Source organism: Paraburkholderia dinghuensis (genome assembly GCF_003837865.1).
In the GTDB taxonomy this organism is placed as follows: domain Bacteria; phylum Pseudomonadota; class Gammaproteobacteria; order Burkholderiales; family Burkholderiaceae; genus Paraburkholderia; species Paraburkholderia dinghuensis.
In genome coordinates, this window is sequence record NZ_RQIS01000009.1 from 119194 (window position 1) to 234536 (window position 115343).

General features: G+C 61.8%; 91 protein-coding genes and 6 pseudogenes (1 of these 97 running past the window's edge). 76 read left to right on the forward strand and 21 right to left on the reverse strand.

Annotated elements, in window-relative coordinates; genetic code table 11:
- The coding region (locus D1Y85_RS13955) for a porin (RefSeq protein WP_425466933.1) at positions 1-372 on the reverse strand (372 nt) is incomplete at its 3' end.
- A 667-nt stretch (positions 373-1039) separates the two neighbouring features.
- Here D1Y85_RS13955 and D1Y85_RS13960 point away from each other — a divergent pair.
- Complete coding sequence (locus D1Y85_RS13960; RefSeq protein WP_124151652.1) at positions 1040-1336, forward strand: hypothetical protein; 297 nt, start codon at positions 1040-1042, stop codon at positions 1334-1336.
- Positions 1337-1431: 95 nt separating this feature from the next.
- Here D1Y85_RS13960 and D1Y85_RS13965 read toward each other — a convergent pair whose 3' ends face one another.
- Together D1Y85_RS13965 and D1Y85_RS13970 are read right to left on the reverse strand one after the other, a co-directional pair.
- Positions 1432-1947 (reverse strand): tyrosine-type recombinase/integrase, encoded by a 516-nt coding sequence (locus D1Y85_RS13965; protein WP_246024907.1) that lies wholly within the window; start codon positions 1945-1947, stop codon positions 1432-1434.
- A 265-nt stretch (positions 1948-2212) separates the two neighbouring features.
- Complete coding sequence (locus tag D1Y85_RS13970) at positions 2213-2812, reverse strand: LysE family translocator (RefSeq protein WP_124151767.1); 600 nt, start codon at positions 2810-2812, stop codon at positions 2213-2215.
- 556 nt (positions 2813-3368) lie between these two features.
- On the opposite strand from D1Y85_RS13970, the gene D1Y85_RS13975 reads away from it, so the two are divergent.
- The 19 genes from D1Y85_RS13975 to D1Y85_RS14065 all read left to right on the forward strand — a co-directional run bounded on the left by D1Y85_RS13975 (position 3369) and on the right by D1Y85_RS14065 (position 21773).
- Positions 3369-4061, forward strand: coding sequence for a beta-ketoacyl synthase chain length factor (locus D1Y85_RS13975; protein WP_124151653.1), 693 nt, complete (start codon positions 3369-3371; stop codon positions 4059-4061).
- Positions 4045-4839, forward strand: coding sequence for a lysophospholipid acyltransferase family protein (locus D1Y85_RS13980; RefSeq protein ID WP_124151654.1), 795 nt, complete (start codon positions 4045-4047; stop codon positions 4837-4839). The genes D1Y85_RS13975 and D1Y85_RS13980 overlap by 17 nt, the downstream gene beginning before the upstream one ends.
- Positions 4814-5113, forward strand: a complete 300-nt coding sequence (locus D1Y85_RS13985) for a phosphopantetheine-binding protein (protein ID WP_124151655.1) — start codon at positions 4814-4816, stop codon at positions 5111-5113. The genes D1Y85_RS13980 and D1Y85_RS13985 overlap by 26 nt, the downstream gene beginning before the upstream one ends.
- Before the next feature lie 3 nt (positions 5114-5116).
- On the forward strand, positions 5117-5368 hold the full coding sequence (locus D1Y85_RS13990) for an acyl carrier protein (RefSeq protein WP_124151656.1): 252 nt from the start codon (positions 5117-5119) through the stop codon (positions 5366-5368).
- 11 nt (positions 5369-5379) lie between these two features.
- Positions 5380-6021, forward strand: a complete 642-nt coding sequence (locus D1Y85_RS13995) for a COG4648 family protein (RefSeq protein ID WP_246024913.1) — start codon at positions 5380-5382, stop codon at positions 6019-6021.
- On the forward strand, positions 6018-7721 hold the full coding sequence (locus tag D1Y85_RS14000; RefSeq protein ID WP_124151657.1) for an ApeI family dehydratase: 1704 nt from the start codon (positions 6018-6020) through the stop codon (positions 7719-7721). Before D1Y85_RS13995 ends, D1Y85_RS14000 begins: the two co-directional genes overlap by 4 nt.
- Positions 7718-9427, forward strand: coding sequence for a glycosyltransferase family 2 protein (locus tag D1Y85_RS14005; RefSeq protein WP_124151658.1), 1710 nt, complete (start codon positions 7718-7720; stop codon positions 9425-9427). Before D1Y85_RS14000 ends, D1Y85_RS14005 begins: the two co-directional genes overlap by 4 nt.
- On the forward strand, positions 9414-10991 hold the full coding sequence (locus D1Y85_RS14010; RefSeq protein ID WP_246024908.1) for an HAL/PAL/TAL family ammonia-lyase: 1578 nt from the start codon (positions 9414-9416) through the stop codon (positions 10989-10991). Before D1Y85_RS14005 ends, D1Y85_RS14010 begins: the two co-directional genes overlap by 14 nt.
- On the forward strand, positions 10988-11428 hold the full coding sequence (locus D1Y85_RS14015) for an acyl-CoA thioesterase (protein ID WP_124151660.1): 441 nt from the start codon (positions 10988-10990) through the stop codon (positions 11426-11428). Before D1Y85_RS14010 ends, D1Y85_RS14015 begins: the two co-directional genes overlap by 4 nt.
- Positions 11416-12078 carry a LolA family protein gene (locus D1Y85_RS14020; RefSeq protein ID WP_124151661.1) on the forward strand — a complete coding sequence of 221 codons (663 nt, stop codon included), beginning with the start codon at positions 11416-11418 and terminating at the stop codon, positions 12076-12078. Before D1Y85_RS14015 ends, D1Y85_RS14020 begins: the two co-directional genes overlap by 13 nt.
- On the forward strand, positions 12078-14489 hold the full coding sequence (locus D1Y85_RS14025; RefSeq protein WP_185218983.1) for an MMPL family transporter: 2412 nt from the start codon (positions 12078-12080) through the stop codon (positions 14487-14489). Before D1Y85_RS14020 ends, D1Y85_RS14025 begins: the two co-directional genes overlap by 1 nt.
- The gene (locus D1Y85_RS14030; RefSeq protein WP_124151662.1) at positions 14489-15670 is read left to right on the forward strand and encodes a beta-ketoacyl-[acyl-carrier-protein] synthase family protein; all 1182 of its coding nucleotides are present in this window, start codon (positions 14489-14491) and stop codon (positions 15668-15670) included. Before D1Y85_RS14025 ends, D1Y85_RS14030 begins: the two co-directional genes overlap by 1 nt.
- An 8-nt stretch (positions 15671-15678) precedes the next feature.
- Positions 15679-16182 (forward strand): hotdog family protein, encoded by a 504-nt coding sequence (locus D1Y85_RS14035; RefSeq protein ID WP_124151663.1) that lies wholly within the window; start codon positions 15679-15681, stop codon positions 16180-16182.
- Positions 16179-16904, forward strand: coding sequence for a 3-ketoacyl-ACP reductase FabG2 (locus D1Y85_RS14040; RefSeq protein ID WP_124151664.1), 726 nt, complete (start codon positions 16179-16181; stop codon positions 16902-16904). Before D1Y85_RS14035 ends, D1Y85_RS14040 begins: the two co-directional genes overlap by 4 nt.
- Complete coding sequence (locus D1Y85_RS14045) at positions 16904-18130, forward strand: beta-ketoacyl-ACP synthase (protein ID WP_124151665.1); 1227 nt, start codon at positions 16904-16906, stop codon at positions 18128-18130. The genes D1Y85_RS14040 and D1Y85_RS14045 overlap by 1 nt, the downstream gene beginning before the upstream one ends.
- Positions 18131-18132: 2 nt before the next feature.
- Complete coding sequence (locus D1Y85_RS14050) at positions 18133-19371, forward strand: beta-ketoacyl synthase N-terminal-like domain-containing protein (protein WP_124151666.1); 1239 nt, start codon at positions 18133-18135, stop codon at positions 19369-19371.
- A 42-nt stretch (positions 19372-19413) separates the two neighbouring features.
- Positions 19414-19869, forward strand: coding sequence for a YbjQ family protein (locus tag D1Y85_RS14055; protein ID WP_124151667.1), 456 nt, complete (start codon positions 19414-19416; stop codon positions 19867-19869).
- Between the two features lie 16 nt (positions 19870-19885).
- Positions 19886-20326, forward strand: coding sequence for a YbjQ family protein (locus D1Y85_RS14060; protein WP_124151668.1), 441 nt, complete (start codon positions 19886-19888; stop codon positions 20324-20326).
- Between the two features lie 202 nt (positions 20327-20528).
- The gene (locus tag D1Y85_RS14065) at positions 20529-21773 is read left to right on the forward strand and encodes an NAD(P)/FAD-dependent oxidoreductase (protein WP_185218984.1); all 1245 of its coding nucleotides are present in this window, start codon (positions 20529-20531) and stop codon (positions 21771-21773) included.
- 245 nt (positions 21774-22018) lie between these two features.
- On the opposite strand, the gene D1Y85_RS14070 is transcribed toward D1Y85_RS14065, so the two are convergent.
- On the reverse strand, positions 22019-23512 hold the full coding sequence (locus D1Y85_RS14070; protein ID WP_124151669.1) for an MmgE/PrpD family protein: 1494 nt from the start codon (positions 23510-23512) through the stop codon (positions 22019-22021).
- 142 nt (positions 23513-23654) lie between these two features.
- On the opposite strand from D1Y85_RS14070, the gene D1Y85_RS14075 reads away from it, so the two are divergent.
- Entirely contained in the window at positions 23655-24683 is a 1029-nt protein-coding gene (locus tag D1Y85_RS14075) for a LysR family transcriptional regulator (RefSeq protein ID WP_124151670.1), read from the forward strand.
- An 87-nt stretch (positions 24684-24770) separates the two neighbouring features.
- On the opposite strand, the gene D1Y85_RS14080 is transcribed toward D1Y85_RS14075, so the two are convergent.
- Complete coding sequence (locus tag D1Y85_RS14080; protein WP_124151671.1) at positions 24771-25526, reverse strand: SDR family oxidoreductase; 756 nt, start codon at positions 25524-25526, stop codon at positions 24771-24773.
- Positions 25527-25579: 53 nt separating this feature from the next.
- Complete coding sequence (locus D1Y85_RS14085) at positions 25580-25981, reverse strand: nuclear transport factor 2 family protein (RefSeq protein ID WP_124151672.1); 402 nt, start codon at positions 25979-25981, stop codon at positions 25580-25582.
- 216 nt (positions 25982-26197) lie between these two features.
- Here D1Y85_RS14085 and D1Y85_RS14090 point away from each other — a divergent pair, with 216 nt between their 5' ends.
- Positions 26198-26836, forward strand: coding sequence for a TetR/AcrR family transcriptional regulator (locus tag D1Y85_RS14090; RefSeq protein ID WP_124151770.1), 639 nt, complete (start codon positions 26198-26200; stop codon positions 26834-26836).
- A gap of 179 nt (positions 26837-27015) precedes the next feature.
- Here D1Y85_RS14090 and D1Y85_RS14095 read toward each other — a convergent pair whose 3' ends face one another.
- Positions 27016-27651 carry an energy transducer TonB gene (locus D1Y85_RS14095; RefSeq protein WP_185218985.1) on the reverse strand — a complete coding sequence of 212 codons (636 nt, stop codon included), beginning with the start codon at positions 27649-27651 and terminating at the stop codon, positions 27016-27018.
- An 11-nt stretch (positions 27652-27662) separates the two neighbouring features.
- Complete coding sequence (locus tag D1Y85_RS14100; protein WP_124151673.1) at positions 27663-28223, reverse strand: hypothetical protein; 561 nt, start codon at positions 28221-28223, stop codon at positions 27663-27665.
- Between the two features lie 707 nt (positions 28224-28930).
- Here D1Y85_RS14100 and D1Y85_RS14105 point away from each other — a divergent pair.
- Positions 28931-30211, forward strand: a complete 1281-nt coding sequence (locus D1Y85_RS14105; protein ID WP_124151674.1) for an MFS transporter — start codon at positions 28931-28933, stop codon at positions 30209-30211.
- A 78-nt stretch (positions 30212-30289) separates the two neighbouring features.
- Here the strand turns inward: D1Y85_RS14105 and D1Y85_RS27935 are convergent, their stop codons facing one another.
- Positions 30290-30415, reverse strand: coding sequence for a hypothetical protein (locus D1Y85_RS27935; RefSeq protein ID WP_281278286.1), 126 nt, complete (start codon positions 30413-30415; stop codon positions 30290-30292).
- A gap of 127 nt (positions 30416-30542) precedes the next feature.
- Here D1Y85_RS27935 and D1Y85_RS14110 point away from each other — a divergent pair, with 127 nt between their 5' ends.
- Both D1Y85_RS14110 and D1Y85_RS14115 read left to right on the forward strand, forming a co-directional pair.
- A complete protein-coding gene (locus tag D1Y85_RS14110) occupies positions 30543-30743 on the forward strand; it encodes a hypothetical protein (RefSeq protein ID WP_124151675.1) in 201 nt (66 codons plus the stop codon).
- Positions 30744-30954: 211 nt separating this feature from the next.
- Positions 30955-31188, forward strand: a pseudogene (locus tag D1Y85_RS14115) (IS6 family transposase); the annotation flags it as partial.
- A 64-nt stretch (positions 31189-31252) separates the two neighbouring features.
- Here the strand turns inward: D1Y85_RS14115 and ycaO are convergent.
- On the reverse strand, positions 31253-32965 hold the full coding sequence (gene ycaO, locus D1Y85_RS14120; protein ID WP_124151676.1) for a 30S ribosomal protein S12 methylthiotransferase accessory factor YcaO: 1713 nt from the start codon (positions 32963-32965) through the stop codon (positions 31253-31255).
- Between the two features lie 294 nt (positions 32966-33259).
- Between ycaO and D1Y85_RS27585 the strand changes: the two are divergent.
- The 3 genes and pseudogenes from D1Y85_RS27585 to D1Y85_RS14130 form a co-directional block, all read left to right on the forward strand.
- Positions 33260-33455 (forward strand): annotated as a pseudogene (locus tag D1Y85_RS27585) (transposase); the annotation flags it as partial.
- A gap of 139 nt (positions 33456-33594) precedes the next feature.
- The gene (locus D1Y85_RS14125) at positions 33595-35205 is read left to right on the forward strand and encodes an MFS transporter (RefSeq protein WP_124151677.1); all 1611 of its coding nucleotides are present in this window, start codon (positions 33595-33597) and stop codon (positions 35203-35205) included.
- Positions 35206-35256: 51 nt separating this feature from the next.
- Positions 35257-35691, forward strand: coding sequence for a hypothetical protein (locus D1Y85_RS14130; RefSeq protein ID WP_124151678.1), 435 nt, complete (start codon positions 35257-35259; stop codon positions 35689-35691).
- Between the two features lie 127 nt (positions 35692-35818).
- Here D1Y85_RS14130 and D1Y85_RS14135 read toward each other — a convergent pair whose 3' ends face one another.
- The gene (locus D1Y85_RS14135) at positions 35819-36028 is read right to left on the reverse strand and encodes a hypothetical protein (RefSeq protein WP_124151679.1); all 210 of its coding nucleotides are present in this window, start codon (positions 36026-36028) and stop codon (positions 35819-35821) included.
- A gap of 401 nt (positions 36029-36429) precedes the next feature.
- The gene (locus D1Y85_RS14140) at positions 36430-37353 is read right to left on the reverse strand and encodes a LysR family transcriptional regulator (protein WP_185218986.1); all 924 of its coding nucleotides are present in this window, start codon (positions 37351-37353) and stop codon (positions 36430-36432) included.
- Positions 37354-37500: 147 nt separating this feature from the next.
- On the opposite strand from D1Y85_RS14140, the gene D1Y85_RS14145 reads away from it, so the two are divergent.
- Positions 37501-38919, forward strand: coding sequence for an aldehyde dehydrogenase family protein (locus D1Y85_RS14145; RefSeq protein WP_124151680.1), 1419 nt, complete (start codon positions 37501-37503; stop codon positions 38917-38919).
- 479 nt (positions 38920-39398) lie between these two features.
- On the opposite strand, the gene D1Y85_RS14150 is transcribed toward D1Y85_RS14145, so the two are convergent.
- Positions 39399-41297 (reverse strand): sensor domain-containing diguanylate cyclase, encoded by a 1899-nt coding sequence (locus D1Y85_RS14150; protein WP_185218987.1) that lies wholly within the window; start codon positions 41295-41297, stop codon positions 39399-39401.
- Between the two features lie 778 nt (positions 41298-42075).
- On the opposite strand from D1Y85_RS14150, the gene D1Y85_RS14155 reads away from it, so the two are divergent.
- From D1Y85_RS14155 to D1Y85_RS14270, 25 genes and pseudogenes are all read left to right on the forward strand, one after another.
- Entirely contained in the window at positions 42076-42741 is a 666-nt protein-coding gene (locus D1Y85_RS14155; RefSeq protein WP_124151682.1) for an acetyltransferase, read from the forward strand.
- A 64-nt stretch (positions 42742-42805) separates the two neighbouring features.
- On the forward strand, positions 42806-43750 hold the full coding sequence (locus D1Y85_RS14160; RefSeq protein WP_124151683.1) for a glycoside hydrolase family protein: 945 nt from the start codon (positions 42806-42808) through the stop codon (positions 43748-43750).
- Between the two features lie 19 nt (positions 43751-43769).
- Positions 43770-44714, forward strand: coding sequence for a GNAT family N-acetyltransferase (locus tag D1Y85_RS14165; protein WP_124151684.1), 945 nt, complete (start codon positions 43770-43772; stop codon positions 44712-44714).
- A gap of 28 nt (positions 44715-44742) precedes the next feature.
- Positions 44743-45564 (forward strand): phytanoyl-CoA dioxygenase family protein, encoded by an 822-nt coding sequence (locus D1Y85_RS14170; RefSeq protein ID WP_185218988.1) that lies wholly within the window; start codon positions 44743-44745, stop codon positions 45562-45564.
- A 169-nt stretch (positions 45565-45733) separates the two neighbouring features.
- On the forward strand, positions 45734-45889 hold the full coding sequence (locus D1Y85_RS27045; RefSeq protein ID WP_185218989.1) for a hypothetical protein: 156 nt from the start codon (positions 45734-45736) through the stop codon (positions 45887-45889).
- Positions 45890-45960: 71 nt separating this feature from the next.
- The gene (locus D1Y85_RS14175; RefSeq protein WP_124151686.1) at positions 45961-47856 is read left to right on the forward strand and encodes a tetratricopeptide repeat protein; all 1896 of its coding nucleotides are present in this window, start codon (positions 45961-45963) and stop codon (positions 47854-47856) included.
- Between the two features lie 182 nt (positions 47857-48038).
- Positions 48039-48464 (forward strand): sugar 3,4-ketoisomerase, encoded by a 426-nt coding sequence (locus D1Y85_RS14180; RefSeq protein ID WP_124151687.1) that lies wholly within the window; start codon positions 48039-48041, stop codon positions 48462-48464.
- Positions 48465-48508: 44 nt separating this feature from the next.
- Complete coding sequence (locus tag D1Y85_RS14185; RefSeq protein WP_124151688.1) at positions 48509-49630, forward strand: DegT/DnrJ/EryC1/StrS family aminotransferase; 1122 nt, start codon at positions 48509-48511, stop codon at positions 49628-49630.
- Between the two features lie 75 nt (positions 49631-49705).
- Complete coding sequence (locus D1Y85_RS14190) at positions 49706-50749, forward strand: FkbM family methyltransferase (RefSeq protein WP_185218990.1); 1044 nt, start codon at positions 49706-49708, stop codon at positions 50747-50749.
- A 442-nt stretch (positions 50750-51191) separates the two neighbouring features.
- Positions 51192-52091 carry a class I SAM-dependent methyltransferase gene (locus D1Y85_RS14195; RefSeq protein WP_124151690.1) on the forward strand — a complete coding sequence of 300 codons (900 nt, stop codon included), beginning with the start codon at positions 51192-51194 and terminating at the stop codon, positions 52089-52091.
- Positions 52092-52172: 81 nt separating this feature from the next.
- Positions 52173-54974, forward strand: coding sequence for a glycoside hydrolase family 99-like domain-containing protein (locus D1Y85_RS14200; protein ID WP_124151691.1), 2802 nt, complete (start codon positions 52173-52175; stop codon positions 54972-54974).
- Between the two features lie 686 nt (positions 54975-55660).
- Positions 55661-57646, forward strand: a complete 1986-nt coding sequence (locus tag D1Y85_RS14205; protein WP_124151692.1) for an acyl CoA:acetate/3-ketoacid CoA transferase — start codon at positions 55661-55663, stop codon at positions 57644-57646.
- A gap of 347 nt (positions 57647-57993) precedes the next feature.
- Positions 57994-59421, forward strand: a complete 1428-nt coding sequence (locus D1Y85_RS14210) for a basic amino acid/polyamine antiporter (RefSeq protein WP_124151693.1) — start codon at positions 57994-57996, stop codon at positions 59419-59421.
- 123 nt (positions 59422-59544) lie between these two features.
- Positions 59545-60735: an arginine deiminase gene (locus D1Y85_RS14215; protein WP_246024914.1), complete on the forward strand. Its 1191-nt coding sequence runs from the start codon at positions 59545-59547 to the stop codon at positions 60733-60735.
- Between the two features lie 198 nt (positions 60736-60933).
- Positions 60934-61932, forward strand: a complete 999-nt coding sequence (locus D1Y85_RS14220; protein ID WP_221410288.1) for an efflux RND transporter periplasmic adaptor subunit — start codon at positions 60934-60936, stop codon at positions 61930-61932.
- Positions 61929-65009: an efflux RND transporter permease subunit gene (locus D1Y85_RS14225; protein ID WP_124151696.1), complete on the forward strand. Its 3081-nt coding sequence runs from the start codon at positions 61929-61931 to the stop codon at positions 65007-65009. The genes D1Y85_RS14220 and D1Y85_RS14225 overlap by 4 nt, the downstream gene beginning before the upstream one ends.
- Before the next feature lie 42 nt (positions 65010-65051).
- Positions 65052-65579: a Na+/H+ antiporter subunit E gene (locus D1Y85_RS14230; RefSeq protein WP_124151697.1), complete on the forward strand. Its 528-nt coding sequence runs from the start codon at positions 65052-65054 to the stop codon at positions 65577-65579.
- Positions 65572-65856, forward strand: a complete 285-nt coding sequence (locus D1Y85_RS14235) for an MrpF/PhaF family protein (protein WP_124151698.1) — start codon at positions 65572-65574, stop codon at positions 65854-65856. Before D1Y85_RS14230 ends, D1Y85_RS14235 begins: the two co-directional genes overlap by 8 nt.
- Positions 65853-66146: a monovalent cation/H(+) antiporter subunit G gene (mnhG, locus tag D1Y85_RS14240; RefSeq protein ID WP_124151699.1), complete on the forward strand. Its 294-nt coding sequence runs from the start codon at positions 65853-65855 to the stop codon at positions 66144-66146. Before D1Y85_RS14235 ends, mnhG begins: the two co-directional genes overlap by 4 nt.
- Positions 66143-67087: a hydrogenase subunit MbhD domain-containing protein gene (locus D1Y85_RS14245; RefSeq protein WP_124151700.1), complete on the forward strand. Its 945-nt coding sequence runs from the start codon at positions 66143-66145 to the stop codon at positions 67085-67087. Before mnhG ends, D1Y85_RS14245 begins: the two co-directional genes overlap by 4 nt.
- Positions 67084-67434 (forward strand): sodium:proton antiporter, encoded by a 351-nt coding sequence (locus D1Y85_RS14250; protein WP_124151701.1) that lies wholly within the window; start codon positions 67084-67086, stop codon positions 67432-67434. Before D1Y85_RS14245 ends, D1Y85_RS14250 begins: the two co-directional genes overlap by 4 nt.
- The gene (locus tag D1Y85_RS14255; protein ID WP_221410289.1) at positions 67431-68948 is read left to right on the forward strand and encodes a complex I subunit 5 family protein; all 1518 of its coding nucleotides are present in this window, start codon (positions 67431-67433) and stop codon (positions 68946-68948) included. Before D1Y85_RS14250 ends, D1Y85_RS14255 begins: the two co-directional genes overlap by 4 nt.
- Positions 68945-70579: a complex I subunit 5 family protein gene (locus D1Y85_RS14260; RefSeq protein ID WP_124151702.1), complete on the forward strand. Its 1635-nt coding sequence runs from the start codon at positions 68945-68947 to the stop codon at positions 70577-70579. Before D1Y85_RS14255 ends, D1Y85_RS14260 begins: the two co-directional genes overlap by 4 nt.
- A gap of 72 nt (positions 70580-70651) precedes the next feature.
- Positions 70652-72094: an efflux transporter outer membrane subunit gene (locus D1Y85_RS14265; RefSeq protein WP_124151703.1), complete on the forward strand. Its 1443-nt coding sequence runs from the start codon at positions 70652-70654 to the stop codon at positions 72092-72094.
- A 205-nt stretch (positions 72095-72299) separates the two neighbouring features.
- A pseudogene (locus tag D1Y85_RS14270) lies at positions 72300-72662 on the forward strand (acyl-CoA dehydrogenase family protein); the annotation flags it as partial.
- Positions 72663-72675: 13 nt separating this feature from the next.
- Here D1Y85_RS14270 and D1Y85_RS28090 read toward each other — a convergent pair.
- Positions 72676-73134 (reverse strand): annotated as a pseudogene (locus tag D1Y85_RS28090) (SOS response-associated peptidase family protein); the annotation flags it as partial.
- Positions 73135-73280: 146 nt separating this feature from the next.
- On the opposite strand from D1Y85_RS28090, the pseudogene D1Y85_RS14280 reads away from it, so the two are divergent.
- The 8 genes and pseudogenes from D1Y85_RS14280 to D1Y85_RS14315 form a co-directional block, all read left to right on the forward strand.
- Positions 73281-73418: pseudogene (locus D1Y85_RS14280) on the forward strand (DUF932 domain-containing protein); the annotation flags it as partial.
- Positions 73419-73713: 295 nt separating this feature from the next.
- Positions 73714-76446: a type VI secretion system Vgr family protein gene (locus D1Y85_RS14285; RefSeq protein ID WP_124151704.1), complete on the forward strand. Its 2733-nt coding sequence runs from the start codon at positions 73714-73716 to the stop codon at positions 76444-76446.
- A gap of 39 nt (positions 76447-76485) precedes the next feature.
- On the forward strand, positions 76486-78456 hold the full coding sequence (locus D1Y85_RS14290) for a phospholipase D-like domain-containing protein (protein ID WP_124151705.1): 1971 nt from the start codon (positions 76486-76488) through the stop codon (positions 78454-78456).
- Between the two features lie 126 nt (positions 78457-78582).
- Positions 78583-80118: a tetratricopeptide repeat protein gene (locus D1Y85_RS14295; RefSeq protein ID WP_124151773.1), complete on the forward strand. Its 1536-nt coding sequence runs from the start codon at positions 78583-78585 to the stop codon at positions 80116-80118.
- 59 nt (positions 80119-80177) lie between these two features.
- On the forward strand, positions 80178-80441 hold the full coding sequence (locus D1Y85_RS14300) for a PAAR domain-containing protein (RefSeq protein ID WP_124151706.1): 264 nt from the start codon (positions 80178-80180) through the stop codon (positions 80439-80441).
- A 234-nt stretch (positions 80442-80675) separates the two neighbouring features.
- Complete coding sequence (locus D1Y85_RS14305; protein WP_124151707.1) at positions 80676-81086, forward strand: hypothetical protein; 411 nt, start codon at positions 80676-80678, stop codon at positions 81084-81086.
- 411 nt (positions 81087-81497) lie between these two features.
- Positions 81498-81875, forward strand: coding sequence for a hypothetical protein (locus tag D1Y85_RS14310; RefSeq protein WP_124151708.1), 378 nt, complete (start codon positions 81498-81500; stop codon positions 81873-81875).
- A gap of 11 nt (positions 81876-81886) precedes the next feature.
- Positions 81887-82108 carry a hypothetical protein gene (locus D1Y85_RS14315; protein ID WP_124151709.1) on the forward strand — a complete coding sequence of 74 codons (222 nt, stop codon included), beginning with the start codon at positions 81887-81889 and terminating at the stop codon, positions 82106-82108.
- 117 nt (positions 82109-82225) lie between these two features.
- Here the strand turns inward: D1Y85_RS14315 and D1Y85_RS14320 are convergent, their stop codons facing one another.
- The 4 genes from D1Y85_RS14320 to D1Y85_RS14335 form a co-directional block, all read right to left on the reverse strand.
- Positions 82226-83914 (reverse strand): hypothetical protein, encoded by a 1689-nt coding sequence (locus D1Y85_RS14320; RefSeq protein ID WP_124151710.1) that lies wholly within the window; start codon positions 83912-83914, stop codon positions 82226-82228.
- Between the two features lie 291 nt (positions 83915-84205).
- Positions 84206-85657, reverse strand: a complete 1452-nt coding sequence (locus D1Y85_RS14325; RefSeq protein WP_124151711.1) for an efflux transporter outer membrane subunit — start codon at positions 85655-85657, stop codon at positions 84206-84208.
- A complete protein-coding gene (locus D1Y85_RS14330) occupies positions 85650-88868 on the reverse strand; it encodes a multidrug efflux RND transporter permease subunit (RefSeq protein WP_124151712.1) in 3219 nt (1072 codons plus the stop codon). The genes D1Y85_RS14325 and D1Y85_RS14330 overlap by 8 nt, the downstream gene beginning before the upstream one ends.
- Before the next feature lie 13 nt (positions 88869-88881).
- Complete coding sequence (locus D1Y85_RS14335) at positions 88882-90042, reverse strand: efflux RND transporter periplasmic adaptor subunit (protein WP_124151713.1); 1161 nt, start codon at positions 90040-90042, stop codon at positions 88882-88884.
- A gap of 1084 nt (positions 90043-91126) precedes the next feature.
- On the opposite strand from D1Y85_RS14335, the gene D1Y85_RS14340 reads away from it, so the two are divergent.
- Positions 91127-91786, forward strand: coding sequence for a hypothetical protein (locus D1Y85_RS14340; RefSeq protein ID WP_124151714.1), 660 nt, complete (start codon positions 91127-91129; stop codon positions 91784-91786).
- A 226-nt stretch (positions 91787-92012) separates the two neighbouring features.
- Here the strand turns inward: D1Y85_RS14340 and D1Y85_RS14345 are convergent, their stop codons facing one another.
- Entirely contained in the window at positions 92013-94535 is a 2523-nt protein-coding gene (locus D1Y85_RS14345; protein WP_124151715.1) for an EAL domain-containing protein, read from the reverse strand.
- Between the two features lie 401 nt (positions 94536-94936).
- On the opposite strand from D1Y85_RS14345, the gene D1Y85_RS14350 reads away from it, so the two are divergent.
- From D1Y85_RS14350 to D1Y85_RS14365, 4 genes are all read left to right on the forward strand, one after another.
- On the forward strand, positions 94937-95518 hold the full coding sequence (locus D1Y85_RS14350; RefSeq protein ID WP_124151716.1) for a hemerythrin domain-containing protein: 582 nt from the start codon (positions 94937-94939) through the stop codon (positions 95516-95518).
- A gap of 389 nt (positions 95519-95907) precedes the next feature.
- Positions 95908-96558 carry a BON domain-containing protein gene (locus tag D1Y85_RS14355; RefSeq protein ID WP_124151717.1) on the forward strand — a complete coding sequence of 217 codons (651 nt, stop codon included), beginning with the start codon at positions 95908-95910 and terminating at the stop codon, positions 96556-96558.
- 960 nt (positions 96559-97518) lie between these two features.
- Entirely contained in the window at positions 97519-100638 is a 3120-nt protein-coding gene (locus D1Y85_RS14360; RefSeq protein ID WP_124151718.1) for a diguanylate cyclase, read from the forward strand.
- Between the two features lie 382 nt (positions 100639-101020).
- A complete protein-coding gene (locus tag D1Y85_RS14365; protein WP_148089146.1) occupies positions 101021-101485 on the forward strand; it encodes a hypothetical protein in 465 nt (154 codons plus the stop codon).
- A gap of 72 nt (positions 101486-101557) precedes the next feature.
- Here D1Y85_RS14365 and D1Y85_RS14370 read toward each other — a convergent pair whose 3' ends face one another.
- Positions 101558-101845 carry a hypothetical protein gene (locus tag D1Y85_RS14370; RefSeq protein WP_124151720.1) on the reverse strand — a complete coding sequence of 96 codons (288 nt, stop codon included), beginning with the start codon at positions 101843-101845 and terminating at the stop codon, positions 101558-101560.
- Positions 101846-102584: 739 nt separating this feature from the next.
- Between D1Y85_RS14370 and D1Y85_RS14375 the strand changes: the two are divergent.
- The 3 genes and pseudogenes from D1Y85_RS14375 to D1Y85_RS14385 all read left to right on the forward strand — a co-directional run bounded on the left by D1Y85_RS14375 (position 102585) and on the right by D1Y85_RS14385 (position 106449).
- Positions 102585-104127 (forward strand): annotated as a pseudogene (locus tag D1Y85_RS14375) (methyl-accepting chemotaxis protein).
- A 48-nt stretch (positions 104128-104175) separates the two neighbouring features.
- Positions 104176-104484 (forward strand): hypothetical protein, encoded by a 309-nt coding sequence (locus D1Y85_RS14380; protein WP_124151721.1) that lies wholly within the window; start codon positions 104176-104178, stop codon positions 104482-104484.
- A 414-nt stretch (positions 104485-104898) separates the two neighbouring features.
- Positions 104899-106449, forward strand: coding sequence for a methyl-accepting chemotaxis protein (locus D1Y85_RS14385; protein ID WP_124151722.1), 1551 nt, complete (start codon positions 104899-104901; stop codon positions 106447-106449).
- Positions 106450-106559: 110 nt separating this feature from the next.
- On the opposite strand, the gene glcC is transcribed toward D1Y85_RS14385, so the two are convergent.
- Positions 106560-107330: a transcriptional regulator GlcC gene (glcC, locus tag D1Y85_RS14390; protein WP_124151723.1), complete on the reverse strand. Its 771-nt coding sequence runs from the start codon at positions 107328-107330 to the stop codon at positions 106560-106562.
- A 216-nt stretch (positions 107331-107546) separates the two neighbouring features.
- Between glcC and glcD the strand changes: the two genes are divergently transcribed.
- The 6 genes from glcD to D1Y85_RS14420 form a co-directional block, all read left to right on the forward strand.
- Positions 107547-109046 carry a glycolate oxidase subunit GlcD gene (gene glcD / locus D1Y85_RS14395; protein WP_124151774.1) on the forward strand — a complete coding sequence of 500 codons (1500 nt, stop codon included), beginning with the start codon at positions 107547-107549 and terminating at the stop codon, positions 109044-109046.
- Positions 109046-110113, forward strand: a complete 1068-nt coding sequence (glcE, locus tag D1Y85_RS14400; protein WP_124151724.1) for a glycolate oxidase subunit GlcE — start codon at positions 109046-109048, stop codon at positions 110111-110113. The genes glcD and glcE overlap by 1 nt, the downstream gene beginning before the upstream one ends.
- Before the next feature lie 18 nt (positions 110114-110131).
- A complete protein-coding gene (gene glcF / locus D1Y85_RS14405; RefSeq protein ID WP_124151725.1) occupies positions 110132-111367 on the forward strand; it encodes a glycolate oxidase subunit GlcF in 1236 nt (411 codons plus the stop codon).
- 1 nt (position 111368) lies between these two features.
- The gene (locus D1Y85_RS14410) at positions 111369-111773 is read left to right on the forward strand and encodes a heme-binding protein (protein ID WP_124151726.1); all 405 of its coding nucleotides are present in this window, start codon (positions 111369-111371) and stop codon (positions 111771-111773) included.
- A gap of 73 nt (positions 111774-111846) precedes the next feature.
- On the forward strand, positions 111847-114021 hold the full coding sequence (locus D1Y85_RS14415; protein ID WP_124151727.1) for a malate synthase G: 2175 nt from the start codon (positions 111847-111849) through the stop codon (positions 114019-114021).
- Positions 114022-114152: 131 nt separating this feature from the next.
- A protein-coding gene (locus D1Y85_RS14420) for an L-lactate permease (protein ID WP_124151728.1) crosses the window boundary here: on the forward strand, positions 114153-115343 show its 5' portion. The gene runs 453 nt beyond the window's last position; 1191 of the gene's 1644 nt are visible here — the first part of the coding sequence; the start codon lies at positions 114153-114155; the stop codon falls past the right edge of the window.

Genomic DNA, 115343 nt, shown 5'->3' on the forward strand with positions numbered 1-115343 from the left:
GAGGTAATCGACCACTGAGTCGAACTGACGGCCGAGGGTTAATGTGCCGTAGGTGTCGTTCTGAAGTCCTACGTACGCCAGCCGGTTGAATAGCGACTCGTTCCTGGCGAATCCGCCATTGTTGATGTTGAAAGCCGACTGCAGCCTGAAGATTGCCTTCGTGCCGCCACCCAGATCTTCTGCGCCGCGCAGTCCGAAATAGGTATTCGACAGTGCACTGCCGCTCTGTTGCCACAGACTGTGGCCACCCGCGTTATTCAGGTACAGGATACCGGCGTCGATTGAACCGTAGAGGGTGACGCTGCTCTGTGCATGCGCGGTTGCGCTGAATACGCCCAGTACGCCAATGGCGGCCAGGGCTTTCTTGAAAATGATCTTCACGTTCTTCATTCCTTTCCCCGGCCTGCATCGGCCAACTATCCGCCGATTGAAATATGGGAAGTACTTCTTTTGCCGGGGCAGGGCGACTATAGCCATATCGCTGCGTCGTGCCGTTGTCGGCGGGCAACGGATGGAATTCAATTCTTCAGGACCGTGAGCGAGGACAGATTTCGGAGTGGAAGTATTAACTTTTTCAACCTTTGTCTGTCGGTGCGCGGCGTCTGCTCCGCGCGAATACCCCATCCCCTTTGCCGTGTCGAGGGTTCCGTTCCCGGATGGGCCCGCCGTTCCAGACCTCGCCCGTGTGCCGCAGGCCGCCCGGGCGTTGCAGGGTAAGCGGTCAGTGACCAACATCCCTCGGCGTAGTGGTGCGACGGGAATACCCGCGTAGTCGACGCAGTGAGCTTGATCGGTAGCTCGGAGCTGCGCTTCGCTGCCGGGCGCAGCCGGAAATACCTTGGGAAGCACAACACGAGTTTCGCGATCGTGTGTAGATCGGTTGACCGATGGCGAGCATCGAATGGCGCCGTTCGTACGGTGTACGTTCACCGGATGAGACAGGGGCAATTGCCCTCGAATTTTGTCGGCATAGAAGCAACACTTTCCTCTGGGGTTCTCATTTACGGACGCGGACTTCCTGGGCGGCGACGCCACGGAGATGATTCAGATCGAAGTCACCATGGGCGAGTTGTCCTGGGCGCTGACGTCGGATGACCGGTTTGGGCTGTACGCCGCGGCTGGTCCGCCGAGGGGACGATCCGTGATGAAGCTGATGCGGTTCCGCGTTCGCAACGCCAGATCGACGAAACTGCTGGATCTTTACTTCCGAAAGCGCTCCGCAATTCTTCCCGCCACCTTGCTGGGTAAGGCCCCTAGGCTGGTATTTTCCGGTCTTTTGCGGAACCGCATCATTCGTAAGTCAGTAATACTTAAAGATTTTGCCGGGGACTCATAATCCGCCTCCGAAAGGACATCGTGGGTTCGACTCCCACCCGGCCCACCAAGGGTTTCAGCGGTTTTTCCGCCTGAAATTTCGCTCCGCAATTCTCTCTAACGGGTCGGTCCCACCTTCTCTCCGCGACGCTTCCTGACGTAGTGCTCCGTCATGGAGATCGAGCCATGCCCGAAATGCTTCTGCGCCTGCCGGATGTCTCCTTTGGCGTCCGTTTTGTCCGTTCCCGCCTTCGCTCGCAAATCCCTGAACTGGAAATCCGTCGCCGGGATTCCTGCCGCTACGCGTGCAGTTCTGAATCGGTACTGTAGAGTGCGCAGCGTCATCCGCTGGCCTGTCTCCGTGACGACGAGGGCCGTGCTCACGACCTTGTAGCCTGCCTTGCGTGCCTTGATCCGGTCTATGACCGCCTTGAGCTCGCCAACGACCTCCATCCGCAGCTTCCTTCCGGTCTTACCTTGGCCGATGAACAGGAAACCATCCCTGAGGTCGCGTTCGTCGTAGTTGAGCGTGTCCGGCGGCCGTTGCCCTGCGAGGTACGCTAGCTCTATGGCGTCGCGCGTCAGCTCGTCAGCGTGCGCGTATTGTTGATTTGTATGGAATCGGCTGCGCAAGCAAGTGCTCGACAGATTGCGCGAAGCTGATCAACTCTACCTCTCGTACGCCGCTGTCGATCCTTCGCCGCTAGGAGCTGTTCGGGCTGCTTTTCTCGGCGATCGTGTTTCCGGTGGCGATGGTCTGGCCGCATCGCGCTTCACTGCAACGTTACACGATGGTGATCGACGCGACATGCCGGCAATTGGCGAACATGCCAACGGCGCACCTAAAAAGTCTGGCGGTCTGGTTGACTCCAGTATCGCGTTCAACGCTGCCGGGGAACTAGCGTGCGAGCGACCAGATCAGCGATATGGAGAAAGCCGCAACGACGACCGACGCACAACGCTGGACCAGCGCGGGACGAACGTGCGGTAAACGGCCATTGCCGGATGCGGCGCCAATCGAGATCCACGTGAGGCCAATGGGTATCAGCAGCGCCGTGAAGACCGCCATCGCTTCGAGCCATGTCGTGAGGCTCGCGAACGCTGCAGGCGGAAAGATCGAGCCAGCGAACAGCATGGCCTTTGGATTTAGCACCGTCGCGCTGAACAACGTGCGCGAGCCAATGACACTGGTTGTCGAAGTCGCGATCGAGTTGGCCGCGAACCACATGCGGATGGCGAGCCACGCAAGATAGACTCCACTGGCAACACGCAGAAGCTTTGGCAGCCAGTTCAGCGAATGCGATGCATGTGTGAAGCAGATGCCCCATAGGGAAATCGACACAAGGTAGCCGGTCAGTTCTGCGGCGGTCAGATGCGCCGAGCGTCGCAGACCTTGCCTCACACCGGCAGCGGCGAGCAAGGTGTTGGTTGGCCCGGGCAAGAGCAGGACAATGGCGCAGCTCGAGGCCATCAGCCCGGCGGTTGAACTGGAAAGCATGAGACAGCGGGAAGAAGCATCCTGAGCGGGGTTATCGGAAGCAACGAACAGAGCGCTGTTGCCGACAATGGCGAAACGTTGCCCTTGGTTGCGCATTCTACGGTTTACTCCGGTGCATGCATATTTTGACCTGCGTGTACTTAATGCAGCTCAATATGGTTCGAAGCGCCAATGACCACGCCTGCATTTAATCCCGCCGACTTTCCACATAGGCGCCGCGGTGACATCTCGACTATTGTGACGATTTCAGCCGTCGCTAGATTCCGTGTCTCGCTAACGAGGCACGTCCAGACTGAATATGCGCCGTGGATCGCATCTGGCGCCGCCTCACTCCGCAGTATCCTGTTGCTTGCTCAACTAAGTCTTTGCTTGCAATGGAAGTCTTAATTCTGAAAAATCTTTAAAAATATTTGAAGCTCACCCTAAATAATTCGCCGAGAATGCCGTTAAAGGATAGACTAGAAGTCCGACCTGCGAATTAGCGGGCCGAGGAACAATACAAATACGCCGTTCGGGTCGCGAGCCCACAGGTGTGATAGCCGCCCCCCCATCCCTTATGTCCGAATTGTCGTGGTCCTTGCCTGTGGCGCGATGGTCCTCGTGGTGTTCCACGTCCGACAGTCCGCCTGAAGTGGCATTCGTCGATCCGTTGATGCGACGTCGGCTGAGCCCCCTTTCGCGGATGGCCTTGAAGGTGGCGATGGACTGCGTCGATGCACAGACGAAGACACGCGTTGTTTTCGCGTCGAGGCACGGGGAGCTGCGCCGGACGACGGACATCTTGCGCGACATCGAGACGGGCAAGCCTGTCTCGCCGAATGCGTTCAGCCTTTCTGTGCTTAACGCAATGTCGGGGCTCTTCGGAATCACCCGGCAGGACCGCTCGGCGGCAACGGCCATATCGGCCGGGGCTGAAACGCTCGGTTATGCGCTACTCGAAGCCTATGCGCAACACGCGGACGAGCCCGGTACCCCGATATTGATCGTCTACGCCGATGAACCCGCCGACGCGCGTTACGGTGCGATAGAGCACGAAGTCGCGCGTGGCGCGTTTGCGTTGCTGCTCGACGCAAACGAGGCGCCACAGGGCCGGCTAGCGTGCTCGGTCACGCAGGGCGCGAGCGCGCAAGGCCCCAGGTTCGCGACGCAGAGCGAAGCGCTGCATCACTGCCTGAGCGGAGGAGATTGCGCGGTGTGGCAGGGTAGCGGTGGCACGTGGCGGTGGAATTGGCATGCTGGCACGGCTTGACTACGGCTGGCGGTTTTTCGCCACGGCCCTCAGCTTCACTCTGTTCGGCATTTGCGGGCTGCTCTTCTCGGCGTTCGCGTTTCCGCTCGCGTTGATCTGGCCACATCGCGCTTCGCGGCATCGCGTCGTCACGATCCTCATTCACTGGTTCTTCCGTGCACTCGTGGACGCCATGCAGCGCACCGGCGTCATGGAACTGGATGTCGCCGGCGCGAGCGCGCTGCGCTCACGCACCCCCGTTATCGTTGTCGCGAACCATCCCACCTACCTGGATGTGGTGGTGCTGCTCTCGCTCATACCTTCTGCCTGCTGCGTCGTCAAAAGTGCCCATTGGAACAATCCGTGCCTCTGGGGGATCGTGCGGGCTGCCGAGTACGTGAGCAATGCCGATCCTGTGGGCTTCGTGGAGGATAGCGTGCGACAACTCGCGAGTGGATACAGCCTGATCATTTTCCCCGAAGGCTCGCGCAGCCCGGCACCTAACCGGCTGCACGCATTCTCTCGCGGCTTCGCGCATACGGCGCTGGAGGCCGGCGTGCCGATTCAACCCGTGCTCATCAACTGCGATCCACCTGCCTTTACGAAGCAGATGCGCTGGTACAACGTGCCGGAGCGGCCATTCCGCATGACCGTGAACGTGCTGGCGCCTATCGGCGTCGAGCAGCTTGCGTCGGGCGGGATGCCCTTGGCGCTTGCTGCACGCAACGTCACACGCACCATCGAAGCACAAATCACCCAGTACCTGTTCGACTATGGATTCTTTAAAACTGGAAATTAAGCAGCTCCTGATCGAGGCGCTCGATCTCGAGCACCTGACGCCCGCCGACATCGACGACGACGCACCCCTTTTCGACACCGACGGCGTGGGGCTCGATTCAATCGATGCGCTGGAGATCGGTATCGTGCTGCGGCAACGCTATCAACTATCCATCGCTGCCGACGACGAAAACGTGCGCGGCCACTTTCGCTCGATCAACACGCTCGCGGCGCTCGTTGCGGACCATCGCAAGGAAAGCGAGGCGCTCGAGTCAACTGCAGGCAAAGGGGATTGAATTGTGAACGAGGCAGAAATTCTCGAGCGTGTCCGGGAGATATTCCAGGACAACTTCGACATCGAGCCATCGCGCGTGAAGCCGGAGGCACACCTGTTCGAGGAACTCGATCTGGACAGCATCGATGCCGTCGATCTTGCCATCAAGCTCCAGGAAATGACGGGCCGCCGCATCAAGCCGGAAGAGTTCAAGTCGGTGCGAACGGTGAGCGATGTCATCTCCGCCGTCGAGTCCCTGCTCGCGACCCAGGCTTGAGACAATTCGTGATGGTGAGTCCCCTGCGTGGCGACGAGCCCCCGGTGAAGCCCGCCACGCGCGGTGGCGCGCGGCGTCTGCTCGCGACGCTTGCGAAGCTGGCCTATCCGGTGGTGATCCTGTGCGCGTGGCGCTGGGGTTCACCGCGCTTCGTCGGCCTGCTGCTGCTCACGCTGCTCTGGCTGCAGCGCGCGGCCGGCACGGGTCCGCTTGCGGCTTCACTGCGCAAACTGACGGCGGTGGACTGGGCCGTGGCCGTCACGCTGAATGTTGCCTCGGTGGCGATTGTGCTCACCAACAGCGCGCTCGTCATGCGGCTGTACCCTTCTCTGGTGAATCTCGGGCTGCTCGTCGCATTCAGCGCAACCCTCGTGAAAGGCCCGTCAATGGTCGAGCGGTTCGCCCGCATGACTTATGCCGATCCGCCTGCGCACGTGGTGCGTTACACGCGTCGCGTTACGCAGCTCTGGTGTCTCTTCTTCGTCGTGAACGGCGTTTTTTCTGTCTATACCGCCGTCTGGTGGTCGGCGAAGGCATGGTCCCTTTATAACGGCGCGATCGTGTACGGGATCATCGGTACGCTGCTCGCTGGCGAGATCGCCTGGCGCAGATGGATCATGTTGCCGCGCGCTGCACGGCGGGAGGCGTCATGATTGCGTTGCACGAGCTTCTCGTGGCGCGGCGCGGCGAGCCGCGAACCGTGGTATGCGCGGATGGCGCGAACACGACGGACTTCGATACGTTTCGGGCGCATGCGCTTGGCATCGCAGCACGTTTGCGCCGACTTCCCGGTCGACGCTTCGCGCTGTGGAGTGACGATCCCTATGTTTTCGCGTGTGCGTTGTTCGGACTCCTGTTGGCCGGCAAGGTGCCTGTGATTCCGGCGAACCCGACGCCGGGCTATCTCGCCGAACTGAGCGACGCGTATGACGCAGTGCTGGACGGCAGCGATCTCGCCGCGTGGTGCGCCGACGCGGTCCAGTTTCCACCCTATGAATCAGACGACGTGATCGATGCGAAGGCATCGCTTACGCTCTTTACGTCAGGCAGCAGCGGTACGCCGAAGGCGGTTCACAAGACACTCGCGCAATTCGATGCCGAGGTGCAAACGCTCGAAGCCCAGTGGGGCGCATTACTCGGCGATGCGACAGTGCTCGCGAGCGTGCCGCCTCATCATATCTACGGGCTGTTGTTTCGTGTGCTTTGGCCACTGGCCGCCGGGCGGCCGTTCGATCGCGCGACTTGCGCCGATCCGGCGCACCTGCAGGTCCGCAGCGCGCAGTGTGCCGCGACTGTCGTCGTCTCGACGCCCGCCCAGCTTTCCCGCTGGCCTGATCTGGCGGGCTTCGCGACGCTTTGTCCGCTGCCGCGCGCGTTCTTTTCTTCGGGCGGCCCGCTGTCGTTCGACGCTGCGAATCGTTACGCGCTCACGTTCGGGGCCGCGCCGCTGGAGATTTACGGCAGTACGGAGACGGGTGGTATCGCCTGGCGCAGGCAAGACGAAGTCGATGCCTGGACGCCAATGCCTGGCATTGAAGTGCGCGCGGGCACAGCGGCCGAAGGGGGCGCGCTCGAAGTGCGGTCGCCGCATCTCGGTCACGATGACTGGCAACGTACCGAGGACAAGGCGACGTTCGACGAGCACGAGCGCTTTCGCCTGCAAGGGCGTCTTGATCGCGTGGTCAAGCTGGATGGCAAGCGCGTGTCGCTCGGCGAGATCGAGAGCAGGCTGCTGCTGCATCCCTGTGTCGCCGAAGTCAGGACCGTGTTACTGGCAGGTGGCTCGCGCGAGCGCGTCGGCGCACTCGTCGTGCTCTCCGAAGCGGGGCACGAGACGCTGCGCCGCGACGGTCGGGTCGCTTTCCTGAAGGCTTTGCGCCGCCACCTCGCCGCCTGGTTCGACGCGGTCGTACTCCCGCGGCACTGGCGTGTTTGCCGCGCGTTGCCGGTCGATGCGCGCGGCAAGGTTCCAGCGGAGGCGGTTGCACGTGCGTTCGCCGCGCGCGAAGAAGGTTTCGAACTGCTGGCAGAGTGGGACGAAGCCGAGGGGCCCGCATTCGAATTGCGCGTGCCGCACACGCTCGTCCATTTTGCGGGGCACTTCCCGGACATGCCGATTCTGCCTGGTGTCGTGCAGGTCGACTGGGCACTGCGGCTCGCGAATGAGTGGGTGCCGGGAGCTCGCATTCTCGCTTCGGTCGAGCAGCTCAAGTTCATGGCGCCGGTGCCGCCGGGCGCTCTGCTCAAGCTCACGCTGACGCAAAACGCGGCGCGCCGGCGTGTTTCGTTCTCGTGGCGTCTTGGCGAGCGCGACTGCGCGTCTGGCGTCATCGTGTACCGGGAGCCCGCATGAGCGTCGCTGCCTGTATCGTCGTTCCGATTTACAACCACAAGGACGCTATCGGCGGCACCGTGGCGAACCTGATCGTTCACGGCCTGCACCTTATCGTCGTGGATGACGGCAGCGACGAGGCCACCCAGCATGTGCTCGCGGACCTCGCGCGGCGGCACAGCGGAAAGCTTACGCTGCTGCGCCTTCCCGTGAACAGCGGCAAGGGTGCGGCTGTGATGGCAGGACTGCGAGCGGCGCGCGACGCGGGCTACACGCACGCGTTGCAGATCGACGCCGACGGCCAGCACGACGCCGCGGACGTCCCGCGTTTTCTCGCAGCCGCTCAAGAGAATCCGCGCGCCATCGTGATCGGCCAGCCGGTGTACGACGAAAGCGTGCCGAAATCACGCCTCTACGGACGCTATGCGACCCACGTCTGGGTCTGGATTGAAACGCTCTCGTTCACGATCCGCGATTCGATGTGCGGATTCCGGCTGTACCCGCTTGACGCAACTTGCTCGCTGATAGACAGCGTGAAGCTGCCAGAGCGGATGGATTTCGACATCGAGATCCTCGTACGCCTGCATTGGCGGCGTGTCGAATTTGTTTCGATCGCGACCGCTGTCAAATACGCGGCCGACGGCGTCTCGCACTTTGACGTGTTGTGGGACAACATCCGCATCAGCCGCAGCCATACACGGCTCGTTGCCGGCATGCTCGCACGTTTGCCGCTTCTGCTCGCGCGTAAGGCCTTGCCGCGACAAACGAACGGGGGCCGTCGCAGCACGCCCTGGTGGCAGACCGCAGAGCGCGGCAGCCGCATTGGCATGAGGCTGCTCGCCTGGAGCTGCCGCCTCTTCGGCCGTCGATTTACGTCGCTCTGGCTGCACCCCATCGTCGCTTACTTCTTGCTCACCGCCCGTCCCGCCCGCGAAGCATCGCGGCGCTATTTCGACCGACTGTCGCAGTGCTCACCACAACAGCGGACGCCGCGTCCCGGCTGGCTCGCGACCTACCGGCACATGCTCGCGTTCGCGCAAGCCGGCTTCGACAAGCTGGCTGCCTGGTCCGGCCGGGTCGCTCAGGCCGACGTGCAGATCGACGACGCGAGTGCGCTCGACGCACTGATCGCGAGTGGCCGCGGTGCGCTGGTGATCGGTTCGCATCACGGTAATCTGGAGATGGCGCGGGCGCTCGCCGTGCGCGGTGCGCAAACGAAGGTGACGGCCATCGTCTACACGGAGCACGCGAAACGCTTCAACCGTGTGCTGGCTGGCGCCCATCACGATTTCGCGCGGCGTCTGGTTGAGGTGAGCGACTTCGGTCCGCAAACGGTGCTAATGATGCAGGATCGTATCGAGCGCGGTGAATTGCTCGTCATCGTCGGTGACCGCACGCCTGCGAGCGAAACAGGACGCACGACCGAGGCCCGGTTTCTCGGCGAGACCGCAGCATTTGCGCAGGGTCCCTATGTATTGGCGCATGTGCTCGCGTGCCCCGTTTTTCTGTTGTTCTGCCTGAAAGAGGGGCGCGGCTACCGGCTCTACTTCGAGTCGTTTGCCGAGCGCATCGAATTGCCGCGGCGCGCTCGCGCAGACCATATCGCCGCGTGGGCGCAGCGCTTTGCGACGCGCCTCGAACATTATTGTCGCAAGGCGCCTTATCAATGGTTCAACTTTTACGACTTTTGGGCACGCCCCAATGGGGAGGCGCGTGGCCGAACATGACCTGAACGACGACGAGGTCAGACCTGAGGCCGTAGTGATCGGCGGCCGCCGTTTGACGATCGAGGACGTCGTGGCGGTGGCTCGGCATGGCGCCGTCGTAAAGCTTGGCGACGATCCGGCCTGGCGAGGGCGCATCGAGCGCGGCGCCGAGTTTCTGCGTCGCCACCTGGCGGCGGGCGCGACCGTGTACGGAGTCAATACGGGCTACGGGGACGCCTGTGTCGTCGATGTGCCGATGACGCTCGTCGAGGCTCTGCCGTTGCAGCTCACGCGCTATCACGGCTGCGGCATGGGCGAGTATCTGGATGACGCGTCGGTGCTCGCTGTCATCGCCGCCCGCCTGAATTCGCTGGCCTATGGGCTGTCGGGCGTGCGTCCCGTGTTGCTCGAACGGCTCGCCGACCTGATCAATCATCGTGTGCTTCCGCGTGTTCCTGCCGAAGGATCGGTCGGGGCGAGTGGTGACCTCACTCCGCTTTCCTATGTCGCGGCAGCGCTGGTGGGCGAGCGCGATGTCCAGTTTCGGGGTGCGTCATGCGACGCGCGCGATGCGTGGATCGCGCTCGGCCGCGAGCCAATAACGCTTGCGCCAAAGGAAGGACTCGCGCTGATGAACGGTACGGCAGTGATGACCGGCCTCGCGTGTCTCGCTTTCGCGCGTGCCACGCAGCTCGCGCGGCTCGCCGCGCGTCTTACCGCGCTCGCGACGGTGGCGCTCGACGGGCGTGCTGCGCATTTCGATGCTTTCATCTTCGAATCCAAGCCGCATGCCGGGCAGGGCGTAGCGGCTGCCTGGATCCGCGCGGATCTCGCCGGGCGTCCGGACACGCCAGGTCACCGCCTTCAGGACCGGTACTCGATTCGCTGTGCACCGCACGTGATTGGCGTGGCGTGCGACGCGTTGACGTGGATGCGCCGTGACATCGAGAACGAACTGAACAGCGCCAACGACAACCCTCTGATCGACCCCGATGGCGAACGCGTGCTACATGGGGGAAACTTCTATGGCGGTCATATTGCGTTTGCCATGGATGGCCTGAAGGCTGCCGTGGCGAACCTTGCCGATCTGATGGATCGACAACTTGCACTGCTCGTCGACGACAAGTTCAACAACGGTCTGCCGCGTAACCTGACCGGCGCGAGCGCCGCACGTGCGGCGATCAATCACGGCTTCAAGGCTGTGCAGATTTCGTCGTCCGCGTGGACGGCGGAAGCACTCAAGCACACGATGCCCGCGAGTGTGTTCTCCCGGTCCACGGAAGCGCACAACCAGGACAAGGTGAGCATGGGGACGATTGCGGCGCGCGACTGTCTGCGCGTGCTGCAACTGACCGAGCAGGTCGCGGCGGCGCATGCGCTCGCCACGGTGCAGGCTGCGCGGCTGCGTCTGCGCAGCAATGTCGCGACAGTGGTCCCCGAGCCGCTTTACCGCTTCATGGAGGAAGTGGGTGCTGTATCTGCGTTCGTCGATGAGGATCGCGCGCTCGAACATGAACTGCGCGCCATGACGAAACGGATCGCCGCAGGCGACTTTCTCGCGCAGAACCACGGGGACAGACGATGAGTGAGGCGGGCAAGGTTTCAGGAATGTTGAGCGCGAGCGCGCACATTGAGGTGCCGTTCCATGACGTTGATGCAATGAACGTCTGCTGGCACGGCCACTATCTGAAGTATTTCGAATTTGGCCGCGCGGCATTGCTGCGCAAGTTCGACTACGACTATCGCGAGATGCAGGCATCGGGCTATGTGTGGCCCGTGGTGGAAGTGCATCTGAAATATGTGCGTCCTGCCGTTTATGGTCAGCAGCTAGAGGTTTGCGCGCAACTGATTGAGTACGACAATCGCCTGAAAATCGGCTACGAAATCTTCGATCGCGATTCGCACGTGAGGCTTACCAAAGGCTACACGATTCAGGTCGCGGTGGATGCCGCCACGCAGGAGCTGCAATACGTGTCGCCGCCCATCGTGCTCGAGAAGCTGGAGCGCGCATGGGCACGTTGAAACGACGCGCGGTAGTCTCAGCGCTGATTGTGCTTCAGGCGCTGTGGATGCCGGCGCGGGCCGAGACGGCGCTTTCGGGCGTGAGCACGAGCGATGCCGCGCTCGTCTCGCAGATCACGGCACGCCTCGCACGTGCGAAGGGCGTGCGTGCGCGCTTTACGCAGACGCAGAAGCTTGCCGCGATGAAGGCACCGCTAGTAAGCGTGGGGTCGCTGCTCTTCTTCCGCGACCGTGGCGTGATCTGGCAGGTCGATACGCCATACCGGAAAACGTGGGTGATAGGCGACAGCGGGATCGTCGCGATCGACGCGGGAGGTGCGCGCCTCTCGAACGGTGCGGCGCAGGGTTCGCGTGGTGCGGTGGAGATTGCGAAGATGATGCGCGCGATGCTTGGCGGTGACCTGAGCGCACTGTACTCGCAGTTCGACGTGGAAGCGAGCGGCTCGCAGTCCCGGTGGCAGATGCGCCTCGTGCCGCGCCAGCCGCAGATCGCGCAATCGCTTCGCGCCATACAGATGGACGGCGGCGATTTCCTGAAGAGCTTGAGCATCACGCTCGCAAACGGCGACGTCACGCAGTTCGACTTCAGTGGCAGCGAAGAGGTGGACGAGCTTACGCCCGCTGACCAGAAGAATTTCGGAACGCGATAGTGGACTATCCCGAGCTTCGCTCCGCAACCCCACCCTGGCGGCAGTGGGCCCTGCGCGCGGCCTGGCTGTTGCTCGCTGTGGCGGCGGCGCTTTACTGCGCCGTGCGCTTTGCGGGGCCCACGCCTTTGCAGACGAATCTGCTCGCGCTGTTGCCTGCGACGGAGGCCGACCCCGTGGCAGAAGAAGCGGTGGACCAGCTCGCAGGCGCACTCGGCAACCGTGCTGTGTTGCTCGTGTCGAGTGACGACGCGGCGCACGCGAAGGCGGCCGCAGAGCAACTCGGCGCTGCATTGACAGCGAGCCGTGCGTTCGCATCGGTGACGGCACGCGTCCCACCGTTCGATCTGGGCCGCATCACGCGTTTCTACTCGCCATACCGTTTTGGTCTGCTCACGGCCGAAGACCGCGCGAGCGTTGCCGGTGGGGCCGAGGCGCTGCGCGGCGCGCTTGCCGAACGACTATACGGACTACCGGCCGCGGGTCTCGCGACATCGCTCTCCGAGGATCCATTCGGCTGGCTTCAGCACTGGCTTGCTGGACTTCCGCTCGCAGCGTCGAATCTGACCGTCGAGGACGGCCTTCTGGTTTCGCACCACGGTTCCACCACGAGCGTGCTCGTCGTCGGCACGCTGCCCGCGTCTGCCTACGATGCGGACGTTCAGCGAAGCGTGCTGCTTGCCGTCGCACGCGGCGAGACGGCACTCAAGGTCACGTGGCCCGATGTCACCGTCGCGCGCACTGGCGCGGTGTTCTATGCCGAGGCAGCGCGCCGCGCCTCGGAGCGTGACGTTCACGTGATCGGTATCGTGACGTCGGTGGGCATCGCGCTGCTGATGCTCTGGATCTTCCGCTCGCCGCGGTTGATCTTTCTCGGCTTCCTTTCGACCGCACTCGGCATTCTTTTCGCGCTCGCAATCACGATGTTTGTCTTCGGCAAGCTTCATCTGCTGACACTTGTGTTCGGTGCGAGCCTGATCGGTGAGGCCGTCGACTACTCGATTCAATACTTCGTCGTGTACCTCGGCGCGCGGCACAACTGGGACTCGCAGCGAGGCGCGCGGGAGGTGCTGCCCGCGTTGACGGTGGCGTTGAGCACGAGCCTGCTCGGCTACGCCATTCTGGCGTTTGCGCCGTTTTCGGCGCTCAGGCAGATCGCCTGCTTTGCCATCGTTGGCATCTTCACCGCCTTCGCTTCGGTCATCGGGCTGCTGCCTGGCCTGATGACGCAACCGCCGCGCAGCAGTCCCCGGACGCTGTTCGCGGTGGCCGCCTCCTCGCTCAAGAGATGGCACGCGCTGATCGGCGGCCGGCGTGCGTGGGGCGTTGCTCTCGTGCTCGTGATCGTCGCCGTGCCGGGTTGGCTGCAGTTGCGCAGCGATGACGACATTCATCTGCTGATCCAGCGCGATCCGGCGCTCGTCGCACAGGAGCGCCAGGTGAGCGGTGCGGTAGGGGTGGAGAACAGCGCGCAGTTCTTCGTCGTGCGCGGCGCAACGCCGGAGATGGTGCTCGAGCGTGCCGAAGCTCTGTGCGAGCGTATCGGAGCACTCACCGGCGCGTCGGCGGTGAGCGGCTGGCAGTCGGTGACGTCGTTCGTGCCGTCCGCGCGACAGCAGCGGGCCGATCATGCTTTGCTGGACGCACACGTGTTCGACGATCCGTCCGCTTTGCGCGCGATGCTGGGCGCAGCTGGCTTTCGCGACGAAGTGGCGCAAGCGTGGCCGGCCGCCTACGCGTCGTCGGGCACTTCGGTGCTGCGCGTGGAGGACTGGCTCGCTGAGCCCTGGTCACAGCCATTTCGTCATCTTTGGCTTGGGCGCTCCGCGAGCACACCCGGCGCGTTCGTCGCAGTTGTGATTCCGCAAGGCGTGACGCTCGCCAACGAGCCGGCGCTGCTCGGTGTCGCACAGGCGTTGCCCGGTGTGAGTTTCGTCGATAAAGCCGCGAGCGTGTCGCGGCTCTTTGGTGTCTATCGGCACGACGGCGCCATCTGGCTGGCCGTCGCATTGACTCTGGTGTTTGCGCTTCTGATGGTCCGCTACGGCTGGCGCGAGGCAATCGCGGTGATGATGCCCGTGTGGCTCGCAATCGGCGTGACGCTCGGCGTTTTCGGCTATTTGCACGTGGCCATCAATCTTTTCCACCTGCTGGCGTTGATGCTGGTGCTCGGCGTGGGCGCGAACTACGCAGTCTTTCTGCGCGAAGGCGCGATGCGCTCCGCTTCCGATCACGGCGCCGTATGGACAGGCGTGCTGCTGTCGGCTACCACGACCTTGCTGTCGTTCGGCATGCTCGGCATGAGTTCGATGCCCGCGCTCAAGAGCTTTGGCGCCACGCTGTCGCTCGGCATCATGGTGTCCGTCATGCTCGCGCCTATCGGCATTCCCTCGATTCAAAGGAGAAAGGCGTAATGGGGCTCCCTGTCTATCTGCACGCGCTCGGCATGGTCAACGCGCTCGGCGACGACGTGCCCTCGATCGTCAGTGCGCTCGCGCGCGGCGAGGCACCCGGCATGGGCCCGATACGGACACGCACCGGCGTCGCTTTCGCCGGCAGTGTCAACGCACCGCTGGACGTAGCGCCGCCCGCATCGCTGCGGCGCTACGACTGCCGTAACAACCGCTTGCTGCTCGCTGCGCTGGCGCAGATCCAGCCCGCGATCGACTCGGCGCGCGATCGATTCGGCGCGGGCCGCATCGGCGTCGTGCTCGGTACGAGCACGTCGGGCATCAGCGCCGCGGAGATGGCGTTCGCGCAGCCGGCGGACCACGCGGCGCCAGCCGCGCCCTTCGATTACTGCCAGATGGAAATCGGCACGGCCGCACCGTTTGCCGCTGCCGCACTTGATCTGGGCGGCCCGGCGTTCACGATTTCCACGGCATGCACGTCGAGCGCCAAGGCCTTCGTTGCCGCGCGTCGTCTGCTGCGGGCGAACCTGTGCGACGCGGTGGTCGTTGGCGGCGTCGATTCGCTTTGTGAACTAACGCTGCAAGGCTTCGCCTCGCTTGAATCGACGAGCCCCGTGCGCACTAATCCGATGAGCGCGAAACGCCGCGGCATCAACATCGGCGAGGGCGCGGCGGTATTCCTGATGAGCCGCGAGGAGGGGCCGGTGATGCTGGCGGGCGCGGGTGAGTCGAGCGACGCCCACCATATCTCGGCGCCCGATCCGCAGGGCGCGGGCGGCGAACTCGCGTTGCGCGCAGCGCTCGCGGACGCTGACGTCAGCGCGGCGGCGATCGGTTACGTCAATCTGCACGCAACCGCGACGCTCAAGAACGACCAGATGGAAGCGCATCTGATGGCGCGCGTTTTTCCCAATGGCGTTGCCGCGAGCGGAACGAAGCCGCTGACGGGTCATACGCTCGGCGCCGCAGGCGCGAGCGAACTGGGGCTCGCGTGGCTCACGCTCGCACGCGACGACGTGGCGCTGCCGCGCCATCTGTGGGACGGCGAAGCCGATCCGGCGCTGCCGGCGCTCGATCTCGTGGAAGACGTGAGGCACCTGCCGCGCGGCACCGCGCGCCAATACGTGATGAGCAATTCGTTCGCGTTCGGCGGCAGCAACGTTTCACTAATACTCGGGCGGTGATCGAGACAATGAACCAGTCCATCCTTCCACTGCCAGGCGAGATTGCGCACGGCGGCGCTTTCCCGTCGATCGAGGCGATTATTCCCCATCGCGGCACGATGCTGCTGCTCGACTCGGTCGCCGCGTGCAGCGACGAGTCGCTCACAGCCGATGCCTCCGTACGCGCCGATGCGTGGTACGCCGACGCGCAGGGCGCGATGCCCGCATGGATTGGCATCGAACTGATGGCGCAGGCGATCGCGGCCCACGTGGGCCTGCTGTCGATGCGCGAGGGCAAACCGGTGCGCTCAGGCGTGCTCCTCGGCACGCGCCGCTATGCGGCGTTGTGTCCTGCGTTCGCGAGCGGCGCGCCGCTGCGCGTGACGGTCAAAGAACTGCTGCGCAGCGAAGAAGGCCACGGTGCCTACGACTGCACGATCGAACAGGATGGCGCGTTATGCGCCGAGGCCACGGTGAAGGTGTACCAGCCGCGCGATTTTCAGACATTCATCAAGGAGAGTTACGGATCATGAGCCGGCGTGTTCTTGTTACCGGAGCCAGCCGCGGTATCGGCCGCGCCATCGCTTATCAGATGGCCGCGGACGGCTTTGCTGTCACCGTACATTGCCGCACTGGCGTTAGCGAAGCACAGGCCGTTGCGGCGGGCATCGCCGCACAGGGCGGCACGGCCACGGTTCTGCAGTTCGACGTGCGCGATCGCGCAGCGTGCCGCGCGGCACTCGAAGCGGACGTGGCAGCGCATGGCCCGTACTACGGCATTGTCTGCTGCGCGGGCGTGACGCGAGACGCCGCGTTCCCGGCGTTGACCGACGAAGATTGGGACATCGTGCTGGAAACGGGCCTCGACGCGTTTTACAACGTCGTGCATCCGCTGATCATGCCGATGGTGCGTGCGCGCAAGGGTGGCCGGATCGTGACGGTGGCCTCGGTCTCGGGCGTGACGGGAAATCGCGGGCAGGTGAATTACAGCGCAGCCAAGGCCGGCCTGATCGGCGCGACGAAGGCACTCGCTGTGGAACTGGCCACGCGCAACATCACCGTCAACAGCGTGGCGCCGGGGCTTGTGGACACCGGCATGCTCGACGACGTGCCGCTCGACCAGGCGCTGAAGGCCGTGCCGATGAATCGTGTGGGGCAACCCGCCGAAGTGGCGGCCGTGGTCGGCTTCCTGATGTCCGACTCGGCGTCGTATGTCACGCGCCAGGTCATCGGCGTCAACGGCGGGATGATCTGATGAAACGCGTCGTCATTACTGGCATGGGCGGCGTGACCGCGCTCGGCGATCAGTGGGATCAGATTGAAGCCGGGCTCAAGCGTGGGGTCAACGCGGTGCAGCGGGTGCACGAGTGGGACTACTTCGAGTCGCTGCATACGCGTCTTGCGTGCCCGATACCGAAGCTTGAGACGCCCGGTCACTATCCGCGCAAGAAAACACGTTCGATGGGTCCTGTATCCCTCTACGCGGTGCGCGCAAGCGAATATGCACTGGCAGACGCGGGCTTGCTGGACGACCCGTCGATCAAGGACGGCCGCATGGGCGTGGCTTATGGGTCTTCGTCCGGCTCGGTCGAGCCGGTTCGCGCGTTCGGCAAGATGCTCGAAACAGGCTCGATGAGCGATGTTACGTCGAACAGTTACGTTCAGATGATGCCGCACACAACGGCCGTGAACGTGGGCCTCTTCTGGGACCTGAAGGGGCGCATCGTCCCGACCTCATGCGCATGCGCCTCGGGCAGCCAGGCCATCGGCTACGCGTACGAAATGATCGCGCACGGTAAGCAGACGCTGATGCTCGCGGGCGGCGCCGAGGAACTCTCGGGTCCTGCAGTGGCCGTGTTCGATGTGCTCTATGCCACGAGCACGCGCAACGACGATCCCCAGCTCACGCCCCGTCCGTTCGACGTCGCGCGTGACGGACTCGTCGTGGGTGAGGGCGCGGCAACGCTCGTACTTGAAGAATACGAGCATGCCGTTGCGCGCGGCGCGCGCATTCATGCGGAAGTGGTGGGCTTCGGATGCAATTCGGACGGCGCGCATATCACGCAGCCTACCGCGGCGACGATGGAGGTCGCAATGCGTCAGGCGCTCGCCGACGCGGAACTGGCTCCCGAAGCGATTGCCTACGTGAATGCGCACGGCACGTCCACTGATCGCGGCGACGTCGCCGAAAGCCTCGCCACCGCAGCGACCTTTGGCGCGCGCATGCCGATCAGCTCGCTAAAGAGCTATATCGGCCATACGCTCGGCGCGTGTGGGGCGATAGAGGCATGGTGGACGATCGAAATGATGAAGCGGAACTGGTATGCACCCACGCTCAATCTGACTGACGTCGACCCTGCCTGCGCGCCGCTTGACTACATCATGGGTGCACCTCGCGCGATCGACGCCGAATACGTCATGAGCAACAACTTCGCTTTCGGCGGCGTGAACACTTCGCTGATCTTCGCGCGAGCCCGGTGAGCATGCAGACATCGTCATCAGCGAACGGTTTGCGGCGCGTCGTCGTGACGGGCATGGGGATCGTCTCTTGCCTCGGCAACACGCTCGACAGCGTCTCCGCCCGGCTGCGCGATGGGCGTGGCGGAATTTCGCACGTCGCGTCGTGGCGCGAGCGCGGCTTCGCGAGCCAGGTGGCGGCGGTTGCGTCGGTGGAAGGCGAAGTGCCGTTCGAGCGCAAGGCCGAGCGCTTCATGGGCGATACGGCTCGCTTCGCGTGCCATGCCGCGCGCAGCGCCATCGCCGATGCGCGTCTCGACGTCGACGCGTTGCGCGGTCCACGGGTCGGCGTGGTGGTCGGCTCTGGAGTCGGCACGTTGTCGGCATACGACGCGGCCTTGTCGACCGCGAACGCGCGCGGTGTGGACCGCGTGCCGCCCTATACGGTGCCGCAGGTGATGGGCAGCACGACATCGGCGAATCTTGCCTACGTGTTCGGGGTGGAAGGGGTTGTGTATTCGCCATCGTCGGCCTGCACGACTTCCGCGCTCGCGATCGGTCAGGCTATGCAGCTGATCCAGACGGGCCGGCAGGACATCATGCTCGCGGGCGGGAGCGAAGCACTCCACGACAACATGACGCTGATGTTCGACGCGATGGGCGCGCTGTCGCACGGCTTCAACGAGACACCCGCGCGGGCGTCGAGGCCCTATGACGCGCGCCGCGACGGCTTCGTGATTGGATCGGGCGCTGGGGTCCTCGTGCTCGAGTCGCTCGCACACGCGCAAGCGCGCAACGCGCGTATCTACGCGGAGCTGACCGGCTTCGGCCACTGCACCGACAGCACGCAGATGGTCGCACCGAGCGCGAAGGGTATCGCTCGCGCGATGCGCGCCGCACTCGAAGAAGCCGCCTGCCGCCCGGACTACATCAATACCCACGCTCCCTCGACGCCCGTGGGCGACATAGAAGAGTTGCACGCCCTGCGTGCAGCGTTCGGCGAGGACGTGCCCGCGTTTTCTTCTACGAAGGCGCTCACCGGTCACCCGCTGGGCGCATGCGGTGTGCACGAAGCCATCTATACATTGCTGATGATGCGTGATCGCTACATCGCGGGTGCCGGGCGCATCGAAAAACTCGATGCGGGCGCCGCCGGCTTCCCACTTGTGTGCGAAACGCGCGATGTCCGCATTGATACGGCGATGTCGGTTTCTTTCGGTTTCGGTGGCAGTTGCGCCAGCCTGGTTTTTTCACGCCTGGAATAAGACGTGATGTTTCAGCCAACCCTGAAGACAAGAAGGAGAACCATGAGAGTACCGTTTCTCACGCTTGGCGCAGCCGCCATCGTCAGCCTGACGATGGCCGGTTGCGGAACGCAGACCAGGTCGCTGCCGTTGCAGCCGGTCGCTTCCGCTGCAACTGCGAACGCGGCGGCAAGCCAGGACGCCGGTTCGAAGGTTGCGATTTATTTCGGCGCGCAGCCGCATCCGGAGATCGCGCGTCATGTCGGCAACGCGTCGCACTCCGTACGTATCGCCCGGCCAGCCGGTAGCCCCGAGGATGCGTGCAACAAGGGACTCGCCGACGCGCTCGGCAAGCTGCGCGCGGACGCACAGCAGAAGGGTGCGAACGCCGTGATCAACGTGAAGACGCGCTTTCACGGCACCGAGTCGGATTCGGATACTGACTACACCTGTGGCCTGAGTCCGAGTGCGGTGGCTATCGTCGTCAAGGGCGAACTCGTGGTCCTGAACACCCATTAACCCCATGGAGAAAAAGATGAAAAAGCTGTGGATGCTTTCCGTGCTGTGTGCCGCTTTCGCGACGTCGCATGCGTTCGCGCGCGATTCGATCAATACCTACCCTGTCGGCGATGCGCTCAAGAGCGAGCCCGGCAAGGTGGGCGACGATATCGCGCTGTACTTCGCCGATCAGCCGCATCCGGCCGTGCAGAAATCACTGGGCCAGTTCGCCACGAACAAGAAGACGAACGCTTTCGGCAAAAGCGACGTACAGGCCTGCCAGCACGTGTTCCTTTCAGCCGTGGTAGAGCTGCAGGAGCGCGCGCGCAAGGAAGGCGGCAACGCCGTCATCAACATCAAGAGCAACTACAAGAACGAACTGCGCGCGAGCGCCACCGAGTTTACGTGTGGTGCGGGCGCGGTGATCGCGGGTGTGGCGCTCGTTGGCGACGTCGTGACGCTGAAGGCGGCGAAGTAAATCGTTTGTGCGCGGCGCGTGGCACCACGCGCCGCATCGGGCCGCGAGGCGGCTCTGGCCAGGTGCATATCCGGTCGCCGACGACAACGGGTATTGAAATGACGAGGGCGGCACGAAGCGTGTCAGCGTCACGAACTCACGCGGCGCGCGTATTGGATGTGCAGGACGAAAGGGACGTATGAAACAGAGCATTGAAGAAACAATGAAGACCCAATCAATCCGTCGCGAAGTCGTGGACGTGGCGATCATTGGCGCCGGCCCGTCCGGAGCGGTCGCTGCTGCGCTGCTGCGCAAGGCCGGACGTTCCGTGCTTGTGCTGGAGCGGCAGCACTTTCCGCGCTTTTCGATTGGCGAGAGCCTTCTGCCGCAAAGCATGGCGTACCTCGAAGAAGCGGGCATGCTGCAGGCGGTGGTGGAGGCTGGCTTTCAGTACAAGAATGGTGCCCGTTTCGTGTGGCGCGACAAGGCGTCGTCGTACGACTTCCGCGACAAGCATTCGGCGGGCTGGGGCACGACGTATCAGGTGGAGCGCGCGAAATTCGACGAGGTGCTGATCGGCAGCGCCGCGCAGCAGGGCGCAGAAGTGCGCTTCGGCCATACGGTGCTGGGAATGCGCACGGGCGATGCGCCAGTGCTGGAGGTCGTCGACGAGAGCCAGTCGCGCTACGACGTACACGCGCGTTTCGTACTCGACGCGAGTGGCTTCGGCCGCGTTTTGCCACGCCTGCTGGATCTGGAGGCGCCGACCAGTCTGCCGACGCGTGCCGCTTTGTTCAGTCATGTGCGTGACGGGCTGCCGCTCGATGCTTCAGATCGCAACAAGATATACATCGCAACGCACCCCGAGCGTCGCGACGTATGGTTCTGGATGATTCCACTCGCGGGCGGGCGTACTTCGGTGGGGTGTGTCGCCGAGCCCGCTTTTCTCGACGTCCCCGAGTCGGAGCGCGAGACGCGCCTGCGAGCGCTGATTCGCGAGGAGCCGACGCTGAATCGTCTGATCGGAGACGCGCCGTTCCTGCTGCCGGTGAACCAGATCACCGGTTACACGGCAAACGTGGAACGGTTGCACGGTCCCGGCTACGCGCTGCTCGGCAACGCGGGCGAGTTTCTCGACCCGGTGTTTTCGTCGGGCGTCACCATCGCGCTGCGTTCGGCACACCAGGCGGTCATGGTGCTTGAGCGTGCGCTCGGCGGTGAAGCAGTAGACTGGCTGGCCGAATACGACGTGCCGTTGCGCAAGGGGATAGAAACGTTCCGCGCATTCGTCGAGCGCTGGTACACGGGCGAACTGCAGGACATCATTTACTACCCGCATCAGACACCCGGGATCCGCCGCATGATCAGCGCCGTGCTGGCCGGCTACGCGTGGGACGAGTCAAATCCCTATGTGGCCGATCCAGTGCGCAGGCTCGACGCGCTTCACAAAGCTTGCTCGAATTCTTGACAGATCCGGCGATAGAAGAAGCCCTGTATGCCGTGCCTCACTACATCGTCAGGTTGTTCCAATTGCGCGCCCGCAGAATATTTCTGCGGGCACCCTATTTGACAACCACCGTCAGCTCTTCCAGACGGCCTTGATCAGATGCTTACGCAGTGTCCCGATGCGCCGGCGGGCAGCGTCACGTCTCGAATGTCTCTCTCGTCGCCATGGAGCGTGGCGGTGCACGCCCCATGGCGACCTGCTCGCACTCAGGCGCGTGCCACGCCCAGCCGGGCGATCTGAGCGGCGTTCGCCAGCTTTTCCACGTTCCAGCACGCATTGATCAACTCGCGCGCCTGACTGTCGGGCAGGATGCCTGCCACCAGGTCGAGGAACTTGGCCTCCAGCTGCTGGTTGCTCATCGGCACTTCCAGGCTGCCGACGGCGTGCTCGATGAACTTGTGGTACTGGCGGCCATCCTTCATCGTGATGGTCATATCGACCTGCTCGGGCTTGATCTTCGGATCGATGGTGGCGCTCACGCGGTCGCGCAGGGCGATGACGGCCGGGTCCTGTACCGCGCGGTCGCTGTACTGGCGCTCGCCGGCCGCGCCTTCGATGATGGCCACGGCGACCGAGTGATAGACGCTGAACTTGCCTTCGAGGCCAATGCGGGGTGTCTTCTTGCCGGTCAGTTCGATCACCAGCGGATGCACCTTGAGGTCGATGCTCGCGATCTGATCAGCCTTTAGCCCATATTCATTGCGCAACTGGATGGCTGCATCGATGGCCGGGTGGATGACGATGCCGCAGGCAAACGGCTTGTAGGTGTTCAGAGCGGCTTCATAGCGCTGGCCGAGGCCGCTGGTAATTTCGTTGTAGTCCTGCTTCGTGCTGATGGTGTTGGCCCAACCGCGCTTTGCTTCGATCATGGCGTCCGAACTGGTGTAGCCCTTGCTCGCGAGAATGGCAGCGAAAAGGCCGTTGCTGGCCGCCCGGCCCGGGTTGAAGCTCTTGTTCATCGAGCCGAACGACTCGCGCAACCCCACGGGCTGTGATGCCGCGAGGCCCAGCGCCCACACCATCTCCTGTTCGTTCAGCCCGAGCACCTTGCCGGCCGCAGCGGCTGCGCCGAATACACCGGCCGTTCCGGTGATATGCCAGCCCACGTCATAGTGATTCGGGTAGACCGCATTGCCGATACGGCATTCGGTTTCCACGCCAAGCACGAGGGCATTCAGGAAGTCCGTGCCCGACACCGGGTGATATTCCGACAAGGCCAGCAGCGCCGACGTCACCGGACCGGCGGGGTGGATGATGGTCTTCAGGTGCGTGTCGTCGAAGTCGAAGATATGGCTCGACACGCCGTTGATGAAGGCCGCATTCAGGATGTCGAAGCGTTCGTGGCGGCCCAGCAGGCCGGCCTGAGCCGGGCCCGAGAACGGCGTGAGGGCCGATACCGCGCGATCGACGGTCTCGTGATGCGAGCCGCCCACGGCCACACCGATCCAGTTGAGCAGCGTGCGGGTGCCTTCCCGGCGCACGTTCTCGGGGAGATCCTCATAGCGCGCGCCGACGATATAGCGCGCCAGGGTGCGGGTCACGCCCTGTCCGGAGGACGAAGCGCCGGCGGAAGCGCCGCTGGCGGGTTGGCTTGCAGCGTCAGTAGCGGCCATGGTGATACGCGAGAAGCCTGCCGTCGTGGCGGCAAGCGATGCAAGGGCACCGGCCTTCAGTACGGCGCGGCGGTTAAACGAGGTCATGCGATTCTCCTCCGTCGATTGTGATTGTTGTCGTGCGGCTTTTCTTCTGGAAACGGGCGTTCTGACTCCGCCCGCTGTGATATTGCACCGGAAACGGCTGCGATAGAATTGCAAATACCACACCTATTGATGCACCGGACGCATGAATCTGGAAATCAGCGATCTTCGCGCCTTTGTCGCCGTGGCTGAACGCGGCAACTTCCGCGCCGCTGCGGAGGATATCCACCTCTCGCAGCCGGCGTTGTCGCGTCGCATCGCCAAGCTTGAAAGCAATCTGGGCGTACGTCTTCTGGAGCGCACCACCCGACGCGTGGACCTGACGGCCTTCGGACGCGATTTCGCCCGAAAGGCACGCGAGGTGCTGAACAACTTCGAGGAATCGTTGCTGGGGCTCACCGAGGTGGCCACGCGAATGAGCGGCGAGGTGAGCATCGCGTGCGTGCCGTCCGCGGTTCGACACTTCATGCCCGAGGTGCTGCGCGATTACCACGAGCGGTATCCGGGCATCCATATCCGCCTGTCTGACGAAGGCGCGAGCGACGTGCTCTCCAGCGTGGCGCGTGCCGAGGTGGATTTCGGCCTGAACTACATCGGTGCCCAGGAGGAGAACATTGCCTTCCAACCCATCCTGAAGGAGCGCTTTGTGCTGGCCTGCCACCGCGACCATCCGCTTGCGCGGCGTCGGCAGGTGAGCTGGGCCGAGTTGCGCGCCTATGACTACATGACGGTCGCCAAGGCCAGCGGCAACCGTTTTCTGCTGGACCTGGCGCTGGCGGAAACCCCTGATCTTCCTCGCTCGTTCTGCGAGGTGCGGCACGTGATGAGTATCGTGAGCCTGGTGGAAGCGGGTGTTGGCATTGCAGCGGTGCCAAGCCTCGCTATGCCTCCGGGCGAGCATCCCACACTGGCGAGCGTTCCGCTGGTAGAGCCGGCGGTGACGCGCACCATCGGGCTGATCCGCCGGCGCGGGTTGGTCTTGTCACCAGCCGCGCAACAGCTCTACGACACCATCCTCGCCTTCGCGCGGCGACGCGGCGGTGGCGTGCGCAGCGGCGTGGCCAGGTCACCAGGGACTGCTCGCAATCGCGCCGATGGTTCCAGAGTGCCGGTAGGCGAAGCGAAGACTAGTCGTACCCGTCAACGAAAAAATTCCCAGCACGGCGCCGGCTGAACGCGAGTTTCCGGCATCGAGGATTGTCCCGGGCGAAACGTGTTGTGAGACCCTGTCGCGCCAACCGTTGCGGTGCCTGTCAATGCTTCATCCGCTGAACACTTCCAGCATCTGCGCATTAAAACCGTTGACGAACGCATGTTCATTGAGCCCCGGGTTCTCGCGGAACTGCTTTGCACGTTCAACCAGAACCTCATCCGCATCCGTTCCGAGAACAGCGATCGTTTCTTCGATGAACGCGTCAAGCGGCATCGCCTGTTCGGCCTCACGGCTGTTCATGAGGTCCGTGCGCACCCAGGGCGGTGCAATCTCCAGTACGCGAACCTTCGCATCGCGCAGCATGAATCGTTGCGAAAGGATGTACGAATGCAGTGCCGCCTTGGTCGACGAATACACTGCCGTCGGCGCCAGCGGAACGAAGGCCAGGATCGAACTGGTATAGGCAACGACAGCATCGTCCCGGGTCTTGAGGTGGTCGATCAGCGCCGACGTCATGCGGATCGGCCCCATGAGGTTGGTCGTAATATGGGCGACCATCTGCGCGTCGTCGATGTGCCCGTCCGCCTCATCAGGCTGCATGATTCCCGCGTTGTTGATCAGCACGTTGAGATCGGGATAGTCCGCGATCAGTTGCACCGCGACCCTGGCAATACTGGCCGGGTCCTCAATGTCGAGTTCGATTGCCGCCATGCCGGGATTCGCCGCTACGACTTCGTTGAGAAGGCTACGCCGGCGGCCGCTGATAATGACCTTGTTGCCACGCTTGTGGAGTGCCTCGGCGAGCCCGCGGCCAATGCCCGAACCGCCACCCGTGATAAAGACCGTGTTTCCGGTGAGTTTCATGATCGCTTTCCAGTTGAAGTTGCGGTAGTTGTGCCGTGGTTGTGCTGCGGTAATCAGGCAGGGAAGCTGTCGCCGAACATCGGCAGGCCGCTCGCGGATTCGGCTTCTTTTGCTTCGTCCTGAAGGACGTCCCAGTGCTCGGCGAGCTTGCCGTTTTCGAAGCGGACGATGTCCGCTGCAATCCACGCAGCAGGCCTTCCGTGTCCCGAGAAGCGCCCATGTGCAATGACATAGTCGCCCTCGGCGAGGATCAACTGGTTCTCGTAGCGCAACGTATCGGGCAGCGTGCGGATGAGATCGAACAGGCCGTCGCGTCCCGGTGAAATGTGGGCGCTGTGCTGAATGTAGCGGTCGGACCAGAAGCGCTCGGCTGCGTCGTAGTCGCGCTTGTTGAACAGCGTATCGAACGCTTCGAGCACCAGCGCCTTGTTCTGTTCGGGGGTTGTCTTCGTCATGTTCAAGCCTCTTTCAGGATTCAGGTGACGACGTGACGCGTCGGATAGCCCTCGCGCCCCCCGACACCGGGAAACGTCGGGTTATACTCAAGACAATGTTGAGTGACATTGTCATTGTGGTGGATTGTGGTTGCCGCCCAAGGTCATGTCAATGGTGATCACCATTGTATTTATCAATGGGGTCTATTAGGCCGTTGTTGGCCGAAGGGAGGCGTGGTGGGTGTTTCCAGACAGCAGGCGGCTGAAAACCGGGTCGCGATCGTGGCAGCCGCCGAGAAGTTGTTTCGCGAGCGCGGTGTCGATGCGGTGGGGCTGGCGGAACTGATGAAGGCGGCGGGTTTTACACAGGGGGGGTTCTACAACCACTTCAAATCCAAAGACGCGCTGGTTGCCGCAGTGATGGAAAAGGCGATAGTAGAGGGCGGCGAGACGTTTACCGCTGAAATCGAACACGCCAGGTCAGCTAACGTCAATCCGGTCATGCAATGGATTGAGTGGTATCTCTCACCCGAGCATCGCGCGAATATCGATGCGGGGTGTCCGCTGTCGGCATTTGCGGGCGACGCGCGACGGCTCGGCGACGTGGCGCGCGGCTCTTACGCAGAAGGGCTCGCGGCGAGCCTCGAACAATTCGCCAAGGTCATCGAAGAGGCGGAGGGGACGAGCGAAGGGGGGCGCAGGAAGGCAATTACTCTGTTCAGTCAGATGGTCGGAACGTTGCTGCTTTCCCGGGCTATCGCTGACGTTGATCCGGCGCTCGCTGATGAGATTCTTGAGGAGGGTCGCGAGCATCTCGTCGCCACCGTGGATACGCGACGCGAAAGTCGATCACGTGGACGTTCGCGCCGAAAGTAGGCCGATGTGATTTTCTTCTCGCAGAGCTGCTCCTGGATTCGGCGCTGGGCGCGGCTTGCTATGGGGGAATATGTCTGTCGAGCAAGTCGCGTGGCGCTGAACGTGCGGGTTTGACCCGTGGGGCAGAGTCCGGCGAGGAGCAGACGTTCGGGCGTTCACGCGGAACGTCTGCTTTTCGTTCAATGCGTCGCCTGCTGCGCTCCTATCCCGCTCTGCGCGGTACTCGTCCCAAGCGCCTGCCCGATTGCATCGGGCAACTTCCTGACCGCCTCGATCGTTGCTCGATCTGCCGATAACCCGAAGTTGTGCTTGAACTCGTTGAACTCGGCATGGCCGCTGCCGGTGACTTGTGGCTTCGCAATAACCTTGCCGGATGGATCGGCGACCGTGCATGTCAACGTGACGCGAAAGTCGGTCGGCGGCCAGGTGACAATGCTCGGCGACGACGAAGTCGTCGTGATCTCCGGCGTAATCACGTACGTCAGACCTTTCGCGCGCGCAGCCGCTTCGGTCGGCGCTTCGTCGAGCTTCACTACATCCTTGAACGTCTGTGAAAGTGCGAGATAGACCGGAAACTCGAGATCGCGATACGGTTTGTATGCGACCTTGTCGCCGCCGCCGCCGGGCGTCACGATTTCCTGTGTGCGCATTGCATTCGTGACCACCAGGCCGACGGTCGCGCTGATTTGATCGGGTTTCTTCGCGGGCGTCAGTGATGCCGCGTCGGGCGCAATCGTGATGTTGTGCGCGCAGCCCGCAAAAAGGCTGATCCCGATGCACAGGGTGGCAACGCGTATATATCGGCGAATGTTCATGTGAATCCCCTTTAATGAATAGCTTTCATGAAAACTGGATCGGCGTAGAGTGTCGCCAACAAGGTCTGAACGACCTGTGGATACGCAGCGGTTGCATTGTTGATGGCGACGACGCCCATAAACGAGGAGTTCCAGCTGCCCGTCGCGGTCTTAACGCTGTCGTAGACGGTGTCTGAGCCGCGACGCACGATGAAGCGTGCCGAGATGGTCGCTTCTCCGCGCGACAGACCCGATGCGTCGATATCGTTCTTGAGCAGCACGCCGCTGACTTCGAACTTCGCGTTCGGTGACAGGTCGCCTGCGACCGCGAATTCCTGTTCCATCGCGTTCGACAAGTACATACCAAACGAGTCGCCGACCGGTGAGCGCATGCGCGCGGCGCGCAGCTGGACAGGGTAGGGGTTGTCTCGGGTCTTTGGCGCATCGAACGGCTTGATGCGTGCTTCGACCGTACCCGTCGACTTCAGCGTCTGGAGGTTGTCTACAGACGGCGTATATCTGGCCGCGTCGACTGACGCGCATGCAGTGAGAACGCAGCTTAACGCCACGCACGCAACAGTCCTGCTTGACATCAATGGCCCCCTTTATTGCGTTGTTATGCGGATATGTGTTTGATCGCGGTGCGCGAAGGTACTTAGGCCCAAACCGGCACAAGTCGACACTGGTCGTGCCGATATCGACTGCGGCCCGATTAGCGCGCGATCAGCGAGTCATTGCGTTTGAGTGAGATGGTCCCGCCTTTCTAGCTACGGCTGTGGCGGGATAAACTTGATAGCGCCTTTGCTGAATTTTTGGGTATTTTTGATTTGGGTTGTACGCGATCTGGGCAAATCGCACCTCGGCAAGACTTGAGTCGTTACGAATTAACGCCGCTTTCGGTCGGGCAACAGTCGTTCGATTCGACGCTAACAAAGGCTGCTTAGGGTCGATGACGGAACTTCGGCACTCAAGCCGATCGCTCCGCGCGTCGGCTTTCGATGGTCTTCCGGGTTCGGCCAGGAGCAGCCGGTCCCCATTGTTTCGTAACCGTCGGAGGTCGAGCGAACAACCGGCGACCGCGCGCTCGCGGCAGGCTCTCAAGGTCCGCCAGATCTGCGATTTTCCCCTGGTACGCTTCAATCGTTGTTACGGCATAATCCGTCATTGAGTGGAAGCGCTTCCATTCGCTGCGAATGTGCCAGAACGTCATTCCGGTTGCTGGCGACCCGCGAATATATTTCTTTCTCGCGGTGGAGTTTGTTTAGTAACTTCCCCTAAAACCGATTGTGAATCCGTCGCTATGTCCAACGAAGACGGCAGAAAATCCGCGTTACGTCAGGTGATGGCATCGAGGCTATTTCCAGGCGCCACGATCGCAATGTTTTTGTCGGGGCTTGGCGCGTCAGCCGCGGCGCCGCAGATCGTGATGTTCATGACGAAAGAGCTTGGTGCGCCGTTGCCGTTGGCGGGACTGTATTACCTGACCAGTCTTGGGGCCCCGATGGCAGGTTTTTTCGTGGGCCGATACTCTGACCGCACCGGGAACCGCCTTGGTCTGTTTCGCGTGTGCGCTGTGACAGGTTTTGCGGGTTGGGCGGGGCTGGCGCTTTCCACATCGGTCTGGATGCCTTTTGTTATTGGCGTCGCTTTGCTGACAATTTCTGGCGCGTCGACCTCGCAGATTTTTGCGGCTGTCCACGATGAACTTGGCCGCAAGCCCGCGGATGCAAACGAAAGTGTCGTCGCCATCATTCGTATGGCACTGACCGGCGGCTGGATCGTAGGGCCGGTCGCGGGCGCGTGGATTGCCGCCATCTATGGATTGCGCCCCATGCTATGGATGACAGCAATCTGTACGCTTTTGCAGATTGCCCCACTCGGAACACTGAAGCCACCACCTGTGGGCAAACCGAAGTCCGCCAGCGCGCCCGCTCATCATGCCAACTTGCGCGCAATGTGGCCGTTGCTGGCGTTCACAGGCCTCTTCATTCTGGTCTACGCAGGAGAACCAATAAAGTACGGATTCCTGCTGATTTATATGGAAGAGCACCTCAAGCTGAGTCCGCCGGTCCGAGGGGCCGTCATCGGGATACAGCCATTTATCGAGCTGCTCATCATGCCTTTCAGCATCGGGCTCGGGCGGAAATTCGGCAATGTGTGGCTGATGTGTTTCGCGGCCGCCCTGGCGGGGCTTGCCAATCTGTGTTTTGCACTCTGGCCGTCGGCCGTGGGTATGTTCGCCGGACAGATCCTTATGGGCGGTGTGTGGGGGATCTTCATGGTGTTGGGGATCATCGTCGCTCAGCGTCTGCTGCCCGATGCGGTAGCGACGGCGTCCGCGATCTTCATGAGTTCGAGCGCGCTTGCCTCGGCACTGGGCGGCAGCGCGGCAGGTCTGGGTGTCGCCATGCTGGGTCTTCCTTATGTCTTCCTGTTGCCCACGGTCTTCGCTGGCCTTGCCGTTGTGGGGCTGGCATTTATGGCACGTAGCGCAAGTTTTCAAAGACACTTGTTCAGTGCGAACACTCCGAGAGATTCATCCCCAGCGTCGCGGCAGTCGACGAGCGAAACGACCAGTTGATATAGATCAGGTAGCGCGTGGCCATTTTGGAGTGCCGTTAGCGATTGCCATCCGGTTAAGGCCTGTCAGGCTTTAGATCTACCGTGATTCGTTGAGCAAACGAGCGTCAGTTATCCGCAGCTTCTTTCCGGTCTTGCCGTGGCGACCTTGCCGGATGCCGGTGAGTTCCGCCATTTCGTCAGCTGAAAGGAAGGTGTCGCTCATTGCTCGCTCGAGTTTCTGTTTGCCGCCGACACATCGGTCGCCGTGTACGGGAGAGCGGTCACCTTGCTCTTCAATATTCTCGCGGATCCCCTAAAATTGATGCTCATGCTGTTGCTGGAGAGCGAAGATGGACCGGAAAAAAGCTGAGGACGTTTTGATCGTGGCCGACGAAGTGGCCGATCTCGTGATGCATGGCTTCGACCTTACGATGGACACCGCAGACGGCCGCGCGCTTTACGCCCGCACGTTCACCGCGTACGTGCACAGTGAGGTCGGTGATGTGCCCATGTCCGAGCTCTACGACGCATTGCAGGGAGCGCGTGGCTGACTGCATCGCTCCAGGTGTAGCGTGGCTTCACGCCGAGCCGCGCCTGGTTCCATAGATTCACCGGCCTTGGCCTTCTGACCCACCGTTTCGGGGTGGGCCGGACTTTGTCACGTTAAAGCGGACTGGCGCGAAAGGGCGGGGAGCGTTGGCCGGGCAAATTGTCGGGATGTACGCGTCCCGACCTCTGTACTACCGCCACCGTTATCCCCGTGATCGCGCAGCGAAGAGTCACCAGCCGACCCGCGAGCGCGAGCGGCGCATGCGCCGATTCCGCGACCCGGAGCGAGCTCAGACCTTCCTGATGAACTTCGGTCCGATCCGTCAGCACTTCGCCTCGAAGCGACATCTGCTAACCGCTTCGGTTTATCGCCGGCAGCTTGTCGCGCGCTTCAACTCCTGGTGTGTTTTCGCCGGCATCATCCAGAATCCGCCTGCAGTCCTCTGAAGGGCTGTGACACCTGCCAATGTTGCGGCCCATGACCACTACGCGACAAAGCCCTTCAGGCAACTCAGGCGAACAGCTTGTCGTACGCCGCCAGCAACGTCTGGTGCATCGCGCTGCCCTGCATGTCCGCGCCCAATTCGTCCAATCCGAAGAAGCGTTCACTGCGACCGAGTAATGCCTCGGCCTGGCGGACGGATTCGGCGCCATACAACAGCACCAGCGAGCGACGATAGTTCGCCACGTCCTCGACATTAAGCATGCTTTCGATGCATCGATACACCATGCGGCGCGACGCGGGCAGGTCCTTGAAGTAGTGAATCCACTGGCAACCTTCGATGATCGCATCCTCATCGCCGACGGCCAGCGCCAGCAGCGTTTTCAGTTCACCGATCCGAAGTTGCGCCCACGGCGTGCCGGCCGGAATGGCGAGACCGAGGATTTCCCACAGCGGACGTTCATCGTTCAGGTTCATTGTCTGCAGGTCGGCCAGCAAGGTCGCGCACTCTTCCTGGGTCAACGCCGACAGGCGCACCAGCCTCGGACGCAATTCATTGCCGATGCTGTTGTTCTCCCATTCCAGGTCTTCCACCGGGTAGATCTCGGACATGCCAGGCACGAGGATGCGGCAGGTATAGGCGCCTTGTTCGGTGAAGTCAGATACGTAAATATCCTTGCCTTCGCGATGCACGCAATCGACCAGCCAGCGGTAGTCTTCCTCAGTGGTGCTGCTGAAGTTCCAGTCCGTGAATGGGAAATCCGGCGTATCGCCCATGAAGTCCCAGCTGACCACGCCGCTAGAATCGACAAAATGGATTTCCAGGTTAGCGACAGCATTGACTTCACTCATATCGAAGCTTGGTTCCGCAAAACCTTCCAGCGAGTCGAGTGCACGCCCCTGCAGCAATTCGGTCATCGCCCGCTCCAGCGCAATCTCGAAACGCGGATGCGCGCCAAAACTAGCGAATACGCCCTGGTCTCCTGGATGCACGAGGGTCACATTCATGACGGGATAGCGTCCGCCGAGCGACGCGTCTTTCACCAGGATACCGAATCCCGCCTTGCGCAGTCCGGCGATGCCGTTGCAGATGTTCGGGTAGCGCGCGATCACTTCATCAGGCACTTCGGGCAGACACAGTCCTTCACTGATGACGCGATACTTGATGTGCCGTTCGAAGATTTCGGACAGGGCCTGGGTACGTGCTTCCATCATCGTATTGCCGGCCGCCATGCCGTTGCTGACGTAGAGGTTGCCGATGATATTGACCGGGATGAAGGTCTGCGCGCCGTCGCGCAGACGGGTATAGGGCAAAGTGCAGATGCCGCGCTCTACATCGCCTGAATTGAGGTCAACCAGCACCGTGCCGTCGATTTCGCCTTCCGGGTTGTAAAAGGCGTGCAGCTCCGGGTTGAGGATTTCAGCCGGCCAGAGGCCGTCTGCCGTCGGCGCAAACCAGCGCTCTTGCGGATAGTGCACGAACGGACGCTTGGCGCGCGTTTCCCCAAGATAAAAATGCGTCCAGTAATAATGTGTACTCAAGCGTTCGAAAAACTCACCATATGCGCTGGCGCGTGCCGCAAGTTCGGTTGCGCCTTTTCCGTTCGAAAACAGCATCGGGCAATCGTTGTCCTTCATGTGGATGGACCAGATCCCGTCGACTTCATTCTGCAAAGAGGATTCGTTGAGCCGGAAGCCGCGTGCCGCCAGCTTCGTCCGCATGGTTTCGATGGTCGATTCAAGAGAGGCATCTTTGCCGGGAATGAAATTTTCGGTCTTCATCTGGATTTTTTGGCGCGCGGTAAGAAGGGATGGCACCGCTACGATTTGTCGCTGCGGGCTGCAAGGAATGGCCAGGAGGATATCTATGTGGAGCGGGGTGAACCACGCCCAAACACGCTAACGCGGATCTGCTCCCGATGTGCAGCGCAAGCATACATAAGAGACGACGCTCGAATGAGGGGAGAAGTAAATTGAGATTGCGGTCACGCAAGGTTTAGTTGCTTGTGACCTGCCTGGCGATTCCCGGACACGTTGAAACTCGAGCGAATGGCTTCCGACGAAGAAATGGGAGCCATGAAGAAGGGCCGGTTCACGGAAGAGCAGACGGTCACGATACTGCGCGAGGGGGACAAGACGTCGGTCGCGGAGGTGTCAAAGAAGCACGCGGTAAGCGATCAGACGATCTGCAACCGGTCCCGGTACTTTTGGCGGCGTGGATGTGGTGGACGTCAGGCACCTGAAGCAGCTGGAGCAGGAGAATGTCCGGCTTGGTGCGAGGTAACGCCCCTTCCTTAAAAATTGGCGTATAGCGAAGCATTCCGAAGGACTGACCACCCCGGCCTGTACGGCTTGCCGTGAAGTATCATTTTTCATCGAATACTTTCCTGGTGATTCGACGGGCCTTTCCGATGCCAGCCCCTCTCGACAATCAACGCGACGCAGCGCACGCCGTCGCCGCGCAGGCCGGGCCGTGCGACGAACTGGTCGTTCGCGCGCAGCCCGCCGAGGCCGGCCGGCCGTGCCAACGCAAGCGTCTCGCATTGGCCGCTACGATCCTCGGCTCGAGCATGACTTTCATCGACGGCTCCGCCGTCAATGTCGCGCTGCCGTCTATTCAGCGTGAGCTCGGCGCAAGCGTGGCGGCAATGCAATGGGTCGTCAACGCGTACCTGCTCTTTCTCGGGTCGCTGGTACTGGTGGGCGGGTCTATGGGCGACAAGCTAGGCCGCCGCACGGTGTTCGTCGCAGGCATCGGGCTCTTCGCGCTGGCGTCGGCCGCATGTGGACTCGCGCCGAATGTGAGTTCGCTCATCGCTGCACGTGCGGTTCAGGGCATTGGCGCGGCGCTGCTCGTCCCGAGCGGCCTCGCAATCATCGGCGCCGTGTTCGAAGGGGAGGCACGCGGACGGGCAATCGGCACCTGGGCGGGAGTTGGCGCGATCACGTCGGCGGTGGGGCCGGTGGCAGGCGGCTGGCTCGCCGACTCGTTTTCCTGGCGCGCGATCTTCTTTCTCAATGGTCCGCTTGCGATCGTGACGATCGCCCTGGCGATGTCGTCGGTGCCCAACAGCCACAGGCCCGATGCGCCGCAACACCTGGACTGGTTCGGCGCGGCGGTCGCAGCGACCGGACTAGGCGCATTCACCTATGGGCTGACGGAGGCGTCGGCGCGCGGGTTCGACCATCCACTCGTACTTGGCGCGATCGGCGCCGGCGTGCTGGTGCTAGCCGTGTTCGTGATCGTCGAAGCGAAGAGCCACAATCCGATGATGCCGCTCGACGTGTTTGCTTCGCGCGATTTCACGGGGGCCAATCTCGTTACGTTCCTGCTTTACTTCGGCTTGGGCGGCGCGTTGTTCTTCCTGCCGTTCACGCTGATCCGCGCGCATGGCTACACCGCGACCGAAGCGGGTGCGGCGCTGCTGCCGATGCCGGTCATGATCGGCTTGCTGTCGCGCTTCACCGGCGGTCTGACGAGCCGCTGTGGTTCGCGGACGCTGCTGATTGCAGGGCCCGCCGTCGCCGGAGTCGGGTTCGCGATGCTGGCGCTGCCGTTCGTTCGCGGCGGCTATTGGACAGGTTTCTTCCCTGCGCTCGCCGTGCTCGGGCTCGGCATGACAATCACCGTCGCACCGCTCACCACAGCCGTGATGGGCTCGGTTCCGGGCGACCGCGCGGGCGTCGCTTCTGGCATCAACAATGCTGTTGCACGCGTGGCGAACCTGCTTGCGATTGCGGTGCTCGGCATCGTGTTCGTCTGGTCACACCACGCGGCGCTGGCGGCGCGGCTCGATAAATTGCACGTGCCGCAGGAAGTACGTCGAAGCGGACGGTTACTCGAACCGGTCGCGCAAACCGCGGCCGCATCGGGAGACGCGCATACGCTGCCTCAGACACCCGAGGCTCGCGCAGAAACCGACGCCATCGTCGACGCGCTGCGCGCCGTTGCGCTGGTGTCCGCCGCGTGCGCGTTCGCCGGGGCGGGCCTTGCGGTGGCGATCATCCGTCCTGGCAAATGATGGGGTCTGGCGGCCTGGCGTTATTCGATCCCGACGTCCCGAGGAGGCAACATGAAACGCTTCATTGCGAGGCTCGGAATGAGCATTACCTCGATGCTGACGCGGGGCACCGCGGCAAGCGCGGTTCTGCTGGCGTCCTCCGTCTTTTTCCCGTCGGCGTACGCCCAGCCCGTTACCACGGGTCCACTCAGCATCGACGGATCGGCCGTCGTCCGCGGGCCGTTGACCGTCGATGGCTCGCTGACAGTCGCCGGTGACATCTACGCCCGCGGGCCGATCACGGCGGACTGGATCGAACGGATCCCGCCCAACGATCCTGCCGTACGCCGGCGCAGGGGAGGAAACACGTTCGATGGCCCGCTTACTGTGCATGGCCCGCTGATCGTGCACGGCGATCTGGAAGTGGATGGCCCGATCACCGTCGACGGTCCCGCCGGTGCCGTCGGGCGGGTGAATGCCGAGGGGCCGGTTACCGAGCGCCGTTGAATGTGCGTCGGGCGAGCTGTCTGGAGGTCTGTAGCGTTTGGCAGGTTGCCGCCGGTTGAATCCGCCGTCGCGAACGGTCGATCCCCGAAGCGCAGCCGCTGGCCGGCACGCTCTTATCAATTCGCGGCTAGCGTCGTCCGCTGCGGCCCCATACGTAGCGCACCCACCGCTGCCACCGGTTTTGCGGCGGAGCGGGTGAGTTGTGCGCAGCCTGCGCTTCGCGGTCGCGCTGGACGGACTTCTGCACTTGTTCGTGAATCTGCCGCAGCGTCATTCCGCCGGGACCCTTCAGTTTGTCGGGATCCGAAGCGGGATCGAGATCAGGATCGTCTGTCATGGGAGTCGCTTGTCTCTGAGGCGGCGACTTGATCTTGATACAGATGCCCAGTTGCAGCAAGCATGTGGACGCGGCGTAGTCCAATTCGCGTGAAGACACGATCGATGTCGCCCGACCTCCGGATCCACCGTACATGTTGCGCGACCGACGAACCGAATCCGGTGCACCGGACCGAGTGCGGTCATCACGCGTCATTCACCGCGAGCATCGACCGGACATTAAGGCGTCTGCGGCAGCCGGAATGCTGCTACGCAATCGAGTTGCATATGAAAACCGTTTGCCACGTCGGTTAAGCACTCTCATTGGAGAGACGGCGGTCTCCTCGGCGCAGCGTGGCGGCAGCAGCCGCGGGCTACGCCCTTCAATGTGCTGCAGAAAATTGCTGCAGCCAATTTGCATGGTCAGCGCATTTCCTGCGTGCGCACTGCCCCCGCAGGACGCAATTCGTGAACCAGTTCGATCAGTGCACGCACACGCGCGGGTACGAAGCGATGTCCCGGATAGTAAAGCCGCAATCCGCCAAACGGCTGACACCACGGCGTCAGTACCGGCGTCAGCGCGCCTGAAGCCAGCTCCCGCCCGATAAACCATTCGGTGATAAAGCCGATCCCGAGCCCCTGCAGCACCGCCTCCTTGATGGCCGGCAGCTCATTGAACGCCATGCGCACCGGCAAATCCATCTGCAGCTTCTCGCCGTCGCGCTCCAGTTCCCAATGGTAGATGCCACCGTGCGACATGCGCATGCCGATGCTCTGATGCCCAAGCAGATCGCGCGGATGTTCGGGCGTGCCATGACGCTTCAGATATTCGGGCGTTGCCACCACCAGCATGCGGAAATCGCCGGTCAGCCGCACCGCAATCATGTCCTGCGGCACCGACTCGGCCAGGCGGATCCCCGCGTCGAAGCCCTCGGCGACAATATCAATCAGACGCGACTCACTCACGATATCGACTCGCACCTGCGGGTAACGCAGCGCGTACTGGCTGAGCACGGATTCCATCAGCAAAAGCGCAGTGCCTTGCGGTGCATTGATCCTTAGCGTGCCGCTCGGCGTATCAGGTCCGCTGCCCGCTTCTTCGCCGGCACTGCGGATTTCGTCCAGCGCAGGCGCGATTCGCTCCACATAGCGCTGCCCCGCATCGGTCAGCGCGACGCTGCGTGTCGAACGGTTGAACAGGCGCACCTTCAGGCGTGCCTCCAGCCCGGCCACGGCGCTGCTCACCGCCGTGGTGGACATGCCGAGCTCCTGCGCCGCGCCACGGAAACTGCTGCGACGCGCGACGGCCAGCACCACTTCAAGCTCCGTCATTCCTGTGCGATGCATTTGATTGTCCTGATTTTCGGTATATATCGTACGTCATAAGGTGGCTTATCAGAACAATAAACCCTCCGTAGACTACTTTCCATCACCACTCAAGGTCACGCACCGCCTGCTGACGGGCATACGCGGATCCCCCTCAAAGGAGTCGACATGCAGCGCATTGAACATATCTATATCGACGGCGAATTCGTGACGCCGCACGGCGAGGAGTGGTTCGATCTTTACAACCCGAGCACCGAGGAAGTCATTGGTCAGGTGCGGCTTGGCGATTCACACGACGCGCAGCGCGCCATCGCAGCCGCCAGGGCCGCCCTGCCGGCCTGGTCACGCACCACGCGCGAGGAACGTTTGGCGGCCTTGCGGCGTATGCATCAGGCCATCGCCGCGCGCGAGGATGATCTGATGGAAGCGATCGTGAAGGAGTACGGTGCGCCCGCGGTACGCGGACGCTGGATGGCGAGCTTCCCGGCTGAGGTGATTGCCCAGGCCATCGAGACGCTGGAATCCTTCGAATTCGAGGAGCAGGTCGGGATCGCGCGCGTGGTCCTGACACCGGTGGGTGTGGCCGGCCTGATCACGCCGTGGAACAGCAATGCGGGCTTTATCTGCAACAAGCTTTCCGCCGCGCTGGCAGCCGGTTGCACTGCCGTCATCAAGCCCAGCGAGATGAGCGCCCTGCAGACGCAGATCGTGATCGAGGCGCTGCACAAGGCTGGCCTGCCCAAGGGGGTATTCAATATCGTCAATGGTCGCGGCGACGTGGTCGGCGAGGAGATCGCGCGCCATCCGGATGTCGCCAAGATCTCGTTCACGGGTTCGTCCGCGGTCGGCCAGCATCTGGTGACGACCGGTGCGGCGACCATGAAGCGCGTCACGCTGGAACTCGGTGGCAAGTCGCCGACCCTGGTGCTCGACGATGCCGATTTCGCCAGCATCATGCCGCTGGTGCTGAATGCCGGCTTCATGAACAGCGGTCAGGCCTGTATCGCCGGCACCCGCATTCTGGTGCCGCGCGGCCGCCTCGCCGAATTCGAGCAGGTCGCCAAAGAGGCGATCACGCAGTTCAAGTCCGGTGATCCGCGCGATCCGGAGACCGCTATCGGCCCGATGGTCAGTGCGAAGCAATGGGAACGCGTGCAGAACTATATTCGTATCGGCATTGACGAAGGCGCGACCGTGCTCGCAGGCGGCGAAGGCCGACCGGATGGATTGCAGGCTGGCTGGTTCGTCAAGCCGACGATCTTCACGAACGCCACCAACCAGATGCGCATTGCGCGCGAGGAAATCTTCGGTCCGGTGCTCACCGTGATTGCCTACGAGGATGAGGCTGATGCGATCGCGATTGCCAACGACACGCGCTACGGTCTGAACGCGATGGTGCTGGGTCAGGATGTCGAGCGTTGCGAGCGCGTGGCGCGTCAGATCGATTCAGGCCGGGTGCTGATCAATACGCTCGCGCATGAGCCACGCGCGCCGTTCGGTGGTTTCAAGCATTCGGGGCTTGGCCGCGAAATGGGCAAATGGGGCATGAGCGCGTATCTGGAGCCCAAGACCTTGCTGAGGGCATAAGCTGGAGGGCAGCCGAAAGCGCGCTGCGCGTGAATCACGAGCCCCATGGCCGCGCAGTCCAGCATCCGTACCCATAGTTGGTCCGAACGGACGTTGAAATCGCGCGTAGCGTCCGTTCGAGTTCGTCTCTGGCCAATGTGTCCGCTTCTCACACGAACGCCGTCATTTGATCGTTTCACCGTGGACTACTGCTTTGGGGCGGCTGCGGCCGACCACATCGGGCAGTGGTGGGCCAACTCCCGACGTTCGTCCGTGCGCTTGATGAGACATTCGAACGTCGGCTCTTCAGAGGACAACCGACGTTTGTCATTTTTCACGTACGGAGATGCAGTTGTCGTGTACCGCCGACCGGCGTTTGCGCGATCAGTGTGGTATGCCATCCGTACGGACCAGAAGCTGGCTCGCGCTGTTACGCCGAGTCATTTACGAAGAAAAGTGCCGTTGGTTGATTGAGCTTGAGCGCAAGCCGTGCTTGAGCTTCATACATCAGCCGCGGCAGTTACAGCGGCATGGCGGTCCTCGCCGCCGTCCTGTGGGCCCCCGGTCCCGTCGTCATGCACGTCCATCTCGATTCGGTTGCGCCCCGACTGTTTGGCCCGGTACAACGCGGCATCGGCTCGCTTCAGGGTTTCCTGCAGGTCAGCTTCCCCTGGACGGTACATGGCTGCACCGATGCTCACGGTGATATGCACGACCTGTCCGTCTTCGAGCACAACCGGCGTACCCTGGACCGCCACACGAATGCGCTCCGCCACGGTATGCGCCTGTTCCGCGTTAGCGCCAGGAAGGATCGCCGCGAACTCCTCGCCACCCATGCGCGCGGGCAAGTCATGATCGCGCAACGACGCCTTGAACAGCCGCGCGACTAGCTCAAGCACCCGGTCGCCTGCGTCATGCCCCCACGTGTCGTTCACCCGCTTGAAGTGGTCGAGGTCCAGACCGAGCACTGCGACCTGAGTATCATGCAGCTGCGCCAGCGCCACGGCCTGCGCGGCCACGTGCTCGAAGTGTCGGCGGTTGGCAAGCCCGGTCAATGGATCGAAATCAGCCTCCGAGCGCAGCTGGCTCATTTTCCGGTACTGCTCGTCGACATCGACCAGTAAGACCAGTAAGGGGTCGTCGGTGTCGCCTGCCGATTCACCGAGGCGGGTGCACCGTACGAGCATGTGCACCGGACCGCTTCGTGCGAGCATCGCGCACGGTTCGGTACGTTTCCCGTCCCGCACAGCCGCCCAGTCGGCTGGACTGGCAAAGAGTTGCTCAATCGATTCCCCGGCACTGGCCATTGCGCTAAACACTGCGTTCAGTCTCGCGTTGCCTTGCTTGATCTTCCCTGTGTGTTGATCGACCAGTGCCACGGCATTCGGCGTGTGCTCAACAACGGCGGATACCACGCGGGCGGACTCCGCAACCTGCCGGTTCAGGCGGCTTTCGCGGCGCAGCAGCACCAGGCCCGCCACGAGCAGCGCACTTTCGATCAGCGCGCCCGCCACATCGAAATACACATTGGACCACCACGACGCACGGTAGACGCTGGTTGCGACACTCAGTTTGAGTGTCCAGTGCTCTCCGGCGCGAGTCAGGTTGATCGTGCGGGACGTTCCCAGGCGGTCAATCCCGTCCACGGGCGAGTGTAGATAGTAGGAACCCGGCGTCGGTCCTGCACGCTCGAAGCGCTTCCATGTGTATGTCTGACCGAACGACAGCGTCGACAGGGACGGATAACGAGCGATGACCTGATTGTCAGCGTTACGCAGCAGGGCGACTGTGCCGATTGGCAGCGTCGCCCCCTGCAGGATGTTCTGGCGCTGCGGGATTGCGATCACGATGCAGGCGTCCACTCGCCCGGCCCTGTCGAAGTGAGGCTGTGCCAGCATGATGCCGTAGTCCTGGCCGAAGGGGGCCAGCCAGGTTTTCCCCGTGGACAAACTCGCGCACCCTTGCTGCTGGATCCCGGCCAGCCAGGGGACGTAGATGCCGTTGAGCGGCTGTGAAGCCGCACGCAGGTGCCCTGCCGGATCGAGCACCGCGATGGCCACACTGCCCAGCAGGGGCTGATGACGCACAGTGATGCTTTCGAGTGTTTCGTCATTGGCGCGGCCGCCGTCCAGAGCATCGCTGACCGCAAGGCTGATCACGTCCATTGTCTTGACGCGATCCTCGATGCGTCCCGCCAGGACTGAAACGCGGCTGTCAAGCGTCTGCGCGGTGTCTTGATTCAGCTTGTTGAACCCCCACCAGTCCTGTGCGACGTTGGTCAGTATGTTGAGGATGACCAGCAGCACCAGGACGGGTTGTGCAAAGCCAAGCCAGGAGCGGGAAAACTTTGACTGGTGCGGTCCAACCTTCGGGGGGCTGCGACGGAAGAACGTTCTCATGGTCATTTGACCTGTTGCTGCGTGCCCCGAAAGCGGATGCAATACGGATTCGCTCTGAAAATTTGACGACGATGCGAAGGGATTTGCGTGTTAGTGCGACTTCCGCCGGCAATTCCTGTTTCCCGGTACGGCAGCTTGTATCGACACGGCGGTTGGCGCTGATAGCGGGATTCGCAGGCGCTGCAAACGTCCAACCCGAACATTAAGATGACAAGTCAACTATATGCCATGTTGTAAGTATTTTGTATGCGTCGGTGTGTCGCCAACACCTGTTTAAATCACGTCGAGAAAACGGGGAGATACCATGCCGGGTAGATCGCGAAGTTCCCGACCAGGCTGATCGTGCGCCCCAAAATCCGGGAAGATGCAGTGGGCAGTTGTACCCGCAGAAGCTGCCCTTCATGTTGCCCCGGTCTGAAAGACGGTTCAGGGTCGATTTCGGAAGTTCGGGGCTGAGTCGGGGGGATCAGCCACTGGCCGCCGCCCGCTGTCGCCGTCACGTGGGCGTTCAAGTATCAAACGCCCGCCTAACCAATTTTCAGTTCCCCAACCACTTCGATGCGAAGTTTCTGGCCAGTCTTCCCGTGGCCGATTGCAGGGAAGCCGTCGCGAACGTCTCCTTCGTCACAATTGAGCGTGTCGTGTCGGCGTCCCGTCACGCCTGGCTGGTACGCACCCTGGCATTGAGGCTATAGTCTGACTTCGTTTGCGCATGCAGGTCGACGCGGTTCGAGGACAACTGGACCCGGCGATACCGTTATTCGAAGGGGACTGAGATATGGGTACGAAGCTGGTATTGATTGGCGCAGGTGAAATGGCAGAAATTGCCTATGAATATTTCACGCATGACTCGGATTACGATGTGGTGGCTTTCTGCGTCGAGCGCAGCTATATCCAGCAACCGGAGCTAAACGGCAAGCCGGTCGTGGCTTATGAGGATCTGCCGGAACTCTATCCTTCCTCGGACTACATGTTGTACGTTGCCATTCCGTCTTCGCAGCTGAATGCCCTGCGTACCCGTTTTTATCTGGATGCGAAGAGCAAGGGGTACCGTTTTGCCACTTACGTCAGTTCGCGGGCATTCGTGTGGCGTAATGCTGTCATCGGGGAAAACACCTTCATCTTCGAAAACAATGTCATCCAGCCGTTCGTGACGGTTGGCAACAACTGTATTCTCTGGAGCGGGAATCACGTAGGCCACAGAACGACTATTAAAGATCATGTTTTCATTTCGTCGCACGTGGTGATTTCCGGTTACTGTGAGATTGGCGAATCTTGCTTCCTGGGTGTGAATAGCACGTTCAACGATCACGTCAAGGTTGCCGATCATTGTGTTATCGGGTCGGGGGCGTTGATTACAAAAGACACCGAGGCGAATCGGATCTACGTGGCTTCAGCGTCCAAACCCGTTCCTGGAAAGCTTGCAACGGAAGTCGAGCTATAGACAGACGTGATGCCCCGTCAAGCGGGCAAATTTGTGCAAACACCACAATAGCGACACGATGCGAATGACGATTCATTGGGAAAAATTGGGGGCCGTGTTTCACACGGCCACACAAGGTCGGCCGTGGATGAACAATTCGGCGCTCACCCCGACGCCGTTCTTGATCGACAGTAATACGATCCGTGTATATGCGGGGTTCCGGGATGAGAGCGGGGTGAGTCGTATCGGCTACGTCGACGTTGCCGCATCGGACCCGACGAAGGTGTTGAAGGTCTCGGACAAGCCGGTGCTCGATGTCGGCCGCGATGGCTGTTTCGACGATAACGGCGTGATCCTTGGCGACGTGGTCCACGGTCCCGGCGGAATTTATATGTTCTACGTCGGGTTTCAGCTGGTGGCGAAGGCCAAGTTCCTGGCATTCAGCGGCGTGGCACGTTCGACCGATGGCGGGCATTCTTTCACACGCTTGTCGGAGTCGCCGATCCTGGACCGGGGCAAAGGCCAGTCGACAATTGGGGCAATCCACTCTGCCCGTTTCGAGAATGGTCGCTGGCGGCTCTGGTACGCGAGCGGGGACGACTGGGAGATGATCGGCAACAAGCCCTTTCCGCAGTACCACATTCGGTATGTCGAAGCGGACGATCTCCTCGATATCCCGAGGCAAGGGACGCTGTGTGTCGACGTGCGCGACGATGAGTACCGTATCGGCCGCCCTCGGGTCTACCGCATCGGCGGTCAGTACTTCATGTATTACACGAAGGGGACGATTTCGGGCTCTTATTTCCCAGGCCTGGCCAGATCCGAAGACGGCGTGAACTGGATTCGACATGACGAAGAATTGGGAATATCGCTTTCGGAAAGCGGTTGGGATTCGCAGACCCTGTGCTATCCCGCGTTAATTACGGCAGGGGACGTAACGTACATGTTCTATAACGGCAACAACATGGGGTACGACGGTTTCGGCTGCGCATTGGCGCGCGGGATCGCCGTCGATGAGGGTGGTATGTGATGCGCGGATTGCATTGGCAATGAACGTGGCTGCAACCATTTCGCTCAAGGCATACAAGGCAGAGGATGCCCATGCCTGGAATCACGTCGTACGGCATTCGTGCAACGGTAATTTTCTGCACGTGCGCGAGTACATGGATTACCACAAGGAGCGGTTCGAGGACTGTTCGCTGATCCTGTTGCGTAACGAAAAGCCCGTTGGCGTATTTCCAGCTAGCCGGGACGGCGTCACGGTTAGCTCGCATGCCGGCCTGACTTACGGCGGTTTGATCCATACCGACGACCTGGGGGCTAACGATACCTTGTTGGCCTTCGCGCTGATTGGCGAGTTTTACCGGAATCTGGGTGTCCAGTCGGTGATCTACAAAGCCATTCCCCAGGTGTTTCATCGGCTCCCCAGCCAGAGCGACCTGTATGCATTGACGCGCTCCGGCGCAACGCTGATACGTCGTGATCTGTCGACGGTAGTCTTTCTCGACGAGCCGATCCGCTTTTCCAAAGGCAGAAAATGGGCGATTAACAAGGCCAGGAAATCAGCAATCGAGATCAGGCGATCGGATGATGTCGACCGGTTCCATGAACTGCTCACGCACGTTCTGGCGAGGTTCGATGCACGGCCCACGCATTCGTGCGCCGAATTGCGGTTGCTGTTCGAGCGGTTTCCAGAGGAAATCACGCTGCATGTCGCTGAGCAAGGCGATCAATTGCTGGCTGGCGCCATTGTTTACGATTTCGGCCACATCGCGCACACGCAGTACCTCGCGAATTCCGACGCGGGCCGCAACGTGGGGGCGCTAGATCTGCTCCTCGCCGAGTTGATTGTGAAGTACGGGCAGAGAAAATTTTTCAGTTTCGGCATATCGACGGAACAGCAAGGGCTGCACCTGAATACCGGACTCGTCTCGCAAAAAGAGGCGTTTGGCGGGCGATCCATTGTGCACGACTTCTATGAGTGGGTTCTGTGAGTCGGCGCCTCTTAACTATCTTTCTACGATGAGCAATCTCGACCAACACATCATCCGCCACGGCATCACGGAGCGATACGCCTCGACGACAGAAGCGGAATTCTGCGTCGAGGAGATTCTTACCAAGGGCTATAGCATCATTCCCGGTAGTTTCGATGCGGCCACGATCGCGCGCATTTCCGAATGCTCGGACAAGGCGTATGCGAAGCAGTGTGAGACGCTGGGCGGGGAGGAAAATCTCAGCCGGATCAATGATGCGAATATCGCCAGGGCACCTTCGGCCGACTTTGACGTATTCATTGACGTCGCCATGGACCCCAAAGTGCATGCCGTCGCGAACGCCCTGTTGGGGAAAAATTACATTCTGTATTCGCAGAATGCGATTCTCAACGTTCCGTCGACGAACCACTATCAGTTCTCGTGGCACCGCGACTTGAACTATCAACACTGGACGTCTTCGCGTTGCCTCGCCTTGAGCGCTCTGCTGTGTGTCGATCCTTTCGATGAAGTTACAGGCGGGACGTACGTTTTGCCCGCAACCCACAAGGTAGAGAAGTTCCCCTCGGATCGCTACGTTCTGGAAAACCAGCTGTGTGTGCATGCACGGCCTGGCGACTGGATTCTCTTCGACAGCATGTTGTTCCATCGCACGGGAAAAAATACGTCGACGGCGATTCGTCGCGCGGTCAACCACATCATCGTGCCGCCGTTCATGGCTCAGCAATACGACTTCATGGCTATGCTGGGCGAAAAATTGAAGACGCAGGAAGAACGGGTGTTCTTCGGTCAGGGACGAAGGACGGCCGCCTCGGCGACCGAGTGGCGGCAAATCCGTATCGACAGGTCATGACGACAGTATGTCGCACCGGCGAAGGGTGAACAAACAACGCGGCGATCTTTGCAAGTTGATTGACTTGCAGAATAGGCGCGTGTTTGGCGGGTAGTTCAGCGATTTGGTCGGAGGGATTCCGCCGTAGTATCGGCTGCAATACGGACAAGTGCGCGTACGACGTGCCGAGATGATCGGCCGGATGGTGCCGGAAATTGTTCCGATATGCACGATGACGACGAATGCGGATGAAGTGCGCGCGACGGGCGGCATATCAAGTGTTGGCGCCGAAAACGTGTCGCCGTTGCAGGCCAGCTCCAAGGTTCGCGATTTCGGACTCGGTTGACCCGAAGCGGCAGCGTCCGCGTTGGGCATCGTTCGTCGCCAAAAATCCACGGCTTATTATTGGAGTTGGCTATGCAGCCGAGCGAACAAGCGTTGCAACAGGCGCTCACGCTTCACCAGACGGGACGCCACGCGGAAGCAGCGCAGGCCTATCAGCGAGCGTTGGCGCTCAAGCCCGATTTCGCTGATGCGCACTATCATTTCGGCCGGTTGATGCACGAATGCGGCCACACGGAGAACGCGTTCACGTGCTATCGGCGTGCGGTCGAGTGCAATTCCGGGTTCGCACCGGCCTTTCGCGCTATTGGCCAGCTATTTGCACAGCAAAAGCAGTTCGATGCGGCGATATCGGTCCAGCAGGCCGCGATCGCGTTGAGTCCGGCCGACCCGCTACCGTACATGGAACTGGGGCAGACGCTGGTCGACGCGGAGCGTACGCTCGAAGCGGTCGATGTGAGCCTGGGCGCGATACCCACGCAATGGGCCGACGCTTACGCGCAGCGCAAGCGCGATGGCGCTTTCTCGACGGATGCGAGCACTGCGCCGGTGAACACCAGCGATCCGAACCGGAAGTTCTTCCCGACGGTCGAGGGGTTGCTGGCCGAAATCGAGCATCGGCGTATGCGCGGCGATCTGAACGGGGCGCTGTCGCTGATTCAGCACGTCGTGCAGATGTGCATCGACGATCGGCGCAGCGTCGCAAAGATTTTTGCCGACGCGCGACTCGACGCGGCGTGTCAGCGGATCGGAGCGGATTGCGCCGCGCGTCTGCCCGCGGCTGAGCCCGCACAGGCGGTGCGAACCGACTGCGTGGTTCTCGTGACCGAACTTTGGTGGGCCGGCGGGCACACCGCAGCGCTCGAGGATTTGCTCGCGACCCGATGTTTTGGCGAGCGTGTCGTCATCCTGCATACGGATATCTACGGTCGTCCCCACCCGGAGGTTGCCGAGGCCCGCTTCGGTGCCGTCGCGAAGGCAGAAATCGCGCCTAAGGGCAGTCTTGCCGACAAGCTTGCATGGACGCTGAAACGTTTGCGTGAATTGCGACCGAAGCGGCTCATCGTGATGAATCACCACGACGACGTCGCCGCGATTGCTGCTGCACAGCCATCGGTGGCCGAGGAAACCATCTACTACCACCATTGCGATCACCACCTTGCGCTGGGTGTCACGCTGCCTCATGCCGTGCATGTCGATATCAGTCCAATGGCGTGGCATAACTGTCGTGATGCACTCGGGATCGAAAAGCGAGCGTACTGGCCGCTGACGGCGCACGATCTGGGGGTCCGCACCGGGGCCCGCTGGATGGTGGACGGCAATCTGCGCACGTGCTCGAGCGGAACGTCGCTCGGCAAGTTCGAGCATGCGTACCGGTACGCCTACGCGGATGTCGTGCCGCGCATCATGGCGTGTACGGGTGGACTGCACGTCCATATCGGTGCCCTTTCCGAATCCACGCTGGCGCGTATTCGAGGGAGTCTGAACGCGCTCGGTATTCCGCCGCAACGCTTCGTTCATGTGCCTCGGGTGCGCAGCGTATGGCGGGCGTTCGACGCGTTCAAGATCGATGTGATGCTGGCGTCGTTTCCGCTGGGGGGCGGCAAGGTGCTGATCGAGGCAATGGGTTCCGGTACGCCGGCCATCGGGCACGACTGCTATATTTCGCCGTTTTTCAGCGGGCGCGAGATGTTTTATCCGGGCGCATTCATGTGGCGGCATCCGGATGAGTTGCTCGCGCATTTGCGCGGCCTCACGGCGACGCGGCTCGAGGAGGAGTCGCGTGTGGCACGCGCGCGTTTCGAGCAATTTCACACGCTCGATGCGCTGACGCGCGCGATCGACGGCAGCGCCGATACGCCCGCCGTGCCCGACATGCTGCCGCTGTACACCGATCCGCTGCAGATGTTCCTGGACGATGCGCAATACGCGGAACAGGACTATCGGAAAATCGCGCCATATCTGCGTTGAGTCCGGCCTTGGGTCCGGTCGGCCGAATTGGCGGGTTTTGGACCGGGTAATCGGGAATTTGCGCAGCCGGACCGGCTGCGAGAATAGGCCGCTCAGACTGTATCGACGTCCGTGCCATCCATTTATTGGCACGGGCGGTGCCGTCCATCAAGTGTTTGGATTCTCTAAGACGGAGCAGGCGCGTGCCCCTCAATGATTGCCGGATTATCGAGCTGCCTAAAATTACGGATCCGCGTGGCAATCTCACCTTTGTGGAGGGCGGCAACCACGTGCCGTTCGACTTCCGCCGCGCCTATTACCTGTACGACGTGCCAGGCGGCTCGGATCGCGGCGCACATGCGCACCGGAATCTGCATCAGTTCGTAATTGCGATGTCCGGCAGCTTCGACGTCGTGCTCGACGATGGCCACGACCGGCGGCGCTTCCATATGAATCGCTCGTATTACGGCCTGTACGTCTGCCCGATGATGTGGCGAACGCTCGACAATTTTTCGTCCGGCGCCGTATGCCTCGTGCTGGCATCCGAGCATTACGATCCGGCCGACTACATTCGCGACCACGACGAATTCTTGCGGCTGGCCGGACAGCGGCGCCAGGCGGTCGAATAGCGTCGACGACGACAGTCCACGCCTCCTGATTCGCCAAAATGCGCATGCCAATCGATTTTCTGAATCTCAAGCAGGTTAACGCGCCGTACGAAGCGGACATCCGTGACGCCATCGGCCGGGTGATCGAGTCGGGGTGGTACGTGCTTGGCGAGGAGACGCGCGCATTCGAGCAGGCGTTCGCGGACTATTGCGGCGTCGCGCACTGCGTCGGCGTTGCGAACGGACTCGACGCATTGCACTTGATCCTGCGCGCGTACGGTATCGGCGCCGGTGACGAAGTCATCGTGCCGGCCAATACGTTCATTGCTACGTGGCTCGCAGTCAGTCAGGTCGGAGCGCGTATTGTGCCGGTCGAACCGGACGAGCGCACCGCGAACATCGATCCGGCGCGTATCGAAGCGGCGGTGACGTCGCGAACGCGGGCCATCGTGCCGGTCCATCTGTACGGCCAACCGGCCGACATCGCGGCGATCGAGGCAATCGCGCAACGGCACGGTTTGCGCGTCATCGAAGACGCAGCGCAAGCGCATGGAGCGACGTGGCGCGGGCGCCGCACGGGTTCGCTGGGCGATGCGGCCGGATTCAGTTTCTATCCTGGCAAGAACCTTGGTGCGCTCGGAGACGGCGGCGCCATTACGACGAACGACGCCGTTCTCGCGCAAACGCTGCGCAAATTGCGCAACTACGGGTCGTCCGTCAAATACCGTCATGATCTGGCGGGGCAGAACTCGCGTCTCGACGACATCCAGTCCGCAATACTGCGCGTGAAGCTGCGCCACCTCGATGCCGACAACGCACGCCGCGCGGCGCTTGCCGCCGTCTATCTGAACGGGCTCGCCGGGGTGCCGGTCGGGCTCCCGCATGTGCTGGATGACGCGATGCCGGTGTGGCATCTGTTCGTGATCAGAACGGGCGCGCGTGCGGCACTCCAGGCGCATCTGGCCTCGCAGGGCATTGCGACGCAGATTCACTATCCGACGCCCAACCATCGACAAGCGGCCTACGCGGCCGAAGCGTGGCCCGATCTGCCGATCACTGACAAGCTGCAATCCGAAGTGTTGAGCTTGCCGTTTGCACCGTATATGACGGAGGAAACGGTGCTCACAGTATGTGCGAGCATTCGCGAATTCTTCGCGCGATGCGGACACGATGGTACGCGCGCGTAACGGCGCGGCGCGGCGAAAGCGGCGAAATAGCACGACCCCTATCCCAAGACCATCAGGCGTATTCAGGAGTTCGCAGTGAAATCATCCGCGCTAGTCGGTTTGTACGGGGCGGGCCTCGTCGGGCGCAGCATCGGGCAGGCATTTGCACAGCCCTTCGTGTTCGTCGACGATACGCCTGAAAAGCAGGGAACCTGCATCGACGGGCACGATGTAGTCAGCCTCGAACAGTTCGCCAGCACTCCGGCGAGCCGGCACCAGCTATACATCTGTATTTATCAACCGCGGTTCTCCTGGGAGCGCAAGCGGGAACAGATTCTGCAGCAATATCCTTCGCTGAATGTGAATTCGTTTGCGGATCTGTTCGTTTCGTCGAGCATCGATACGGCTTACGCGTTCTTCGAACCTGCCGATGTGCTGAAGCAAAAGCTCGAGCGTTATACGCAGATCGCCCCACTCCTGGAGGATGCGCTTTCGCGGCAGACGCTGGATGCGCACCTTCAATTTCGATTGACGGGCCAATTCGAAAAAATCGTCTGGACATCGCGGCGCGATGTGCCATTCCTCGTCGCGGCACTGCAACCCGATGTGACGTATGTGGATGCAGGCGCATTCGATGGCGATACGGCGGAAGATTTTCTGGCGCTCAGCGGCGGACGATTCTCGCGAATCCAGATCGTCGAGCCGGACGTGACCAATCTCGCGCGCGCACGCGCACGCATGACCCGACTCGGCATACTCGATCGGGTGGAGTTCCACGCACAGGCGATTATGGACACGCGTGGCATGATCGGTTTTAACGAGCGCGGGAGAGAAGGTTCGTCCGTCGATCCGATGTCGGAGCACAAGGTCGAGGCGGTCATGCTGTCCGATTTCGACGCGCCGGGGCAACTCTACGTGAAGCTCGATATCGAGGGCGCGGAAACAGCGGCACTGCGGGCTTCGCGCGATTTCATCGCTGCTCGTCGACCGCTTCTCGCGATCAGCGTCTATCACCGGCCGGACGATCTGATGGACATCGCGGAAGGGTTCGTCGATGCCGGCTACGCGCTCTATCTGCGTTGCCACGGCGAGGCCGGCGGCGACGATCTGATGCTGTACGCACTGCCGCGAAGCGCCTGATTCGACTGCGGGATCGTTTGCTGGGGCCGCGCACATGCCGCCGGCCTGCCGCCCGGCACTGATCACCACCTGAGGTTCTCCGTATTCCGCCCGAGCGTATGGCGAGGGTCGCGCCAGATCTGCTGACGACATTTTCCCTGGGATTATCGAGGTTTCGCCGCGGCTGCTCCGTCGCGCGAGGCGTCCCGCTATTGGGTGAACTGGCGGGTGTTTGGCGGCTTGTTCCACCGTTTTACCGGCGCGGGGCCGCTTTAGCATTACGCGATTGTTTGAGCTAATTTGAGCTAGATCAGGCCATTGTGGACATTCAATGGCGCCGCGATGGGCGCACGGCGCCGGGAATTTCTGTGGATTTGAGCTAGCTTGATTTGGGTCGAACCAGTGTGGGCATTCAATGGCCCGCGATGGGCGCATGGCGCCGGGAATTTTGTGGACACCGACGATGGCAACGGATGTGGCTGAAGTGCGCGCGGCGAGCGGCAATGCTGGTAACGACGCGTTTACCGTGTTTCATAAGTTGAGCGATGCCGACTGGCTGAAAGTGCTGTCCCTCAGCGTGCAGCACGAGGTAATCGAGGGCGTGCGTTTCCCGCGGTTTCCGGCCGATCAATTGCAGTCGAATTTCGTCGGCTCCGCCAACGCGACGGCATTGCACGAGGCTTACCAGTTTTATGTAGAACTGAAGCGTCAGGCAGCGGGCGTGGGTTCGCCGCTGCAAGCCGACTCCAGAATTCTCGATTTCGGATGCGGCTGGGGGCGGTATCTACGGTTCTTCTGGAAAGATGTGAGGGAGAGCGGACTGTTCGGCGTCGATGTGGATCCCGACATTCTGTCGACCTGCCTGCAAACGGCGGTGCCGGGAAAATTCGCACGGATTCAGCCGACCGGCAAGCTGCCGTTCGATGACGGCTTTTTCTCGCACGCCATGGCGTACTCGGTCTTCACGCACTTGCCGGAGCCGGTCCACATGCACTGGATGCACGAACTCGCTCGCGTCATCCGTCCAGGCGGCACCTTCACGCTGACGATGGAGCCGCGGCGCTTCCTGTATTTCATCGCCGAATTGGGCAAGAAAAGTACTCAGGACAACGGCTGGCACGAGGTGCTGGCTCAGCATGCTCCTTCCGTTGGGCAATTCCTCAATCAGTTCAACGAGGGCAAGATCGCGTATCTGCCAACCGGCGGCGGCGGGGTTCGCTCGTCCGACGTGTACGGAGATGCCGTCGTGCCGCTTTCGTTCATCGCGAAACACTGGACCCGGTACTTCGAGATTGTCGATTACATCGACGATCCGGCGCGCTTCTGGCAGGCCGTGCTTGTCGTGAAGCGTAAAGCAGCATAAAAACCGGCGACCGGGTTTGCGCAACGGCTGATCTTGCCGCCCGAATCGCGTTCGTGCCTCGCCTGTCGTTCCTCCTCACGAATGAAACACAATCTATTCCAAATATTCCATTCGGAAGACGCGCGCACTGCGCTCGATAAAGGCTTTATCCCGCTCGACAATACGGGGCAACGTCTCGACTGGTTCGACTATTGGGCGGTGCGGCGCTTTCTGCTTCAGAACCCTGTCGATCCGGCCGTGGGCTACGGATTTTTCTCGGCGCAACTGGGCGAACGGACCGGGCTGAACGCGCAGCAGGTAGCGCAGTTCGTGGAGGGCATGCCCGAAGACACCGATGTCGTCGCTTTTACGCCGGGTTTTGCGGACGTGGCGTACTTCCGTAGCGTCTACGAACAGATCGAGCGTACTCATCCCGACGCGGCAACTGCCGTTCGGGGCGTCGTGTCGCTCATGGCGCCGGGGCAGGACAGCCGCACGCTGCTCGAAACGCTGGTGATGTGCGCCACGCAGACTGTGTTCGCCAACTATATCGTCGCGAAGCCGGCATTCTGGCAGGCATGGCTCGGGCATTGCGAGACGGTGTTCCAGCTCGCGGAGCGCGGCGAAGGAGAGTTGGGGCAACTGCTCAACGCGCAAATTCCCTGGGGTACGCATCATGTGCCGGTGAAGGTGTTCGTGATCGAAGCGATGGCCTCGCTGATGATCGGGCTGTCGCCGTCCAGATGGCGCGTGCGGCAGTTCAATTCGATCCAGTTGCCGGCCAGCGAGCGGACCGACGAGAACGGCAACGTGAAGATCGCGCGCGACGAACTGATCGTCCTCGATGCACTCAAGCATGCGGCGATCGATACCGGCATCGTCGAGTATTACTTCACGTACCTGCAGCGCAGGGACGAACTGGAGAATCGGCGCACGGGCGAGCAAGCTGCGCCGGCTTCGGCGCAGCCGCAGGTGCACGCCGAGTCGCCGGCACCGGTGCCGGCGCCTGTCCCTGTCGCTGAGCCGGTGCGCACCTGGCCGGATCTGTTCGGACTCCGGATGATGCCGAAATCCGGCCGTCTGGCGTTCGTTCTGCATCTCGGCGACGGCGCGTCATGGCCCGTCGTGAAGGATGCATTGGCTGACGTTGCCGTGCCGTTCGATCTGTTCGTCGGTCTCTCGCAGGAAGCGCCGTCCGATATGGCGGCGACCATCGCGGCGTCATTCCCCGCGGCACGCTTGCTGCTTCTCGCGTACGGCGACAGCGACATACCGTTGCTGCTGACCTTGCTGAACGACGGCTTGCTTTTCGAGTACGACCTGATCTGCAAGGTGCGCGCGGCGGATATCCAGGCGGCGCAGTCGCCGGACGTCTTGCGCGCCGCGCTGCAAGCGGGCGGTTTGGGCGCGGACGGCGCGCTCGAGAAGATCGTGCACGCGTTCGATGCCGACCCCGATCTGGGTATCGTCGTCGCGCCGGGACACAAGTACGGCGATCAGGATGCGCATTGGGGCGAGGTGCGTCAGCGCGTTTTCAGTCTTGGCGCGCGGGTGGGTCTCGACCGGATGTCGAAGACCTCCGTGTTCCCCGGCGGGCCCGTGTATTGGCTCAGACCGTTCCCGCTGCGCTCGATCGCTGCGCTCAAGCTCACGCCCGCCGACTTCGATCCGGCGCTGTCGCCGCAGAACGCCATGACCGGCGAAGCGGTCGAGCGCTTGATCGGTCTTGCGTGCGGCGACGCGTACATGCGAATCGACGCGCTCCCGGATCTGCCCGAGGCCGGTGCATCGCCCGAGGCGGCGCCCGCGCGCGCTGCGGAGGCCCCCGCGCTTCAGACCATTGCGTACTACCTCCCGCAATTTCACCCGACCGAGGAAAACGATAAATGGTGGGGGCAGGGCTTCACGGAGTGGACGAACGTCACGCGCGCGAAGCCGATGTTTCAGCATCACCGGCAGCCGCGTCTGCCGGCTGATCTGGGGTTCTACGACCTTCGCCTGCCGGAGGTGCGTGAACGCCAGGTGGCGCTCGCCCGCCAGTACGGCGTATCGGCGTTTTGCTACTACTACTACTGGTTCGACGGTCAGCGTGTGTTGCACCGCCCGTTGGACGAAGTGCTCGCGAGCGGCAAGCCGGATTTCCCGTTCATGATCTGCTGGGCCAACGAGCCGTGGTCGAGAAACTGGGACGGCGGCAGTCGCGAGGTGCTGATGCCGCAGACTTACGGCGCGGGCTGGGTGGAAAAATTCGCGGCCGACATCGCGCCCGTGCTGCGCGACCCTCGGTATTTCCGCTTTCACGGCAAGCCGATTCTGCTGATCTATCGCTTCATGCATATTCCCGATCGGATCGCAGCCGTGCGGACACTGCGCGCCAGGCTGAGGAAACTCGGCGTGGGGGAAGTGTATCTGTGCCTCAACCGGACGTTCATCGAGCAAGGCGCGACTTACCCGGACAACCCGTGCGATATCGGCGTCGATCATTACGTCGATTTTCCGCCGCATCGGGTGCCGAGTATCAAGATCAACGAACGCGTGAATGAACTCACGCCCGGTTTCGAGGGCCACCTGTTCGACTACGATACCGTCGTGCAGGTCATGAGCGCGCTACGCGCGGAAAATCCCGGGAATACGCATCCCGCAGTCATGGCGGGCTGGGACAACACCGCGCGCAGGCTGTTGCGTGCGAACGCCTTCCACGGTGCCACGCCGGCGAAGCTGCGGCGCTGGCTGCGCCGACTGGTCGTGCATCAGCAGTTGGCGCCCACCCGTGCGGGCGAACTGGTCTTCATCAACGCATGGAACGAATGGGCCGAAGGGACCTACCTCGAGCCGGATCGCGATTTCGGACGCGGCTGGCTGGAGGCGGTGGCGTCGGCGTTGGGCCTCAAGCACGAACGCTGATCGCAGGCGCTCGATCACCTGTACGACCTGGAATGCGGGGGCGGGGCCTGCTGCAACCCGCGGCGGGCTCGCTGGACCCGAGTCAGTAGCCCGCGATCGACCGGGTCAATCGTGCTCGCAAGCTCTTTCCCCAGGAGGCATTCGGGCGCATGCAAACGCGGGCCATCGAGCGTTGCGGGCTCAATGAGCGGCTGAGCGATCCCGCAGTGCTGCGTTCTCTCGACTTCACGCCGGGCCTCGCCAAGGCGTTGCTGAGTATGCGAGGCCGCCTTCCGGCCGATATTCGCAACGTCGTGCGTGAAGTCATTGCCTCCGATGCGGTCTTTTCGCGTGCTTCTCCGGGCACGCGACGTTTGCCATACACATCCCTATCCTCACGCCTGTCGCCAGGCCACGCGGCGAGCACGCGAATCGTCAGGGCTGCGAGAACGATAACAAACGACATTGTTCCTGCGCCGAAGGGGAGAGTGTCTGCAGAAATCGTTTCCGTCGCTTAAAAACATTGAGCCGATTGAACGCACGCCTGATTCATTGCGTCATCCGCAGCATGCTTCATCCGCGCGCGCGAAACGCGAAAGCGGTAATCTCGTTCGATGTGGCCGCGGGTCCGATCAAGGCCGGAGCGTGCGTCTTGCGGCCTGTCGGTTGGCGAGGAACGCACGCAAACGTCGCCGGAGGGATTCAACATGTCATATCGCTCAATGCGGACCGTCCCGGTCGAGGTGGGAAAAGTCGTCACGGCGGCCGATGCCGTCCGTTTGATCAGAAGCCGTGACACGGTTGCCACCTCCGGATTCGTCGGCATCGGATTTGCAGAAGAGGTTGCGCTGGCTCTGGAGGAACGGTTCCTGTCGCAGCACGATCCGCGCGATCTGACGCTCGTTTACGCGGCGGGTCAAGGCGATGGCAAGCACCGAGGCCTGAACCATCTGGCACACGATGGTTTGTTGCGCCGCGTGATTGGCGGCCACTGGGGGCTTGTGCCGCAACTCGGACGGCTGGCGATCGAGAATCGCGTCGAGGCGTACAACCTTCCGCAAGGCGTGATTTCATGCCTGTTCCGTGATATCGCCGGGGGGCGGCCCGGGCACCTGAGCCGCATTGGACTCGGTACGTTTGTCGATCCGCGAAACGGTGGTGGCAAGATGAACGCTCGGACGACCGAGGAACTCGTGGAGCTTTGCCATCTCGGTGGCGAGGAAAGCCTCTTCTACAAAGCCTTTCCGATCGATGTCGCGATCATCCGGGCGACCACGGCCGACCTCGACGGAAACCTCACCATGGAGCGTGAGGCGCTGACGCTTGAGTCACTTTCGATCGCAATGGCCGCACGCAACAGCGGTGGCATTGTGATCGCGCAGGTCGAGCGCATTACGGATCGCGGAACGTTGCATCCACGGCAGGTGAAAGTGCCCGCCGTTCTGGTCGACTGCATCGTGCACGCCCGCCCGGAGAATCACTGGCAAACGTTCAGTACACCCTATAGTCCGGCGTTCACGGGCGAGATCAGGGTACCGCCGAGCGCCGGGAAACCCATGCCGCTCGACGAGCGCAAGATTATCGCGCGCCGCGCCGCAATGGAATTGAAAGCGAACAGCATTGTCAACCTCGGGATCGGCATGCCGGAAGGTGTCGCGGTCGTTGCTGCGGAGGAAAGGATCGACAGTCTGCTGACGCTGACGGCCGAACCCGGTGTCATCGGAGGAATTCCGGCTAGTGGGCTGGACTTCGGCGCAGCCGTCAACTCGCAAGCCGTCATCGACCAGCCGTACCAGTTCGACTTCTATGATGGTGGGGGGCTCGATGTCGCCTTTCTCGGGCTTGCCCAGGCCGATCGCGACGGCAACCTCAACGTCAGCAAGTTCGGGACACGCGTGGCAGGCGCGGGCGGCTTCATCAACATCAGCCAGAGCGCAAGGAAGGTCGTGTTCGTCGGCACGTTCAACACGAGCGGACTCGATGTGGAAGTTCGGGACGGGAAGGTCGCGATTCGCCGTGACGGGGCCGTGTGCAAGTTCGTCGAGCAGGTCGAACATGTCACTTTCAGCGGCGCGGTGGCGTTGCGGCGCGGACAGACGACGCTGTACATCACCGAGCGCTGTGTGTTTCGTCTCACGGACCACGGGCTCGAGTTGATCGAGCTTGCACCAGGCATCGATCTCGAGCGCGACGTGCTGTCGAAAATGGCGTTCCGGCCTGCGATCTCCGCACAGGTCAAGACGATGGATGCGGCCATCTTCTCGCCCGCGCCAATGGGGCTGCGCGAGACCCTTCTGCGGATGCCGCTGGGGGATCGCTTCGTGCTGGACCCCGTGCAGCACATCTTCTTCGCGAACTTCGCCGGCCTGACAGTCCGTAACGTCGACGATATTGCGGCAATTCGGGCGGCCATTGAAGAAAAGCTCGCGGGGACGCAAGACAAGGTGCCGGCACTGGTCGATTACGACAACTTCATGGTGCTGCCCGATGTGCTCGATGCGTATACCGATATGGTGCGCGACGTCGTCTCGCGCCACTACTCAGGCGTCACGCGCTATACCACGAGTGCTTTTCTGCGAGCGAAGCTGCGTGATGCGCTGGTGGAACGCGGCGTGGCGCCACATATCTTCGAAAGCGAGGCTGAAGCGAGAAAACATCTGGAGACACTCGGAAAGAAAGATCAGGGCGCGTGATATTTGCATACATCCGTAACCACAGCCGCAACGTCGCCGGTTGCGTCCCCATCTGCGGACGATTTTCTTCAAAATCGGCTAGTCTCTTTTTAGACGCGCGGCGTAGTTTTTCTCGCCATGCAAGGAATCGGAGTTCGCGCAATTGATTTCAACAACGCAGTATGTGGATAGCAGTTCTTCCCATGCAACGGCGTACTGGAGGTGCATGGGAACAATTCGGCTAGCGTGACGCGATGAAGCGCGCACCCACGCCGAAGCGCTGGAGTCTCCGGTCAGGATGACGATGCGCGACGCCGGCGAGGTTGGTCTCTCGACAAAGCGAAGTCCCAGACAAAGCGAGGAAACCGATGGCCGATACCGAGCAGAAGATGAGCCGCCTGCAACTGACTGCGATGGTCGTCGGAAGCATGGTCGGTGCCGGGATATTTTCGCTTCCGCGCACCTTCGCCCATGCAACGGGGCCACTCGGTGCGGCCATTGCCTGGGTCGTGGCGGGGGTGGGCATGTACACGCTGGCACGGGTGTTCCAGTCATTGGCGGAACGCAAGCCCCAACTCGACGCCGGTGTGTTTGTCTACGCAAAGGAAGGCTTCGGCAATTACCCCGGTTTTCTTTCAGCCTTCGGTTACTGGATCGGCAGTTGCATCGGTAACGTCTCGTACTGGGTGCTGATCAAGTCCACGCTGGGCGCATTTTTTCCGGTCTTCGGAGATGGCAACACGGTGACGGCCATCGCGGTCGCCTCCGTTGGCATCTGGCTGTTTCATTTCCTCATTCTTCGCGGCGTCAAGCAGGCCGCATTCATCAACACCATCGTGACGTTCGCCAAGATCATTCCGATCGTGGTGTTTGTCGTCATTCTGATTTTCGTGTTCGAGTACGGTACCTTCCGGCTGAATATCGAGTCCGCCGCGCAAGAGGCGGGGGGCATCATCGGGCAGGTGCGCGCGACGATGCTCGTGACCGTGTTTGTCTTTATCGGCATTGAAGGCGCGAGCGTGTATTCGCGCTACGCGAAGGAGCGCGCAGACGTTGGGCGCGCGACTATCCTTGGCTTCGGCGGGGTGACGGCGCTGATGGTACTCGTGTCCATGCTGCCGTTCGCCGTGCTGCCGCGCGGGGACGTCGCGGAGATACGCCAACCCTCCATGGCGGGGGTGCTGGAAAGCGTGGTCGGTCCATGGGGTGCGGTATTCGTGAGCATCGGTCTGATCATATCGGTGCTCGGCGCGTACCTGGCGTGGTCGCTCATCTGCGCGGAGGTGATGTTCGCTGCGGCGCGCAATGAGGACATGCCCGCCGTGTTTGCGCGCGAAAACGCCAACAACGTTCCGGCCAATGCGCTGTGGATCACCAACATCGTCGTCCAGTTACTCGTTGCGAGCACGTATTTCTCGTATGACGCATTCGCGCTGATGCTCAATCTCACCAGTGCGATGTCGCTGATCCCGTATCTGCTCGTCGCGGCCTACGGGTGGATGGTCTCGAACCGCGGCGAGAGCTACGAGGTACGGCCCGAAGAACGCAAGCGGGATCTCGCGCTGGCGTCGGTCGCGGTCATCTACACGCTCTTCATGATCTTTGCCGGCGGCCTGAAATTCATTTTGCTTTCGGCAATCCTGTATGCACCGGGCACGGTGCTGTACGTCGTCGCACGGCGCGAGCGCAAGCTGAAAGTCTTCGAACGCATGCGCGACTGGGTGATTTTCTTCGTGGCGGCCGCAGCAGCCGTCGTGGGCGTCATCGCTCTCGCAATGGGGCTCATTGCGATCTAGACGAAACGATCGGAGATCAATATGGCAAAGGGAAAGGCTAAGGAAAAGGGCGGTGAAAAGCGTGCGGCGGCGGCCGAAAGTCCATACGGGGTTTATTCGGAAGTCGGGAAACTCCGGAAAGTGATGGTCTGCGCGCCGGGCATGGCGCATTCGCGTCTCACACCGAGCAATTGCGATGAATTGCTCTTCGACGACGTGCTATGGGTCGACAACGCGAAGCGGGATCATTTCGACTTCGTGGCGAAGATGCGCGACCGTGGCGTCGACGTGGTCGAAATGCACAACCTGCTCGCCGAAACGGTGGCGGTCCCCGAAGGCAAGAAATGGATTCTCGACAACCAGATTGTCCCGAACCAGGTCGGGCTGGGTTTCATCGACGAACTGCGAAGCTATCTGGAAGGCCTCGACAATCGCGCGCTCGCCGAGACATTACTCGGCGGCCTCTCGATCTATGACTTTCCGGAAACGCATGGCGGAGCCGCGCTCAAGGTCGTGCGCGAAGCGGCCGGTTCCACCGAATATCTGTTGCCGCCGCTGCCGAACACCTTGTATACACGCGACACCACATGCTGGATCTACGGCGGCGTGACGCTCAATGCGCTTTACTGGCCCGCGCGGCACGAGGAAACGATCCTTGCCGAGGCGATCTACCGGTTTCATCCGGACTTTGCCGGCAAGGTCAACGTCTGGTGGGGAGACGCAACCCAGGATCACGGGCTCGCGACGCTCGAGGGCGGCGACGTCATGCCGATCGGCAACAAGACGGTGCTCATCGGCATGAGCGAGCGCACTTCGCGTCAGGCGATCAGCCAGCTTGCCGCGACGCTGTTCAAGCGCGGCGCGGCCGAACGCGTGATCGTCGCCGCGATTCCAAAAATCCGCGCGGCCATGCACCTCGATACGGTGTTTACCTTTGCCGACCGTGATTGTGTGCTGATTGCGCCGGATTTCCTCGCGCGCACGCGGACGTTCTCGTACCGTCCCAGCGATCATCCGGCGGGCGTGGAACTCCATCCGGAGAAAAAGGCCTTCGTCGATGTGGTGAGCGAGGCGCTTGGCATCAAAAAGATGCGGGTTGTCGAGGCGGGCGGCAACGACTACCAGCGCGAGCGCACGCAGTGGGACAGCGGCGCGAATCTGATCTGCACGTCACCAGGCGTTGTATTCGCCTACGACCGCAACACGTATACGAATACGCTGCTGCGCAAGGCCGGAATCGAAGTCGTGACCATCGTCGGTGCGGAACTCGGGCGTGGGCGCGGCGGTGGCCATTGCATGACCTGTCCGATCATTCGTGACGCGGTGGAATTCTAGTGCTGCAGGTGTGGCTGCGCGCGGAAGCTTTCGCCGCAGGTTCGGCGAATGGAAGCCTGTTCAGGAATCCAGAGGAAAGTTCCAGTGTTTGCTAACCACGAAACGGGACGAGCTTTTTCTCTCTCTTTGATCGTGACGCTGTGTGCGTTGGCGGCAGGCACACTGCTGGCGGGCTGTCGTAAGGGCGAGGAGGCCCCAGTGACCGAAGTCCGCCCCGTACGCGTTGTGACGATAGAAAAGCAGGCGGCGGGGACAACCATCGCTTTGACCGGCAGGCTGCAGGCACAGGCCGAGATCAATCAATCGTTCCGTATCGACGGAAGAATGATTTCCCGTAATGTCGACGTCGGGGACCGGGTCACGGCGGGCCAGGTGCTGGCACGGCTCGACCGGATGAACGAAGAGAGCAACCTGCAGTCCGCCCGGGCCCAGTTGGCCGCCGCTCAGGCTCAGGCCCTCGAGGCGAACACCATGTTCAACCGCATGCGCAATCTGCTGGCGGAGCGTGCCGTGTCGCGTGCTTCTTTCGAGCAGGCCGAAGCGATGGCAAGGATCACGCAGTCGCAGGTCGAATCCGCGCAATCGTTGGTCAATATTGCGCAGAACCGGCTGAGCTATACCGATCTGGTTTCGGACGTCGCTGGCGTGGTGACGGCGCGTGGTGCCGAGCCGGGCGAGGTCATTGGGGCGGGCCGTATGATCGTGCAGATCGCACGCGAAGGGGCGATGGACGCCGTTTTCGACGTGCCCGCGGCGATCAAGGACATCGCGCCGGGGAATCCCGACATTGTCGTTGCGCTGGCCGGCAATCCGACGATTACCGCCACCGGCAAGGTTCGCGAAGTGTCGCCCCGCGCCGATCCGGTTACGGGGACGTTTGCGGTCAGGGTTCGGGTGCTCAATCCTCCGGCGACCATGCGCCTCGGCAGTACGGTGATCGGTCAGATGAAACTCCAGCGCCCGCCGGCCATCGAGATACCTTCCAGTGCCCTGATCCAGCCTGGCCAGACATCGTCGGTCTGGGTGGTCGATACGAAGACCGGAACGGTATCGGTGCGAGACGTGGAGCTTCAAGCCTACGCCGAGGACCGCGTGCAGGTATCGCGCGGTTTGGCCCCTGGCGACGTGGTCGTGACTGCCGGCGCGCAGGCATTGCGACCGGGACAGAAGATCAACTGGACCGAGGCACCGAGGTGATTGGCCCGAATCTATCGGAGTGGGCGCTTTCGAAGCGCCCACTCGTCGTGTTCCTGATGATCGGCGCACTTGTCGCGGGAACCTTGTCGTTTATCCGGTTAGGGCGTGCCGAAGATCCGGTCTTCACCATCCGCACCATGGTGGTGTCGGCGGTATGGCCGGGTGCCACGATCGACGACACGCTTTCCCAGCTAACCGAACGGCTCGAGCGCACCTTGCAGGAGACTCGCCACGTCGACCGCATACGCAGCTTTACGACGGCGGGGCAAACAACGATCTTTGTCGATCTTCTGCAGTCGACGCCACCTTCCGAAGTCCCCGATACCTGGTATCAGGTTCGCAAGAACGTTGGCGATATGCAGCAATCGCTGCCGGCGGGGACGATTGGGCCGTTCTTCAATGACGACTTCGGCAACACCTACGGCATCATCTACGCGTTCACGGCGGACGGCTACAGCATGCGCGAGTTGCGCGATCACGTCGAAGCGATTCGCTCACGTTTGCTGCTGGTGCCGGACGTATCGAAGATCGAGGTCCTCGGCGCGCAGGACGAACAGATCTACATCGAGTTCTCGACCAGCCGTCTCGCCGGGCTGCGTCTGGACTACCCGACCATCGTTGGCGCATTGACCGCGCAAAACGTCATCAGGCCGGCCGGCGTGCTGCAAACCGGGCAGGAGCGGGTGTTCTTCAGGGTGAGTGGTGCTTTTGATTCCGAACGCGACATCGAAGATGTGAATCTGGTATTGGGAGGCCGCATCGTTCGCCTCGGCGATATCGCGACGGTGAGACGCGGTTTCTCGGACCCGCCGCAACCGATGTTCCGTGTCAACGGCAAGCCGGCGATCGGTCTTGCGATCGCCATGCGCGATTCGGGCGACATTCTGGCGCTTGGCCGCAACCTGAAGGCCGAGATGGCCGACATCACGGCGAACCTGCCCGTGGGCATCGAGCCATCCCTGGTCGCCAATCAGGCCGATACCGTCGATATCGCAATCAACGATTTCATGGCCTCCCTCTGGCAGGCCATTGCGATTATCCTGGTGTGCAGCTTCGTGAGTCTCGGCGTACGGCCGGGGATGGTGGTGGCGCTGTCGATCCCCCTGACGCTGGCTATCGTCTTTGCGATCATGGACCTCGTGCACATCGACCTGCACCGGGTTTCGCTGGGTGCGCTGATCATCGCGTTGACGCTGTTGGTCGACGACGCCATGACGACGGTCGACGCCATGATCAACCGCCTTGCCGCCGGCGACAGCAAGGACCAGGCGGCGACTTTCGCTTACCGTACGCTGGCCGCGCCGATGCTCGTCGGCACGCTCGTCACGATTTCCAGTTTCGTGCCGATTGGCTTCGCGAGGAGTTCGGCCGGCGAATACACGTTCTCGATCTTCGCCGTGGTCGCGATCGCGCTGCTCGTGTCGTGGTTTGGCGCGGTGGTTTTCTCGCCGCTCATGGGTCAAGCCATTCTGAAGGCACCCAAGGCAAGCAAGGAGCCGCCGAAGCCCGGCAAGGTGATCACGGCCTATGGCCGGTTCCTGCGCGCGGCGCTGCGGTTGAGGTGGCTGACGATTGCCGTCACGCTGGCGGCGTTCGTGGTGTCGATCTTGTTGCTTCGGTTCGTGCCTCAGCAGTTCTTTCCTGCGTCCGATCGGTCCGAACTGACCGTGGACCTGACGTTGCGCCAGAACGCATCGATCCATGCCACCGAGGCGCAGGTCCAGCAGATCGAAGCCATTTTGAAGAGCGATCCCGATGTCGATCACTTCAGCAGTTATGTGGGTCGCGGCGCCATTCGCTTCATTCTTACGCTGAATGTCCAACTGCCCAATCCGTTTTTCGCGCAGATCATCGTGGTCGCCCGGAATGTGGCGGCACGCGACCGGCTTCAACTGAAGCTGGAGAAGATACTGAGCGAACGGTTTCCCGGCATGATTGCTCGCGTGTCGCCGCTGGAACTCGGGCCGCCAGTGGGGTGGCCGCTTCAGTATCGCGTGTCGGGTCCCGATCCGGCGCATGTGCGTGGCATCGCGCTCGATCTTGCAGGTATCGTCGGTTCCGACGAGCGGAGTCGCGACGTCAACTTCGACTGGATGGAGCCGGCCCGGCAGATCCGGATTCACATCAACCAGGATGAAGCGCGTCAGCTCGGCGTCAGCACGGCTGCGCTCGCGAGCGTCATGAACACGATCATCACCGGTACGCCGATCACGCAGATCCGTGACGACATCTACCTGGTCAATGTCGTAGCGCGGGCTGCGCAAGAGAAGCCCCTTAACGTACAGACACTGGGCACGTTGCAGGTGCCGACGCCGAGCGGCCGAATGGTTCCGCTCAGCCAGTTCGCGACGTTTGCCGAGGACCAGGAGTCACCGCTGATATGGCGGCGCAACCGCGTACCGACACTCACTGTGCGCGCGGACGTGGTGCATGGCGTGCTTCCCGACGAAGTCGTCGCGAAACTCGCGCCGAAGATCGCCGGGTTCAAGGCGAAGCTGCCCAAGGGCTACAAGATAGAGACCGGTGGACTGTACGAGGAAAGTTCGGCGTCGCAAGCATCGGTGTTTGCCGTCGTGCCCGTCATGATCGTGCTGATGTTGACGAGCATGATGGTGCTGCTGGTGAGCTTCAAACGGTTGGCGATGGTGGTCTCGGTGATGCCATTGGGGCTGATCGGCGTCGTGCTGGCGCTGCTGGTTTCGAACCGGCCGCTCGGCTTCGTCGCGATTCTGGGCATTCTCGCGTTGATCGGCATGATCGCGAAGAACGGCCTGATCCTGATCGTGCAGATCGACACCAATCGCCGTGAGGGCATGGGTGTGCTCGAGGCCGTTGTCGCCTCAGGCACCTCGCGCATACGGCCGATGATGCTGACTTCGATCTCGACCGTGCTCGGACTGATCCCGATCGCGCCGACCGTGTTCTGGGGTGCGATGGCCTTCGCGATCATGGGTGGACTGCTGGTGGCGACGTTGTTGACGCTGGTGTTTCTGCCGGCGCTGTACATGGTGGTATTCGGCAAGGGTGATCGACCGGCGTTGCAGGTTTCCGGTACGGCTGGCGGGCCGACGACGTAAGCGCGGTCGCCGGGTATTCGATAGAGGAGGCGTGCGTCTTTCATGTGGACAACATCGCTCCGGGCGTTCCTGCTCTTGATGCGTTTGCGATGGCGCATCGTGCTGTCCCGCGCGCTGTGCTTTCTGACGCTCTGGATCATCCTGATGCCAAGTGTGAAGCCAGCCGATCTCGCCTGCGGCCTGATCGCGACCATCGTCGCGACGCATATGAGCCTGCGTCTTCTTCCGCCCGCCGCAGGACAGTTGCGCCTTGGCGCGTTGCTGATATTTGCGCCGCATTTCCTCGCACAGTCGCTGCTGGCGGGAATCGACGTGGCACGACGTGCGTTGCATCCGCGCCTGCCTTTGCGGCCGGGCACCGTCGTCTATCGAACCGGTTTTCCGCCGGGAATGGCGCGCAATGTGTTTGCCATCATCACCAGTCTCTTGCCGGGTTCCCTTCCGGTTGACGAAACCGGGGATGGGCTCGTTTACCACTGCCTGGACGTCGGGCAGCCGATTGCCGAACAGATGGCGGACGAAGAGCGGCGCCTGACCGGCGCATTGACCAGTGGGGAGCGAGATGGCTGACGTGCTGATAGCCGTGTCCGGCGTGGTGCTGTTGATGGTCGCCGTGGGGTTGTTGAGCGTACTGCGTGGTCCAACGCGAGCCGACCGCATGATGGCCGCCCAGCTGTTCGGTACGGGCGGCATCGCGGTCCTGCTGCTGGTAGGCACCGCGAGTGGCGTGGACGCTGTTGTCGATGTCGCGTTGACGCTGGCCTTGCTCGCGGCGTTCGCGTCGGTTGCCTTCGTCAAGTCCGACCGGCCGATAGAAGGCGTGACGCAGAACGAGGATCGGAAATGAAAACCTTCGCCGATGTCTTCACGATCGTGGCCATGCTTGCCGGCATTTTCTTCCTGGTGGCGGGCACGGTCGGGTTGTTGCGGTTTCCGGATACCTATACGCGGCTGCATGCGCTAACCAAGGCCGACAATCTCGGGCTTGGCATGGTGGTGTTGGGGCTGTTGCCGCAGGCCGGTCACGTCACGGTCGCCCTGAAGCTGATCGTGGTCTGGCTGCTGGTACTGCTGACGTCGTCCGAGGTGTCGCAGCTCATCGCGCGCGCCGCGCGCAGACAGGAGACACGTCCGTGACTTTCGCAATCTCGGTTGGCATCGGCATCCTGTTGCTCGTGCTCGCGACATGGACCGTTGTCGTGCGCGACACGTTCGCCGCGGTAGCCGGGTTCATTCCTTATGGCTTGCTGCTTACGCTGGCCTGGCTGGTGCTTCATGCAGTCGACGTCGCGTTGACCGAAGCGGCCATCGGTGCAGGCTTGACCGGTGCGTTGCTGATCGACGCGGCGCCTCGTCTGCACCCGACGGAAGCGGCGGCCCGGGCCGAAGCGCCAGGCCTCGCGATGCGTGTTGCGGCGGCCGCCGCCGCCACGGCCGTCGCCGTTGTCATCGCCGCGTGCCTGCTGCACCTGCCGGAACCGGCTCCGACGCTGGCGCCCGAAGTGGCGCGGCACATCGGATCGATCGGTGTCGGTAACCCGATCACTGCGGTCCTGATGTCGTTTCGCGCAATCGATACGTTGCTCGAAGCGATCGCGCTGCTGTTCGGCGTGATCGGTATCTGGTCGCTGTCGCCGGACAACTGCTGGGGCGGCAGGCCACGGCCCGCGCAGGTGGTCGGCCCCAACGACATTCTGGTGTATCTGGCGCGCGTCTTGCCGCCCGTTGGCGTCGTGATCGGCATCTACATTTTCTGGGTCGGCGCCGATCATCCGGGCGGCAAATTCCAGGGCGCCACGGTGATCGCGGCGATGTGGCTGCTCGTCATGATGTCCGGTCTGCGCGATGCGCCTGCGATCAGCCGACGCCGGCTGCGCGTCGTGCTGATCGCCGGGCCGGCAGTCTTCATCGCGATTGGCCTCTTCGGTACGGTCATGGCGGGTGCATTTCTCGCGTATCCGGAAGGTTGGGCGAAACCGTGGATCATCATCATCGAAGCCGCGCTGCTGCCATCGCTCGCCGTAACCCTGGTACTCCTGCTGATCGGGCCGCCCCAACGACCGGAGGTTCGCGCATGAACGCATCCCAGTTGTTCGCCTTGACCGCCGCCGCTCTGGTGGGTCTTGGCCTGTATGGCCTGATCGTCAACCCGCAGCCTTTGCGCAAGGTGCTTGCGTTTAACCTCACAGGCAACGGCGTTTTCCTGGCTTGTGGCGTCATCGCGCAACGAGGAGCGGCTGCCGGCATGCCCGGCGATCCGGTGCCGCAGGCGCTGTTGATCACGGCGATCGTCGTGTCGTTCGCCGCTTCCGCGTTGGCGGTCGCGCTCATACTGCGCTGGTTTGCGCAAACCGGCTCGATTTCCCTGTCCGGCGACGGTGATGCCGCGTCCGGGCAAGATGCCGCCGGTGTGGAGGCCAGGTGAGTGTGCTCGCGCTTACTGAGCAAACCACACCAGGCGGCCTGCTATTGGTGTTCGCTGTGTTGTTGCCCGTTGCTGGCATGCTGGCCGGGTTGACCTTCGGTGGTCGCCATGCACAACGCGCATCGTGGGTGACGATCGTCTGCGGTTTTGGCGTCGTGCTGGCGATAGCGCGAAGGCTGCTCGGGTCGGGCGACGCATTGCGGTATCGGCTCGGTGGCTGGTCTCCGCCGCTGGGTGTCATGCTTCGCGCAGACGGATTGTCGGTCTGCATGATGCTGGTGGTCGCCGTGGTGATCGGCGCGGTGGCGATCTACGCCAACGGCGATTTCGGCACACCGGCCGGCAAGACCGAGACGCGCGGTCCGCTCGCCTTCTGGCTGTTGCTGATGGCGGTCTGGGGGGCGCTCAATCTGGTGTTCGTCAGTGGCGACATCTTTACGCTTTACGTCGCGCTCGAACTGCTGACATTCGCCGGTGTTCCCCTCGTGTCACTCGATGGACGGGCTGAAACATTGCAGTCAGCGTTGCGTTATCTGCTATTCGCGTTGATCGGTTCGATGCTCTATTTGCTGGGCGTATTTCTGCTCTATGGCGCTTATGGCTCCCTGGACATGGCGTTGCTGGCCATGCGCATCAATGCGCAGCCAGTTGCCTTTGCTGCGGTGGCGTTGACGACAGCCGGCATGCTCGCCAAAACCGCACTGTTTCCGCTGCACCTGTGGTTGCCGCCCGCGCACGCCGGTGCGCCCGCCGCCGCGAGCGCGCTCCTTTCGGCGCTGGTCATCAAAGGATCGTGGTTTGTCGTCGTGCGGCTGTGGGTCGATGTATTCGCCGGCATCGTGAGTGGTCCCTTCGAACAACTGCTTGCCGGCCTCGGCGCGATGGCTATCGTAGTCGGCAATGTGGTGGCGCTGCGCCAGGCGCGACTGAAGCTTTTGATCGCTTACTCGACGGTGGCCCAGATCGGCTATCTGTTCCTGATGTTTCCGCTCGCCGCCGCTCAGCACGATAGCGCGCAGGCCGTTACGGGCGGTGTGTTGCAGGCCGTCTCACACGCTACCGCCAAGGCTGCCATGTTTCTCGCGGCGGGACTGATCTATGGCACGCTCGGTCATGACCGCATGGCCGACCTGCGTGGCGCAGGGCAGGCCTTGCCGATGACAGTGACGGCCTTCGCGCTGGCCGGCGCCGCGCTGATCGGCTTGCCGCCGTCGGGGGGCTTTCTGGCGAAATGGCTGCTGCTATCGAGCGCGTTGTCGACGGGACAATGGTGGTGGGCGCTGGTGATGCTGCTCGGTGGTTTGCTCACCAGCGTCTACGTATTCATGGTGGTAGTGCGCGCAATGGAGCGCGCCGCCCCCGGCTGGTCGCCAAAAAAACAGGTGCCCCGTTATCAGCAGATGGCGGTGCTGGGACTTGCGTTGTGTTCTTTCCTGCTTGGATTGGCGGTGCTGCTGCCGGTCAACGTCGCGCAGATTGGCCGCACCGCGATGCCGATAACGGGGATGCCATGAATACCGCACAGTTTCTGATGGCCGCGGCCGTTGGCTTGCCGTTGCTGATGTTGCTGGCTTGTGCGTCGGCGCGTCTGCGCCAACGGTTGCCTTCATGGTTCGCGCTTGCTCCAATGCCGGCGTTGGCGACGGCGATCGGCGCGCGCGGGGGCGATCCGCTGGTGCTTGGCGAGAGCCGTTTCGCCTTGCATTTCGCACTCGATTTACCGGGCTCGTTGTTGCTCGGCACGGCGGCGCTGTTGTGGATTTTCGGCGGGATTTTCGCCTTCCACTATCTGCGGGGCCGCAAGAATATCGATGGTTTTGTCGTCTGCTGGTTCATGGCCATGACCGGCTGCATGGGCGTATTTCTGGCAGCGGATCTGATTGGGTTCTATCTTCTGCTCGCGGTCTTGAGCGTCGGCGCGAGCGGATTGGTGCTCCAGGGCGCTGGCCCCGATGCGCGCTATGCGGGCGCGCTCTATCTTGGCGTCGCGTTGCTCGCCGAGGCGTTCCTGCTTGCGGGCCTGATCCTGCTGGCGCAGGCCACGCCAGGAGGCAGCCTGCTGATACGCGATGCAGCGGCTGCCTTGCCGCATTCGTCCTCGCGCGAGATGACGCTGCTGTTGCTGCTGGTTGGCCTCGGCATGAAGGCCGGGCTCGTGCCGATGCATTTCTGGATGCCGTACGCCTATGGAGCAGCGCCGACTCCCGCGGCTGCCGTGCTGAGCGGCGCGGTGGTCAAAGCCAGCGTCATTGCATTGCTGCGCTTGCTGCCATTCGACAACGCGTGGCCGCACATCGGCATCCCACTCGCGGCGCTGGGTATGTTCGGCGCGTTTTACGGCGTGGCGATTGGCATCACCCAATCGACGCCGAAGATCGTCCTCGCGTACTCGAGCGTCAGCCAGATGGGCTTTCTGATTGCGGTGATCGGCATGGGTCTGGCGGCTGGCGATCCCGGCACCGCAGCCGCGGCGGCCTACTATGCCGCACACCATCTGCTGGTAAAAGGCACGCTATTTCTGACCGTGGGCGCGGTCGCTATGTCGGGAGCCGGCTCATTGCGGCTCGTGCGGGTGCCCACGGCTCTCATTGCCCTCGGACTCGGTGGATTGCCGCTCACGGGCGGAGCACTGGCGAAATACGCGACCAAGGAGTTACTGGGTGGTGGCCTGGCAGGATCGATGGCGGTGGCGTCTTCAGCCGCGACAACGTTGCTGATGCTTCATTTCATGCGCCGCCTGAACGCAATGCCGAATACCGATTCCGATGCACGCACTCCGGTACCGCTCACAGGTGCATGGCTGGCGATGGTGTTGGCTTCGCTGGTCGCACCATGGGTGCTGTATCTGGACATCCCGGTGGGCACGCTATCCGGGGCACTCGCGCCTGCAGCGTTATGGTCCGCGCTCTGGCCAGTTATTGCGGGCGTGGCGCTCTTCATCGGCTGGAATCGATGGGGCGCGTCGATGCCCTCCGTGCCAGCGGGAGACGTGGGTAGCCTCCTGCACGGACTGCACCGAGTCTGGCGGGAGGCAGGGCACGTCACGGGGCTCGCCGATGCGCTCGTACGTCGATGGTCCGTGTCATGTCTGACCCTGCTGTTGGCGGTGTTGCTGTTCGGCGGTCTGCTGATGGTGGCGGGCTGAGGTGCGCGACGCAAAGATCGCGCTGACTGTCGTGCAAAGCGGATACAGCCGTTGGAGAACATGGAGTACGTCATGAGAACGCTGACGCTTGCGACACTTGCCGCCGCGACCGTTTGCCTTGCCGGCTGCATGACGGTGGGACCGGATTACCATCGCCCCGACGTGCAGGTGCCGGCAACGTGGCGAATCGATATGCATGAGGCAGAAGAGGTCGTCAATACGGCATGGTGGGAGCAGTTCGACGATCCGGTGTTGAACGACCTGATTCAAACGGCACTACGCGAAAATCTCGACGTGCGTATCGCAGCGGCGCGCGTCGATCAATTCATCGGCGTGCTGCGTGCTGCGCGTTCACAGGGCCTGCCGCAGATCAACTATGGCGCTAACGTGAGCCGCAATCGCACCAGCCAGGTCGGAATGCCACCACTGCCGCCCACGCTCGATCCTGTATTCGATCTCTATCAGGGAGTGTTGTCCGCGTCGTGGCAAATCGATCTGTTCGGCCGGGTAAGACGCCTGACCGAAGCCGCGCAGGCGCAGGTCTATGCAAGCGTTCAGGCGCAGCGAGGCGTCGTGCTGTCGCTGGTGACCGGCGTGGCAACGAGCTACATTACGTTGCGCGGACTCGACCGGCAACTCGAGATCGCGCAGGCCACCGCCAACAATTTCGGCGAAACACTGCGCATCTTCGAGTTGCGCGAAAGGGATGGCCTCGTGTCCGAAACGGAGCTTTCGCAGGTGCGCTCGCAGTACAAGCTGGCGCAATCCACGATACCTGTCATCGAACAGCAGATTGCCATCGTGGAAAACGGCATGTCGGTTCTACTGGGGCGTAATCCCGGGCCGATACCGCGAGGCAAATCGGTCAGCGAACTGGTGCTTCCCCTCGTTCCGGCGGATCTACCTTCGACGTTACTGGAGCGGCGCCCCGACATCCTGCAGGCCGAACAGAACCTGATCGCCGCCAACGCGAATGTCGGCGCTACGCGCGCGCTCTACTATCCCAGCATTTCGCTGACCGGCGCACTGGGCTCCATCAGCACCGCCTTCGGTGATTTTCTTTCCGGACCGGCACAGGCGTGGTCGCTCGCGGCTGGTGTTGCCGGGCCGATATTCACGTCAGGCGCTATTGGCGGCCAGGTGCAGTCGGCTGAGGCGCAAAAGCGGCAGGCAGAACTGATCTATGTGCAGAGCGTGCTGGGTGCGTTCAACGACACCAACAATGCACTGATCAGCTCACAGAAAACCATCGAGCAGACTGCTCTTCAGCAGGAGCGCGTCAATGCGCTGCGTGAATATGCGAGGCTGTCCAGTCTTAAGTACGAAGACGGGTTGATTGGCTATCTCGAAGTGCTGGTGTCCGAAAACGATCTGTTCTCAGCCGAACTTTCGCTCGCGAACTTGCAGGCCTCGCGTTATAACCAGGTGATCAGCGTGTATCAGGCGATGGGCGGAGGGTGGGTGGATATCGCCGCTTCGCTTGCGCCAGTGTCGCGGATCGACGAGCGAAAGTGAGCTTCGGGCTGTCCGTTGGCTGCAGCGACGATCGTGGGCGCCATATGATCGCATTCGACCGGATCGGCGCGAAATGACCGAAGACTCCGGATGAAATATTTTTGAGGTCGTTGGATGAAGAGTGGAATATCGGCGGATACAAGGCCGATTCAACCGGATATAGGTTTCGACATGAAAAGCGGCATGCCGCCACGATAGCGGCGGACGCAGCCCGTTCGCGCGCTTCGTGCTCGTCGAGGAACTGCTCGCGGCTGGCGCGCCCGTCTCGGCGCACTGGATCGCCGACCGCCAGAGCGGCCCGCTCATAGCGCGCTACGGCACGCCCGAACAGAAAGCGTTCTACCTGCCGCGCATCTGCAAGGCCGACGCATTCTTCTGCATTGGCATGAGCGAGCCGAACGCGGGCTCCGACCTCGCGAGCGCGCGCACGCGCGCCGAGCTCACAGCCACCGGCTGGCGCCTCTCTGGCCGCAAGATCTGGACGACCAACGCGCCGCACTCGCACTACATGATCGCGCTCGTACGCACGTCGGGCGTACCGGGGGACCGGCATCGCGGGCTTTCACAATAAAGGTCACCATCGTGACAGCGGTCACGGGCCCGTGAGGTGTCTCGTAGCGCTTCCGGAGACCCGCCACGGCGAACGGCGCGCCATCAGCGAGGCCACACCGGTACCAGACGTTCGTCACGGTCTCCCAGTTCGGCTCGACCACATACGCCGCCGGGATCAGGCAGCGTTGCCCCGCGCGCCACGCGCCCGCGTAGATGCGTTTCGCGCCGACTTCCTCTGCGCGCGCACTAAACGTCGAAACCGGCTGCATTTTCTTTCCGCCGTCGTGGTGCCGCTCGGGCTGCAGGAACTTCGGCCAGAAACCGCAGGTCCCCATCACCGCCTGGGCGCCGTCGCCTTCTGGCAGAAGCGCGGGCGCGGCGTAGTCCGGCCATATGTCAGGTCGGTACGAATCAGGCAGGCCCGGGTCGAAGCTCAGACCGGTCTGGCGCGTGAGCCGCTCCAGATCGGCGCGCGGGGAGCCTGCGATGAATCACTTCCCGAAACAGTCTCCCGGATCTCCTGCACGATGTCCGGGTATCGATTGTGGATCGTTGCCGGCGAAAGGCTGGCTTCTTCCGCCACGGCGGATATGCTGGGGCGTCGGCCTCGGTCGACGAACTTCGTTCTACTACGCTGTCCGTTGTGTCGACGCGCTATCAGGTCGTACAGCCACGAGAGATCCTCGAATTCTATCGGGACCTGGCCGAAGTCGGCGGCTTCGAGCTGGAATGGGCGGGCGTGCTCAAGGATGGCCTAAAGCTGTGGGCGCTCCGACCGGGATTAATCTAACCAGCATGAAATCTGTTAATTCGTGTCACAAGGTTGACTTGAAACTGAACACGGTTGATATGATCAAACGATATTTTCCTTCTTTCGTGTCCGTGTGCTCGCCGGAAACGGCCTATCTGTATTTCATCAAGCGTGTGGCATGGCTTGGGCGCGTGCCAGCGTCATCGTGAAACCTCGTATCCGGAATCGACATAGCCGGTAATCAGTCGACTGCCGGGTCGCGAAAAATCCTCTGTCACTCACGACAATAAACACGTTAAAAGTAACTGGGGTGGAAATGAATGAGCAGGATATTCTGATAGCCATTCAAGGCGGACTGATCCAGCAGGACCGTTTGCTGAAACTGGACACGCCGCTCGGGAGCAATGTGCTGTTACCGCAACGGGCGGTGGGCTGGTCGCGAATCGGGCGGCATTTCGAGTTCACGCTCGACGTCCAGTCAACAAACGGCAATATCAGGCTTAAAAAACTGATTGGTCAGCCGGTAACCCTGTGGCTTCAGCAGGTGGACAAATCCTGTCGCCCCTTTCACGGCTATGTATTTGCCGTGCGGCGACTGGGATCAGATGGCGGATTAACCAGTTATTCGATCCGTTTTGCATCGTGGATGAATTTCCTCAAATTCCGCCGCGACCAGCGTATCTGGCAGGACAAGCCCGCCGATGTCATCCTCACCGATGTGTTCAATGCGCACTCCCAGGCGAAAGGCCAGTTCCGGTTCAAACTCTCGAAGCCGTTACCGCCGAGGTCTTATTGCACGCAATATGAAGACGACTGGAATTTTGCTCACCGGCTGATCGAAGAGGAAGGACTGTTCGGCTTCTGGACACAGGGCGAGGACGGCAAGTCGCATACGCTGACGATTACGGACCGGCTCGACACGTGTGAGCCGCTCGCCCCACAGACGGTGCAGTTTTCCCGCTACGATACGAACAGTGAACTGGACGCGCTGGTTCACTGGTCGAGCGAACGCACCCTGCACAGTGCGTTGCTGACAACCCGCACAGCGGACTACAAAAGCCCGTCGGCGCTCGCCAACCCGAAAGGCACCAGCATTCCCACGGTGTCGCACGAATTGCCGGACGAGCTGGAAGTCTACGAATATACGGGACCCTACAGTTACCTGAAGCAGGAACGCGGCGAGCACCTGTCGAAGATCCGCATGGAGCAATGGGAGTCGGAGGCGAAGCGGTTTTACGGTGTCGGCGGTGTGCGCGGCATCGACGCCGGCCGCTGGTTCGAACTCACCGGGCATCCCGAGCACGACCCCGACGCTGCCAACAGACGGCAGTTTGCGATCATCGAGGCGGTGTGGCTGATCGAGAACAACATTCCGGTATCGAGCCACCATTCGAACTTCCCGCACAGCCTGGAAAGCCGGATAGCCCAGGCGCGTGAAAGCGCTCAGGACAGCCAGGCTTCCAGCGTGCCGCACGCGGACGGCTCGTGCGGTTTTTTCCGCGTCGAGATCGAGGTTCAGCGCAGGTCCGTCCCCTATCGCAGTCCGTTCGAACATCAGAAGCCCGTCATGCAGTTGCAGACGGTGACCATCGTGGGACCGCGCGGACAGGAGGTCTATACGGACGAACTGGGCCGCGTGAAGGTGCAGTTTCACTGGGATCGCATCGGCCAGCGCGATGACCGGAGTTCATGCTGGGTACGCGTCGCGCAGCCGTGGGCAAGCGGCGGCTTTGGCGGTATCCAGCTGCCGAGAATTGGCGACGAGGCGGTCGTATCGTTTCTCGAAGGCGATCCTGACAGACCGATCGTCACGGCGCGCGTGGGCAACGGCGCGAACCGGCCACAATGGAACCTGCCCGATCAGCACACGCTGTCGGGGTTCGTCAGCAAGGAAATCGGCGGCAGCCAGAACAACGTCTGGTTGAAGGACGACACCACCGGCCAGGTGCAGACGCAGATACGCAGCGATCACCTCGAATCGGGCCTGCATGCGGGCTATATCACGCGGGTAAGTGAGCCGTCCGGTCGCGGCGAGAAGCGCGGTGAAGGCGTGGAACTGCGCACCGACGGGAATGCGGCCGTGCGTGGCGCTCGCGGGTTGCTGCTGACGACTCATCCGCGCTCGGGGGCAACCGGTGACGCGTTCAGCGTCGATGAGGTGAACCTCCAGCTGGCGAACGCCCTGGATACCGCCGCGAGCCTCGCGCAGTCCGCGCAAACCGCAGGCGCACAGGATGGCGAACAGAAGGCAGTCGCCGGTACCCTGAAAGCGCAGGCGAAGGCCATCCAGGGCGGCGGTGCGCTGAAGCAGTTCGAGCAGCCACACCTGGTGCTGGCGAGTCCTGCTGGCGTCGCCACCAGCACGCCGGAGCAGATTCACCTGAGCAGCGGCAAGACCACCTCGGTCACGACCGGCGAGCACGTATCGGTCAGCACGGGCGGCGGCTTTTTTGCCAGCGCGCGCAGGGCGTTGCGCCTGTTCGTCGCCGAGGCGGGCATGCGGCTCATCGCTGCGGCAGGCGACGTCGACGTGAAGGCGCTAAAGGACAGTATCAATCTCCTCGCGAAGCTCAACGTTACGGTAACCGCGAACAAGATCACGATCAGCGCGCAGCAGGAAGTCGAGATCAATGGGGGTGGCAGTTATACCCGATGGACAGCCGGGCAGATCAAGCACGGTACGTCGGGCGGCTTCGAAGTGCATTCGGCAAACCGGACGTTCACCGGACCGGACAGTGTGAGTACGCCATCCATTCCTGCGTTGCCGCCGGAGAAGGGACAACTGCATTTCGCGCTCGGAGCGTTGCCGGGCGAAGCGCATCAGTTCGCCAGTGAACCCTATGACCTCTACAAGGGCGGCGCAAAGATCGGCGAAGGTGTAACGGACGAATTCGGACGTGCCGTAGTGAAGGATCATCAGCCCGGTACACCTGCGTATCAGGTCCGGCTTGCCAACGGCAGTCACTACGATCTGAACGTCAAGGATGCCCTTCAAGGCGATCCTGACCATGCCGACCAGCGGACCAATCGAGGCGAACGGCTGCCCTGATGCGATACATCCACACACACTGATGACAAGGACCTGAACGTGGCCGACACCCTACAGTCCCAGAATCCGGCAACTGTCGCGATTGACGAACAGACCCGTACCGCGCAGGGGTCGGTTCAATGGCTACTGGAAAAACGCCAGGACATTGCGCCGATTACCTATGAGAACACGCTCGATTTCATGATCTGTGGCGAAGATGGATTCAGGTCGATCGCAAACGACCTGAAAAATGCGAAATCCACCGTGGAAATCATCTGCTGGGGGTTCGACCCAGGCATGGAACTCGTACGCGGCGGCGGCGACACGTGGCCGCGCGGGCAGACCTATGGGGCGTTGCTTGAAGAGATCACGACCCGCAAGGAAAACCCGGTTACAGTCAGGTTGATGATCTGGTACGCCGATACTGCCTCGGCCAAACAGAACAACGTACCCGGCTACTCCGACAATGGTCACAATCCATTCACCAAACCGGCGGCCTGGGTAGTGGGCACTTCGTCGTCTCCCTACGACAGCACGAAGCGCCAGGAATACTGCATCCAGTGGTGGAAAGACAATCTGCCGAAAGGCAATGTCAGCGGGAAAAATCCGCGTCTTCAGGTTGCATTTCGCTCCGTCGAAACCGCGGATGCCAAGCACGCACTGGCCGACGAGGAGGACAAGCCGGTCTACGTGGCGGGGAATCTGGCTGATGAAACCGGCCTGCTGCAGAACTATCCGACGCACCATCAGAAACCAATCCTTATCGATTACGCCTACGAGGGAGGCCGTTACGCGGTGGGTTATGTGATGGGGCTGAACTCAGTGACCGACTACTGGGATACCACCGCGCACAATATCGACGATCCGATACGGGAGGCGTTAGCCCAGGGCACGCTAAAAAACGAGCAGGCGCACGAGGAGGCGACGCAAGGGCAACCCGCGACGAAAGGCTACGTGCACGGCAGACCGTACCAGGACTACGCGTGCCGCGTGGTCGGTCCCGCGCTCAAGCGATTGCATCATAACTTCGTGAGCGACTGGAACATCTTCGCGCCAGACCATAAGGTCAACGAGCTGACGGACATACCGGCCAATATCCCGAAGGTACCCAAAAATCCGGCACACGGCGTTCAGATCGTTCGTACCCATCCGCGCGAGAAAGACAAGACGATCAAGGAACTGTACTATCAGGCGAGCAGTTTCGCCCGCAACTACATCTACATCGAGAACCAGTATTTTTTCTACCCCGCCTTCGCGCGTCACCTGAAAGACACGCGGCAAACATTCTGCGAGGCTTGGGCGGCAAAATCGGGCAAACCCGTTTCGCAAATGCCGATGCTGCACCTGTTCATCGTTATCCCTCATCCAGAGGACGATGGGATGATTCCGCGTACGTATGACATGCTCACCGAGCTTGGCTCGAGCGACGGAATGTCGGCGCAGCGAAAGTTCGTTGATGACGGCGATATCAGCCAGAACTATCCGGACGCAAAAACCATTACCGATACCGTTAAGACGGCAGAGGGCCAGTTCACCACTGAACGCAAGGTGCTGGACCGCCCCAGCGCGCAGCAGCTTGCCGCCACAACAGGAATGAAAGTAAGTGTTGCCCGGTTGCGCGCGAGCGGCCCGCACGGCGATGGCATGGCGTACCGCGAAATCTACATCCACTCCAAACTGATGATCATCGACGACGTGTTCCTCACGGTGGGCAGTGCGAACCTGAACCAGCGCAGCATGTCGTCAGACAGCGAAATCAATATCGGCGTGACCGGACTGGAATACGCGGGTTCGTTGCGCCAGAACGTTTTCAAGCTGCATTCCGGAGGCGATATCCCGGGAACTTGCGATCTAGCTGAATTGCCTCAAACATTTAATAACTGGACTGCCACTATGAAGAGCAACCTCGTTATACAAATGAAGGGCATTGAGAAAATGCAGGGGTTTCTATTGCCGTTCGAAGACCATCGCTCAACGACAACGATGCATGCGTCGATTGACGTTCCTTCGTCGACTGGCTCGCTAGCCTGAGGAAGATGAATCCCGATGACTCTTATCACCGTTGTGCTACGTTGCCTTGTAAGCACCGCGTGTCTACTGGTGACCGGCGTCGAGGCGTCGCCGATAACCTCCCTGCCGAATACACTGACCATTGCCATGTCTGATCTGCCGCGTTACGAAAAACTGCCTCTGTTCAACCCGCACCGCAAGACCTTCACCTGCGAGCACCAAGGCCAGCACGTACCACCGGTCGATCCGCAGGCTGAACTGTGGTTCCAGCAAGCGCTGGCGCTTGATGACCCGAACATTTATGTCGGGAAACGCGACTACCCGAAAATCTACCAGCTATACACACAGGCCGCCGAACGCAATCACTGGAAGGCGATGCTCAACCTCGCCTCGCTGATTCTGAGTGACAACGCGGGTGTGCCCGTACACGCTCGAGAGGTGGCCATCCGCTGGGTCGAGAAAGCCATGCAACTTGGGGTGCCTGATGCGTACGACATGATGGGCACCTACCATCAGACCGGAATGATCAAGGGAGGAGATGCCACCTCCGCCTACGCATTCTTTCAGCGTGCCGCCGACATGGGCAGTCCGTCGGCTCAGACGTTCCTCGGGTTCAAGATGAGTGGGAACTACGACAGTCCTGACGGGGAATTCTGGGGGAACGCCACAATCGGCATGGAAATGCTTCAGTGCGCGCTGTCACAAGGGTACGGCGACGCGGCCGACGATCTGGGCTACCTATACAAGGACACGACACCTGAGTCCAAACTTCGCGCGCTCAAAGTTTTTCACGAAGGGGTGAAACTGGGTAGTGCGAAATGTGCAAATTCACTGTCCAGCGAATTTAGCGGTCTTGGCTTGACCAGTGGTCGTAACATTGTTGGTCACATCGACGAGGCCCGTGCCGAGCGGTACAGCAAGCTTGGCGACGCGCTGGAATTTTATGGCGGCCGTCTGAAGCTACCCAATCTCGATAAGGTGCTGCCCCTGCCTCCAGCGCCGTTGCCCAAATGGGACGGAGATATACAGACGTTGATCGACGGCGCGAAGGCCGTAACGTCGCCGCCCAAAGCGCAGCAGGGCGCAGCGCTTCCAGGGCGTGAATTCATTCCGCACGGATATGCTGTGTCGTCGCTGGAACAAAGCACGATGGCGGTTGCGGGCAACCAGATCGTGCCGCGCGACGGCTACTGGCTTGCGCTCTACGGTGCAGCATCGACCCCAAAAAACCAGCAGATTCCCGCCCGCCGGAATACCCCCGAGCGCTATCAGGCCGGTGAGCGCTTCGACGCCTCGTCATTTGCCTGGCTCACGGTCGACCAGGTGCAATGGCATTACCTTGGCGAAGCCTATGCGCTGCCCCCGCAGCGTGACGATTTCCTGAAGCACATGATCGATGCCGGCTTCCTGCGCGAAGTCCCTGAACCCGCTTCGCCAGTCCGGTGTAACGGTGCTCAGCGATGCCCGCAAACCGGGATATGGGAGGGTCGCGTGGCCGACGATCATCCGATGGCCGCGCTGTACAACCGGTGGGACCGGCAGGCCTTCGTCGAGAAGGATCACGCGTTTCCGCAGCCCGCGGCGCAGTTCATCGACGTCGCCGCCCATGACCTGCAATGGACATACCTGGGTAGCCCGAACGCGGAAACTGGCATGTCCGGCATACGCGAGATCGGCTTGTAGACAGTCTGAATGGAACGGCATTGCGTCATGATCCGGGTATTTTTTAGTGGAGTGAACAGATGGCTCGTCAGGTCATTGTTGTAAGCGATACGCTGGCCCCGCACGGCGGCACCGTCACGACCGGTTCGAACGCCGATATCGTGGACGGCAAGCCGGTGGCCCGCAAGGGCGACACGGTTGAATGCAAGGAACACGGAACACAGACCATCGCGGAAGGTGACGGGAACAGCATGTTCGGCGGCGCCCCGGTCGCCCTGCACGGACATCGTGCAACGTGCGGCTGCACGCTGGTCAGTCGCCGTGCGACGGTGACCATGCCTTGACCTCATGCGCGGCTTGCCATTGAGAAACGTCCGCAGCGCAGGGCATGAACCAGAAATCCGATGTGACGCATGATGAAGGGCGATGAATCTCTACAGCTGATTCGCAGCAAGCTCGCGAACGCCGGACTGTTACTGCTTGGCACGAAACTTCCGGGTGCAGATCGCGCAGCGAGCCGCTGCGACGTGAAGCGCTTTTTGGGTATTCGATAACGCAAGGGAAAACGGATCAAAACAGTGAAGATGCTTGAAGACGGTAACTTCTCTGGTTGGATGCGCGTCACTCCACTGTTCGCCGGCATCGCCATTTGGGTAGGCGGACTGGCGTCAGAGGATTTGCCACGCTTGGTTCGGATCGTCGCATCTTTTGCAGGATTCCCACTGATGGATTTGGGTGGATTATCTAGTCGTGCGCGTACGCTGAATATCAAGTCCTTCGATAGCAGCTACAAGAAGGCCCGAAAGAGTTTCGAAGACCACCAGGAAAAGCCGTGTCGGCGGGCACGTTTCTCCTCAAAGCTGACGCGGCATTATCTCGACGATCGCCAATCGACGAATCGAGAGTGTAGTGGTCTAATGAATCCGGACACGGATTCAGGCGAGAATGCTCGCCATGAAGAGGTGTCTGATATTTGCGGATATTTATAAACATGGCGGCGCATTTATAAGCGCATTGCATCGATACCGTTCATGCCCTGATTGTTACCTGGTTGTTGCCTGAATCAACGGCATTCTCGCGCCATACGCGGGGAGACGGGCTTGGAAAATACGAAAAACGCAGTAGACTCGAATCGTCGGCAGACGCGGCGAAGCCAATGCAGCATCCCTGTTTGAACCTGAAAATCACCTCAGTCATTCCGCTTAATCCATCAAGGGATTTTCGTCGCCGAGGGCGCTATCTGGCCGCCAATAATCTGGCCGATGAGCTACGCCGATCCGGCGAACCGGGAGGCAAATTCCACCAGTCGCACAGTTCACTTTTCCCCACGGCTCAATCGAAGCCGCCGGATGCAGCCGGCGGCAGGCAGTTGAAGAACACGACTTTCCACGGAGTATGCGATGGCAATCAAACCACAATGGCGAACGCTCCTGTCCATGACTTTCCTGTCGCTGGCGATGGCGGGCAATGTCGCGCGCGCGGAAGGTATTCCACTTGTCACAGGCCAGCAGTGGATGGCGTCGTCGGATGCGGAGAAGAAAGCGTATCTCGTCGGCATTGCCAATCTGATCGACGTCGAGCGTGCCTATGCCGGCCCAACGGCCAACAGCAACGATGTCGCGCAGCGTTTCGGTAAAGGCATGCAGGGTCAAACGCTCGACAGCGTGCGTCAGGGACTGGATAGCTATTACGCAGCTAATCCCACGATGGTTCAGCATCCGGTGATTGAGACTCTCTGGTTTCAGATGGTCGTACCCGGTCTGAAACAGAACCCTTGAGGAAAACGATCATGAAGCGACTTGGATGGATCATCTGCAATGGCGCTCTCGTTGCCGTGATCGGCTGCACGAATATGACACCACAGCAGCAGGGAGTGGTGAGCGGCGCGGGACTAGGCGCGGCAGGCGGTGCGGGCATCGCGGCAATCGCAGGCGGCAATGCGTGGACGGGTGCGATCATCGGCGGTACGGCGGGCGCCGTGGCCGGCAGTATGCGTGCCGGTCATTGGTAAGCACGTTGGCGAATGTGTGAGGCTGGGCTGATCGCCGCGACCGATGTGGGCGGCGTGGTTTTAGCGCGCTGAGCGCTCGCGCTCTCGCGCAAGCGCTCGTTCAGTCACCCGGCCGGATCAGAAGCGTCCATTGAGATCGGTGCCCGGCGCGAAGGAAACGCCTCTAAGCACTTCCGCATAACCCGCGCTGCGTAGCGTGACGAATTTTTCCTGCGATGCGTCGGCGGCCGTTGCGTTCTTGACGATATCGCGAATCGCAACGAGCTTGTTCGGGTCCGCGCCGACATCGCCGTTGCCGCTGACCGTCGACGTGATCGCCCAGATCGTCGCCGTGCCGTCGTCGTCGACGCGGCCAGTCAGGTTGCGCAGGCCATCGGTGGCGGGCGCCCACGGCAGCCCCGTTGCCGCATTGGCGCCTGACGGATAGCCCTTGACGGTGTATTGCGTGCCGAGGTCCATTCCGGCCTGCAACGTATAGGCGAGCGTCCAGGTTTTCGTGCCCGCGTTGTAGATCCACTTCTGCAGTCCGGCGTGCGGTTGCGCAGCGGCGTGCGTATAAAGGTCGGCGCCGCCCGTGTAGCCGTCACCTTCATCGGCTACGTACAACGTATTCGCGTCGGCAAACCAGAGTCCGAACGGATACGAGAGCGTGGTCGCCGACTTGTTCGGCGTAGTCGGGAAACCAGCCAGGATGCACATGTTATCCGGAAGGCCACTGGTCTGAAGCGTCGCCGGATTGTACGCAAGCGGGGCGGTCGGCAACGTTGCGTGCGCGGACGGCACGCCGACACCGTTCGGACACGCAGTGCCGGTCGTATCGACGAAGTACACGGTATTGACGCCGTTGCTACCGCTTCCCTTCGTGAAGTACAGCACGTTGTTAAAGACGGTCATGCCGCGGAAATTGTCGTCCTTGCCGATTTTGTCGGCTTTCGCGCCCAGTTCCGTGACGGAGAAACTCGCCACCGGCGCAGGCGTGCCCGGATTTTGCTGCGGTTCATGCAGTTTCGAGGCATCGACGATTTGCGCGCCCGCACCGAGAATCACGCCATCGGGCTGCGGGTTCGATCCATTGCCAGCGTTACCCGCGGTATAGATGATGTCCTGGCCGTTACTGTCGTTGAGAATCGCAGCGCGGCCGTTATTGCCGCTATACGCATTGGTTTCCGTAAAGCGGAAGTGTCCGTTGCGATCGACGCGGGCGATTGCGCGATAGAAATTCTGGCCGACCGGATTGGTTGGATCGGTAACGCCTGGCGTGTTGGAGTTGGAGACGTCGAGCGTATTGACGGGTGCGACGTAGCCCATGAAGGTCAGATATTGGCCATCGGTCGACAGATGCAGCGCAAGCTCCGATTTCGAACTGAAACTCGTCACCAGTTGATCGTGAGAAAAGCCATGCTGCAAGCTGTTCGGCACTTCGAGCGTTCCAGTGACTGCACCGCCCGGCGTCATCTGGTCGAGAAAGATTCGCGACGTGATGCCGAAGCTGGCATCGTAGCCATCGTTATTCCAGACGTACGGATAGCGGCCATCGGACGGCGCTCCCGTCGATGCGCTGCAACCGCCTTGCGTGTTGGCGCAGTTGGGCGGCAGGATCGTGCCGACCTGCACATTGCTCGGGAGGCTGTCATATACGCTGCGGCTGACAACCAGCAGGCCCGGCTGAAAATGGGTGTCGTCGCCATGATCGGACGGCTGCGCCTGTGCCGCCGTACTCGCGGCGATGAGCGTGACCGGGATGAGGGAAATGCTTGCTGCAGAGATCAGATTGCGGACCAGCGGGCGAAGATTTTCTGTTTTCATTTGCGTCTCCGTAGGGGGATCTGACAAAACCTGATTTGGCGGAATGGCGGAGCAAAGCCGTCCGAATCTACCGGCGCTTGATGAACAATCCATGGCGCGCCGCTTTCTACAGGCTGTCAATCTGTACGCGAAGACACATTCGAAAGCTTCGTAAATATCTTCTTTCATTAACTCGATCCAGCGTGGATATGCAGTCCGGAGAAAACCGTGGCGATCGTGCTTGCATGCTTTACCGCGCAACGAAACTGAACACCTGACTGTCCACGCGCGAGGTCCCCTCAGTCGCACCGCTCAATTCCCCGAATCGGCTGGCTTTCCGTGATCGCCGACGGTCGCGTCCCGCCCACCACCCAATGCGATGTAAAGCGACACGCCATTCTGCAGCGCAGTTGCGCGAAGCACGATCAACTGCTGCTCGGCGGCGAACAGGTTGCGTTGCGCATCCACGACCTCTAGGTAGATCGAGATGCCGTTCAGGTATCGAAGCTCGGCCGTCTCGGCAAGCCGCTTCTGTGCAACGACTGCCTCTTCCTGCGCCGCGATCTGCTCCTTGTAGCGTTGTCGTCCGATCAGCGCATCGGATACTTCGCTGAACGCGGTCTGCACCGTCCGCTGATAGTTCGCGACGAGTTCATCACGTTGCGCCTGCGCGAAGCCGAGTTGCGCGCGACGTTGTCCCGCGTCGAAGATGGGCAGGCTGATCGCCCCAGCCAGCGTCCACATCTGTTTCGCCGGCACGAACAGGTCGCTCAACTCGGACGACACGTAGCCGTAGTTGGCGGTCAACGCAATGCGCGGGAAAAAGTCCGCGCGGGCGGCGCCGATGTTGGCGTCGGCGGCACGCAGCTGTTGTTCGGCATGCTGAATGTCTGGGCGGTTCGTGAGCAGTGACGACGGCAATCCCGCATCGAGTTCGCCGAACTGGCCCGGATCTTCAATCGAGCGCCCTTCAGGCAGCGGTCCTTCGAGCGGGCCACCGACAAGAATCGTCAGCTGATTGCGCTGCTCTCCGGTGGTCCGGCGCAGATCCGCGAGCTGCGTTTCGGCCTGCGTGACGAGAATGGCGGCCTGCTCGTAGTCGACCTTTGAAGTCACGCCGGCATCAAGGCGAAGCTTCGCGACTTCAAGTGCGTACTCACGGCTCGTCACGGTACGCTCGGCCAGCGCGATTCCTTCTTCGCCAGCACGTATCGCGTAGTAAGTGGCAGCGACGTTGCTGATCAACGACAGGCGGAACGCGTGCTGCGCTTCCACGGTCGCGAGGTAGCTGCGCCGGGCCGATTCCGCCAGGTTGGCGACGCGCCCCCAGAAATCCAGCTCGAACGATGTGACGGCGACCTGTACGTTGTACTGGTTGAATTGCAGCGACGTGTTGCTGTCGGCAAATTCCGGATCGACCGCGCCGAGTGGTGTGCGGGTTCGCGTAGCGCTTGCGCCCGCGTTGACCTGTGGCAGGCGCTGCGCGTTCTGGATCCGGTAGAGCGCACGCGCCTGCTCGATGCGCGCGACGGAAGCGGCGAGGTCGCGGTTGCGCTCGAGCGCCTCGGCGATCAGGTACTTGAGCTGCGGATCGCCGAAAAAATCCTCCCAACCGATTTCCGTGGCTAGGCGGTCGCCGCCGGGCCGGATGACGTCGGGTCCTTCGAAGGTGCCGGCCACCGGCAAGTCCGGCTGACGCCAGGGCGGGGCGAGGCTGCACGCGCAGAGAGCACAGCAGACGCCGAAGGCGAGCGCATTACGCATCGTCGGGGCCTCCGCTTTGCCGCGGCGGTTTCGCTTGCAGCGATGGCCGGTTTTCCTGATCGTCCTCTTCGCTGACGCGCTTCTTGCGGCTCAACCACTTGCGCGCGGCCACGTAGAACAGCGGCGTGAAGTAGATGCCGAAGATCGTCGCCGTGAGCATGCTGCCCATGACGCCGGTGCCCACCGCGCGCCGGCTCGCGGCACCCGCGCCCGTCGCGAGGACGAGCGGCGTCATGCCGAGCACGAACGTCACGCTCGTCATCAGGATGGGGCGCAGGCGTTGCTGTGCGCCGTTAATCGCGGCGGTGATCGGGTCAGCGCCGGCGGCCTCTTCCTTGATCGCAAATTCGACGATCAGGATCGCGTTCTTTGCCGCGAGCCCGATGATGGTCACGAGGCCGATGTTGAAGTAGACGTCGGCGGAGAGTCCGCGCGCCATCGTGAACAGCACCGCTCCAGCCACGCCGAACGGGATGATGAGCAGCACCGCCACCGGAATGGCCCAGCTTTCGTAGAGCGCGGCGAGCAGCAGGAAGACGACGACCAGTGACAGTCCGAGGAGTGCGCCGATCTGTCCGGCCGCCTGTTGCTCCTCGAACGCGGTGCCGGTCCATTCGTGGCTCAGGTTGCCGCTCAGCACGCGGTCGGCGATGCGCTCCATCTCGGCGATGGCGGCGCCGCTCGACCGGCCGGCCGCGGCCTGACCCGAGACGGTGGCCGACGGGAAGCCGTTGTACCGCTCGAGCTGCTGCGGGCCCGAAATCCAGCGCACGGTCGTGAAGGCGGAGAACGGCACCATCTCGTTGCGGTTGTTGCGCAGTCTCAGCGCACTGACGTCATCGGCTCGCATGCGCTGTGCCGCGTCGGCCTGAACGAACACGCGCAGCACGTTGCCTTCGAAAACGAAGTCGTTGACATAGCTCGATCCAAAAGCGAGCGAAAGTGCCTGGTTTACCTGACCGATCTGCAGGCCGAGCGCACGCGCCTTCACGCGGTCGATCTCGACATATAACTGCGGCGCCGGCGGCAGCCCCTCGCTACGCACGCCGGTCAGCACGTTGCTTTGTGCGGCTTCCACCATGATTCGCTGCGTGGCCTGCTGCAGTGCTGCACCGCCTGTTCCGCTGCGGTCCTGGATCTTCATCGTGAAGCCGGTGGCATTGCCGAGCGATGGGATCGCCGGAGGATCGAGCGCGAAAATCAGCGCCTGCGGGATTTGCCAGAAGGCCCCATTGGCGCGTCGGACCAGCGCGCTAGCCGAATTCGCTTCACCTGGCCGCTCGTTCCAGGGCTTCAGATCCACGAACGAAAGCGCGGCCGACTGTCCCTGGCCGAAGAAGCTGAACCCGGTCACCGATGCGATATTGCGCACCTGCGGCTGTTGGCGCAGGAATGCCTCGGCCTGATCTACGGCCTGCTGCGTGCGTGCCACGGTGGACCCGGGCGGGCCCGTGTACGAAACGAAGATGTATCCCTGGTCCTCGGTGGGCAGGAACCCGCCCGGCAACTGCACGAACAGGAAGCCGATAGCCACGCACGCCACCACGAAGACGAGCAGCCAGCGCACGGGTGCGCGCAACATCGCTTCGACGCCGCGGACGTACTTCGCGGTTCCGGCTTCCATGCCCCGGTTGAACCAGCCGAATATCCAGTCCAGTACTTTCGCCGGACCGCGCCGGGCGGGCTGCGCCGCGTCGGGTCCGGGTGTGGCTTCGGCGTCGAGCAGCGTCGCGCACAACGCGGCGCCGAGTGTGAGCGCGAGCACCGTCGAGAGAAAGACGGAGACGGTCAGCGTGACGGAGAACTGCCGGTAGATGCCGCCGGTCGAGCCGGGAAAGAACGCCATCGGAATGAACACCGCGACGAGCACGAGCGTGCTCGCAATGACCGCGCCCGAGATTTGACCGATCGCCTTGACCGTCGCCTGGCGCGCGTTGAGACCTTCCTCGCGCCGGATGCGCTCGACGTTCTCGACGACCACGATCGCGTCGTCGTTCAGAATGCCGATCGCCACGACCATGCCGAACAGCGAAAGGATATTGATGGAAAGGCCGAACAGCAAAAGCCCGACGCAGGTGCCGATCAGTGCGACCGGGACGACGAGCGTGGGAATCAGCGTGGCGCGCCAGGTCTGGAGGAACAGGAACACCACGACGGTCACGAGCAGCAGCGCCTCGACCATCGTGCGCAATACGCCCTGGACCGACGTGGTGATGAAGGGTGTCGTGTCGAACGGAACGGTCCACACCACACCGCGCGGGAAGATGGGCTGCAGCTCCGTCATGCGTTTGCGCACGCTGTTCGCCACCGCAAGGGCGTTGGCGCCGCTCGCGAGCTGAATGACCATTCCTGCGGATTCCTTACCGTTTACCATCAGCCTGAAGCCGTAGCTCTCGTTGCCGAGTTCTACACGGGCGACGTCGCCGAGGCGCACGGTGGATCCGTCCGGGTTTGCGTGCACGATGATCTGGCGGAACTGCTCGGGCGTCGAGAAGCGGCTTTGCGTAATGATCTGCGCGTTGAATTCGGAGCCGGTCGCAATTGGCTGGTCGCCGAGGCCGCCGCCAGCGGTCTGGCTGTTCTGCTCCTGCACGGCGGCGACCACTTCGCTCGCCGATAGTCCGAAGCCACTGAGCTTGCGCTGGTCGAGCCAGATCCGCATCGCGTACGACGAGCCGAATAACTGGACGTCGCCGACTCCGTCGATGCGACGCAGTTCGTTGGCAATGTTGGTCGAGGCGAAGTTGCCCATTTCCAGCGCACTCGTCGCACCGTCCGTGGACTGCAATGCGATCATCATCAGGAATCCAGATGATGCCTTGGTGACCGTGACCCCCAGTTGGCGAACCTCCTGCGGCAGGCGCGGTTCAATGCGGCTCAGGCGATCCTGAACCTGCGTGCGTGCGACGTCGAGATTCGTTCCCGGTCTGAGCGTCACGGTGATCTGGGCCGTGCCGTTCGCGCGGCTGATCGACGACATGTACAGGAAGTTGTCGATCCCGTTCATCTCGTTCTCGATGATCGAGGTGACGGTCCTGTCGAGCGTGGTGGCGTCGGCGCCGTTGAAGCTGGCCGAAATCGTAAGCGAGGGCGGCGCGACGTCCGGATACTGCTCGACCGGCAGCAGCGCGATCGCGATCATGCCGAACAACAGGATGAACAAGGCAATGACCCACGCGAAGACCGGTCGGTAGGCGAAGAAGCGGTTCATGGACGCCGGCTGGTCAATGCCCGGCGACGGGCGCGGGCTGGGCGTTGACGCGTTGCCCCGGCTGGACGCGGCTCCAGCCGTCGACGATGACTCGCTCACCGGACTTCAGGCCATCGCGCACGACCCACAGGCCGCCTTCCTGATCGCCAAGCTGGACGTCGCGACGAACGACCGTGTTGTCTTCGGCGACGATTGCGACGCTGGCCGTTCCGCGATCGATCTGCACGGCCCGTTCGGGCACGAGAATGCCGTTCGGGATCGTCCCTGTGACGATTTCTCCGCGCACGAACTGACCCGGCAACAGCACGCGCGATGGATTCGCGAAATGGGCGCGTACGGTCTGCGCACCCGTGGAGGGATCGACGACAAGATCGGTGAAGTCGAGGAAGCCGGCCTCGCCATACGCCTGGCCGTTCGAGAGTATCAGGTGGACCTCGACATGTTTCGCGTTCGGCACCTTTAGCGCGCCGGACTCGACCTGCTGCCGGAGATCGAGCAGTGACGTGTTCGACTGCGTGAATACCGCGTTGACCGGAGACAGCTGATTCACCTGCGTGAGCAGCGTCGCCGCGCTTGCGCTGACGAGTGCGCCCTCCGTGACCAGCGCGCGTCCGACGCGGCCGGCAATCGGCGTGCGGACCGTGCAGCGGTCGAGTCTCAACTGGGCGAGCGTGACGGCAGCGGCGGCATCGGACACGTTTGCGCGCGACTGCTGGACCGTGGCGAGTGCCGCCTCGTATTCCTGCGCGCTGACCGCCTGGCGGGCAACCAGCGGCCCGAAACGCGCGGCCACCGACGCTGCATTCTCCTCGACGGCCTGAGCGCGTTTCAATGCGGCCTGCGCCTGCTGCAACTGGGCTTGATAGTCGCGCGAATCGATCAGGAACAAGGGTGCGTTGGCGGGTACGTCGGTGCCTTCTTCATAGAGCCGGCGCTCGACGATGCCGTCGACGCGCGCACGTATTTCCGCCGTGCGAATGGCTTCGATCCGGCCGGGGAGTTCGACGATCTTCGGAATCGACTCGGTATTGACCGTGGTGACGAGAACGGGGAGAGGCGGCGCGCTCGCCGCCGGCGTCTGCTGCCGTTCGCGGCAGGCAAAGCACGCCAGCGACAATGCCAGTGCGGCAATCGACGCGAGACGGTGGCGCTGTATGGTTGCACGGAGATGCAATCGAGCTTCCCCTATAACGCGTTCTTTTCGCCCCTCGAACCGGGTGCGGTTGCAGGAGAGAGATCCGCGACTTCGCCCGTTCGTAGCGGTGTGGCGCGGGTGGTCTATCGATGCAGCGTCAGGTCCAGGAAAAGTTACCACATCCTCAATTCAGTCGCGGCGAGTACGCCCGATGCACGAAGAGTGGGCACGTGCGACGCGAACGGAATCGCCGCTCGCTTACCGGATTCGTTGTTTCGTCAGACGAACGAGCGTGTGTGATGGCGATTCCGAACGACGATTCGATCCGGCATTCGATATTTTGTTTGAAAACATTTCGTCTTTGCGGAGGAACTCGTGATCTGTGTAATCGCGGCGGCATTGAGGCGGCAGATGGTGATTGAAGTAGCTCTCGAATGCGGCGTTTGACACGGCCCTATAACACTACGCGACATCCTGAATCCAAAACGGTTTTGGATGGGGCGCAAAGCGGCTACCGTCGCAAGCAGCGCAATCAATGCTGTAGAAATTGCAATACAAAGCCGCCTGCTTGCCGCTTTCGTTCCCGCTTGCCGGTAGTCTTTTCCAGATCCACCGTCATGGCATATCGGCGGATTGATCTTCACGCCACGGTAGTCCATATTCGAGTGGACGCTTTCGTGAACCTCCCATTGATCCGCCATATCCGGCACGGGTTTTGCAATTCCCCATCACCTGCTGTGACGCGCACTCTGGCGGCGCAGTCTGTTAGTTCAATCCAAATCGTAGCGTCCCTATGCTCAACGAACCTGGCCAATTCGACACGCGTCCGCGCCAGTGTCCCGCTTGCGGGACCTGGGTCAACGGACCGATGAAATTTTGCCCCGAATGCGGTGCGAACCAGCTGACCGCGGCTTCTCGCGCAGCAGATGCGAGGGAAACGGCGGCGCATCACTTGCGGCCGCAGCTCTTTGCGGTTGCAACTGTGGCCGTGTTTGCGATTGCGTTCTCCGCTTACGGGATCTTGCATCGAAGTGAACGGGAACAGACGCCGGGCGTTCAGGTTCATGGACCGGTGCTCGCGCCGCAGATTACGAATGCGAGTGTCGCTTCGCACGATGGGTCTGTGGCGCCGGCAATCAGCGTGCCCGTTGCGCCTGAAGTGCCAGCGACGCTGGCCTCGTCGGCCGCGCGCGAAGCGACTGTCGCGGCCGCTGCACCAGCAGCACTCGCAACACAGACCGTGGTCGTGGATCCACCGCCGAAGCAACCAGTGACACAGACGGTGGTCGTGGATGCACCGCCGAAGCAACCGGAGCTGGGGGTGTCCGGTGCTACACCCATCAATACCGTTCAGCGAAACACGGCTTCGCAGCGACGGGTCGCCGACGAACGCCCTATCGCCCGCAGAGCCGATGTGAGCGTGCGCGCCGATGTCGCGAGAAATCTGGCGAGCGCGCGCGCAAGCCTCGACAAGGACGATCTGATGCCGGCACGCCGGGCACTCATGAACGTGCTTGCCGAGCAGCCCGGCAACGGCCAGGCGCAGCAGATGCAGACTGAACTGGCTTCGCGAGAAGCGGAGCGTGATTCCCTGCTTGGCTACGCACGGCTATGCGCGCGCAATGGACAGTGGGTTTGCGCATGGCACAACGCAGGCCACGCATTGACTATCGACGCATCGAGTCAGGAAGCGCGGGCGTTGCTCTCGCGTGCCATCGCCGAGCAGGGCGCGCACGCCTCGCGGAGCTTTGATCCGTCCTTGCCCGGGGCCGATAACCAGTAGTGCTTTTTCGCTGCGATGGCGCACCGCGTACGCAGAAAACGCGCTACCGCCTCACTTCGTCAAAACACGGTACCGAGCGTCGTGTTGCTTTCACGACGTTCACCTGATGATAAGGCGCCCCTATATCGGGGCGCCTCAAGGTGCGTTGCCGATCGGCAATTCAAATACGTCACGGGCGTGACGAGCCTTGACCGGTCATTCACGCAACCGGATTCCGGTGTGTGCTCTAGTGGTCTGCCTGCGCGACGATCGCGTCACAGGGGTACGGCAAAAGCTCGGTCATCTCTTCCGCAGAAGCGGGCGTGGCTAGAAGATTTCCTTGCCCCTGATGGCAACCCGCTTCCTGAAGGAACGCGAGTTGATCCGCCGTCTCCACGCCTATCATCACAACGCATAACTCCAGCGCGCGTCCCATCGCCACGATCGCGCGAATGATCGCGCGATCCGGACTTTGCGGGTTGGCGCCGCTCAGAAACAAGCGGTCTATTTTCAGTGTATGGACCGGCAGATCCTTTAGGTACGCGAGCGACGAGTAGCCCGTGCCGAAGTCGTCTATCGTGACGCTGACCCCGCGTGCCGCAAGCTCCCGAAGTAACGCGCGAATTTCATCGCGGCTGTTCATTGTCATGCCTTCGAGGATCTCGAGCTGCAATCGATCGGCGGGCAATGCGGTTTCGCTCAGAATCGTGGTCAAGCCGGTGAGGAACCCTTCGGTGTTGCACAGCCGCGCCGACACGTTGACCGAGATGCGGCCAAATTCCAGACCGGCGTCGAGCCAGTCTCGCGCTTGACGGCACGCCTCGCGCAAGACCCAACGGCTGAGCGGCACGATCAGCGCGGACTGCTCGACGACGGACATAAATGCGTCCGGCGAGAGAAGCCCTCGCTGCGGGTGACGCCAGCGAAGCAGCGCTTCGACTCCGACGATTCGTCCGCTCGAAAGGTCATACCGCGGCTGATAAAACAGGCAGTATTCGTTTTGTTCGAGCGCGCGGTGCACTTCGCCGAGCAGATCGAGCTGCGCCATGGCCGACGATGTCATTTTGCTCTCGAAGAAGTGGAACGCGTTGCGTCCATGACTCTTCGCGCCGTACATCGCCTGATCGGCGAGCGCCATCAGTTGCCCGGCCTCTGTTCCGTCATCGGGATAGACGCTGATGCCGATGCTTGGCGTCGTGAAGATATCGTGACCATCGAGATTGATGGGTTGTCCAACCGAGTTGAGTAGCGCTTTCGCGAGACGGCCTACGTCACGGACGTCGCTGAATTCCTCCACCACGAACGCGAATTCGTCACCACCGAGCCGTGCGACGGTATCGCTGTCGCGCAAGTTTTCCCGCAGCCGCGCAGCCACGACCTTTAATACCTCGTCGCCGGCGTTGTGCCCGAGCGTATCGTTGATGAGCTTGAACCGGTCAAGATCGAGATACATGACCGCGACCTGGCGTTTGCGCTGGCTGGCGTGGACGATGGCTCGTTCAAGCCTTTCCTCGAACAGCGCCCGATTCGCCAGCCCGGTCAGCACGTCATGCGTTGCGAGGTAGCGTAGCCGCTCTTCGTTTTGACGTCGCTGCGTGATGTCCGAGAAGATACCCGCGTAGTGCGAGATTTTGCCTTCGACATCGTGAATGCTCGTGATGGTCAGGTACTCGAGATAAAGCTCGCCGCTTTTGCGGCGGTTCCATATCTCGCCTTGCCAGTGCCCGTCGGTCACGAGCGAACGCCACATTTCCTTGTAGAACTCTGGGCCTTGATGGCCCGAGTTGAGCAGGCCCGGACTGCGCCCGATCACCTCCTCCTCCGCATAGCCGGTGAGGCGCGTAAATGCCTGATTGACGCGCTCGATCTTCCCGCTGCGATCGGTCACCATGATGCCTTCGAGCGCGGAGTCGAACACGAGATCCGCCATGCGCAGGCTGAATCGCGCACGTGCGAGCGCTTCGTCGCGCTCGATCAGCGCACTCTGCAACTCGCTAACATATTCCTCTTCGATGTTCTGCAGGATGTCCGCAAAACTCAGCAACCCGGTGAGGTTGCCTTCGCGGTCGCGCACGCCGAGGTGCCGGATATGTTCCTGCAACATGAAACGCTGGGCGGCATAGAGGCTCTGCGTTCCTGCAAGCGCCTGGAGGGGGCGGCTCGCATGCTCGCCGACCGTGCCGCCAAGCGAATCGTTCGCGATCAACCACACCACGTCGCGCTCGGTCAGGATGCCGAGGTCGCCGTCCGCATATTCCACGATGATTGCGTCGATCTTCTGTCTGCGCATCCCCGCTATCGCATCATGCAGGGTGAGATGCTCCGGCACGACGACGGGCGGGTTCAGGTGGATCGAGGCCAGTGACTTCAGGCGCAGAAAGAACTCCGCGCCCTGATTGACAACGACGTCTGTCTGGGTGATGACGCCAATGCACGCACCGTCGCTGACGACGCCAAAGTGCCGCACGCCCGATTGCTTGAAGCGTACCGCCGCTTCGCCGAGCGAGGTTTGAGCATCCAGCGTCAACAGTGGCGCGCTCATGGCAGTGCTGATCGGGAGATCGAGCACGCGGGGATCCTCGCCCGCGAAAAGCGCGTCCTTTTCCGTCCAGATGCCGACGGCTGTAACGTCATCCATTACGACGATCGAACTGCAGCTTTCGAAAAGAATGCGCCGGACGACATCACGTACCGACGTGTCTGGCGCGCACGCGACGATCGGACGTGTAATCAGATTCGATATGGGAACGTGGTAGCTGCTTGTATACATTCGTTCGCGGACCCCAAGCGGTGAAACCCGACATTTTTTTCAGCGACAACGTTACTCGCCGGTTTTTTAATCCCAGATCGGCTTAGCGGTCAGCGCGGACTTTAAATTGAGAGCCAAATTGTCGCACCGCGCGAGAATCCTGATTCGTCGCAATTGCATGAGGAATTCAATTCTTGCGATCGGGCAAGCAGAAACCGGTAAATGACGCCTCCAGTATCACCAGACAAATTCCGTCTGCGTATCCAGATGCCTTCACGATTTCGCGTCTCCGAATGCGTTTGACGCAAATCAATGGCAGTAGCGCTCCAGGGTACAGACTGTAATAGCGACCACAACCGCGTCGCGCTTCGGCGCGAGACCGTATTGCGTCGCGATCATCCCAGGTTTTCGCGAGACATCTCATGGATACGTTCGAGTTGCGCCGCGCCACCCAGATCATCGTCCGCGAGCATCAGCGGCTCACGATGGTAGTGGACGGCCTGCTGCGCTTTGTGCACCTGCTCGGTATGGAAAAGCATCCGCCGGGTACGGGACTATTTCGCGCGATGCTTTACTACATCCGCGAATATCCAGAAAACATTCATCATCCCAAGGAAGACCGCTACCTGTTCGCTCATCTGCAGGAGCGTACCGATACGCTCGACGACGTGATCGACGAATTGCGGCTTCAGCATGTCGACGGAGAAATGCATGTACTCGACCTCGAGCGTGCGCTTACGCGGTATGAAATAGAGGGGCGGCCGGCGCTTGCGGATCTGCAGCAGCAAGTCGAGGCGTATGCCGCGTTCTATGCCGCCCACCGGCAACTGGAGGAGGAAGTCATTCTGCCGGCGGCTATCCGCTATTTGACGGAGGAGGACTGGCGCGACGTCGATGCCGCCTTTGGCGCTAACCGCGATCCCATGGAGGGCGTCAAGGCCGAAGAGGATCTAGGCCGGCTCTACGCGATGATCGTGAATACGATTCCGTCCGCAGATGATTGAATACGTTAATGAGCAGTCCGCGCGGGATGGGTCTTGTGGCGGCAGGTTTTTCATTGGAGACATTGTGTCGGTATGCCATCGACGAGCCCAATTTAGTATTCGCTTAATCCACACCGGTCGGAAGCGCGGTACTGATCGGTTCCCGCAAGCCGTGCGCGTCGGCAAACGATTTCTTGCGAACTGACGTTCACGCGACGTTTAGCGCGATGAGCGCGACTATCATGGTAGGCGGAAACTTCAGAAAGCACCGTGACCGCAGTTGGCGCCTCCAGGTCTGATCCGCGCGAATGCTATTGGCGTGGAGCGGTGGTGGCGCGGGTCGAAGATAAAAAGATCGATGGCATGACGCAGGCGCAGTGTGCGTTGCCTCTTCTCAACAGGAATGGACGATGAAGACCGATCTGGATCTGAAGCATGACGTCGAGGAAGAACTGGAGTGGGAGCCCGCGGTCACCGCGTCCGATATTGGCGTCGAGGTGAATGACCGCGTGGTGACGCTATCGGGGCATCCTTCGAGCTACGCGGCGAAGCTCGCCGCCGAGCACGCTGCCCGTCGTGTCGACGGCGTGCGGGCGGTAGTCGTGGAGATGCAGGTGCGTCTGGCCGGACACGATGTGCGCACGGACGAGGACATCACGAACATCGCGCGTTCGATACTGCGCTGGACGGTTGGTCTGCACGAGGATTCGGTGCGCTTGCAGGTCGATCGCGGCCACGTGCTGTTGACGGGGGAGGTCGACTGGACATGGCAAAGCCAGATGGCTGCGCGCGTGATCGGCCAGCTGCGCGGTGTGACGGGTGTGGTGAACCACATCGACGTGCGCCATACCCTCGAACCCGAGACCATCGGCAGGCAGATTCACAGTGCAATGCAACGGCACGCCGAGCGCGAGGCGGCCCATATCCGCGTGACGGTGCACGATGGCACGGTCAGGCTCACGGGCAAGGTCCATTCGTCCGCCGAACGCGCGGTGGCGCGTGGCGCGGCATGGTCGGCGCCGGGCGTGCGCGCTGTGATCGACGATCTGATTGTCGAATGAACGAGAGGGCGACAGCGCGGCGCGACATTAAAGTTACCGCTTTGCGCGCAGGAAAATATCCGTCGCCGGCTCGCGATCAATACCGCGCGTCCTTCGACTTTCCACCATTCGGTGTCAGTGCTCACGGAATTTTCTGGTTATGTGCGTGGCTTAAACACTAATTCGCTGCGGCTAGTGAGGATCAATTCAATAGTCGAGGTGGGCCGTAAAAGCGTGGATCACGCCGATACTGATCGGTAGCTTTGCCGTTCTGCACAGGCTCCTATCCAGCTTGCTCAATATCAAAAGAAGAAACCGTCGCCTGAAATTTATTCAGGATGAAGTCGTAAACGTGATTGTCCCATTACGCTTGAGGCCGCGTCATACGGACATGCGTCAGCCTTGGCTATTGATTTTGCATAGCCGGGATTATTGCGATTCAGAGTAGTGAATATAGACGCGACAATGCATAAGGACGTCGCAATGATGGAGTGTATCCGCGGGATATGCGATAATTTTTAGACGAATGGGTATCAATATGAGCCCACAGGTAAAGTTGCTCGCGCAACCGTATGGAAGATGCAAGGCTTGAATCAGCTATCGCGGGAACGCGGCGCAATAGTTTGTCCGTCGAACAACAAAATTGAATTTGCTGCCGACGTGGTGAATTCATGAATACTTGTTCCCGGTGACAGTGAGAGAACCGGTGTGTCATTAAAAGCACGCAGGGACATGCCGCAAGGTTTGAGCCAAATGCTGTGCTATCGGAAAACCTGACGTTGGCGGTGAATAACCTCGTCGAGTTTCGTTAAGGTCGCCCAGCAAGACAGTTATATGAATGGAGTTGCAGCAAGAATGGCGCGCCCGGGGATAGTGCAGTGATCGAGAAGAAATTGTGCGCGAAGACAAGCGCTTGATGCGACGGGCTCCCGGGTATTGGAGGGAAGTTCGTCCGGTGATAATTCGGGGGAATCAGGCGAAGTGGAATTGACCTTGCTGGCGTTACAGGACGTCATGCTCTCGGCGATGACCGCCAATTCGTCTCTCTCTGAGACGATGTCCGCGTTGTGCAGCGAGGTGCAGCGTATCGCGCCTGAAATCGTCGTATCCACACTCAGGCTCGACAGCGACGGTGTGATTCATACGCTCGCTGCCCCGGGTTTGCCGTCCAGCTCTGACGAGGCGATCGATGGAAAGCAGGTCGCGCCCGACTTCGGAACCTGCGGCCCCGCGATGCTGTTTGGCCGGCCTGTCCTTACGCGCGATATTCACGAGGACCCGAACTGGCGTTCGCTGATGCCTCTGGCGAAGCTGCTGGGTTTGCGGGCTTGCTGGTCGAATCCGATCAAAGATCGAACCGGGCGGGTGCTCGGCAGTCTCGCGTTCTATTTCCGCCAACCCACGGAGCCAACCGACTTCCACGGAAGACTTGCCGAAGCGTGTCTTCGCCTGTGTGTGCTCGCTTTCGAACATGAGGAAGCACACAGCAGCCTGCAGCGCCTTGCGTGGTTCGACTCGCTGACCGGGTTGCCGAACCGCGCCATGCTCGAAAGAGAAGCTGATCGCATTCTGGCTCGGGCCCGCCGGGCGGGTTCGGGCGTTTCCGTTTTGATGCTCGATGTCGATCATTTCAAGCAACTCAACGATACCCTCGGACATCTGGCCGGCGACAAGGCGCTGCGCCTTATCGCGAACTGCATCGCGGACAGTCTGCTGCGCTCTGAAGGTATAGCAGCCCGTTACGGTGGCGAAGAATTCTGCGTGGTGCTCCAGGATGCCGGTCAGCGCCAGGCCATCGAGGTTGCACAGTCCATCCGGCGTTTGGTCGAGGAAGGACGATGTGGGAGTGTCGCGGGCGTTCAGGGTGGGTTGACGGTCAGTATTGGCGTATCGACTTTCGACGGGCGCTCCGATGATTCGTTCGAGGATCTGATTGGACGGGCAGATCAGTGCCTGTACGAGGCGAAGCGCACGGGACGAAACAGGGTGGTTGCGCCTCGGCCCTCCGCTGGCGACGATTCGCAAGGCCCGTCCAGCACGACTGGTTTACGCGACAGCCTGGAGACGCCAGGGGTTGTCAAGCTGGAAGAACTTGCTCATCTGTATGGCGACGATCTGGCGCCAGAGATGGCGGCGCTGACCGAGGTTCTGAGACCCGTCGTCGCTACGGTCGTTGAGGAGTTCTATCAATACGTTCAAGGTCTGCCAGGCGTGGGCAAGTTCATGCGGAATCTGGCGGATACCGAGCTGTATGACCTGAAACGGCGTCAGATAGAGAACCTGATGCTGGTGGCTTCGCCCGATTTGACTTCCGCGAAACATCGGACGTCTAGCCTGAAAGCAGGACGCCTTTATGCAATCTTCGGCGTGAGTTCCCGGGATCTCGCGCATGCCCAGGAGATCCTGCACGCCGTCGTGAGCCGACACGTAGATACGACGGCGCACCATGCGGCGCTGGCGACGCTTTCCCGCCGGTTGACCCGCGATCTCACCTGGCAGATCGAAGCGGCGCGACTGGTCCACGAAACGTCTCAGGATGTACTGCTCCGTATCACCGAACTGGCGTGGAGTGCGGCGAGTCACGCCGATCTGATCGTCAAGGCGGCGGCTATCCTCGGCGCGTTGGACGGCTGCGTCGGCTGCTCGTTTGGGCGTCCGGCGATCGACGGCGCTTTTCGCTTCGAGTCAGTGTCCGGCGAGGCGTTGAGCGCCTATCTGGCCGACATCGAGGCCACGGAAATCAGCGTGATCACCAAGGGGGAGCGGTCGCAGGGGCAGGGGCCGACGGGGCGCGCGTGGACCGGCGGGCAAGTTGAGCGCTGCATGAACGTCGAAACAGACTACAGGATGCGGCCGTGGCGCGACATCGCACGGCGATACGGAATTCGCTCGAGCGTCGCGATTCCGCTGTCGCCGCCGAATCGCACGCCGGGCACGGTGCTGACGTTGTACAGCAAGCTGCCGGGAGGCTATGCGTCTGCGGAGCAGGTTGGCTTCATCCGGCAGGTGCAGGCCTTGCTGACGTTCGCCATTGCGCGTCTGGAGAGTGGCTCGCGAACGTTGCATGCGTTGCCGTGGTCGACGCGACAGCGCTGGGCGAGCCTGATCGGGACATCCGCGCTCGAAATGCACTATCAGCCGATCAGGGATCTCGTGTCGGGCCGGGTGAAACGGGCCGAGGCGCTAGCCCGCTTACGGGACGGCGACGAAATACTGGCGCCGGGCAAGTTCTTTCCCTGCCTGTCACGTGAAGACTTCGTCGTGGTCTATACCCGGGGACTTCATCAGGTACTGGAGCAGCAGAATCGCTGGTTGAGCGACGGGCTCGACATCGAGCTGTCCGTCAATCTCCCTGCCGAAGCCATTCACGATCCGCGATTTTACGAAATTACCCGCGAGGCGTTGCGCCAATATGGCAGCCGGCCGCAGCGATTGATGCTTGAAGTGCTGGAGACGTCGGATACGGTTTCGGGCCAAAGTTTGCGCTACGGGCTCGATCAATTCAGGGCGCTCGGCATCAAGCTCGCGGAAGACGACCTGGGCGCCGGGCACAGCAGCCTCGATCGTCTGCGCTCGCAGCCATTCGATGTGATCAAGCTTGATCGCAGTCTGGTGCTGGGCGTCGAACAAACTCCGATCGACGTGCTGAGTTCCATATACCAGCTGACCAATCTGTGCCATGCGCTCGGCAAAACCGTTGTGGTGGAAGGTGTTGAAAGCGTCGACCTGATCGATGCGGTCGCGCTGTTGGGTGCGGACGCGGCTCAGGGTTACGCGATTGCACGTCCGATGCCCGCAGCTGGACTCACCGAATGGATGCGACAGCACAGCGAGGCGTGGGAAGCACCCGATCGCGCGAATCCGGAAGGACACCTTGCGAGGCTCGCGAAGCTGCTCATCTGGGAAACTCATCTGCGACTGCTATTTGGATCGTCGCGTTCCCGGGTATTTGAAATTCAACCTGCGGATGTGCCGATCCTGCCATTCGATTCGGTCGATACGGCTCTGCAAATGTCGCTTCTGGACGCCGCGAGGCATCACGGCATGGTTGCCCCAGAGTATCTCGCTGCTCGTGAGAGGCTGATCGCGGCGTTGATGTGACGATGACGCTGCGTATCGGCAACCCATGTCGGCTTCACGCCTCAGGTCCGGATCTGCGGAGCGCGTAGCTTCGATCCAACGCGCCGGAGTAGCGCTTCCAATGCCACGAATTGGCCGCGCCGGGCGGGATTCCCGCGGCGTGGGCAAATACCGCATTTCCACACCAATGCTGTCGCTCAAGAAAACGCTTGCACAGTCGTTATTCCTCAAGGGATCGCCGTCCGCAGTTGTCCGGACTCGGGCGCGGGCAAGGAGCAGATCGGGCAATCGCCTTCATCTTGTTGTTCTCCTTTAAAATTCCCGGCGCCTGCCGTTAAGGCACACCTGGTCATCTTCAGCACTCCGGCGATCCCGCGCGAGGTTGTGGAAGGTGACACATTCCGTGAATAACCAACGGCCAGTCCTTGCGACGGGTTGGAATACTCAGCGGCACATGACGTGCCCTATCGTCTCGATGTTAAAACGGTTGCTCTGCATTATTGGCTTTGCCGGATTGATGGCTGCATGCTCGCATGATGGTCCGGACAATCTGGTCGGCACCTGGGGAGAGTCGATTCAGGGACAAATCTATCCCGTCTTGAAGATCGAAAAAACCAGCGGGCGCTATGTACTGTACACAAACGCTAACGGGCACTGGTACCGGGCGAGTGAGTACATGTACGTCGCCACGAAGGCCGATCTGGAGCAATTGCTCCACCGTCCGGTGAGAAGCAGCGTGACCGGGCTGAAGGGGGGTGTCGCAGCGGTGTTCATGGTGCCGGCCGGCTGGGTCGAGGGAACGTTTGCAACGCATACTGGATTCTTTGCCGTGACGTGGTTCGGCCCGATCGAATTGATCCGCATTTGAGCGCGCATTTGATCGCGAATTTGATCGATTTGTCTGCGATTCAGTTGTGTGGAATTCACATCGGCGGGCGATTCAGATCGTGACGTCGCCGGAAATTCTGGCATAAGCGAATGCGCTCGCCTTGGGTGTGTTTGCCATATTCCGGCTTGGTGGCAGGTGTGGATGCCGCAATGCCGAACTACTACTATTGATGCAAAGTTTCCACCCGGAATTGTCGAGGCCGACAAGGAACAGAGCGGAAAGCACCGATAGCTCATCGTATACAAAACCGATCCCGCTCCACCCCATACCAGCAACAGTCTTGACCGTTTCGTCGTGGATTCGCATCCACGCCACGGCATCCAGCATATTGTTTGCCAATTAATCGACGCCATCGATAACCGGTTAACCTGGAGTGCTGCAACAAATCCGTCTGTCAGATTAAATGGGTTGCATAGATCGCTAATTGTCTTTTTGCCGCTTCATAAAAGCCTTGCTAAGTCGTTACGCTGTAACGAATTAGAGAGAGATTAAAAAAATTTATAGGTGAAACCCCCTAAAGATTTTCTCGGGCAGGCCGAAATTTGATCTAGAGCATATGCGGAAGCTTCAGTCCGCTAAAAGAAATTGATGCGACCGTATGCATGACCGGCGCGCACCCCAATACAAAATGACACGCCAACTCACGAAGTACCGAACAGGCACGCGACGTCGATGCTTTGACACGCTCTTTGCCTGCAGCGTTGTATTCGATTCCGGCGCCCTCAGACCGGCGACCGTCACGTCGAATGACAACGGCATTAACGCAAATACGATCACCAGCCGCGTTACGAGCACGAACCTCCGCCTCAAAGGCGTGGACGTGCCAATCCGCAGCGCCCATACGGACGTCGCTCCGGTCAATCCGCGTGCTACTACGATCAACGACGTTGCGCTGATCCAATCCGGTCGCGTCGCCTTTCCGCCAGGGGCGGGGAGCGTCGTCGAGTTGCGAATCAGCATGGACCTTGTGCCCACGGGCAATGCGACCGACTGGCCCGCCGTCCAGTCAGCATTCAGCCTCGTCGTTTGCCATCGGGCATAGGCGGCATCTCGCATCACTTTCATGGAGGCGTGTTAATTGCGCGACAACCAGCCCGTTACTCAAAAGGAGTACGAACTAGAAGGCAACGCGACGTTGATGAGCGTTACGGACACGCAGAGCCATATCAGCTACGCCAACTCGTCATTTATCAGCGTCAGCGGATTTGATCTCGAGGAGCTTCAGGGGCAGCCCCACAACATGGTCCGCCACCCCGATATGCCGACGGAAGCCTTCGCCGATTTGTGGTCTACGGTCAAAAGCGGACTGCCGTGGACGGGGCTGGTCAAGAACCGGCGCAAAAACGGTGACCATTATTGGGTGCGCGCCAACGTCACGCCGGTTATTCGTCATGGCGCACCGACCGGATACATGTCTGTGCGGACCAAACCTTCACGCGAAGAGGTGGCCGCCGCGGAAAGCCTGTACCGTGATTTTCGTGAAGGCCAGGCGGGTGACCGCCGTTTCCACCAGGGTATCGTCGTTCGCACCGGGCTGAAGGCATTTCGCTCTTTTTTTCAGGTAGCGAGTGTGCGTACGCGTATCTGCCTGCTCGGTGTCGCATTTGCCATTTGGGAGATCCTCGCTTGCTTGATTTTCGGCTTACCGCCTTTGCATACGATCGAAATCCTGGCCAGCGTTGTGGTGGGGATGTCGGTCTTCGGCCTGCTGCTCAATTGGCAGATTTCCCGTCCGCTCGAGCGGCTGCTGAAAGAGGCCCAGGATGTTGCGTCGGGTGAAAGCCATACGGTGACGCCGCTAAATCGCGTCGACGAGATAGGCATGCTCAGTCGCTCCATCGGGCAGTTGGGCGTGATGTTCCGATGGCTGTCAACCGATGTCGGTGAGCAGATTTCCTGGGTCCGGGCGGCCAGTCGCGAAATCGCTCAGGGCAACGTCGATCTGAGAAAACGCACCGAAGCCGCAGCGACCAGCGTCCAGCAGACGGCAAGCGCGATGACACAGATGACGTCTGCAGTGCAGAGCAATGCGGAAACATCGCACGAGGCCGATGCACTCTCTGTGAGCGCGCGAGGCTGCAGTGAAAGGCGGAACGTCGGTTGAGAAGGTGATGGACACGATGGCCGACATCTCAGCGAGCGCGAAACGGATTACCGACATCATCGGCGCGATAGAGGGCATTGCATTCCAGACCAACATTCTTGCGCTCAACGCGGCGGTCGAAGCCGCGCGCGCCGGCGAACAAGGTAAGGGCTTTGCCGTGGTCGCTCAGGAGGTCCGCGCGCTTGCGCAGCGTAGTTCGGATGCCGCGAAGGAAATCAAGCATCTGATCGAGGACAGTGTGGGGAAAATCGCGTTGGGTTCGCGCCTCGTCAATGAGGCCGGGCAGGCGATGGACGATATCGTGACGCAGGTAAAACGCGTCTCGGCTCTGATTACTGCAATCAGTTCGGCGACGGCGGAGCAAAGCGTCGGCGTTACGCGGGTGGACCAGGCGATCGGCAATCTCGACGAAATCACCCAACAAAACGCCGCGCTGGTCGAGCAAAACACAGCAGTGTCGGAGAACTTGCAGCAGCAGGCGACACGACTGGTTGATGCCGTCGAGGTATTCCACTGAGGCCATGAGGAAAACTATGTTCATGAACAGTGTTCGAGAAGGCACGGCGTGATCGGGGACGGCGTGGAGGTTGATGAAAAGTCGCAACCGGAGACGCGGCTAGCCAGGGCAGCGCTCAGGCTGCTCGCTCATCATGCGATTGTGAAGGCCCGCGAGGCAGCCGATGCGACGAATGGCAACGCACTCGCAAGCGTCAGGCAGTCCGTGCTCAATGAAAAACTGGCCGCCACGGTGCGCGTGGAGTTTCCCGCCGACGCTGATGTTTTCTTCGAGGAAATCGAGCGCATGTTGATGACGATCGACCGGATGCAGGGGGGGAGTTCGTCCGGTGATAGTCATGAGTCTCAGAAGGAATAGCGACAGTGTCGACGGGCGATAGTTGACGACCACACTCCGCCAGAACCGGATAGTCAGCCGGGTGACGAATGGGAGACGTTCTGTTCTTGATCGATTTGCGTGCTGGATGCTCGAATGTCTGGTGTCCAGGATCGACAGGGTGGTCAAGAGTCCTTCGTGGCCCGAACCCGATCCGGGAATGGCTTATTCGCCGTTGCCTGAATGGGTTTCCATAGAGTAGGCCGGGACTAATTCAAAAGATGTATGCGGGCTACGAGGTGCCGCGGCCAGTCGCCCCGCGACGAGGAATATCTTCCCCCACGATTTCCGACGCACTAAACGGCGATCATGTAAAAGCCTAAAGAAATAGTGTAACCGTGCCGTAAACGTAGACAGCCTGTGTATCTGCAAGATCGAATAACAGACGGAGTGACCGTGAAACTTTCTTTTTCCCAGAAGCTTTGGGCGCCTCTCATCCTTAGCCTTGCGTTCTTTGTCGTGATGTCGGTCGTCGACGCTTACCGGATTCGGGAAGTTCGCTACGACGAGAGACAGAGGGATCTGATTCACGCGACGGAACTGGCAATTGCGACGACGAAGGCGTATGCAGAGCAGGCGACAGCCGGAACCATCACGGTCGACGAAGCCAAAAAGCAGGCACTGGCAGCGATCCGGGGACTGCGTTATGGCCAAGGCGGGACCGGGTATTTCACGCTGTTGAATTCCGAACCGGTCATCCTGATGCACCCGATCCATCCGGAAATGCAAGGGCGGAACATGAACGATTACAAGGACCCCAACGGGGTGGCCTTGTATCGCGATACCGTCGACATCGTCAAACGGGATGGCCACGGCTTCGTCCACTATTCGTTCCCGAAGCCCGGTACCAATGAGATCGGCCCGAAGGTGTCGTATGCGGCTGCCTATGAACCGTGGGACTGGATTCTGCAGACCGGTGCTTACACCGATGATATTGACGCTGCATTCCGCACCTCTCTCTATCAGAGCCTCGGTGGTCTCGTGATTGCTGCCGCGGCGCTGGCTGCCGTTGTGATCTGGCTGAACCGTAGCATCCTGAACACGCTCGGCGGCGACCCGGCCGTGGCGGTCGACATTGCCAGTCGTATTGCGAATAACGACCTGTCTGTCGTTGTTCACACGGCGCCGAACGATCGCTCCAGTCTCATGCATTCGATGAAGCGCATGCAGGAGCAATTGAGCACGATGATCCGGACGATTCGCAGTTCCACCGAATCGATTGCGTCAGCGACCGGACAGATCGCCGCCGGCAATCAGGATCTGTCGCAGCGCACGGAAGAGCAGGCCGCATCGCTTGAAGAGACCGCCGCGAGCATGGAGGAGCTGACCTCCACCGTCAACCACAATGCGGACAACGCGCGTCAGGCGAGCAATATCGCTTCGCACGCGTTGGACGCTGCAAAGCGTGGTGGTGGCGTCGTGCAGCAGGTGGTCGAAACCATGAACGGCATCAACGCGAGCTCGGACCAGATTGCCAGCATCGTCGGCACGATCGAAAGCATCGCGTTCCAGACCAACATCCTCGCGCTCAATGCCGCTGTGGAGGCTGCGCGTGCCGGAGAGCAAGGGCGTGGTTTTGCGGTCGTTGCTGCCGAGGTGCGCTCGCTGGCTCAGCGTGCTGCGTCCGCATCGAGGGAAATCAAGGACCTGATTCAGGACTCGGTCGGTCGCGTGAAGTCCGGGGCCGAGTACGTCGATTCGGCGGGTACCACGATGGGCGAGATTGTCGAGGCCGTGAAGCGCGTCACGGACATCGTGAATGAGATTTCGGCGGCGTCGGCAGAGCAGAGCAAGGGAATTTCGCAGGTCAGCGAAGCCGTGACCCAGATGGACTCGGTGACCCAGCAAAATGCCGCGCTCGTCGAGCAGGCTGCTGCTGCGGCGCATTCGCTGCAATCACAAGCTCAGGATCTTCGGTCGAACGTTGACCAGTTCCGGCTCGCCTGATCTCGCACCGAAGGCGGCGGCTATTTCGTCGACCAGACTATCCGTGCGGTGCAATCCCGCTTGATCGACGACGCGTCGCTTCGAGTGCAACGCGAACTTGATTGAGGCGGTTACTTCCACCCTTCGAGCCGAAGGGTGGCCCGCACGAGGCGCTGCTCTTCGCTTTCGATCTCGCGCAGATATTCGATGACGTTGCGGATATGCTCGCTGGCCGCCTTGCGTGCCTGCTCGGGCAACCGTCCGGTGACGGCGTTGTAGAGGCGCGCGTGCTGCCGGTCGATCTGCCTCTTGAGCGGCTCGCGGTGGTAGAGGTTGTTGACGGACGCGAAGACCGAGCTCAGCAGCAGGTCGGTGAGCGATTGCAGCGTGTTGACAAGGACCGGGTTGTGCGACGCCTCGCAGATCGCGCGATGAAACGCGTGGTCGAGCTTCGCGCGTGCTTCCGGCGGCAGGTCCTGCGTCTCGGGCGCGATCATCTCTTCATAGCGCCGCGTGATCAGGATGAAATCGGCATCGGTTCCGCGCCGTGCCGCGAGCCGGGCGGCTTCGGCCTCGAGCATCCCGCGCACTTCGAACAGGTCGTAGAGCGTGCGCGGCTGCGATGCGAGCAGGTGCATCATCGGCGTGATCTGCTTCTGCTCGGTCAGGTCCGCGACGAACGAGCCCTTGCCATGCACTGTCTCAATAACGCCGCGTGCGCGCAGCAGCTTCATCCCCTCGCGCAGCGCGGTGCGCGACACGCCGAGCTTTTCCGTCAGGCGGCGCTCGGACGGCAGCGCCTGCCCAACCTTGAGGATGCCGTCGACGATGAGCTTCTCGATACGCTCGGCAGCCACGTCGGCGACGCGTCGCGAGAGAGCCGGTTCTGCATTCAATTTCATACTGGTATGACCACTTTTGCGCGACATGCGTGATTGTCGCATGAACCGTTGAATTCATTGACTTTTGCGGTCGTGGCAGGTCACCAGAGAAGAGCCTCTATAAAAAACTGGTATGACCACGGCCGCTGGCACTGGACAACAGGTCGCACACCCAGAAAAATCGCCAGATTCATGGAATAGGGCACCATGCCTCGCACGCGTGGTGGAGACAAGGCAATGAGCTTCATGTACGACGAAGCGATCGACGGCCCGCTGCCGACGGTCGATCGCGCAGAACTCGCGGCTGCGCTGCGCGCGGGTGCACCCAAGCTGGAAATCCTGACAGATCGTGAGGACCTGCGGCCGTTCGAATGTGATGGCCTCGCCGCCTATCGCGCGGTGCCGCTCCTCGTCGTGCTGCCGTCGACGGTCGAAGAGGTGCGCGCCGTTCTGAAGATCGCGGCCGCACGCGGTGTGCCGGTCGTGGCGCGTGGTGCGGGCACAGGCTTGTCGGGCGGCGCGATGCCGCTCGAGAAGGGCATCCTGCTCGTCATGGCGAAATTCACGCGGATCGTCGAAGTCGATCCCGACGCATGCGTCGCGCGCGTGGAGCCCGGCGTGCGCAACCTCGCGATCTCGCAGGCTGTCGCCCAGCACGGTCTCTATTACGCGCCGGACCCCTCGTCGCAGATTGCCTGCTCGATCGGCGGCAATATCGCCGAGAACGCGGGCGGCGTGCACTGCCTCAAGTACGGCCTCACCGTCCACAACGTTCTGAAAGTCGACATGCTCACGATCGACGGCGAGCTGATCACGCTCGGCAGCGACGCCTTCGATAGCCCCGGCTTCGACCTGCTCGCGCTTTTCACGGGCTCGGAGGGGATGCTTGGCATCGTCGTCGAGGTGACCGTGAAGCTGCTGCCGAAACCGCCGAGCGTCAAGGTGCTGATGGCGAGCTTCGACGACATCGTTCGCGCGGGTGAGGCGGTAGCGAAGATCATCGGCGAAGGCGTGATTCCCGGCGGCCTCGAGATGATGGATAACCTGTCGATCCGTGCGGCCGAGGACTTCATTCACGCCGGCTATCCGGTCGACGCCGAGGCGATCCTGCTCTGCGAGCTGGATGGTTCGCACGATGACGTCGATGAGGACGTCGAACGCGTTGGCGCACTGCTGCAGGCGGCCGGCGCGTCGGATTTGCGCGTTGCGCGAGACGAGGCCGAGCGGCAGCGCTTCTGGGCCGGCCGCAAGAACGCGTTTCCGGCGGTGGGCCGCATCACGCCCGACTACTACTGCATGGACGGCACGATTCCGCGGCGCGAGCTGCCGCGCGTGCTGACGGGGATCGCTGCGCTGTCCGATCAATTCGGTCTGCGGGTCGCGAACGTGTTCCACGCGGGCGACGGCAATCTGCATCCGCTGATTCTCTTCGACGCAAACCAGCCCGGCGAGATGGACCGTGCCGAGGCGCTCGGCGGCCGGATCCTCGAACTGTGCGTCGAGGTGGGCGGCAGCATCACGGGCGAGCATGGCGTGGGCCGCGAGAAGATCAATCAGATGTGCGTGCAGTTCAAGCAAGGTGAGATCGAGTATTTCCACGCGGTCAAGGCTGCGTTCGATCCGTCGTGCCTGCTCAACCCCGGCAAGAACATCCCGACGCTGCGTCGCTGCGCCGAATTCGGCAAGATGCACGTCCACATGGGTCAACTTAAATTTCCCGAACTGGAGCGGTTTTGATGCGACGCGAACTGGATTCGATGGACGACAGCGCCGCATTGATCGCGCAGGTTGAGGCGGCACGCGCCGCGCGCACGCCGTTGCGCATCCGCGGCGGTGACAGCAAGGCATTCATCGGGCGCCCGGTTGACGCGCCTGAAATCGATACACGCCGCCATCGCGGCATTGTTCAGTACGACCCGACCGAACTCGTCGTGACCGCGCGCGCGGGCACGCCGCTCGCCGATGTCGAAGCCGTGCTCGACGAAGCCGGCCAGATGCTGCCTTTCGAGGCGCCCGCGTTCGGCGGCGCGGCCACGATGGGCGGCATGTTCGCAACCGGCGTGTCCGGTGCGCGGCGTCCGTGGGTGGGCGCGGTGCGCGACTTTGCGCTCGGTTGCCGCGTGATTTCCGGCGAAGCCAGGCACCTGCGTTTCGGCGGCGAAGTGATGAAGAACGTCGCGGGCTATGACGTTTCGCGACTGATGGTCGGGAGCTTCGGCTGCCTCGGGCTCGTGACCGAAGTGTCGTTCAAGGTGCTGCCGAAGCCGCGCGCGTCGCGCTACGTCGCGCTCGAACTCACGCCGGACGCTGCGCGCGAGCGGCTCACCGCCTGGCGCCGCACGGGGCTGCCCGTCACCGGCGCATGTCACGCGGATGGCGTTCTGCAAGTGCGCCTCGAAGGCGGCGTGGGCTCGGTACGCGGCGCGCGTGAAGCGATCGGCGGCGCCGATGCCGACGAAACGTTCTGGACCCAACTGCGCGACTTCACGCTGCCGTTTTTCGCCGATGCACGTCCGCTCTGGCGCCTGTCGCTGCCCGTCGCGGCGCCCAATTCGGCGTTGCCGGGCGACGCGCTCCTCGACTGGGGCGGCGCGCAGCGCTGGCTGAAGACCGAGGCGGATGCGAGCGAAGTGCGCCGCATTGCGCGCGAACTCGGCGGCCATGCCAGCGCGTTCACGCTGGGCGCAACCGATACGCCGTTCCAGCCGCTGCCCGATCCGCTGATGCAATTGCACCGGCGCCTGAAAGCGCAACTCGACCCGCTGGGGATCTTCAACCCGGGCCGCATGTACGCGGATCTCTGACGCTGACTGCCTAATCCGATGCAAACCAATCTTAGCGAAGCGGCGCAGGCTCTCGAGCGCGCCGAAGAGGCGGAATCGATCCTGCGCGCGTGCGTGCACTGCGGGTTCTGTAACGCGACCTGTCCGACTTACCAGTTGCTCGGCAACGAGCTCGACGGACCGCGCGGCCGGATCTATCTGATCAAGCAGATGCTCGAAGGGCAGCCCGTCACCGAAAAGACGCAGCTGCATCTCGACCGTTGCCTCTCGTGCCGCAACTGCGAAACGACGTGTCCCTCGGGCGTTCGGTATCACTCGCTGCTCGACATCGGGCGTGCCGAGGTCGAGCGCCGCACGACGCGGCCGCTGAGCGACCGCTTGCTGCGCGCGGGGCTGCGCCACGCCGTGTCGCGGCCGAAAACTTTTGCCACGCTGCTCGGCGCGGGCCGCGCGGTGCGCGGTCTGTTGCCCGAGTCGCTGCGCGACAAGATTCCTGCGCAAGCCCCGGCAGCGAGCCCGCGTCCGCGTGCGCGGCACGCGCGTCGCGTTTTGATGCTCGAAGGTTGCGTGCAGCCGTCGCTCGCGCCGAACACGAACGGCGCCGCCTCGCGCGTGCTCGACCGGCTCGGGATCAGTGTGACGCCCGCGCCGCAGGCCGGCTGCTGCGGCGCCAACGAATACCACCTGAACGCGCAGGATGCGGGTCTCAATCGCGCCCGGCGTAACATCGACGCGTGGTGGCCCGCCATCGAGGCAGGCGCTGAGGCGATCGTGATTTCGGCGAGCGGCTGCGGCGCGTTCGTGAAGGAGTACGGCGACCTGCTGCGTTTCGATCAGGCCTATGCGGACAAGGCACGACGTGTGAGCGCGCTGGCGCGCGACCTCGTCGAAGTGATTACCGCCGAGCCGCTCGAAGCACTTGCACCCGTCGCCAGCAAGCGGATCGCATTCCACTGCCCGTGCACGCTGCAGCATGCGCAGCGCCTCGGCGGCGCAGTCGAAGGCGTGCTCACGCGCCTTGGCTTCGACCTGACGAGCGTGGCGAATTCGCATCTGTGCTGCGGCTCGGCAGGGACGTATTCGCTCACGCAACCTGAAATTGCGAAACAATTGCGCGACAATAAGCTCGATGCGCTCGAAGCCGGCAAGCCGGACGCGATCGTGACGGCGAATGTCGGCTGTCAATCGCACCTGAACAGCGCGGGTCGCACGCACATCACGCACTGGATCGAGCTTGTCGATTCGTTGCTGAACCCCGAATTGGAGAAAAACTGAGATGCAGATGAAACCCGTACTCGGCATTGCCGAAGCGACCCGAATCCTCGATGCAGCACGCGACGAAGCGCAGCGTAACGGCTGGGCCGTCGCCATCGCGGTGGTCGACGACGGCGGCCATCCGCTCGCGCTCGCACGCCTCGACGGCACGGCGCCGGTGAGTTCGTACATCTCGCAGGAGAAGGCACGCACCGCCGCGCTTGGCCGTCGCGAGTCGAAGGCCTATGAAGATATGATCAACGGCGGCCGCACCGCGTTTCTGAGCGCTCCGCTTGTCGCGACGCTCGAAGGCGGCGTACCGGTCATCGTCGACGGGCAGGTGGTCGGCGCCGTCGGCGTCTCGGGCGTGAAGTCCGATCAGGACGCGCAGGTCGCGAAGGCCGGCGCAAACAGTATCGCCGCGTAAGCACAGTAGCGCGCAGTTGCACGCAGTTGCGCATTCAGTTCAAGCAGCACAGTTCAAGCAGGAAGGAAGCGAAATGATCGAACACCACGGACTTAAGGTCGACGAAGGGCTCGCCCGGTTCATCGAAACGGAAGCACTGCCGGGTACGGGCGTCGACACCGGCGCGTTCTGGAGCGGTTTCTCGGCGCTCGTGCACGAGCTCGCGCCGCGTAACCGCGCGCTGCTCGCCGAGCGCGACCGCATGCAGCTCGAACTCGACGCATGGCATCGCGCGAACCCGGGCCCGGTGCGCGATCTGCGCGCCTACCGCGCACATCTGACGCAAATCGGCTACATCGTGCCGGCACCGGAGCGCGTTGTTGCGACGACCGCAAACGTCGACAGTGAGATCGCGTCGCAAGCGGGTCCGCAGCTCGTCGTGCCGCTGTCGAACGCGCGCTACGCGCTCAACGCGGCGAACGCACGCTGGGGCAGCCTGTACGACGCGCTGTATGGCACCGATGCGCTGCCGGAAGACGGCGGTGCAACGCGCGCTGGCGCGTACAACCCCGTGCGCGGCGAGCGCGTGATCGCGTTTGCGCGTGACTTCCTCGATCGCGCTGCGCCGCTCGCGAGCGGCTCGCACCGCGCCGCGACGGGCTACACGGTGGACGGCGGCAAGCTGTCGGTCAAGACCGCTTCGGGCTCGTTGCAGCTCGCCGATCCGGCGCAGTTCGTCGGATACCAGGGCGACGCCGGCGCACCGACCGCGATCCTGCTCAAGCACCACGGCCTGCACGTCGAGATCCAGATCGACGCGTCGACGCCGATCGGCGCGAGCGATCCGGCGCACGTGAAGGACGTGATCCTCGAAGCGGCCGTCACGACGATCATCGATTGCGAAGATTCGGTCGCGGCCGTCGACGCCAGCGACAAGGTCGAGCTCTACCGCAACTGGCTCGGCCTCATGCAGGGCACGCTGGTCGAGGAAGTCGCGAAGGGTGGCCGCTCGTTCACGCGTCGTCTGAATGCCGACCGCGAATACCGCGCACCGGACGGTTCGACGCTCACGCTGCATGGCCGCTCGCTGCTGTTCGTGCGCAACGTCGGCCATCTGATGACGACGCCCGCAGTGCTCGACCGCGAAGGCAACGAGATTCCGGAAGGCGTTCTCGACGGCGTCGTGACGACGCTCTGCTCGATGCACGACCTGAAAGCGAAGCGCAACTCGCGCAAGGGCTCGATCTACATCGTCAAGCCGAAGATGCACGGCCCGGTCGAAGTGGCCTTTGCCGCCGATCTGTTCTCGCGCGTCGAAGACCTGCTCGGCCTGCCGCGCGAGACGATCAAGATGGGCATCATGGACGAGGAGCGCCGCACGAGCGTGAACCTGTCGGCGTGTATCGCGGCTGCGTCGTCGCGCGTCGCGTTCATCAACACCGGCTTCCTCGACCGCACCGGCGACGAAATGCACACCGCGATGGAAGCGGGCCCGATGCTCCGCAAGGGCGACATGAAGTCGTCGGCGTGGATTACCGCGTATGAGCGCAGCAACGTGCTCGCCGGCCTGTCCGCAGGACTGCGCGGCCGCGCGCAGATCGGCAAGGGCATGTGGGCGATGCCGGACCTCATGCACGCGATGCTCGAACAGAAGATCGCGCATCCGCGCGCGGGCGCGAACACGGCGTGGGTGCCGTCCCCGACGGCGGCGACGCTGCACGCGATGCACTATCACGACGTCGACGTTCAGGCCGTCCAGCAGGAACTCGAAAAGATCGACTATGCGCAGGAACGCGACGCACTGCTTGATGGGCTGCTCACGGTGCCCGTCGTCGAGCGCGCGCAGTGGAGCGACGAGGAAATCCGCCGCGAAGTCGAGAACAATGCGCAGGGTATTCTCGGTTACGTCGTGCGCTGGGTCGAACAAGGTGTCGGCTGCTCGAAGGTGCCCGATATCAACAATATCGGCCTGATGGAAGATCGCGCGACGCTGCGCATCTCGAGCCAGCACATCGCGAACTGGTTGCGCCACGGCGTGATCACGCGTGAGTTCGTGCTCGAGGTGTTCAAGCGGATGGCGGCCGTCGTCGACCAGCAAAACGCCGGCGATGCGAACTACGTCCCGATGGCGCCGGACTTCGATGCGTCTTTCGCATTCAAGGCGGCGTGTGCACTTGCGTTCGAAGGCAAGGAACAGCCGAGCGGCTACACCGAGCCGTTGCTGCATCAGTATCGACTCGCCTTCAAGAAGCACCAGCGAGCGGGCTGATCCCAGGCGGGCGCCACGGCGCCCGCTTTTTTTTGTCGCTTCGACGATGGGCCGCGCGTGCTGCATGCGGCGCTTCTTCGAACCCGACAGCGTGTGGATATAAATCCCGTCTACGGGACAATGGAGACCAGATGAACCCTGTATTGCAGCTACCAGCCGGGACGCTATTTGCGCAGCCGCTGACTCCGGTGGGCAACTCGCTTGCCCTTTCGTTTCTCGTTGCCTGCATTCCGATCGCTGTCGCGCTCGTGATGCTCGGCGTGCTGCGCCGGCCGGCCTGGCAGGCGTCGCTTGCAGGACTTATCACTGGCCTCGTGATCGCGATCGCCGTGTGGGGCATGCCGGCCACGCTCGCGTTCGACTCCGTCGCCGCTGGCATGACGCTCGCGCTGGTTCCGGTGATGTGGATCGTCGTCAACGCGCTGCTGCTGTACAACATCGCGGTGAAGACGGGACGCTTCGACCAGTTCCGTCAATGGATGCTGGACCACTTGCCCGATGACCGGCGCCTCGTGCTGCTCGTCGTCGCGTTCTCGTTCGGCTGTCTGCTCGAGGGGATTTCGGGCTTCGGCACGCCGGTGGCCATTACGAGCGCACTCCTGATCGGCCTCGGATTCCCGGCGCTCGAAGCGCTTACCTTCACGCTGATTTTCAACACGGCGCCTGTCGCGTTCGGCGCGCTCGGTGTGCCGATTACGGTGCTCGGCGCTGTCACGTCGCTGCCGGCTGAGACGCTCGGCGCGATGGTCGGCCGCCAGCTGCCGTTCTTCGCGTTCCTGCTGCCGTTCTACGTCGTCGGCATCTACGGCGGCGTTCGCTCGATCGGCAAGCTCTGGCCCGCACTCCTGGTTTCGGGCGGCAGCTTCGCGCTTGCGCAGTTCATCACGTCGAACTTCCTTGGCTACCAGCTGACGGACGTGCTTTCGTCGATGGCTTCGCTGATCGTCACGATCGGCTTCCTGAAGTTCTGGAAGCCGGAGCATGATCCCGCGTTCTCGCTTTCCCGCACCGAGAAGCGCGCGACGAATCACTCGGAACGCGTCGGCTACGGCGGCTGGTTGCCGTGGATTATCGTGTCGGTCGTCGTGATCTTCTGGGTTCACGCGAGCATCGCGTCGATCGGTCAGGCGAACATCAAGTGGCCCGGCCTGCATAATGCCGTGTACATGACGCTCTATCACAAGTCCTATGCCGCCGTCTGGACGTTCCAGCCGCTCGGCACCGGCACCGCCATCCTGCTGGCGGCCGTGATCACGGCGCTCTGGACGCGTGTTGGCTTCGGCGGCTTCTTCTGCTGCGTCGCGCAGACCTGGAAGCAAACG

What these genes read in the sequence shown, in the direction of transcription:
- D1Y85_RS13960 (WP_124151652.1), top strand. Translation starts at nt 1,040, where the DNA reads ATGATTCAGATCGAAGTCACCATGGGCGAGTTGTCCTGGGCGCTGACG.
- D1Y85_RS13970 (WP_124151767.1), bottom strand. Translation starts at nt 2,812, where the DNA reads ATGCTTTCCAGTTCAACCGCCGGGCTGATGGCCTCGAGCTGCGCCATT.
- D1Y85_RS13975 (WP_124151653.1), top strand. Translation starts at nt 3,369, where the DNA reads ATGTCCGAATTGTCGTGGTCCTTGCCTGTGGCGCGATGGTCCTCGTGG.
- D1Y85_RS13980 (WP_124151654.1), top strand. Translation starts at nt 4,045, where the DNA reads ATGCTGGCACGGCTTGACTACGGCTGGCGGTTTTTCGCCACGGCCCTC.
- D1Y85_RS13985 (WP_124151655.1), top strand. Translation starts at nt 4,814, where the DNA reads ATGGATTCTTTAAAACTGGAAATTAAGCAGCTCCTGATCGAGGCGCTC.
- D1Y85_RS13995 (WP_246024913.1), top strand. Translation starts at nt 5,380, where the DNA reads ATGGTGAGTCCCCTGCGTGGCGACGAGCCCCCGGTGAAGCCCGCCACG.
- D1Y85_RS14000 (WP_124151657.1), top strand. Translation starts at nt 6,018, where the DNA reads ATGATTGCGTTGCACGAGCTTCTCGTGGCGCGGCGCGGCGAGCCGCGA.
- D1Y85_RS14005 (WP_124151658.1), top strand. Translation starts at nt 7,718, where the DNA reads ATGAGCGTCGCTGCCTGTATCGTCGTTCCGATTTACAACCACAAGGAC.
- D1Y85_RS14015 (WP_124151660.1), top strand. Translation starts at nt 10,988, where the DNA reads ATGAGTGAGGCGGGCAAGGTTTCAGGAATGTTGAGCGCGAGCGCGCAC.
- D1Y85_RS14020 (WP_124151661.1), top strand. Translation starts at nt 11,416, where the DNA reads ATGGGCACGTTGAAACGACGCGCGGTAGTCTCAGCGCTGATTGTGCTT.
- D1Y85_RS14030 (WP_124151662.1), top strand. Translation starts at nt 14,489, where the DNA reads ATGGGGCTCCCTGTCTATCTGCACGCGCTCGGCATGGTCAACGCGCTC.
- D1Y85_RS14035 (WP_124151663.1), top strand. Translation starts at nt 15,679, where the DNA reads ATGAACCAGTCCATCCTTCCACTGCCAGGCGAGATTGCGCACGGCGGC.
- D1Y85_RS14040 (WP_124151664.1), top strand. Translation starts at nt 16,179, where the DNA reads ATGAGCCGGCGTGTTCTTGTTACCGGAGCCAGCCGCGGTATCGGCCGC.
- D1Y85_RS14045 (WP_124151665.1), top strand. Translation starts at nt 16,904, where the DNA reads ATGAAACGCGTCGTCATTACTGGCATGGGCGGCGTGACCGCGCTCGGC.
- D1Y85_RS14050 (WP_124151666.1), top strand. Translation starts at nt 18,133, where the DNA reads ATGCAGACATCGTCATCAGCGAACGGTTTGCGGCGCGTCGTCGTGACG.
- D1Y85_RS14055 (WP_124151667.1), top strand. Translation starts at nt 19,414, where the DNA reads ATGAGAGTACCGTTTCTCACGCTTGGCGCAGCCGCCATCGTCAGCCTG.
- D1Y85_RS14060 (WP_124151668.1), top strand. Translation starts at nt 19,886, where the DNA reads ATGAAAAAGCTGTGGATGCTTTCCGTGCTGTGTGCCGCTTTCGCGACG.
- D1Y85_RS14065 (WP_185218984.1), top strand. Translation starts at nt 20,529, where the DNA reads ATGAAGACCCAATCAATCCGTCGCGAAGTCGTGGACGTGGCGATCATT.
- D1Y85_RS14070 (WP_124151669.1), bottom strand. Translation starts at nt 23,512, where the DNA reads ATGACCTCGTTTAACCGCCGCGCCGTACTGAAGGCCGGTGCCCTTGCA.
- D1Y85_RS14075 (WP_124151670.1), top strand. Translation starts at nt 23,655, where the DNA reads ATGAATCTGGAAATCAGCGATCTTCGCGCCTTTGTCGCCGTGGCTGAA.
- D1Y85_RS14080 (WP_124151671.1), bottom strand. Translation starts at nt 25,526, where the DNA reads ATGAAACTCACCGGAAACACGGTCTTTATCACGGGTGGCGGTTCGGGC.
- D1Y85_RS14085 (WP_124151672.1), bottom strand. Translation starts at nt 25,981, where the DNA reads ATGACGAAGACAACCCCCGAACAGAACAAGGCGCTGGTGCTCGAAGCG.
- D1Y85_RS14095 (WP_185218985.1), bottom strand. Translation starts at nt 27,651, where the DNA reads ATGAACATTCGCCGATATATACGCGTTGCCACCCTGTGCATCGGGATC.
- D1Y85_RS14100 (WP_124151673.1), bottom strand. Translation starts at nt 28,223, where the DNA reads ATGTCAAGCAGGACTGTTGCGTGCGTGGCGTTAAGCTGCGTTCTCACT.
- D1Y85_RS14105 (WP_124151674.1), top strand. Translation starts at nt 28,931, where the DNA reads ATGTCCAACGAAGACGGCAGAAAATCCGCGTTACGTCAGGTGATGGCA.
- D1Y85_RS27935 (WP_281278286.1), bottom strand. Translation starts at nt 30,415, where the DNA reads ATGAGCGACACCTTCCTTTCAGCTGACGAAATGGCGGAACTCACCGGC.
- D1Y85_RS14110 (WP_124151675.1), top strand. Translation starts at nt 30,543, where the DNA reads ATGGACCGGAAAAAAGCTGAGGACGTTTTGATCGTGGCCGACGAAGTG.
- ycaO (WP_124151676.1), bottom strand. Translation starts at nt 32,965, where the DNA reads ATGAAGACCGAAAATTTCATTCCCGGCAAAGATGCCTCTCTTGAATCG.
- D1Y85_RS14125 (WP_124151677.1), top strand. Translation starts at nt 33,595, where the DNA reads ATGCCAGCCCCTCTCGACAATCAACGCGACGCAGCGCACGCCGTCGCC.
- D1Y85_RS14130 (WP_124151678.1), top strand. Translation starts at nt 35,257, where the DNA reads ATGAAACGCTTCATTGCGAGGCTCGGAATGAGCATTACCTCGATGCTG.
- D1Y85_RS14135 (WP_124151679.1), bottom strand. Translation starts at nt 36,028, where the DNA reads ATGACAGACGATCCTGATCTCGATCCCGCTTCGGATCCCGACAAACTG.
- D1Y85_RS14140 (WP_185218986.1), bottom strand. Translation starts at nt 37,353, where the DNA reads ATGCATCGCACAGGAATGACGGAGCTTGAAGTGGTGCTGGCCGTCGCG.
- D1Y85_RS14145 (WP_124151680.1), top strand. Translation starts at nt 37,501, where the DNA reads ATGCAGCGCATTGAACATATCTATATCGACGGCGAATTCGTGACGCCG.
- D1Y85_RS14150 (WP_185218987.1), bottom strand. Translation starts at nt 41,297, where the DNA reads ATGAGAACGTTCTTCCGTCGCAGCCCCCCGAAGGTTGGACCGCACCAG.
- D1Y85_RS14155 (WP_124151682.1), top strand. Translation starts at nt 42,076, where the DNA reads ATGGGTACGAAGCTGGTATTGATTGGCGCAGGTGAAATGGCAGAAATT.
- D1Y85_RS14160 (WP_124151683.1), top strand. Translation starts at nt 42,806, where the DNA reads ATGACGATTCATTGGGAAAAATTGGGGGCCGTGTTTCACACGGCCACA.
- D1Y85_RS14165 (WP_124151684.1), top strand. Translation starts at nt 43,770, where the DNA reads ATGAACGTGGCTGCAACCATTTCGCTCAAGGCATACAAGGCAGAGGAT.
- D1Y85_RS14170 (WP_185218988.1), top strand. Translation starts at nt 44,743, where the DNA reads ATGAGCAATCTCGACCAACACATCATCCGCCACGGCATCACGGAGCGA.
- D1Y85_RS27045 (WP_185218989.1), top strand. Translation starts at nt 45,734, where the DNA reads ATGATCGGCCGGATGGTGCCGGAAATTGTTCCGATATGCACGATGACG.
- D1Y85_RS14175 (WP_124151686.1), top strand. Translation starts at nt 45,961, where the DNA reads ATGCAGCCGAGCGAACAAGCGTTGCAACAGGCGCTCACGCTTCACCAG.
- D1Y85_RS14185 (WP_124151688.1), top strand. Translation starts at nt 48,509, where the DNA reads ATGCCAATCGATTTTCTGAATCTCAAGCAGGTTAACGCGCCGTACGAA.
- D1Y85_RS14195 (WP_124151690.1), top strand. Translation starts at nt 51,192, where the DNA reads ATGGCAACGGATGTGGCTGAAGTGCGCGCGGCGAGCGGCAATGCTGGT.
- D1Y85_RS14200 (WP_124151691.1), top strand. Translation starts at nt 52,173, where the DNA reads ATGAAACACAATCTATTCCAAATATTCCATTCGGAAGACGCGCGCACT.
- D1Y85_RS14205 (WP_124151692.1), top strand. Translation starts at nt 55,661, where the DNA reads ATGTCATATCGCTCAATGCGGACCGTCCCGGTCGAGGTGGGAAAAGTC.
- D1Y85_RS14210 (WP_124151693.1), top strand. Translation starts at nt 57,994, where the DNA reads ATGGCCGATACCGAGCAGAAGATGAGCCGCCTGCAACTGACTGCGATG.
- D1Y85_RS14215 (WP_246024914.1), top strand. Translation starts at nt 59,545, where the DNA reads ATGGTCTGCGCGCCGGGCATGGCGCATTCGCGTCTCACACCGAGCAAT.
- D1Y85_RS14230 (WP_124151697.1), top strand. Translation starts at nt 65,052, where the DNA reads ATGTGGACAACATCGCTCCGGGCGTTCCTGCTCTTGATGCGTTTGCGA.
- D1Y85_RS14235 (WP_124151698.1), top strand. Translation starts at nt 65,572, where the DNA reads ATGGCTGACGTGCTGATAGCCGTGTCCGGCGTGGTGCTGTTGATGGTC.
- mnhG (WP_124151699.1), top strand. Translation starts at nt 65,853, where the DNA reads ATGAAAACCTTCGCCGATGTCTTCACGATCGTGGCCATGCTTGCCGGC.
- D1Y85_RS14250 (WP_124151701.1), top strand. Translation starts at nt 67,084, where the DNA reads ATGAACGCATCCCAGTTGTTCGCCTTGACCGCCGCCGCTCTGGTGGGT.
- D1Y85_RS14260 (WP_124151702.1), top strand. Translation starts at nt 68,945, where the DNA reads ATGAATACCGCACAGTTTCTGATGGCCGCGGCCGTTGGCTTGCCGTTG.
- D1Y85_RS14265 (WP_124151703.1), top strand. Translation starts at nt 70,652, where the DNA reads ATGAGAACGCTGACGCTTGCGACACTTGCCGCCGCGACCGTTTGCCTT.
- D1Y85_RS14285 (WP_124151704.1), top strand. Translation starts at nt 73,714, where the DNA reads ATGAATGAGCAGGATATTCTGATAGCCATTCAAGGCGGACTGATCCAG.
- D1Y85_RS14295 (WP_124151773.1), top strand. Translation starts at nt 78,583, where the DNA reads ATGTCTGATCTGCCGCGTTACGAAAAACTGCCTCTGTTCAACCCGCAC.
- D1Y85_RS14300 (WP_124151706.1), top strand. Translation starts at nt 80,178, where the DNA reads ATGGCTCGTCAGGTCATTGTTGTAAGCGATACGCTGGCCCCGCACGGC.
- D1Y85_RS14310 (WP_124151708.1), top strand. Translation starts at nt 81,498, where the DNA reads ATGGCAATCAAACCACAATGGCGAACGCTCCTGTCCATGACTTTCCTG.
- D1Y85_RS14315 (WP_124151709.1), top strand. Translation starts at nt 81,887, where the DNA reads ATGAAGCGACTTGGATGGATCATCTGCAATGGCGCTCTCGTTGCCGTG.
- D1Y85_RS14320 (WP_124151710.1), bottom strand. Translation starts at nt 83,914, where the DNA reads ATGAAAACAGAAAATCTTCGCCCGCTGGTCCGCAATCTGATCTCTGCA.
- D1Y85_RS14325 (WP_124151711.1), bottom strand. Translation starts at nt 85,657, where the DNA reads ATGCGTAATGCGCTCGCCTTCGGCGTCTGCTGTGCTCTCTGCGCGTGC.
- D1Y85_RS14330 (WP_124151712.1), bottom strand. Translation starts at nt 88,868, where the DNA reads ATGAACCGCTTCTTCGCCTACCGACCGGTCTTCGCGTGGGTCATTGCC.
- D1Y85_RS14345 (WP_124151715.1), bottom strand. Translation starts at nt 94,535, where the DNA reads ATGTATACAAGCAGCTACCACGTTCCCATATCGAATCTGATTACACGT.
- D1Y85_RS14350 (WP_124151716.1), top strand. Translation starts at nt 94,937, where the DNA reads ATGGATACGTTCGAGTTGCGCCGCGCCACCCAGATCATCGTCCGCGAG.
- D1Y85_RS14355 (WP_124151717.1), top strand. Translation starts at nt 95,908, where the DNA reads ATGAAGACCGATCTGGATCTGAAGCATGACGTCGAGGAAGAACTGGAG.
- glcC (WP_124151723.1), bottom strand. Translation starts at nt 107,330, where the DNA reads ATGAAATTGAATGCAGAACCGGCTCTCTCGCGACGCGTCGCCGACGTG.
- glcD (WP_124151774.1), top strand. Translation starts at nt 107,547, where the DNA reads ATGAGCTTCATGTACGACGAAGCGATCGACGGCCCGCTGCCGACGGTC.
- glcE (WP_124151724.1), top strand. Translation starts at nt 109,046, where the DNA reads ATGCGACGCGAACTGGATTCGATGGACGACAGCGCCGCATTGATCGCG.
- glcF (WP_124151725.1), top strand. Translation starts at nt 110,132, where the DNA reads ATGCAAACCAATCTTAGCGAAGCGGCGCAGGCTCTCGAGCGCGCCGAA.
- D1Y85_RS14410 (WP_124151726.1), top strand. Translation starts at nt 111,369, where the DNA reads ATGCAGATGAAACCCGTACTCGGCATTGCCGAAGCGACCCGAATCCTC.
- D1Y85_RS14415 (WP_124151727.1), top strand. Translation starts at nt 111,847, where the DNA reads ATGATCGAACACCACGGACTTAAGGTCGACGAAGGGCTCGCCCGGTTC.